The sequence below is a fragment of the Rhodoblastus acidophilus genome, from assembly GCF_025961575.1.
Classification (GTDB): Bacteria; Pseudomonadota; Alphaproteobacteria; order Rhizobiales; family Beijerinckiaceae; genus Rhodoblastus; species Rhodoblastus acidophilus_C.
Genome location: NZ_JAOQNX010000018.1, coordinates 1 through 108,548 on the forward strand (window position 1 = coordinate 1; position 108,548 = coordinate 108,548).

The 108,548-nt window shown below is 65.0% G+C and carries 111 protein-coding genes and 1 tRNA gene; 43 read left to right on the forward strand and 69 right to left on the reverse strand.

Annotated elements, in window-relative coordinates; genetic code table 11:
• Positions 1-173: 173 nt before the first annotated feature.
• From M2320_RS13470 to mnmA, 15 genes are all read right to left on the reverse strand, one after another.
• Complete coding sequence (locus M2320_RS13470; protein WP_264597730.1) at positions 174-908, reverse strand: hypothetical protein; 735 nt, start codon at positions 906-908, stop codon at positions 174-176.
• 29 nt (positions 909-937) lie between these two features.
• Positions 938-7,294 (reverse strand): PLxRFG domain-containing protein, encoded by a 6,357-nt coding sequence (locus tag M2320_RS13475; RefSeq protein ID WP_264597731.1) that lies wholly within the window; start codon positions 7,292-7,294, stop codon positions 938-940.
• A gap of 14 nt (positions 7,295-7,308) precedes the next feature.
• Positions 7,309-8,388: a hypothetical protein gene (locus M2320_RS13480; protein WP_264597732.1), complete on the reverse strand. Its 1,080-nt coding sequence runs from the start codon at positions 8,386-8,388 to the stop codon at positions 7,309-7,311.
• A gap of 41 nt (positions 8,389-8,429) precedes the next feature.
• The gene (locus tag M2320_RS13485; protein WP_264597733.1) at positions 8,430-8,966 is read right to left on the reverse strand and encodes a terminase small subunit; all 537 of its coding nucleotides are present in this window, start codon (positions 8,964-8,966) and stop codon (positions 8,430-8,432) included.
• Positions 8,967-8,983: 17 nt separating this feature from the next.
• Positions 8,984-9,232, reverse strand: coding sequence for a hypothetical protein (locus M2320_RS13490; protein ID WP_264597734.1), 249 nt, complete (start codon positions 9,230-9,232; stop codon positions 8,984-8,986).
• Between the two features lie 204 nt (positions 9,233-9,436).
• Positions 9,437-11,737 (reverse strand): AAA family ATPase, encoded by a 2,301-nt coding sequence (locus tag M2320_RS13495; protein ID WP_264597735.1) that lies wholly within the window; start codon positions 11,735-11,737, stop codon positions 9,437-9,439.
• Positions 11,730-12,278 carry a hypothetical protein gene (locus M2320_RS13500; protein ID WP_264597736.1) on the reverse strand — a complete coding sequence of 183 codons (549 nt, stop codon included), beginning with the start codon at positions 12,276-12,278 and terminating at the stop codon, positions 11,730-11,732. Before M2320_RS13500 ends, M2320_RS13495 begins: the two co-directional genes overlap by 8 nt.
• 72 nt (positions 12,279-12,350) lie before the next feature.
• Entirely contained in the window at positions 12,351-12,611 is a 261-nt protein-coding gene (locus M2320_RS13505; protein ID WP_264597737.1) for a hypothetical protein, read from the reverse strand.
• Between the two features lie 68 nt (positions 12,612-12,679).
• Entirely contained in the window at positions 12,680-13,525 is an 846-nt protein-coding gene (locus tag M2320_RS13510) for a hypothetical protein (RefSeq protein ID WP_264597738.1), read from the reverse strand.
• Between the two features lie 88 nt (positions 13,526-13,613).
• The gene (locus M2320_RS13515; RefSeq protein WP_264597739.1) at positions 13,614-13,874 is read right to left on the reverse strand and encodes a pyocin activator PrtN family protein; all 261 of its coding nucleotides are present in this window, start codon (positions 13,872-13,874) and stop codon (positions 13,614-13,616) included.
• Positions 13,871-14,194 carry a hypothetical protein gene (locus M2320_RS13520; protein WP_264597740.1) on the reverse strand — a complete coding sequence of 108 codons (324 nt, stop codon included), beginning with the start codon at positions 14,192-14,194 and terminating at the stop codon, positions 13,871-13,873. The genes M2320_RS13515 and M2320_RS13520 overlap by 4 nt, the downstream gene beginning before the upstream one ends.
• A 98-nt stretch (positions 14,195-14,292) precedes the next feature.
• Complete coding sequence (locus tag M2320_RS13525; protein ID WP_264597741.1) at positions 14,293-15,510, reverse strand: tyrosine-type recombinase/integrase; 1,218 nt, start codon at positions 15,508-15,510, stop codon at positions 14,293-14,295.
• 174 nt (positions 15,511-15,684) lie between these two features.
• Positions 15,685-15,761 (reverse strand) — tRNA-Met (locus M2320_RS13530).
• A gap of 79 nt (positions 15,762-15,840) precedes the next feature.
• A complete protein-coding gene (locus M2320_RS13535) occupies positions 15,841-16,500 on the reverse strand; it encodes a class I SAM-dependent methyltransferase (RefSeq protein ID WP_264597742.1) in 660 nt (219 codons plus the stop codon).
• Complete coding sequence (gene mnmA, locus M2320_RS13540; protein ID WP_425540687.1) at positions 16,497-17,705, reverse strand: tRNA 2-thiouridine(34) synthase MnmA; 1,209 nt, start codon at positions 17,703-17,705, stop codon at positions 16,497-16,499. Before mnmA ends, M2320_RS13535 begins: the two co-directional genes overlap by 4 nt.
• A gap of 330 nt (positions 17,706-18,035) precedes the next feature.
• On the opposite strand from mnmA, the gene M2320_RS13545 reads away from it, so the two are divergent.
• The gene (locus M2320_RS13545) at positions 18,036-18,311 is read left to right on the forward strand and encodes a DUF1153 domain-containing protein (protein WP_088521411.1); all 276 of its coding nucleotides are present in this window, start codon (positions 18,036-18,038) and stop codon (positions 18,309-18,311) included.
• 118 nt (positions 18,312-18,429) lie between these two features.
• Here M2320_RS13545 and M2320_RS13550 read toward each other — a convergent pair whose 3' ends face one another.
• Together M2320_RS13550 and M2320_RS13555 are read right to left on the reverse strand one after the other, a co-directional pair.
• On the reverse strand, positions 18,430-19,446 hold the full coding sequence (locus M2320_RS13550; RefSeq protein ID WP_264597818.1) for a lysylphosphatidylglycerol synthase transmembrane domain-containing protein: 1,017 nt from the start codon (positions 19,444-19,446) through the stop codon (positions 18,430-18,432).
• Positions 19,447-19,661: 215 nt separating this feature from the next.
• Positions 19,662-20,060, reverse strand: a complete 399-nt coding sequence (locus tag M2320_RS13555) for a flagellar export protein FliJ (RefSeq protein ID WP_184427832.1) — start codon at positions 20,058-20,060, stop codon at positions 19,662-19,664.
• 500 nt (positions 20,061-20,560) lie between these two features.
• Between M2320_RS13555 and ctrA the strand changes: the two genes are divergently transcribed.
• Positions 20,561-21,262, forward strand: a complete 702-nt coding sequence (gene ctrA, locus M2320_RS13560; protein WP_184427833.1) for a response regulator transcription factor CtrA — start codon at positions 20,561-20,563, stop codon at positions 21,260-21,262.
• Between the two features lie 298 nt (positions 21,263-21,560).
• Here the strand turns inward: ctrA and M2320_RS13565 are convergent, their stop codons facing one another.
• Positions 21,561-23,105, reverse strand: a complete 1,545-nt coding sequence (locus M2320_RS13565) for a 2-isopropylmalate synthase (RefSeq protein WP_184427834.1) — start codon at positions 23,103-23,105, stop codon at positions 21,561-21,563.
• 368 nt (positions 23,106-23,473) lie between these two features.
• On the opposite strand from M2320_RS13565, the gene M2320_RS13570 reads away from it, so the two are divergent.
• Positions 23,474-23,800, forward strand: coding sequence for a hypothetical protein (locus M2320_RS13570; RefSeq protein WP_264597744.1), 327 nt, complete (start codon positions 23,474-23,476; stop codon positions 23,798-23,800).
• Here the strand turns inward: M2320_RS13570 and M2320_RS13575 are convergent.
• The 7 genes from M2320_RS13575 to glmU form a co-directional block, all read right to left on the reverse strand.
• Positions 23,797-25,563, reverse strand: coding sequence for an oleate hydratase (locus M2320_RS13575; protein WP_264597745.1), 1,767 nt, complete (start codon positions 25,561-25,563; stop codon positions 23,797-23,799). The genes M2320_RS13570 and M2320_RS13575 overlap by 4 nt on opposite strands.
• A gap of 47 nt (positions 25,564-25,610) precedes the next feature.
• Positions 25,611-26,192, reverse strand: coding sequence for a dephospho-CoA kinase (gene coaE, locus M2320_RS13580; RefSeq protein WP_264597746.1), 582 nt, complete (start codon positions 26,190-26,192; stop codon positions 25,611-25,613).
• A 178-nt stretch (positions 26,193-26,370) separates the two neighbouring features.
• The gene (locus M2320_RS13585; RefSeq protein WP_264597747.1) at positions 26,371-26,580 is read right to left on the reverse strand and encodes a hypothetical protein; all 210 of its coding nucleotides are present in this window, start codon (positions 26,578-26,580) and stop codon (positions 26,371-26,373) included.
• A gap of 184 nt (positions 26,581-26,764) precedes the next feature.
• Complete coding sequence (locus M2320_RS13590; RefSeq protein WP_319801439.1) at positions 26,765-26,866, reverse strand: type II toxin-antitoxin system YoeB family toxin; 102 nt, start codon at positions 26,864-26,866, stop codon at positions 26,765-26,767.
• A 19-nt stretch (positions 26,867-26,885) separates the two neighbouring features.
• Positions 26,886-27,350: a hypothetical protein gene (locus M2320_RS13595; protein ID WP_264597748.1), complete on the reverse strand. Its 465-nt coding sequence runs from the start codon at positions 27,348-27,350 to the stop codon at positions 26,886-26,888.
• 53 nt (positions 27,351-27,403) lie between these two features.
• Entirely contained in the window at positions 27,404-29,233 is a 1,830-nt protein-coding gene (gene glmS / locus M2320_RS13600; protein ID WP_264597749.1) for a glutamine--fructose-6-phosphate transaminase (isomerizing), read from the reverse strand.
• Positions 29,234-29,313: 80 nt separating this feature from the next.
• Positions 29,314-30,672 carry a bifunctional UDP-N-acetylglucosamine diphosphorylase/glucosamine-1-phosphate N-acetyltransferase GlmU gene (glmU, locus tag M2320_RS13605; RefSeq protein ID WP_264597750.1) on the reverse strand — a complete coding sequence of 453 codons (1,359 nt, stop codon included), beginning with the start codon at positions 30,670-30,672 and terminating at the stop codon, positions 29,314-29,316.
• A gap of 142 nt (positions 30,673-30,814) precedes the next feature.
• On the opposite strand from glmU, the gene M2320_RS13610 reads away from it, so the two are divergent.
• The 4 genes from M2320_RS13610 (at position 30,815) to M2320_RS13625 (ending at position 36,049) form a co-directional block, all read left to right on the forward strand.
• Positions 30,815-32,350: a glucan biosynthesis protein gene (locus tag M2320_RS13610; RefSeq protein WP_264597751.1), complete on the forward strand. Its 1,536-nt coding sequence runs from the start codon at positions 30,815-30,817 to the stop codon at positions 32,348-32,350.
• Positions 32,338-34,488 carry a glucans biosynthesis glucosyltransferase MdoH gene (gene mdoH / locus M2320_RS13615; RefSeq protein WP_264597752.1) on the forward strand — a complete coding sequence of 717 codons (2,151 nt, stop codon included), beginning with the start codon at positions 32,338-32,340 and terminating at the stop codon, positions 34,486-34,488. The genes M2320_RS13610 and mdoH overlap by 13 nt, the downstream gene beginning before the upstream one ends.
• Positions 34,489-34,654: 166 nt before the next feature.
• On the forward strand, positions 34,655-35,218 hold the full coding sequence (locus tag M2320_RS13620) for a hypothetical protein (protein ID WP_264597753.1): 564 nt from the start codon (positions 34,655-34,657) through the stop codon (positions 35,216-35,218).
• 111 nt (positions 35,219-35,329) lie between these two features.
• Positions 35,330-36,049: a hypothetical protein gene (locus tag M2320_RS13625; RefSeq protein WP_264597754.1), complete on the forward strand. Its 720-nt coding sequence runs from the start codon at positions 35,330-35,332 to the stop codon at positions 36,047-36,049.
• Positions 36,050-36,052: 3 nt separating this feature from the next.
• On the opposite strand, the gene M2320_RS13630 is transcribed toward M2320_RS13625, so the two are convergent.
• The 3 genes from M2320_RS13630 to M2320_RS13640 all read right to left on the reverse strand — a co-directional run bounded on the left by M2320_RS13630 (position 36,053) and on the right by M2320_RS13640 (position 37,400).
• Positions 36,053-36,322 (reverse strand): hypothetical protein, encoded by a 270-nt coding sequence (locus M2320_RS13630; protein ID WP_264597755.1) that lies wholly within the window; start codon positions 36,320-36,322, stop codon positions 36,053-36,055.
• A gap of 50 nt (positions 36,323-36,372) precedes the next feature.
• Complete coding sequence (locus M2320_RS13635) at positions 36,373-36,603, reverse strand: hypothetical protein (protein WP_264597756.1); 231 nt, start codon at positions 36,601-36,603, stop codon at positions 36,373-36,375.
• A 212-nt stretch (positions 36,604-36,815) separates the two neighbouring features.
• Complete coding sequence (locus M2320_RS13640; protein WP_425540686.1) at positions 36,816-37,400, reverse strand: TIGR00730 family Rossman fold protein; 585 nt, start codon at positions 37,398-37,400, stop codon at positions 36,816-36,818.
• Positions 37,401-37,573: 173 nt separating this feature from the next.
• On the opposite strand from M2320_RS13640, the gene pepN reads away from it, so the two are divergent.
• Together pepN and M2320_RS13650 are read left to right on the forward strand one after the other, a co-directional pair.
• On the forward strand, positions 37,574-40,234 hold the full coding sequence (gene pepN / locus M2320_RS13645) for an aminopeptidase N (protein ID WP_264597758.1): 2,661 nt from the start codon (positions 37,574-37,576) through the stop codon (positions 40,232-40,234).
• A 347-nt stretch (positions 40,235-40,581) separates the two neighbouring features.
• Complete coding sequence (locus tag M2320_RS13650; protein WP_264597759.1) at positions 40,582-42,900, forward strand: PAS domain-containing sensor histidine kinase; 2,319 nt, start codon at positions 40,582-40,584, stop codon at positions 42,898-42,900.
• Positions 42,901-42,962: 62 nt separating this feature from the next.
• Here M2320_RS13650 and M2320_RS13655 read toward each other — a convergent pair whose 3' ends face one another.
• Complete coding sequence (locus M2320_RS13655) at positions 42,963-43,223, reverse strand: 4a-hydroxytetrahydrobiopterin dehydratase (protein ID WP_184427852.1); 261 nt, start codon at positions 43,221-43,223, stop codon at positions 42,963-42,965.
• A 75-nt stretch (positions 43,224-43,298) separates the two neighbouring features.
• Here M2320_RS13655 and M2320_RS13660 point away from each other — a divergent pair, with 75 nt between their 5' ends.
• The 3 genes from M2320_RS13660 (at position 43,299) to M2320_RS13670 (ending at position 45,760) form a co-directional block, all read left to right on the forward strand.
• Positions 43,299-44,231, forward strand: coding sequence for a hypothetical protein (locus tag M2320_RS13660; protein ID WP_264597760.1), 933 nt, complete (start codon positions 43,299-43,301; stop codon positions 44,229-44,231).
• Between the two features lie 3 nt (positions 44,232-44,234).
• Complete coding sequence (locus tag M2320_RS13665; protein ID WP_264597761.1) at positions 44,235-45,284, forward strand: heparan-alpha-glucosaminide N-acetyltransferase; 1,050 nt, start codon at positions 44,235-44,237, stop codon at positions 45,282-45,284.
• Positions 45,285-45,493: 209 nt separating this feature from the next.
• Entirely contained in the window at positions 45,494-45,760 is a 267-nt protein-coding gene (locus M2320_RS13670; protein WP_246664800.1) for a KGG domain-containing protein, read from the forward strand.
• Between the two features lie 96 nt (positions 45,761-45,856).
• Here the strand turns inward: M2320_RS13670 and M2320_RS13675 are convergent, their stop codons facing one another.
• From M2320_RS13675 to petA, 3 genes are read right to left on the reverse strand one after another with little or no spacing between them, the layout of a single operon-like run.
• A complete protein-coding gene (locus M2320_RS13675) occupies positions 45,857-46,696 on the reverse strand; it encodes a cytochrome c1 (RefSeq protein WP_264597762.1) in 840 nt (279 codons plus the stop codon).
• A 10-nt stretch (positions 46,697-46,706) separates the two neighbouring features.
• On the reverse strand, positions 46,707-48,011 hold the full coding sequence (locus M2320_RS13680; RefSeq protein WP_184427856.1) for a cytochrome b: 1,305 nt from the start codon (positions 48,009-48,011) through the stop codon (positions 46,707-46,709).
• 28 nt (positions 48,012-48,039) lie between these two features.
• On the reverse strand, positions 48,040-48,570 hold the full coding sequence (gene petA, locus M2320_RS13685; protein ID WP_264597763.1) for a ubiquinol-cytochrome c reductase iron-sulfur subunit: 531 nt from the start codon (positions 48,568-48,570) through the stop codon (positions 48,040-48,042).
• A gap of 304 nt (positions 48,571-48,874) precedes the next feature.
• Here petA and M2320_RS13690 point away from each other — a divergent pair, with 304 nt between their 5' ends.
• Complete coding sequence (locus M2320_RS13690) at positions 48,875-49,393, forward strand: tRNA (cytidine(34)-2'-O)-methyltransferase (RefSeq protein ID WP_264597764.1); 519 nt, start codon at positions 48,875-48,877, stop codon at positions 49,391-49,393.
• 14 nt (positions 49,394-49,407) lie between these two features.
• Here the strand turns inward: M2320_RS13690 and M2320_RS13695 are convergent, their stop codons facing one another.
• A complete protein-coding gene (locus M2320_RS13695; protein ID WP_264597765.1) occupies positions 49,408-50,115 on the reverse strand; it encodes a class I SAM-dependent methyltransferase in 708 nt (235 codons plus the stop codon).
• Between the two features lie 335 nt (positions 50,116-50,450).
• On the opposite strand from M2320_RS13695, the gene hemF reads away from it, so the two are divergent.
• The 7 genes from hemF to M2320_RS13730 all read left to right on the forward strand — a co-directional run bounded on the left by hemF (position 50,451) and on the right by M2320_RS13730 (position 56,263).
• Positions 50,451-51,353, forward strand: coding sequence for an oxygen-dependent coproporphyrinogen oxidase (gene hemF, locus M2320_RS13700; protein ID WP_264597766.1), 903 nt, complete (start codon positions 50,451-50,453; stop codon positions 51,351-51,353).
• 29 nt (positions 51,354-51,382) lie between these two features.
• The gene (locus M2320_RS13705; protein ID WP_184427860.1) at positions 51,383-51,580 is read left to right on the forward strand and encodes a YodC family protein; all 198 of its coding nucleotides are present in this window, start codon (positions 51,383-51,385) and stop codon (positions 51,578-51,580) included.
• Between the two features lie 99 nt (positions 51,581-51,679).
• On the forward strand, positions 51,680-52,174 hold the full coding sequence (locus tag M2320_RS13710) for a SixA phosphatase family protein (protein WP_184427861.1): 495 nt from the start codon (positions 51,680-51,682) through the stop codon (positions 52,172-52,174).
• 56 nt (positions 52,175-52,230) lie between these two features.
• Positions 52,231-53,688, forward strand: coding sequence for a YcjX family protein (locus tag M2320_RS13715; protein ID WP_264597767.1), 1,458 nt, complete (start codon positions 52,231-52,233; stop codon positions 53,686-53,688).
• Entirely contained in the window at positions 53,685-54,767 is a 1,083-nt protein-coding gene (locus tag M2320_RS13720; protein ID WP_264597768.1) for a YcjF family protein, read from the forward strand. The genes M2320_RS13715 and M2320_RS13720 overlap by 4 nt, the downstream gene beginning before the upstream one ends.
• A gap of 265 nt (positions 54,768-55,032) precedes the next feature.
• On the forward strand, positions 55,033-55,290 hold the full coding sequence (locus tag M2320_RS13725) for a hypothetical protein (protein ID WP_264597769.1): 258 nt from the start codon (positions 55,033-55,035) through the stop codon (positions 55,288-55,290).
• A 115-nt stretch (positions 55,291-55,405) separates the two neighbouring features.
• The gene (locus M2320_RS13730) at positions 55,406-56,263 is read left to right on the forward strand and encodes a hypothetical protein (RefSeq protein ID WP_264597770.1); all 858 of its coding nucleotides are present in this window, start codon (positions 55,406-55,408) and stop codon (positions 56,261-56,263) included.
• Positions 56,264-56,272: 9 nt separating this feature from the next.
• On the opposite strand, the gene M2320_RS13735 is transcribed toward M2320_RS13730, so the two are convergent.
• Together M2320_RS13735 and M2320_RS13740 are read right to left on the reverse strand one after the other, a co-directional pair.
• Positions 56,273-56,593: a 2Fe-2S iron-sulfur cluster-binding protein gene (locus M2320_RS13735; protein ID WP_184427867.1), complete on the reverse strand. Its 321-nt coding sequence runs from the start codon at positions 56,591-56,593 to the stop codon at positions 56,273-56,275.
• A 64-nt stretch (positions 56,594-56,657) separates the two neighbouring features.
• Entirely contained in the window at positions 56,658-56,927 is a 270-nt protein-coding gene (locus M2320_RS13740) for a DUF3572 domain-containing protein (RefSeq protein WP_264597771.1), read from the reverse strand.
• Between the two features lie 165 nt (positions 56,928-57,092).
• On the opposite strand from M2320_RS13740, the gene M2320_RS13745 reads away from it, so the two are divergent.
• From M2320_RS13745 to M2320_RS13755, 3 genes are all read left to right on the forward strand, one after another.
• On the forward strand, positions 57,093-57,461 hold the full coding sequence (locus M2320_RS13745; protein WP_184427869.1) for a response regulator: 369 nt from the start codon (positions 57,093-57,095) through the stop codon (positions 57,459-57,461).
• A 27-nt stretch (positions 57,462-57,488) separates the two neighbouring features.
• Positions 57,489-57,629 (forward strand): hypothetical protein, encoded by a 141-nt coding sequence (locus tag M2320_RS13750; protein ID WP_264597772.1) that lies wholly within the window; start codon positions 57,489-57,491, stop codon positions 57,627-57,629.
• 103 nt (positions 57,630-57,732) lie between these two features.
• The gene (locus tag M2320_RS13755; protein ID WP_264597773.1) at positions 57,733-59,115 is read left to right on the forward strand and encodes a PleD family two-component system response regulator; all 1,383 of its coding nucleotides are present in this window, start codon (positions 57,733-57,735) and stop codon (positions 59,113-59,115) included.
• Between the two features lie 3 nt (positions 59,116-59,118).
• Here M2320_RS13755 and M2320_RS13760 read toward each other — a convergent pair whose 3' ends face one another.
• Positions 59,119-60,198: a hypothetical protein gene (locus M2320_RS13760; RefSeq protein ID WP_264597774.1), complete on the reverse strand. Its 1,080-nt coding sequence runs from the start codon at positions 60,196-60,198 to the stop codon at positions 59,119-59,121.
• A gap of 299 nt (positions 60,199-60,497) precedes the next feature.
• On the opposite strand from M2320_RS13760, the gene M2320_RS13765 reads away from it, so the two are divergent.
• The 4 genes from M2320_RS13765 (at position 60,498) to M2320_RS13780 (ending at position 63,299) form a co-directional block, all read left to right on the forward strand.
• Complete coding sequence (locus tag M2320_RS13765) at positions 60,498-61,148, forward strand: hypothetical protein (RefSeq protein ID WP_264597775.1); 651 nt, start codon at positions 60,498-60,500, stop codon at positions 61,146-61,148.
• Between the two features lie 118 nt (positions 61,149-61,266).
• On the forward strand, positions 61,267-62,448 hold the full coding sequence (locus M2320_RS13770; RefSeq protein WP_264597776.1) for a GNAT family N-acetyltransferase: 1,182 nt from the start codon (positions 61,267-61,269) through the stop codon (positions 62,446-62,448).
• A gap of 31 nt (positions 62,449-62,479) precedes the next feature.
• Positions 62,480-62,683 carry a DUF1778 domain-containing protein gene (locus M2320_RS13775; protein WP_264597777.1) on the forward strand — a complete coding sequence of 68 codons (204 nt, stop codon included), beginning with the start codon at positions 62,480-62,482 and terminating at the stop codon, positions 62,681-62,683.
• Between the two features lie 190 nt (positions 62,684-62,873).
• Positions 62,874-63,299: an HIT family protein gene (locus M2320_RS13780; protein WP_264597778.1), complete on the forward strand. Its 426-nt coding sequence runs from the start codon at positions 62,874-62,876 to the stop codon at positions 63,297-63,299.
• Between the two features lie 4 nt (positions 63,300-63,303).
• On the opposite strand, the gene M2320_RS13785 is transcribed toward M2320_RS13780, so the two are convergent.
• Positions 63,304-63,936 carry an outer membrane protein gene (locus tag M2320_RS13785; protein ID WP_264597779.1) on the reverse strand — a complete coding sequence of 211 codons (633 nt, stop codon included), beginning with the start codon at positions 63,934-63,936 and terminating at the stop codon, positions 63,304-63,306.
• Between the two features lie 118 nt (positions 63,937-64,054).
• Positions 64,055-64,702: an aldolase/citrate lyase family protein gene (locus tag M2320_RS13790; RefSeq protein WP_264597780.1), complete on the reverse strand. Its 648-nt coding sequence runs from the start codon at positions 64,700-64,702 to the stop codon at positions 64,055-64,057.
• Between the two features lie 111 nt (positions 64,703-64,813).
• On the opposite strand from M2320_RS13790, the gene M2320_RS13795 reads away from it, so the two are divergent.
• Positions 64,814-66,139: a DUF2336 domain-containing protein gene (locus M2320_RS13795; protein WP_264597781.1), complete on the forward strand. Its 1,326-nt coding sequence runs from the start codon at positions 64,814-64,816 to the stop codon at positions 66,137-66,139.
• A gap of 161 nt (positions 66,140-66,300) precedes the next feature.
• On the opposite strand, the gene M2320_RS13800 is transcribed toward M2320_RS13795, so the two are convergent.
• From M2320_RS13800 to M2320_RS13825, 6 genes are all read right to left on the reverse strand, one after another.
• A complete protein-coding gene (locus M2320_RS13800; protein WP_184427876.1) occupies positions 66,301-66,483 on the reverse strand; it encodes a light-harvesting protein in 183 nt (60 codons plus the stop codon).
• 12 nt (positions 66,484-66,495) lie between these two features.
• Positions 66,496-66,624: a light-harvesting protein gene (locus M2320_RS13805; RefSeq protein WP_184427877.1), complete on the reverse strand. Its 129-nt coding sequence runs from the start codon at positions 66,622-66,624 to the stop codon at positions 66,496-66,498.
• A 425-nt stretch (positions 66,625-67,049) separates the two neighbouring features.
• Entirely contained in the window at positions 67,050-67,232 is a 183-nt protein-coding gene (locus tag M2320_RS13810; RefSeq protein WP_264597782.1) for a light-harvesting protein, read from the reverse strand.
• Positions 67,233-67,244: 12 nt separating this feature from the next.
• Positions 67,245-67,373 carry a light-harvesting protein gene (locus M2320_RS13815; RefSeq protein WP_155447027.1) on the reverse strand — a complete coding sequence of 43 codons (129 nt, stop codon included), beginning with the start codon at positions 67,371-67,373 and terminating at the stop codon, positions 67,245-67,247.
• Between the two features lie 689 nt (positions 67,374-68,062).
• Positions 68,063-68,245 carry a light-harvesting protein gene (locus M2320_RS13820; protein ID WP_184427879.1) on the reverse strand — a complete coding sequence of 61 codons (183 nt, stop codon included), beginning with the start codon at positions 68,243-68,245 and terminating at the stop codon, positions 68,063-68,065.
• Positions 68,246-68,256: 11 nt separating this feature from the next.
• The gene (locus tag M2320_RS13825) at positions 68,257-68,391 is read right to left on the reverse strand and encodes a light-harvesting protein (protein ID WP_155447025.1); all 135 of its coding nucleotides are present in this window, start codon (positions 68,389-68,391) and stop codon (positions 68,257-68,259) included.
• A 622-nt stretch (positions 68,392-69,013) separates the two neighbouring features.
• Here M2320_RS13825 and M2320_RS13830 point away from each other — a divergent pair.
• Complete coding sequence (locus M2320_RS13830; RefSeq protein WP_264597783.1) at positions 69,014-71,320, forward strand: GAF domain-containing protein; 2,307 nt, start codon at positions 69,014-69,016, stop codon at positions 71,318-71,320.
• Positions 71,317-71,982 (forward strand): response regulator, encoded by a 666-nt coding sequence (locus M2320_RS13835; protein ID WP_264597784.1) that lies wholly within the window; start codon positions 71,317-71,319, stop codon positions 71,980-71,982. The genes M2320_RS13830 and M2320_RS13835 overlap by 4 nt, the downstream gene beginning before the upstream one ends.
• Here M2320_RS13835 and M2320_RS13840 read toward each other — a convergent pair.
• The 3 genes from M2320_RS13840 to M2320_RS13850 all read right to left on the reverse strand — a co-directional run bounded on the left by M2320_RS13840 (position 71,946) and on the right by M2320_RS13850 (position 74,475).
• Positions 71,946-72,794 carry an MCP four helix bundle domain-containing protein gene (locus tag M2320_RS13840; protein WP_264597785.1) on the reverse strand — a complete coding sequence of 283 codons (849 nt, stop codon included), beginning with the start codon at positions 72,792-72,794 and terminating at the stop codon, positions 71,946-71,948. The two genes, M2320_RS13835 and M2320_RS13840, sit on opposite strands and share 37 nt — an antisense overlap.
• 291 nt (positions 72,795-73,085) lie before the next feature.
• Positions 73,086-73,688, reverse strand: a complete 603-nt coding sequence (locus M2320_RS13845) for an NUDIX domain-containing protein (RefSeq protein ID WP_264597786.1) — start codon at positions 73,686-73,688, stop codon at positions 73,086-73,088.
• Position 73,689: 1 nt separating this feature from the next.
• Positions 73,690-74,475 carry an NAD kinase gene (locus tag M2320_RS13850; protein ID WP_184430579.1) on the reverse strand — a complete coding sequence of 262 codons (786 nt, stop codon included), beginning with the start codon at positions 74,473-74,475 and terminating at the stop codon, positions 73,690-73,692.
• Between the two features lie 300 nt (positions 74,476-74,775).
• On the opposite strand from M2320_RS13850, the gene M2320_RS13855 reads away from it, so the two are divergent.
• From M2320_RS13855 to M2320_RS13885, 7 genes are all read left to right on the forward strand, one after another.
• Entirely contained in the window at positions 74,776-75,561 is a 786-nt protein-coding gene (locus M2320_RS13855) for a Crp/Fnr family transcriptional regulator (RefSeq protein ID WP_264597787.1), read from the forward strand.
• A gap of 4 nt (positions 75,562-75,565) precedes the next feature.
• A complete protein-coding gene (locus M2320_RS13860; RefSeq protein WP_264597788.1) occupies positions 75,566-76,285 on the forward strand; it encodes an AzlC family ABC transporter permease in 720 nt (239 codons plus the stop codon).
• A complete protein-coding gene (locus tag M2320_RS13865; protein ID WP_184430581.1) occupies positions 76,282-76,626 on the forward strand; it encodes an AzlD domain-containing protein in 345 nt (114 codons plus the stop codon). Before M2320_RS13860 ends, M2320_RS13865 begins: the two co-directional genes overlap by 4 nt.
• Before the next feature lie 43 nt (positions 76,627-76,669).
• Entirely contained in the window at positions 76,670-77,464 is a 795-nt protein-coding gene (locus M2320_RS13870) for a hypothetical protein (protein ID WP_264597789.1), read from the forward strand.
• A 95-nt stretch (positions 77,465-77,559) separates the two neighbouring features.
• The gene (locus M2320_RS13875; protein ID WP_264597790.1) at positions 77,560-77,763 is read left to right on the forward strand and encodes a hypothetical protein; all 204 of its coding nucleotides are present in this window, start codon (positions 77,560-77,562) and stop codon (positions 77,761-77,763) included.
• A gap of 227 nt (positions 77,764-77,990) precedes the next feature.
• A complete protein-coding gene (locus tag M2320_RS13880) occupies positions 77,991-78,752 on the forward strand; it encodes an outer membrane protein (RefSeq protein ID WP_264597791.1) in 762 nt (253 codons plus the stop codon).
• A 159-nt stretch (positions 78,753-78,911) separates the two neighbouring features.
• Entirely contained in the window at positions 78,912-79,787 is an 876-nt protein-coding gene (locus tag M2320_RS13885) for a DUF6270 domain-containing protein (RefSeq protein WP_264597792.1), read from the forward strand.
• On the opposite strand, the gene M2320_RS13890 is transcribed toward M2320_RS13885, so the two are convergent.
• On the reverse strand, positions 79,788-80,351 hold the full coding sequence (locus M2320_RS13890; RefSeq protein ID WP_264597793.1) for a nitroreductase family protein: 564 nt from the start codon (positions 80,349-80,351) through the stop codon (positions 79,788-79,790). It lies immediately after the preceding gene.
• A 92-nt stretch (positions 80,352-80,443) separates the two neighbouring features.
• On the opposite strand from M2320_RS13890, the gene M2320_RS13895 reads away from it, so the two are divergent.
• A complete protein-coding gene (locus M2320_RS13895) occupies positions 80,444-81,328 on the forward strand; it encodes a hypothetical protein (RefSeq protein WP_264597794.1) in 885 nt (294 codons plus the stop codon).
• A 172-nt stretch (positions 81,329-81,500) separates the two neighbouring features.
• Here the strand turns inward: M2320_RS13895 and M2320_RS13900 are convergent, their stop codons facing one another.
• The 11 genes from M2320_RS13900 to M2320_RS13950 all read right to left on the reverse strand — a co-directional run bounded on the left by M2320_RS13900 (position 81,501) and on the right by M2320_RS13950 (position 93,795).
• Positions 81,501-82,094, reverse strand: a complete 594-nt coding sequence (locus M2320_RS13900) for a glutathione S-transferase family protein (protein WP_264597795.1) — start codon at positions 82,092-82,094, stop codon at positions 81,501-81,503.
• A gap of 85 nt (positions 82,095-82,179) precedes the next feature.
• The gene (locus M2320_RS13905) at positions 82,180-82,392 is read right to left on the reverse strand and encodes a cold-shock protein (RefSeq protein WP_184430588.1); all 213 of its coding nucleotides are present in this window, start codon (positions 82,390-82,392) and stop codon (positions 82,180-82,182) included.
• Positions 82,393-82,634: 242 nt separating this feature from the next.
• On the reverse strand, positions 82,635-83,468 hold the full coding sequence (locus M2320_RS13910; RefSeq protein WP_264597796.1) for a 23S rRNA (adenine(2030)-N(6))-methyltransferase RlmJ: 834 nt from the start codon (positions 83,466-83,468) through the stop codon (positions 82,635-82,637).
• A 54-nt stretch (positions 83,469-83,522) separates the two neighbouring features.
• Complete coding sequence (locus M2320_RS13915) at positions 83,523-84,959, reverse strand: glycosyltransferase family 39 protein (RefSeq protein WP_264597797.1); 1,437 nt, start codon at positions 84,957-84,959, stop codon at positions 83,523-83,525.
• Between the two features lie 124 nt (positions 84,960-85,083).
• The gene (locus M2320_RS13920) at positions 85,084-85,809 is read right to left on the reverse strand and encodes a ribonuclease T2 (protein WP_264597798.1); all 726 of its coding nucleotides are present in this window, start codon (positions 85,807-85,809) and stop codon (positions 85,084-85,086) included.
• The gene (locus tag M2320_RS13925) at positions 85,806-86,273 is read right to left on the reverse strand and encodes a hypothetical protein (protein WP_184428580.1); all 468 of its coding nucleotides are present in this window, start codon (positions 86,271-86,273) and stop codon (positions 85,806-85,808) included. The genes M2320_RS13920 and M2320_RS13925 overlap by 4 nt, the downstream gene beginning before the upstream one ends.
• An 84-nt stretch (positions 86,274-86,357) precedes the next feature.
• On the reverse strand, positions 86,358-87,935 hold the full coding sequence (locus tag M2320_RS13930) for a peptide chain release factor 3 (RefSeq protein ID WP_264597799.1): 1,578 nt from the start codon (positions 87,933-87,935) through the stop codon (positions 86,358-86,360).
• A 291-nt stretch (positions 87,936-88,226) separates the two neighbouring features.
• On the reverse strand, positions 88,227-88,700 hold the full coding sequence (locus M2320_RS13935) for a ferritin-like domain-containing protein (RefSeq protein WP_264597800.1): 474 nt from the start codon (positions 88,698-88,700) through the stop codon (positions 88,227-88,229).
• 96 nt (positions 88,701-88,796) lie between these two features.
• On the reverse strand, positions 88,797-89,447 hold the full coding sequence (locus tag M2320_RS13940; RefSeq protein WP_264597801.1) for an alpha/beta hydrolase: 651 nt from the start codon (positions 89,445-89,447) through the stop codon (positions 88,797-88,799).
• Positions 89,448-92,513: a multidrug efflux RND transporter permease subunit gene (locus tag M2320_RS13945; protein ID WP_264597802.1), complete on the reverse strand. Its 3,066-nt coding sequence runs from the start codon at positions 92,511-92,513 to the stop codon at positions 89,448-89,450.
• A 151-nt stretch (positions 92,514-92,664) separates the two neighbouring features.
• Positions 92,665-93,795, reverse strand: coding sequence for an efflux RND transporter periplasmic adaptor subunit (locus M2320_RS13950; protein WP_264597803.1), 1,131 nt, complete (start codon positions 93,793-93,795; stop codon positions 92,665-92,667).
• A 129-nt stretch (positions 93,796-93,924) separates the two neighbouring features.
• Here M2320_RS13950 and M2320_RS13955 point away from each other — a divergent pair, with 129 nt between their 5' ends.
• The 3 genes from M2320_RS13955 to M2320_RS13965 all read left to right on the forward strand — a co-directional run bounded on the left by M2320_RS13955 (position 93,925) and on the right by M2320_RS13965 (position 96,706).
• Entirely contained in the window at positions 93,925-94,560 is a 636-nt protein-coding gene (locus M2320_RS13955) for a DUF1007 family protein (RefSeq protein ID WP_264597804.1), read from the forward strand.
• Positions 94,557-95,519: a nickel/cobalt transporter gene (locus M2320_RS13960; protein ID WP_264597805.1), complete on the forward strand. Its 963-nt coding sequence runs from the start codon at positions 94,557-94,559 to the stop codon at positions 95,517-95,519. Before M2320_RS13955 ends, M2320_RS13960 begins: the two co-directional genes overlap by 4 nt.
• A gap of 170 nt (positions 95,520-95,689) precedes the next feature.
• Positions 95,690-96,706, forward strand: coding sequence for a CBS domain-containing protein (locus M2320_RS13965; protein ID WP_264597806.1), 1,017 nt, complete (start codon positions 95,690-95,692; stop codon positions 96,704-96,706).
• Positions 96,707-96,755: 49 nt separating this feature from the next.
• Here the strand turns inward: M2320_RS13965 and M2320_RS13970 are convergent, their stop codons facing one another.
• From M2320_RS13970 to M2320_RS13995, 6 genes are all read right to left on the reverse strand, one after another.
• Positions 96,756-98,399 (reverse strand): tetratricopeptide repeat protein, encoded by a 1,644-nt coding sequence (locus M2320_RS13970; RefSeq protein WP_264597807.1) that lies wholly within the window; start codon positions 98,397-98,399, stop codon positions 96,756-96,758.
• Positions 98,400-98,557: 158 nt separating this feature from the next.
• Positions 98,558-98,746: a hypothetical protein gene (locus M2320_RS13975; RefSeq protein WP_264597808.1), complete on the reverse strand. Its 189-nt coding sequence runs from the start codon at positions 98,744-98,746 to the stop codon at positions 98,558-98,560.
• Between the two features lie 425 nt (positions 98,747-99,171).
• Positions 99,172-99,663 (reverse strand): hypothetical protein, encoded by a 492-nt coding sequence (locus M2320_RS13980; RefSeq protein WP_264597809.1) that lies wholly within the window; start codon positions 99,661-99,663, stop codon positions 99,172-99,174.
• Positions 99,664-99,791: 128 nt separating this feature from the next.
• On the reverse strand, positions 99,792-103,175 hold the full coding sequence (locus tag M2320_RS13985) for an acyl-[ACP]--phospholipid O-acyltransferase (protein WP_264597810.1): 3,384 nt from the start codon (positions 103,173-103,175) through the stop codon (positions 99,792-99,794).
• Positions 103,176-103,259: 84 nt separating this feature from the next.
• Positions 103,260-103,529: a YiaA/YiaB family inner membrane protein gene (locus M2320_RS13990; RefSeq protein WP_184428587.1), complete on the reverse strand. Its 270-nt coding sequence runs from the start codon at positions 103,527-103,529 to the stop codon at positions 103,260-103,262.
• A 142-nt stretch (positions 103,530-103,671) separates the two neighbouring features.
• Complete coding sequence (locus M2320_RS13995; protein ID WP_264597811.1) at positions 103,672-104,370, reverse strand: PspA/IM30 family protein; 699 nt, start codon at positions 104,368-104,370, stop codon at positions 103,672-103,674.
• A 110-nt stretch (positions 104,371-104,480) separates the two neighbouring features.
• On the opposite strand from M2320_RS13995, the gene M2320_RS14000 reads away from it, so the two are divergent.
• Complete coding sequence (locus M2320_RS14000; protein ID WP_264597812.1) at positions 104,481-105,068, forward strand: TetR/AcrR family transcriptional regulator; 588 nt, start codon at positions 104,481-104,483, stop codon at positions 105,066-105,068.
• A gap of 115 nt (positions 105,069-105,183) precedes the next feature.
• Positions 105,184-106,494, forward strand: a complete 1,311-nt coding sequence (locus M2320_RS14005; RefSeq protein ID WP_264597813.1) for a dicarboxylate/amino acid:cation symporter — start codon at positions 105,184-105,186, stop codon at positions 106,492-106,494.
• 50 nt (positions 106,495-106,544) lie between these two features.
• Here M2320_RS14005 and M2320_RS14010 read toward each other — a convergent pair whose 3' ends face one another.
• Genes M2320_RS14010 through M2320_RS14025 form a run of 4 tightly spaced genes read right to left on the reverse strand, consistent with a single transcriptional unit; the run spans position 106,545 to position 108,391 of the window.
• Positions 106,545-107,294, reverse strand: coding sequence for a glycine-rich domain-containing protein (locus M2320_RS14010; protein WP_264597814.1), 750 nt, complete (start codon positions 107,292-107,294; stop codon positions 106,545-106,547).
• A gap of 4 nt (positions 107,295-107,298) precedes the next feature.
• Positions 107,299-107,799, reverse strand: a complete 501-nt coding sequence (locus tag M2320_RS14015) for a TspO/MBR family protein (protein WP_264597815.1) — start codon at positions 107,797-107,799, stop codon at positions 107,299-107,301.
• Positions 107,800-107,817: 18 nt separating this feature from the next.
• Positions 107,818-108,228, reverse strand: a complete 411-nt coding sequence (locus M2320_RS14020; protein ID WP_264597816.1) for a GtrA family protein — start codon at positions 108,226-108,228, stop codon at positions 107,818-107,820.
• Between the two features lie 4 nt (positions 108,229-108,232).
• Positions 108,233-108,391 (reverse strand): c-type cytochrome, encoded by a 159-nt coding sequence (locus M2320_RS14025; RefSeq protein ID WP_264597817.1) that lies wholly within the window; start codon positions 108,389-108,391, stop codon positions 108,233-108,235.
• Between the last annotated feature and the right edge of the window lie 157 nt (positions 108,392-108,548).

Here is a 108,548-nt window from a genome sequence, read left to right on the forward strand (position 1 = left end):
CATGGGATTCCTCCTCGAAATCACGCGGGAAGAATCGCATCGTTCAAGCCAATTGGGAATCCCCTATCGAATCGGAACTCGCCGAACGCGCTCTAGAGGGGGCACACGCGGGGGAAGCGGCGGCGCAGCATCGCGTGTGGGCGGCAGCAACGCCGCCCGCCCCGGCTGACCTTTCAGCCGGCGAAATTCGCGTAGGCTTCCTGCTCGGCCGGCGACAGCTTGCCGATAGCGCGCTCGTAGGCCATCGGGTCGGTGCTCGCCAGACGGTCGAGGGCGGCGAAGTCGCGCGCGGAGCCGCTGCCGCCACCGTCGCGCCCGCCCATATCGTCATAGGCCGCCGCGCGCTGCTTCAGCCCCATGGTGCCGTTCAGGTCGTCGGTGAAGCTCTTGAACGCCTTCTCAAGCTGCGCCCGGTCAGACAGGTGAGCATACGCCGCGTTGCTGGTCACGGCCTTCACATGCTCGTCAAATGCGATCAGTGCAGCGCGAGAGTTGGCGATCTTCGCGCCGGTGGTCGCCATGAAGTCGGTCACGGCGGCGCTCCATTGGTTATCCTCGGCCTGACGCTTCATGTCGTTGGCGAGTTCCGCCTTGCGCTGCGCCCAGCGGACTTGCTCGCGGGCGTCGGCGGCGCGGGCTAGGGCGTCGCGGTATTGCGCGGACGTAATCTGGCCGTCCTCGAACTGGCGCTGTGCCTCATCCTCGAAGGCCGCAACGCGCTGGAGGTTGTCGGCGACGGCGACGGGCGCGGCGGTCAGGACAGGTGTCACGTCCTGCCGCAGTTCCAATTCCTCCACGTCGCGCTGCTCGGGCTCGGTGACCTGCTGCGGGGCGTCGTCCTCGGCGAGGGCGGCGCGCTCCTCGTGGGTCAGGCTCAGGAGTTCGTCGGGGGTGTGCTGCTCGTTCATGGTTTTCTCCTCTTAAAAAATGGTCAGTTTCAGCGCCCGTAAACCGATGGCGCGGTGTGCCGGCCGATCCGGTCTTCCAGCTTGTCGTCCAGGTCGACGCCGTGCTCCATGCGCTCGCCCTTGGTGCGAAGACGCTTGGCCGCCGCTGTGACGTCCTTCGCCCTGATGTGCTCCTCGGGATAGCGCTCGTTGTAGGCGTCCACCTTCAGCATGGCGGCGTTCAGCGCGTCCTCGTCGCCGGCCATGCGGGCGCGCGCAGCCTCGCGGAGCGCCGCTCCTCTCGCCTCATGGATGTGGTTCTGCTGGTTCCGCTGGTACGTGTTACGGTCCAGTTGCTCGCGAACCTGGGCGGGGGTGAAGCCCAAGAACTGCTTGAACAGGTCGAGCACCGACAGGTTCTCCACGACCGGGTTTCCGTTCTTGTCGAGCACGCCGCCCGCATAGGCGTAGCGCGCCGCCTTCATCGGGTTCTTGACCGCCGCTGGAGCCAGCTTCTCAACGCCGCGCCAAGTGTTGCCCTTGCCGATTTCGCCAGCGCCCTGCGCCATCTGATGCGTCAGGCCGATGGTCGCGCCGAATAGCTGTTCGAGCACGCGGAGGAAAACCTCATCCGCGTTCTTGGCCTCGTAATTGTTCGAGCGGAACCAAAGGTCAGCGTTGCCGATGCGGTCGGACAGCGCCGTACCGCTGATCCAGCCCGGCACGCCATCCATCAGCATGCCGCCGAAGGCCTTGCCGATCAGGCTGTCGCCCGTCGCTTGAAGCACGATCCGGCGCAGGGATTCCTCGGGCTCGTCGTCTCCTCCCGCCAGCCCCATGAAAAAGCTGGCCAGCGACATCAGCGTGCTCATCATGAACATGCCGGTGAGGCCCGCCATCGGGATGGACATGGCGACCATGGTCGTGAATCGGCCGATGGCCATCTTGCGCTCAAGCGGCGTCTCGCCCTTGAACGACTGGTGCAGATCGCGGAAGGCGCGGAACAGCACATTCACTTGGTACGACTTGAGCGCGAAAATCACGCGCGCCATGTCGCCGCGCATCGCGCGCGCCTTGGATGACGCCTGATTGTCGTAATGGCTCATCCAGGTCAGATCGGACGCCTTCTTCACCGCCTCGGCCTCTGACAGGCCCGCCTTGCGCGCGATGCGATAGGCGGCAAGGAACGTCACTTCACGGTTGGCGCGCTCCGTATGGTGCATGGGAGCCGACGCGGCCTTCATGACCATGTTCAGGACAGGGTTATAGGAGACGCCCGTTTCCGAGATAGACGCCAGATCATGAGCCTGGGTCTTGTCGATGACGCCACTCTCGTAGCCCTTCTGAATGGCGCTGCGCTCTTCATCGGCGAGCCCGCTGGAGTTCTCGATGAAGCCACGCCCCCGCATGAAGTCGGCAGTCGCGCTGGCGAGCTCGCGCATGGCGCGCACCACGCCGGCCTGGGTGTCTGCGTCATAGGCGAGAACCGCGCCGCCCTTGCTGAACGTCTGCTCGATGTTCACGATTGCGGATGAGACATTGAACGCCATCGTCCACAGGAAGGTGAACGACGTCAGCCTGTGTGCCCAAGTGGCGCCGATGGGATTCATGATGAAGTCGTGCGTGCGGCGCGCTTCAGCCTCAATGGCTCCAGACCAAACCGGGTCGGGGCTGACTTCAACTTCCTTGTGCATTTCGTCCAGATGCTCTTGCAGGTCGATGCCGTATTTCAGGCGGCTCATCTGGTGGCCGGCGTGGAACATGGTGTGCGCGTAGGCGCGCAGCGCATCCGTGTTGAAGCCCATCGTCCCTTTGCGGTGGATGCGGTGCTTGCGCATCGACATATCCGGCAAGGATTCGAGATAGCGCTGCCACACCTGATCGCGGACTTCGCGCGAGACGTTGCTGTCGTCGAGGATCGCGTCGAGGTTTTCCATGAACCGGGGATCGACCATTTTGCCGCGGTCTTTGCCTTCCTGCATCAGCCCGGTTTCGACGTGCTGGCCCTTCACCTGCGACTGTTCGCGAGCGAAGCGCTTGCGATCTGTCTCGCTCTCAAACTTCGAGAAAGAGACAATCCGGCCTTCGTCGTTGCGGACGGTGACGAAGTAATTGCCGAAGCGCGCAAGCGGGAAGTAAGGGCCGTGTAGGCGATTGCGCTCGAACTCTGCCCGGAGGCGCTTTAGGCGCGCCGCCCTGGCGCGCTTCCCAATCGTTTCGGCATGAGCAAGCCGGTTCTTGGCCTTGTCGATGGCGTCGGCGCGCTCCGCATCGGACAGGCTCGCGTCGCTGTTCGCCGCCTTCACATCATCCGCATAGCGGCGCTGTGCGCGCTTGATGTTGGCGTCGATAGCGCGCTTCACGTTTTCCAGCACGAGCTTTTCCTGCGCGTCGCCCATTTCCTTATAGGAGTCGCGAATCTCGTTGAAGATGACCTTCGCGGGCGGCGACAGGGCGTCGTACTGATCCTTCAGCACGCCCCACATTTCCTCTCGGCGCTGCTCGCGCGCAGCGGCCTCGTCGTCCTCCAGGCTGATCGGGCGCTCCTGCCCACGCCACGGCTTGCTGGGGTCAACCTGCTCGCGCGTAACCTCGTGCATCAGGTCCATGAGAGCCTGGTTCTCCTTTCGGTTCGGGAAGGAGATTTTTGCGCCATCGCGAACCATCTTGTTCGCGTAGCGGAACCACGCTTGCAGCGTGTCATCGGTCTTCTGCGCAAGATCGTTGCGCATGGTGTCCATGGCGGTCTTGGAATCAAGATAGCGACGCGCCGACGGAAGATGCTTGGCGATTTCCATGAACAGCGGGCGCGTCGGGATCAGCCCAAGCGCGCTCGTCTCGGGGTTGTTGCCGCCGGTGAGGCGATCCATCATGAAGCCGGCGACGCGGCGGCGGATGCCGTCGAGGGTTGTTTCGCCGGATTCAGGCGGGTCGCCAGCAATCGAATAGCGCGCGCCATTCTTGGCAATCTTGGGGTTCGGTTTGCCGTCCCAAGAGCGTAGGGCCGCGAGCGCGAGCGAGCGCAACTGGCTCGGCGTGACGTCGCCTAACTGTTTGCCGAAGCGGCGAAGCGCCCAGGCCTTCACATGACCGACGAAGCTATCCACGGCTTCGCGCAGGCCGCGCGGAGCGGCCTCGGCGTTCTCGATGATGTAGGCGGCGACTTCCTCGGCCATGTGTTCGGCCGGCGCGTTCGCTGCCTGGGCGCGGTCGAGCGCGGCGCGCCAGAAGTCGCCGTTCGTGTGCGCCTTGCCAGACAGGGCGCGCTCCATGGCGGTGTCGGTGGCCGCCTGAACGCGGCTCATGAGAGCGCGCCAGCCCTGCGAGCCAACGAGCGGCTCAGCGCCAGCGTGGAAGGCCTCGTGCAGCAGAACGCTATACGCCCTGTCCGGCCTCAGGTGGCGCGCAACCAGATGGATCGTGCCATCGGGCATAGTGAAGCCCTGTACGCCACGTTTCTCGCCAGCAGCAGCATGATCGTCGTGCAGCACGATCTTTCCGCTATCGATCATTTTGGCGATCAGGGGCGCGTGAGGGCCGCGCTCCATGTGCTCACGCAGGCTGGCCGCATCCAAGCCTGACGCTTCCTGCGCGGCGGGCGCGACGGACGCCTTGGGCGCGCGGCCAGCGGGCTTCGTGGCCTTCGCCTGGGTACGGGGTTGCGCGGCGGCTTTCATCGCCGTCGGCTCATCGGCGGCAGCACGGCGGCGGTTGATTTCGGTCTCAACCTCGCGGCGGCTCGCGACCAAGTCGCGGTTCGAGCCGTTGGACCTCGCTAGCGTAGCGATAGCCTTGAGGCGCTGGCGAAATTCCGGCTCAGACATTTCCGCGAGCAGGCGCGCGAACTCGGCGGCGCTAGGCTGCGCGGCCTTGCCCGGGACACGCGCGCGGTCGCCCGGTTCGCCGCCCTCACTGTCGGTCGGCATGGCCCCGAACTGCTGCTCGACTGGCGCGGATTGAACCGCCTGTGGCTGACCCTGGCCAGCGGGGCTCTTGCGCGCATCAATCTCGCGCTCGACGTCGCGGCGAGCCTTGGTGAGCCGAGCGCTCCAGCCGGACGCCTTGCCTTGGTCCGCAAGGAATTTCATGCGCTCGCGCAGTTCAGGCTCAGACATTTCCGAAAGCGGCTTGTCCTGCTGCTTCAGCGGCCGAACAGTCGGAGCTTTCGCTGTGGCTGTCTCGCCGACGCTGGACGGTTCTTCGACCACCTCGGCGGGTGCAGGCGCTGCCGGCGTTTCAGCCGTCAAGGATTCCTTGACGGGTTCGACCGGCGTTGACGCTTCAATGACAGGCTCAGGAAGAGTGCCGGCTGAAGTGGTGTTTTCAGGCTGTATCGCCTGATTTTCTTGGGGTTTAGGGCGGCCGGCCGGAGGCTCGGCCGACGCGGACGGCGCAGCGCCTTCCTCGCGCGGCACAAAACGCGGCTCGGGCATGTGGGGGGCGTCCGGTGCGGGAACGATCTTCGACGTTCCGCCCGCAAGCTCCTCGTGGCTGATAAGCTGCTGCACGCCATCGTCGCCAAGGAACAGCACGCCGTCAGCGTCCTGCCCGACGATATGACCCGCCATCTGCAAGGTGTGATCGGGGAAGCTTTCCGGCACAGCGTTCAGCATCACGCGCTTGCCGGCGATGGTCGCCAGCGGCGCATGATCCGGCGCGCCAGCGGCGAGCGCGGCAGACAGCGGCCCGCTAGGCGTCGAAGGCGGCGTACCTGCATCGCTCGCCAGCGGCACGGTCTGATTGCTGGCAGTCGGCGCGGGAGCCGGCGGCGGTGCGCTGGGAGTTGCTGGCGGCGGCGGCGGTGCCGGCGCTGGCGACTGGCCTTGCTGGGTGTCCTTGGTCGCGCCATGGAACGCGCCGCCCATGCCAACGCCCATGACAGCGCCGGTGACAGCGCCGCCAAGGCCCTGGTTCACGACGTCATCCATAAGGGATTTGTTCGGATCGGCGTTCTTGACCGCCTCATTCTGCGCAAGCTGCTGAAGCGCGCTCTGCGGCAGTTCCTCGGCGAGCCCTTCGCCCAGGCCGGCGCCAGCGAGGCGCTTCGCCAAGTCTTTCAGACCAGCGCCTTCGGCCCGGCCAAGGAAGGTCTTGGCGATGATCCGGTCGCCCATGCCGCCGAAAATGCCGGTCGCGATGCCGCCGGTAATGAAGGCGCGCGCGCCCATGTCGGTGGCGAGCGCCTTACGCGCCGCTTCCTCCGACATGCCCTGCCCCGTCATGGCCTTGAAGGCGTCGGACTGGCGCAGCGTTTCAAAGGGGAGTTTTTCGATTTCCTGCCGAACCTCGCGCTCGCTCTGCGCGCCACCCAGCAAGCCTTCGGTGGCCGCGCCAGCGACGGTCGCCACAGTTGCAGCGTGCTTCGCAGCTTCCGCCGCCGTCGCGCCGCGCGCCATGGACGCGGCAAACGCACCCTTGGCGAGCTTCAGCGCCGGGCCGGACGACAAGAGCGTTTCCGGCATGGACTGGAGGATTGTGCCGGAATAGGCGCGCCAGTCGGTGAACGCGTCGCCGAACTTGCTCTTGTCGGAATCCCACCACTTCTTGGCGAGGGATTCACGCATCTTCGGCGTGTATTCCTCGGCGAGCTTTTTGCTCTGTTCCTCGGCGACTTCCGCTCCGGTCTTACCGTTGAGCAACCAGCGGTCGGCCGCGTCGAGCGCGTTCATGATCTTGGTCGGCAGGATTTTGCGAGCAACGCCGTCAATGTCCTGCACGGCCATATTGAGGCCCTGATCAATCGCCACGCGGGCGTCGTTCAGATTTCCCATCAGGCCAGGCTCTTTGACCGGCGCGGGCGGCGCGGGCGGCTCAGGAGCGGGCGCGGGGAAATAGGTGTCGGTGATACGCTGCGTGCGCGCGAGCACATCATCCGCATAGCTGTGCGCGTCCGGCCCCCAGGACGCCGGGTCGGCGTTGCCGGCAGCGAAAGCCTTCACCGCGTCCTGCGGCGGAAGACCGTGCATCTGCATCAGCGTGGCGAGCTTCCTGGCTGCGTAGTCGATGTTCTGCTCTGGCACGTAGGGGTTGACGCCCGACTTAGCGACGTCTTCGTCGGTCATCTTGATCATGCCGCGCGTCTTCGCGCCGGGTCCGCGCGAGCGCGCAAACGGATCAAGACCGGAGTCCTTTTCGGCCATGCCAATCAGGACGTCGGCCGGGACGTTGTATTTTTCCGCGGCGGCGCGGAAAGCGGCGAGAGAGAGTTGGTCGAGGGCGCGCTGCTCGATGGCGCTGGTCCCTGACGGAACTACGCGCTGGCCAGGGACATCGGTCGCAACTTTCTCCTGAGCGGGCTCCGGCACGATGCCGACGCCCTTTGCGTCCCATTCGGCGAGTTGGTCCTCGACCATTTGGTGAAAATCGGCGATGCGATAGTCGGACATGAGGGCGTCGATCTGGTTCATGGCAAGCTCTCCGTTCAGGCCGCGACGCAGCGTTCGGAAATCTTGATGACGACTCGGCCGTCGACACCTCGGGACTTGGCTTCCTGCTCCAGTTTGAAGCGGCGGATTTCGGCTTCCTGGGCGCGGTGGTCGCGGTCGTTCGGAACGATAACGATTTCCCGCACGCCGCCGTCGTTGGGCTCGCCCGCGTTCGGCAATGCATCGACCTCGTTACGGACATTTCGATAGGCCGCCCAGGGTGCGATTTCCTCCTGGGTCAGCGCCCGGCCGGTGACGAAGATGACAGCGCGGCTCGTGACTTCGCGCTCGACTTCCGCAGCCGGGACCGGCGCGGCGGCGGGCGCGACCGCTTTCCAGTTGGGGGTGTGCGGCAGGATCGCGCCCGGCTGAATGGCGATAGCCTCTCGGCCAGCCAGGAGGATACGCGACGTGCGGAAGGCGCGCGTCCAGCCAGCCACGCCCACCGGGGGCTGCGCGAGCGTCAGACGGTCCGTTGCAGCCTCCAGAACGACGCTTTCAGCGCCAGCAATGCCTGCCGGCCAGTCCTGCGTGACGAAAAGCACCGCGCAGCCGCACACCGACTCCGCGATCGTCAGAGCGGAGTGGAGCGCGGAGCGGCGGATTGGATCATGCGAGACGCCAGCCTCAACGATCAGCAAGCGCAGGTGGCGGGGCAGTTCGTCCCGCACGCGATAGAGTTGCACGGTGCCGTCAGTGAGTCCGCGCAGGTCGCCGCTCGCAGAGGCGATGGCGATTGGTAGCGCCACGGTGACGCCGCGAGCCAGGGCGGCGGCTTCCACGGCGGCGGCCATCTTGCCGCGATTGGCTGCGATGATCGCCACGCCGCCCGGCTCGCCGATGCTGTTGCCGAAGAAGCCGGCCAGCGAGGCGCGCGTGCCGTTGGCGTCGGGCAGGCCCAAGCCGCATCCGACGTCGCCGGCAGCGAGCGCCACGGCCAAATCAGCGGCCAACGCGGTGTTGGTGGCGGCGTCGGGACCAGTCAGCGCGTGAATGCCTCGCGGCGGCAGGATGCCGGCCAGGAGCTTCGTTTGCGCGGTTTCGCCGTGAGTGGTCCATCCTTGGATTTTCGTCATGATCGTTGTCCTGGTTGAGGTTTGGTGATGTGGTTGGGAAATTAGGGGCGAACCGGCAGGGCGTTGCCCATCATCTGCTGCACGATCAGGTGCAGCGGGTTCTCCTGCTCACCGCCGAGCTTCACGCGCTCCACCCACAATTGCAGGTGCTTGCCCAACAATTCGAGCGCGCGCAGCTTGTCGTTCATACGCACCTTGCGCACGGTGCTGATAGCGTCGCCGTCGCTCGACGAAATGGTTTCGACCGAGGCGATGGCGCGGCGCACGGACTCGTCCATGTCTTCAAGCGAGCGGACCTCGCCGGTCGGCGTGAAGACCTTCGCCGGATCGAGGAAGGCAATCGCCGCGAGCTCGTGAAGCACCCGGTCAGCTGTGATTTCCGTGCGTTCGGAGCGGGATTTTTTGGCGGCCGAGATGGCGTCGGCGATGTCAACATTCGTCAACAAACGCTGCCCCTGCGACTTTGCCGTCTTCGCGCTATAGCCGGCCTCGAGGGCGGCCTTCGTTGCATTGAGGGAGATGATGTACTCCTCGACGAAGCGCTGTTGTTTGGGGGTCAGTTTCTTGCTCGGTTTCATGTTCTCTTCCTCTGTCTTCAGTGCTGTTTGGCGGCGATGGTGGCGCGCGCCAGGGGCACTTCGAGCCGTTCAGCGACGGCGCGGGCTTCGGCGGGCGTGAACGCGGCGAGCGCCGTCCATTCGTTCACGATGGCGAGCCAGATGGCTGCGCGCGAGAAGGTGGGGCGGTCGGGTTCCCACCAGTCGGTGAAGGGCATGATGCGTTTCAGCATGTCGCGCGCATGCACCACCGCGCCGGCGCGGGCGGCGAGAGCATGGGCGGTCAATTGGTGGTTGGGGTTGGAACCGCCCGGGCCGTCCAAACGGTCCTCAGGGCGGTTTCCAACCGCCGGGGGGTATAAGGGGGGTTGGAACACACCCCCGTTGGAAGCGGTTGGAAGGTTTTTCATGGCGGTTGGAACCAGGGTTGGGAGGTAGTTGGAAGCCGGTTGGAAGGCCGTTTTTCCGGTTGGAAGGCGGTTGGAAGCCACCTAATCGGCAGGCTCGGGCAGGTCGTGGTCGGTCGAGCCGCCCTCCTCGCTTTCGCCTGAAACATCCCCACCGATGCCCTGCGACACGATCACAAGGCGCTGCCGCGGCTTCGACGGCGGGCCGAAGCCCTCAACCTCGATGCGGCCGGATTGCAGCAGTCGGTTCATCGCGCGGCCGAGCTCTGAACTTCTCATGCCCTTGGCATTCTCGTGACCCTGGAAAAGCGCGGGCGCGTAGGTCGGTCCCTTGTTTGGCGAGACGGCCCGCTTCTCGCGAATGAACTGCTCCAGCAGCGCGAGGAACACGTTGTCGGCGTGATGCGCGGCGTCGGCGGCATTCACGGCGCTTTGCGTCTCGCGCTCGAACTTGCCATCTTTCCAGCGCAGGACGATCTGTCCGCCGGTAGGCGAGCGATTTGACTTCTTCGTCGAGAGAACGCGCAGGTCGCGATCATCCTCGACGACGCGCTTGCCGTCGGTTCTCAGCCTGCGTTCCAGGTAGAGGCGGGAGCGCACGCTGTTGTTCCAGGCCGTATTGCCGCTGGTGCCAGTGCCGGAATTCATGCCGCTTTGCGACGGATGCGAAAGCAGCACCACGGTCATGTCGTGCTGAAGGGCGAGCCCACGCAGCATGCCTATGAATTGGCGCGCCTGCACTTTCTTGATTTCGTCGCCGCCGAACAGGTCGGCCAACGTGTCCAGAATCAGCAAGTCCGGCTGGTTACGAGCAATGATGCGCTCTAGCGCGGTGAAGAGGGCTGTCGGCTTCAACAGGCCTTCGCGTCCCTCAGGCGCGGCGAGTACCGCATCCTTGCCGGCGAGGTCAGCGATGATCAGGTCGCTCAGCAGATCAAGGCGCGGCTCGATGCGCGCGAGACGGCGGTGCAATTCGGCGGTTTCATCCTCGGCGCTGATGAACAGCACACGGCCCTTCTCGGTGTAGAAGCCGATCCAAGGTTTGCCTGTCGCCAAGGCTGCGCCGAGTTGCAGACCCAGCAGCGACTTGCCCGTAGCGCCATCGCCGGCCAGCATGGTCACGTTGCCGTGCGGGATCAGGTCTTTGATCAGCCAGTGCTGGGCCGGGATAGGCTTGCCAGCGAGGGAGGCGGCGCTGATGATTTCCATTTCCACTGCTCGCGGCTGCTGAGCATGAGGCGCGGCGTGCGGCGCTTCGCCTTGGATAATTTCGCCAGTCTCGGGGTCGGAACCCACCGCGAGATGGTTCGGAATCGGATTGCTTTCGCGCGCGCCGAGCGCGGCGGCGATCTGCGCGCCCAGGCGCTCAGCCTGCTCGTCGCCGGGCATTTCGCGATCAACCAGCGGCGGGTGCGGTTGAGACAGGCCGGCATTCAGGCCGCTGGCGATAGTCGCGCGGCAAGTGCGCGGGCCATCATCACGCCAGGAACCGTTCGCACGGCACGCGCCCTCCAGGGCTGTCACGACGGCTTCCTGAGAAATCCAGCCTGCGCCAACGCAGCGCCCCATGGAATAGGCCATTTCGTTCAGAGCGTTGTTGCGGCCACCCTTCGCGGTTTCGGCGAGTTCCTTCGCCTGTGCGTCGAGCTTGACGCGCGCCCAGGCGCGCTCGCGCTCGCCCGCCGCTGCCGCGCTGGTGAGCGGATCGCAATTCGTCGCGGCCTGGGCTTCCGGTTCGGGCTTCGCGCGCAACGCGGCGGCGATTCGCTCGGGGAGAGCCGGAATCTTGCCAGTGTCGAACGCCTCCACCAGATCAGGCGAACCCGGTTCGGTGCGCCACTGACGCCCGTCTGGGAGCGTCGCGCCTGGAGCGATGACATAACCGCCAGCGCCGCGAACATCGACGCCGAGCCCCTTGAACTCGCCGGCCGAATTGCCAAAAGGGGCGTCGGGCTGGTTCAGAAAATACAGATGAACGCCGCCATTCGCCGTCGCCACCATCGGAGCACCGAACTTGGTCGGATCGCCCACGCGGTCAAAGAAGTTCTGCAATCCGTCGGGGCCGCCGTGGCGATCCAGGTCGGAGACGATCAGGCCAGCTTTGGCGAGGTCGATGGCAGGAATGGCGTCGGGAAAACTGCGCCACCATTTCTCGACGGTCCGCGCGTCGCACGTCGATTCCGCGCGCCATTTGACGAGCGGGTTTTTATGGGTGTTGCAGGGAAACACGGGAGCGCCAACTTCGGCGAGACGCAGCGCGATCTGACGATTTTTCACGCGCCAGGATTTGGTGCTGTTCGTGGGCGTGGCGAAGTCATCGCTTTGCTCGCCGTGGTCGCTAAGGTCCATTTCGGCCACGATAAATTCAAGACCGAGGTCAGCCATTGCCGCCCCCCATCACGCTCAACGCGCGCGCTGAACGCCACGCCTGGATTGCGTTCCAGAAAGCCTCTTCGAGATTGCCGTTAACCAAGTGGCATGCCTGGGCCACAAACCAGAAATCGTTGACTTGCCGCCTTGTCAGGTCAGGTCCGAGATTCAGAAAAACAGGAACGCCAATGGCATGGGCGTGACCGATCTCAACGAGAGTGCCGAAGCAATCCGTCTCGTTTATGCTGGCGAACACGAAATCCGACTTCGCTATCCTGGCGAGGGAAACATCGAACACGCGAGCACGTTTGTTTTTCTCACCTTGCCCGTGCGTCCCAGGAACATGGGAAAGGCCGTGGCCGAAGCAGGCGAAGAACGGTCCGGTGCAAACGAAATTCGGCGTGTCTTCAAACTCGTTCGGGTCGAGCGGATTGCGCGGATAGATCGTGCGATACGTCAGGCGCTCGCGCCAGCCGTGCTGGGCGATTTTTCCGGCCAGATAGACGTGCGGCTTCTCGCGCGGCGGTTGATTTTTGAGGGGGGCTGGGGTAGCCATTTAATTGGACCTGCATCAATCGTGATGAAACTGCCCAGCGCTGCAACGCCGGGCAGTTTTCGTTTGTGAAGATTAGGCGGCGGCGGCTTCGGTGGTGCTCGGCATCGGAAGGCCGGCGATGTAGAGCGCTGCGATGGGGCCACGCACGCTGCTGCGGCGGCCGTCCTTTTCAAGGATCACGCGGCCGGCTTTAACGTCCTCATAGAAGGTAGTTCTGCCGACATCCTTAAGTGCGCGCACTTCATCCACGCTCAGGCGGCCGACTTTCAGACGCACCTCGACGGGGATCGGGTTTGAATGCCGCTTACGCTTCTTTTCGTCTTCAATCTGCATCGCGTCCTCCAGAACAGCCAGGGCTGACGGAGGACAAAAAATCACAATCGCTCTGGTCGCGAGGGGGCTTAGCTTTCGGCCTCGCGAGCTAAGCTCCCTCTGCTTGATCGGCGCGTTTCATTGATCGCGCTCGCCATGGCTGTCGGGGATTCTTTCCCGTCCAGCCCACGGTTGTGTAGCTGAAATGTTTCAGGCCAACACCGCGTCAATTCCAGCATGAACTCCGTAAATTGAGACGGCTTCTCTTTGCTGTATTTGCTGTTCCCCGCGCTCGTTGGCAGCCTTAAGGCGCTAAAGACGCGATCAATATCGCGCAGCATCTTCGCCCACGCTGTCGATGTCGGCGTCTTTGGCCAGAGCGGATCACGCTGGGATGGGCCAATGTCTATTGTTTCGGGGGGCGACAGGCTTTTGGCTGCTTTGGCGATTCGCGACACAACGCGAACCGCGTCGGCCAGCGGATTCGCGCTCTCGATTGCAGCGGCCATGGCTATGTCAAAATCGCTGTCACCGCTTCGACAGGCAGGCGCTAGGTCCAGCGGATTGAGCAAAGCCTCGCTCAGAATGTCGCGCGTCGCCAACATCTCCCGCGAATCGGTTTCGGATGAAAGCAGCGACACGAGTTCATTGGCCGCGCTCTCGATCTTGGCGACAAATTTTCTCACGGTCACCGCGTTGAACGCCAAAATTTCGGTTTCGCGCGCATAGAAATAGCGCCGGGAAATTTCGCTGATTGCAATCCTGGCCCTGTTAGAATTGTCCTTAAAGTCGAGATCGCATTTATCCGCGATGCCGTCCCAATCGCGCTTGCGAAGGCTCCAAGCCGGAAGTTCGGGCTCAGCGTAAAAGCTGCCCACAATATCACCCCGCTTGCTACGGCGTCGCTTCGGCTTGTCGTCTTGATCGTCTTCCATCCAGGTTGCCTTAATGCGTGGCGCGCGGGCCTGATGTTGAGGCTCGCGCGCTAAAACGAAGAAGGCCGGCAGATCGCCGGCCCTCCGCTTATTCGGTAAGTTGCCTGAGCTCCTTCGCCGCCGCCTCCCGGCGCGCATCGATCCAGGCGGCTAGGTCGTTGACGTGGACCCCACGCGCCGCGCGCTTGCTCCCTTCGATACGGACGAGCGGAAGCTTAATTTCGCCTCTGTCAACCTTCTGCACGAACTTTACCGGCTCCAGATGGGTGAAGAAGTCGGCACAGACCTTCTCCACCGGGATAATGGGCAGGCCGTCGTAGCGCGCCAAGAGCATCCATGCGGTTTTCATCGGGCCGCTCCTGCAAGCTGGAGCGCACCGTTGGCGATCACCATGGCGAGCGCACGAGCCGAGCCCGGCGCGTCGTTGGTGAACTCAGGGTCACGGTCGGTTTCAAGGCTCAGTGCTTGACTGATCCAAGCGAGGTCGGCCAGCGATCCGACAGGGTGGGAAGCGATCAGCTCACGAAGCGCCCAATGGCGATCCACCACCGCGCCGTATTCAGTGTCATCCATTGCGGTTGGCGGATCGCGCAGAATGGCGTCGACCTTCAGCAATTCGGAAAACAGACGCTTGATCGGAGATTTTCCGGTGTTATCTTTCTTTGACATGATGCGAAACCCTTCTTCGCGTTATGATGGTCGGGATTGAGGCGTAGCAGCGCCTCGCCCGGCCGCTTTATCGGGCGGCGAGATTGCCGCCAGATTTCTTATGCAGCGTCGCATTCCGTTTTCGGCTGCACGCCACCGCGCATTTCGGCGCACTGGCTCGCCCACCAATCCATCATTCGGACGCGCTCATCCCAAAAATCCGCCCTGGCGTAAGCCTTGCGGATCGAATCAGCGTCTTCATGGGCAAGCTGGCGCTCGATTGCATCGGGATGCCAAAGCCCGCATTCGTTGAGCATTGAAGATGCGGCGGCGCGAAAGCCGTGGGCACTCATCTCGTCTTTCTCGAACCCAAGCCGGCGCAGAGCGGCATTCAGCGTGTTCTCGGACATGCAGCGCGTCGCGGAGCGCGTGGATGGAAAGAGGTATTTGCCCCGTCCGGTCATCTGCTGCATGTCTCGGAGAATTTCCAACGCACGCGGCGACAACGGAACGCGGTGGGGCCGGCGCATTTTCATCTTTTCAGCCGGGATGGTCCAGAGCGCGCGATCCATGTCGAACTCGGCCCATTCAGCGGCGCGAAGTTCTCCCGGTCGAACAAAGGTCAACGCGAGCAATTCCAGCGCGGCCCGTGTCTCTGGCGCGCCGGCGTAGCCATCAATGGCGCGAAGCAACCCGCCAAACGCCTTCGGCTCGATGATCGCGGCCCGGTGTTTCACGACCGGCGCGGTGAGCGCGCCCTTAAGCGCCGAGGTCGGATCGTTCTCTGCGCGTCCGGTGGCGATGGCGAATCGGAAAACCTCGCCAATAGAGGCGCGCATCTTTTTCGCCGTCTCTAACCGCCCGCGCGCCTCGACAACCCGGAGCGCAGCAAGAACCTCGGCGGACGAAAGTTCCGCAATGGGTCGCGCGCCGATGACCGGGCGCGCGAGCGCCATATACCAACTGAAATGTTCCAACGTCCCTGCCGCTTTGCCTTCGCGGCGCTTCTTCTCCAGCAATTCGGCGGCGAGCGCATCAAACGTGGCCTCAAGAGACGCGGTTCGCGTGGACTTTGCGATTTTCTTGATGACGGAAGGGTCTTGGCCGGCGTCGATTTGCTTCTTCGCCGTCTCGCGCGCCTCGCGGGCTTCTTTCAGGCCGACCGACGGGTAAACGCCGATGGCCAGCGCTTTTTGCTTGCCGGCAATGCGGTAGGCCAGCCGCCATCTTTTTGCGCCGTCAGGCGTCACCCATAGCTGTAAGCCGCCGCCGTCGCTCAGCTTCACGACCTTCGGCCCAGGCTTGGCATTTTTGCATTGGAGATCGGAGAGCGACATTGTTGGTACGCACCGCGTTGGTAATTCGGCTTACCAACGAAGTTACCAACAATTTCCCCGACTGCAAGCGGGGGTCAACGACCATCCCCGAACGCCAGCGGAACAATGAGTGCTAGTGAATTCAGGTACTTGAGTACGTTTGCGATCTTCAACGAACGTCAGCGAAGGTAAAAGTGGTAGCGGAGGAGGGACTCGAACCCCCGACACAAGGATTATGATTCCTCTGCTCTAGCCGGCTGAGCTACTCCGCCCCGAACACGAGCCGCGCTCGCGTTTGAGTGCGCGGTCTATAAGACGCCCCACCCTCCCCTGTCAAGGAAGGGCAAGCGCCTAAAACAGCTTTTCAATCCGCGTCAGCGTAAACAACCCCAATGGCGCGATCTTCCGGCGCTCCACCAGCTTCAAATCTTTGCGCGAAGCGATCCAGTCGCCAAGAATCGCCCAGGGAAATTCCGGCCGCCAGCCCAGCGACGCCGAGCGCTTGCCCATCCAGCGCTCGATCCAGGCGATCGGACCTGCTTCCGCCCCCACGTGATTCACCAGGACGATCTCGCCGCCGACCCGCGTCACCCGCGCCAGTTCCGCCATCGTCGCCTGCGGGTCCGGCACGACCGTCAGAACATAGGGCGCCACCGTCGCGTCGAAAGTTCCGTCAGCGAAAGCGAGCCGCGTCGCGTCCATCACGCACAGGCCTTTCACGCGCGTGAGCGAATCGCGGGCGATGCGGTCCTGGGCGCGGCGCAGCATGGGCTCGGAGAGATCGACGCCCACCAACTCCACATCGGCGTCGAACATCGGCAATTCCAGGCCGGTGCCGACGCCGACATCCAAAACCTTGCCGCCCAGCCGCTGCGCCGCCGCCACCGCCGCGCGGCGGCCCGGCGCCATCACCGCGGTGAAGGCCAGGTCGTAGATCGGCGCCCAACGGGCATAGGCCTCCTCGACATGCGCGTTTTCAATCTGCGCGAGATCGCGCGGCATTTGATTCATGCTCTTTTCCGGCGAATCGCCGGCTCCTCTTGGGCGGATTCCGCGCTGCGGATGAAACCGCCGCCGAGAACGCGCGCGCGGGCGTCCTCATTCTCATAAAACACACAAGCCTGTCCCGGCGCGACGCCGTTCTCGCCCTCGACGAACTCGACGACGATCTCGTCGCCGCGCCGCAGAATCATCGCCGGCGCCGGCGGGCGCGTCGAGCGCACCCGCGCCGCGATCTCGCGCCCCAGCGCGTCATCCAGCGTTCCCGGCCCGATCCAGTTCACATCGCGCAATGTGACCCGCTTGGTCGACAGGGCCTCGCGCGGGCCGACAGTGACGCGGGCGTTGGCCGCATCGATCCGCACCACATAAAGCGGCTCCCCGCCGGCGCTGGCGCTAGCGCCGAGCCCCAGGCCTTTTCGCTGGCCGATGGTGTAATTCATCACGCCCGCATGGCGGCCGAGCACGCGGCCGTCGACATGGACGATGTCGCCGGGCGTCGCCGCTTGCGGCGCCAGTTTTTCCACGAGGTCGCTGTAGCGGCCGGTCGGGACGAAACAAATGTCCTGGCTATCCGGCTTTTCCGCGACGCCGAGGCCGAGGCGCCGGGCGTGCTCGCGCACCTCCGGCTTGCTCATTTCGCCCAGCGGGAAGCGCAGCAGGCGCAATTGTTCCCGCGTGGTCGAAAACAGGAAGTAGGACTGGTCGCGGTCCGGGTCCAGGGCGCGGTAAAGCGCCCTCTCCTCTTCCCCATCGCCGCGCGAGCTTTGCTCGTCGCGCCGCGAGGCGATGTAGTGGCCGGTCGCCAAAATATCGGCGCCGAGGTCGCGGGCCATGCCGAACAGGTCGATGAACTTGATCTGGCTGTTGCAGGCCACGCAGGGAATGGGCGTCTCGCCCTCGGCATAGGATTGGGCGAAGGCGTCGATCACCTTGGCGCGGAAATTCTGCTCGTAATTGAGCACATAATGCGGAATGCCGATCAGGTCCGCCGCCTGGCGCGCGTCGTAAATATCCTGGCCGGCGCAGCAGGCGCCCGGCCGATGCTCGATCTCGCCGTGGTCATAGAGCTGCATGGTGACGCCGATGACGTCATAGCCCTGCTCCTTGAGCAAGCCGGCGACCACAGAGGAATCGACGCCGCCCGACATGGCGACGACGACGCGGGTCTGCGCCGGCGGCTTGGCCAGATCGAGGGAATTTTTGGCGTGCGTCATCATCTGGGAGGGAACTTTCCTGCGGCGGAGCCTCCGGTCTTTGCGGAGACCTCGGGGCCACCCCTCTTCAATAAGGGTTCAACCGCCCGATTTCAACGCGCCCGGGCCAAAAGAGGGCGCGCCCGGTTCGTCGCGGGATGGTTAACCATGCATGTGCAGGCGCCTCAATTGGGGACAGTTTGGCCGCGCTGGAAAGGAATTGGCAAGAAACCGACGCCCAAACAAGCATTTATAGGTCGATTTGCACCCTCGCGCGAAAGTGTTTCTTAAGCGGCCAGCTTTACTGTCGGTAGCCGTAGTAAGGGTTCTCCGCGTAAGTGAGTGAGTAGCATGACCGAGCCCCATCGCCCGAGGGTCAAATATGTCATTGGTCCAGATGGCAGCCCGCTGACCATCGCCGATCTCCCCCCGCCCTCCACAAAACGTTGGGTCATCCGGCGCAAGGCCGAAGTCGTCGCCGCGGTGCGCGGCGGGCTTTTGTCGCTGGAAGAGGCGTGCAGCCGCTATACGCTGACGGTGGACGAATTCCTGTCCTGGCAGATGTCGATCGACCAGCATGGGCTCGCCGGTTTGCGCACGACGCGGTTGCAGCAATATCGGCAGTAGGCTTTTTGATCCCAGGGGTTTTTGACGCCGGCCGCAGGGCCGGCGTTTTTATTTGCGCCTTGAGATATTTTTGCCGCGCGAGATGGACGAACGAACGGGGCCGGCTTGGAGCCTAACCCTATTTCGGCTCCGTCGGCTCCCGCTTCTCTCCGGCGGTCTGATGATGGTGGACGATCGCCTCCCTGAGCCGCCGCTTTTCAAAGCCGAGCACGACGAAAACCGCGAGGCCGAGCGGGATCAGCAGGTACAGCAGACGGAACAGCAGCAGCGCCGCCAGCACCCCGTCCTGCGGCGCGCCCGGCATGGCTTTCAGGAAGACCAGTTCGAGCACGCCCAGCCCCCCCGGCGCGTTCGAGGCCAGCGCCGCCGAAAAGGAGAAGATGAACACCAGCAGCACCACGACGAAACCGGGATTGCCGGCCTCCGGCAGGGCGAAATAGATGATGCCGGCCGCCCCGATCAGTTCGGCGGGCGCCGCGATCAACTGTCGCAGCACGATCGGCAGGCGCGGATATTCGATCCGCGTGCCCTTGATGGTGAGCGAGGGAAGATGGAAGGCCGAACCGGCGACATAAAGCGCGACCGCGCCGACCAGAGCGGCGCCGATCCATTGGGCGCTGCGCGGGTCGGCGAGCCAGGGCCGCAGGAATTCCGGCATCAGGCCGCCGATCCGCGCCAAAGCATGGGGCTGGATCAGCAGGCCGGCGCCGCCGAGCAGAACCTCGCCGAGCACGAAGGTCAGCGAGCAGAGCGCGACAAGAATGGCGACCTGCCCCGCGCTCAGCCCCTTGGAGGTGTAGCCGCGATAGCGCACCGCCGCGCCTGAGACCACGGAGGCGCCGATATTGTGCGAGAGCGCATAGGTGGTGAAGGAGCAGGCGGCGACGAAGCGCCAGGAAATATTTTTAATGCCCAGATGGGTCAGGGCGATCCGGTCATAGGCGGCGAGCGCGGCATAGGCGAGCAGGGTCGACAGCACCGCCAGCGCGTAATGGGTCGCCGGAATGGCCCGGAAGGCCGCGATCAGTTGCGGACCGAGCTGCTGTCCGGCGAATTCGCGGTAAAGCAGCCAGAAAGAGACCCCGACAGCGCCAAAGCCGATCGCCGGCCAGATGTAATCGAGGTTGCGTTTGATGAAATCCATGCGGGACCTGCGAGCCGGCGCCCGCCCCGAGGGGGCGCCATCGTCCGAAACGCCTGCTGGCCCGGTTTCGTCCAGCACAGGCAAATCTTCGCGCGAAGCGCACAGGCTTTCAGAAGACGTTTCGGGGAGCATTCAGGCGATTCCCACGGCCGCGCGCAAAGGAACGGTCTGTTTGCTACAGGCGCGGCCGCAAGGCAAGCTTTCCCTCAGGCGCGCGCGCCGCGCAGGCCGGAGAGGTCCATGGCGTCGCGGGCGAGGTCGACCAGCGCCGGACCCTTTTCGCGGCTCTCCAGAACCTGCGCCTTCGACAATTCGTCATTGGCGAGATCGAGGGCCGCCCGCGCCTCTTCGAGCTGGTGCTTCAGCTCGTCGGCGGAATGGGCGAGATTGTCGCGCCTCGTGCGCGCCGCGCGCGCATAGGTCGAATAGGCGTAGTGGTTTTGGTCCTTGACCCCGGTGCGCTGCTCCTCGGCGGCGATTTCCCGGTCCAGGTCTCCCGCCATGCGGCCGAATTCCGCGATCATCATTTCGATCTGGGCGACGCGGCGGCGTTTTTCATCCACCTGGAATTTTTTCAAACGGACGAGCGTATCCCGCGACTTCATGCCAGAAACTCCAATACGCCAAGCTGCAAGGCCTGTTCCACAAACTTGATGGTTCCGCGAGACAGGGGAACATTGGCCCAGGGAGGTTGCCGTTTTATTACCCGCGCGACATTTTTTCGCCTGAATCCGAAAAATGCAGGGAAGGCCCAAAAATCGCGGCGCGGCGTTCAGGCTTCGTTAACCGCCATGTTTAACACTCGCTTCAGGCCCGCCGTAAAGCTCCGCTCAAGCGGAGCGCGATATGGGCGGAGGAAGCTGGGCGAGAGGGCGGAACCCTCGTTTTCGCACGGTTTCCGCAGGAAATTTTCTCCCGGCGGATACGCCGCGGCGACTCAACGAGGATAATGACCGAGACCGCTTGCCAGGGTGAATCAGGTTTTGTTAACCATTCGGCGTTAAGCTCGTTCGGTAATGATTCGCGTCGACGCTCGCGTTCAGTCGGGGGACAAGGCCGGCGGCCGGTCAGGCGCCGTATTCTTTGGGCGGGGTGAGGACTTCACATGCGCGTATTATTGATCGAAGACGACAGCGCCACCGCGCAAAGCATCGAATTGATGCTGAAGTCCGAGAATTTCAACGTCTACACCACCGACCTGGGGGAAGAGGGCATCGACCTCGGCAAGCTCTACGACTATGACATCATCCTGCTCGACCTGAACCTGCCCGACATGTCCGGGTATGAGGTGCTGCGCACCCTGCGCGTGGCCAAGGTCAAGACTCCCATTCTGATCCTCTCCGGCCTCGCCGGCATCGAGGACAAGGTGAAGGGCCTCGGCTTCGGCGCCGACGACTATCTGACCAAACCGTTCCACAAGGACGAACTGGTCGCCCGCATCCACGCCATCGTGCGCCGCTCCAAGGGCCATGCCCAGTCGGTGATCGCCACGGGCGACCTGATCGTCAACCTCGACCAGAAGACCGTCGAAGTGAACGGCGCCCGCGTGCATCTGACCGGCAAGGAATATCAGATGCTCGAGCTGCTTTCGCTGCGCAAGGGCACCACCCTCACCAAGGAAATGTTCCTCAACCACCTCTATGGCGGCATGGACGAGCCGGAGCTGAAGATCATCGACGTCTTCATCTGCAAGCTGCGCAAGAAACTGGCGAACGCTTCCGAGGGCCGCAATTATATCGAGACCGTCTGGGGCCGCGGCTATGTGCTGCGCGAACCCTCCGACGCCGACGAGCGCATCACCGCGTGAGGGGATGACCCCTTCCCGTTCCAAACCCCGCCCGACCGGCGGGGTTTTGTTTTTTGGGCCTGATGAGGGGAACCGCCGCCAAAAGCTTGCGGAAACCCGTAATGGATTGGGGCGCGGCGACCCGCTATGGTCGGGTCGTGGTTGGGTTTCCCAACCCGGCGCTCGCAGCCCAAAGCCCAAGGGCTCAACAGCGCAATGTCCGCCGGCAAAAATCTCCTGGGGAGGCGATTTTTTTGCCGGCGGATTTTTTTGGGCTGAGCAATACGAGGGATTGGCCCCTGGACGGGGCCGCCCCCAATTAGACGGCGGCGGCCGTTTCCGTCCCGCGCGCCCGGCGGGCGAACACTTTGTTCAAAGCCGAGACATAGGCGCGCGCCGAGGCGACCAGCGTGTCCGGGTCCGCGCCCTTGCCGGCGCAGACCAGATCGCCTTCGGACAGACGCACCGACACTTCCGCTTGCGCGTCCGTGCCTTCCGTCACCGCATGGACCTGGAACAGCTCCAGCTTGGCCTCGTGGGGGACCAGGGCGCGGATGGCGTTGAAAATGGCGTCCACCGGGCCGTTGCCGGTGGCCTGCCAGGTCTTCTGCTCGCCATCGACCTGCAAGGTCAGCGCCGCCGATTGCGGCGCCTTGGTCCCCGCCATCACCGACAAGGCGACGACCTGGATGCGCTCATGGGCGTTGGCGATCTCGTCGTCGACCAGCGCCGCAATATCCTCGTCATAGACGATCTTTTTGCGGTCGGCCAAATCCTTGAAGCGGGTGAAGGCGACCTCCAGGCCGTTGTCGCCCAGATCATAGCCCAATTCCTTCAGCTTCTCCTTGAACGCGTGGCGACCGGAGTGCTTGCCCATCACCAGCGAGGTTTTGGAGACGCCGACCGACTCCGGCGTCATGATCTCATAGGTATGGGCGTTCTTCAGCATGCCGTCCTGGTGGATGCCGCTCTCATGGGCGAACGCGTTCCGGCCGACGATCGACTTGTTGTACTGCACCGGGAACGAGGTCACCGCCGACACCAGTTTTGAGGCGCGGTTCAACAGAGTGGTGTCGATGCGGTTGGTGTAGTGCAGCACGTCGGCGCGGGTCTTCATCGCCATGACGATTTCTTCCAGCGCCGCATTTCCGGCGCGCTCGCCGATGCCGTTCACCGTGCATTCGATCTGCCGCGCGCCGCCCTGGACGCCGGCGATGGAATTGGCCACCGCCAGGCCCAAGTCATTGTGGCAATGGACGGAAAAAATCGCCTTGTCGGAGTTCGGCACGCGTTCGCGCACCATCTGGAACAAAGCGCGATATTCGTCCGGCGTGGTGTAGCCGACAGTGTCGGGAATGTTGATCGTGGTGGCGCCGGCATTGATCGCGGTCTCCACCGCGCGGCACAAAAAGTCGTGCTCGGTGCGGGTGCCGTCCTCGGCCGACCATTCCACCGAAGCGACATGGTTGCGGGCGCGGGAGACGGAGGACGCGATCAGTTCCAAAACCTTTTCCGGCTCCATCTGCAGCTTGTAGCGCATATGGACCGGCGAGGTGCTGATGAAGGTATGGATGCGCGGGATGCGCGCATGTTTCACCGCTTCGGCGCAGCGATCGATGTCCTTGGCCTGGGCGCGGCACAGACCGGCGACGGAGGCGTTTTTGACGCGGCGCGCGATTTCCGACACGGAGTCGAAGTCGCCCTGCGAGGCGATGGGAAAACCGGCCTCCATAATGTCGACGCCCAACACGTCCAGCAATTCGGCAACTTCCAGCTTTTCCTCGAACGTCATGGAGGCGCCGGGGCATTGCTCGCCGTCGCGCAAGGTGGTGTCGAAGATATAAACGCGGTCTTGATCGGTCATGATCGTCTCCAATTGGGACGCCCTTTGGCCTGCCTTAGATTTTTTGGGCATAACGCGCAAGCGTGCGAGGCCGAGAGCGAAAAACTCGGGTTGAAATAACGATCCCCTGAGCGCCCAGGCAAAGCCCGGCCGGCCCTCAGGGGTTGATAAGGAGAAGGAGGTTTCCGAGCTCAAACGCAGACGCCGTCAGCGCTTGGGGCGCGACGTTCAGCAAGGGCGTCTGGTTGGCGACAGAGGTCATGCGGCTCTCGGACAGGCAGGGCCTGGATAGATCTAGATAACCGATCTGGCGGCGCCAGAGCAAGCGAATTCCGGAACAAAGGCGTCGCGAAAAGGGTTGGCCCGGCTTCCGGTCAAAGGAGGTTTGGATGAAACGCGTTCTCCTGTCCGCCGTCTTTCTCGCGGCGGCGACCCCGGCCTTCGCCTTCGAGCGGGAAGTCAACAATGTCTGGTGGGCCGTGTTCGAACACTATAACGGCGGCGATCAGACCGCCTGCATCACCGAGAATTACAACAATTTTCCCGTGCAGGCCGTGTTCGAAATCTTTCCCGCCGCCGACCCCTATGGCGCGCCGGCGCCGACGCAAATGGTCATGACGCTCGCGCCGTTCCAAACCGTAAAAGTCTGGGGCTGGGCCGACGTCCCCGGCCCCGGCCCGCGCTGCGAATTGCGGGGCTCCGGGCCGATCCCCTAACCCGAGATCAGCCCGGACTCGCGCAAGAGTTTCCCGACCACCTTTTTGTCGGCCCATTTGACCAGCGCATCGCGGATTACTCCGGGAAAGACCGCATCGACCGTCTTGCCGTCGCGCAACGCAGCGGCCGCCGCCAGAAGCTTTCGGAGGTCATAGGTGGAATTGCACACCTCCGGTACGGCGCGCTCGACATTGAGCAGCGTGTAGACCGCCTCCATCGGCGTGCGCACCGAATATTCGGTGGTGAAAATGCAGTCCCTCTCCCGGGACTCGGCGAACTGGCCGATGAAGGCGAAGTTTTTCGACCCGTCGGGGACGACGTCGGGCCGATCCCCCTTCTGCCGCGGCATGAAGAAAGCGGTGACATAGGGCATCATCACCGGCACGGTCTTGGCTCCGGTCGCCGCCAGTTCGGGGATTTGCTCAAGCGGCGCGCCGAGATGATAGAGCCATTCCTGGGTGATTTCCTCGCCGGTGCAGGCCTGCATCGGCTTTTTCACGTAATCGCCGAGTCTGTCGACGAACAGCGCATAGACCCAGGACACGATCTGGTCCTTCGGCTGCGCCTTGAAATGCGGCTGGCGGTTGACCGTCCAGCTCATCAGCCAGCTCGAATCCTTCACCGTGACAATGCCGCCGGTGACCACCTTGCCGCTGAACGGGTCGCGCTTGGCGATGTTTTCGATCAAGGCGGGAATGCGCGCGTCCAGCGTGGTGACGGTCGCCGATTCCCACTTGGTCTCGGCAATATGCCCGCCAAACACATCGGGACGCCCGAACGCCGGGTCTTTTTCCGCAATGCGCCGCCACAGATCCCAGGCGGGCGCCGGGCCCTCGTTGAGTTTTGCGGGCGTAAAATGGTCGCCGCAGTCGGAATTTTCGGTGAGCGAGCCGATGGTGATGAAAAGCAGATCGTCCGGTCCGAGATCGACGCCCCCTGCCCCGCCCCGCTCGCGCCAATGGATCCGCGTCGCCTGCTTGCTGTCCGCCGTGAGAGCGAAATCGACGTCGGTGACTTGCACCCCGTAGCGGAATTTGACTCCGCGTTCGATCAGCCATTTGTGCAGCGGCAGCACCAGGGATTCATATTGGTTGTAGCGCGTGAATTTTAGCGTCGAAAAATCCGGCATGCCGCCGATGTGATGGATGAAACGGTGCAGGTAGAGCTTCATCTCCAGCGCCGAATGCCAGTCCTCGAAGGCGAACATGGTGCGCCAGTAGAGCCAGAAATTGCTGGCGAAGAATTCGGCGCCAAATACCTCGTTGATGCGCTTGTTCTCGACGCTCTCGCGGCTGGCGAGGAAGAGTTGGGCGATTTCGCGCTGGGCGCGGCGGCTGAGCGTGAACAGGCCGTCGGTCCGCGCGTCCTGCCCCCGGTTCGCCGTGGCGCGCTGCAGCGAAAAATTCGGATCGTCCCTGTTCAGCCAATAAAATTCGTCCAAAACGCTCGCGCCCTCGATCTCCAGCGAGGGGATCGAGCGGTAGAGGTCCCACAGGCACTCGAAACGGTCCTCCATTTCGCGGCCGCCGCGTATGACAAAGCCTTTTTCGGGGACATCGGCGCCGTCGAGCGCGCCGCCGGGCAGATCGAGTTCTTCGAGGATGGTGATTTTGTCGCCGGCCATCTGGGCGTCGCGGATGAGGAAGGCCGCGCCGGCCAAAGCCGCCAGCCCCGACCCGACAAACCAGGCCGTTTTGTTGTCTACGCCCTCGGGCTTGCGCGGTCGCGCGAAAGCCTCGTAATTGCCGCTGCCGTAACGCATTGCTTCCTCCGGATTCCCAGGGGGCCGCCAGAGGCGGCGCCCCTCATTTAGACCTTTAGCGCGCGCAAAATGACGCCAATGCGGCGCTCGGCATGGGCGAGGCCGTGCTGGGTTTCGACGATGAAATGAGCCTGGCGGCGCTTGTCGGCGTCCGGAATCTGCTTGGCCAGGATCGCCTCGACTTGGCCCTCATCCATGCCGCCACGGGCGAGAATGCGGGCCTTTTGCACCTCCGGGGGCGCGGTGACGACGATCACCGCATCGACGCGTTTTTGATCGCCGGTTTCAAACAGCAAGGGGATGTCGAGCACGCACAGCGAACGTCCGGCCTTGGCTTGCGCCGCCACAAACGCCCATTTGTTGCGCCGCACCGCCGGATGGACGATTTTTTCGAGCAGAGCAATTTGATCGGGCTTGCCGACGACCGCGTTACGCAACAGGGCCCGATCGACGCGGCCGTCCTTGACCACATCGGGAAAAGCTTCGGCCAACGCCGGGACGATCTCGCCCTCATAGAGCCTGTGCACGCAGGCGTCGGCGTCGAACACGGCGGCGCCCTGGTCCGCGAGCAGGCCGGCCGTGGTGGATTTGCCCATGCCGATGGAGCCGGTCAGGCCGAGTATGCGCATATCGCCTCCCCTCGCCCTTCCTAACCCGACCGGCGGCTCGGCAAAAGAGGCGCGCTGGAGAGCGCTCGGTGAACTCCCGTTCACCGAGCGCTCTCTAGTTCTTTGTTTTGACGCATATTCGCTGACGCGGCCCTCCGGGTCTTCACGCGAACCGGCATCCACTTCGCTCGAAAATGCTCTAGTCCTGTTCGACGGAGATGCGGGCGGTTTCGAGGAAAGACGCCGCGGCTTCGTTCTCATGGGTGTTGACGGCGCGGTGCTGACGAATCGAATCGGAAAAGATTTCGGCGATCTCGGCCTCGGAGAGCGCCCCGGATTTCTTGAGTTTCGTCAGAAGATTGAGCGTTAAAGTGCATGTCGCCAAAGCGGCTTCGTCAATATGCGTCATCTCTTGTGTCCTGTTCGCTTTCGCCAACGAAAACGCATGCTGGCTTTGACCTCGATCTGCCTTGGCTGTGCTCGAACCCGCCCAGAAAAACGCGCGGAAGAAACGCCAAGGCTCAAGGTTTGGACGGCAATTCTGTCATTTTGCGGGTTCGATTGCGGCAAAGTTTTTTTGGACCGCTCCCAGGTCAGTAATGGTTGCGGCCTTGCGCGATCTGCAGGGCGTTCTCGGTCACGCGATAGGCCAGACGATGCTCATGGGTGAGGCGGCGCAACCACCAGCCGGACAGCCGCCGCGTCCAATGGCAATCACTCGGCCTTCATCGCCTTTTCCACCGCCTGCTTAAAACCTTCCTCCTGCTTCAGCTCCTGCGCCTTGACCTGTTCAAAATGTTCGGCGAGCTCGTTTTCGCCCCGCGCCTTGGCTTCGGAGGCGAGGCGGTCGTAGAGCTTGACGTCGTCGTTGATTTCGTCGTTCACGGCCTCGCGCAGGTTTTCTGCATCGTTGCCCACGAGCCGGTACAATTCGGCCCAGCGCAGGAAATGGCCATATTCCATATTGGAGGCCACCTCCATGAGATGGGCCAGCTCGTTCTTGCCAGTCCTGCGCGCCTGTTCGGCGAACAGTTTGAATTTGGCCGCGGCGAAGGCTTCGTCGAGCATGGCCGTTTTGAGCGCCTCCCGCCCCTCGGGACTCCGGGGGGGCTGCGCCTGCGCGGCGCCAGCAAACAGACAGGACAAAGCCAAGATAAAGCTGAGAAAAGCCTTGCACATTTCTTTCACTCCCAAGAATTCGTAAAACGAATTTTTAGGGAGCGAAGTTCCGGCTATTCCACAGTGACGCTTTTCGCCAGATTTCTGGGCTGATCCACGTCCTTCCCCATAATGACCGCCGTGTGATAGGCGAGCATCTGGATCGGCGCGGCATAGACGATGGCGGAAAAATCCGGAGCCATGTCGGGCATGACGATCTCGCCCGCGAGCGACGTCGCCGCCTCCCCGATCGAATGGGCGTCGCCAAGCAAAATGATCTTCCCGCCCCTCGCCGAAACTTCTTGCAGATTCGAAACCGTCTTTTCCAGCACCGGATCGGTCGGGGCGATGACGATCACCGGCAATTGCTCGTCGATCAGCGCGATGGGGCCATGCTTCAACTCGCCCGCCGCATAGCCCTCGGCGTGGATGTAGGAAATTTCCTTGAGTTTGAGCGCGCCTTCCAGCGCCAGAGGATAGGACGGGCCGCGGCCGAGATAGAGGACATCCCTGGCCTTGCCGAGCTGGTGCGAAAGCTGCTCGATGCTCGGCTCCAGCTTCATCGCCTCGGCGAGCAGGCCAGGCACGACCATCAGCTCGTTGACCAGGCGTTTTTCCTCATCGGCGCCGAGCACGCCGCGCGCGCGTCCCAAGGCGATGGCCAGCGACGCCAGCACGGTCAGCTGGCAGGTGAACGCCTTGGTCGAGGCGACGCCGATTTCCGGCCCCGCCAGGGTCGGGGCGGCCACGTCGCTCTCGCGGGCGATGGTGGAGGTCGGCACATTGACCACGCCGATGATCTTCTGGCCGTGGGCCTTGGCGTAGCGCAGGCTGGCGAGCGTGTCCGCGGTCTCTCCGGATTGCGACACCACCAGCATCAGGCCGTTGTCGGGCATGGGGGCTTCGCGGTAGCGGAATTCCGAGGCGACGTCGATCTCCACCCGCAGCCGGGCAAACCGCTCGAACCAATATTTGCCCACCAGCCCGGCGTAATAGGCGGTTCCACAGGCGGTCAGCGTGATGCCGGTCAAGTCCTTGGGGTCGAACGGCAGGTCGAACGGCAGGCGCACGCAATTGTTGGCGAAATCGATGTAATGGGCGAGCGTGCGCGCCACCACTTCCGGCTGCTCGTGAATCTCCTTCGCCATAAAATGCTTGTAATTGCCCTTGTCCACCAGGAAGGCGCTCGCCTGCGTCTTCAGTTTTGCACGCTGCACCACGCGGTTGGATTCGTCGCGGAACTCGGCAAAGCCGCGGCGCAGAATCACCCAGTCGCCGTCTTCGAGATAGGTGATGGTGTCGGTGAAGGCGGCGAGCGCCAGGGCGTCCGAGCCGAGGTACATTTCCCCGCCCTCGCCATAGCCAACCGCCAGCGGCGCGCCGCGCCGGGCGCCTATCAAGAGGTCCTCGAAACCGTCGAACAGCATCCCCAGCGCGAACGCGCCTTTGAGACGCGGCAGTGAGGCGGCGACGGCGTCCACGGGGGAAAGCCCACGATTGATCTGCTCGGTCACCAGATGCGCCACCGCTTCCGTGTCGGTCTGGGTGACGAATTCGTGGCCCTGCGCCATCAGTTCGGCGCGCAATTCGCGAAAATTCTCGATGATGCCGTTGTGCACCACCGCCAGTTTCGACGTGGCGTGCGGATGAGCATTGTTCTCGGTGGGGCGGCCATGGGTGGCCCAGCGGGTGTGGCCGATGCCGATCCAGCCCTTCAGCGGCTTGTCCTGGAGCAGCGCGTCGAGATTGCGCAGCTTGCCCTCCGCGCGGCGGCGCTCGAGATGGCCGTTCTCCAGCGTGGCGACCCCGGCGGAATCATAGCCGCGATATTCCAGCCGCTTCAGCGCGTCGACCAGCGACGTCGCGACCGGACCCTGACTGATGATGCCAACAATTCCGCACATGAATCGATTCCTTTCGCCGCAGAGATGGCGCGAAGCGATAACTCAAGGCAAGTCACGAATGTTTTCAATTCGTAGACTTACTAGTCGGAGGCCTTGGACGACTTGAGCGCCCGCATTTTTGCGCGGAAAGCGGCGGCCCAGCCGGGCTTTTCCACTTGCTGTCCGCGCGCGACCGCAAGCGCGTCGCCAGCAACATCCCGGGTGACCACCGAGCCCGAGCCGACCAGCGCGCCGTCGCCGATCCGGACGGGGGCCACCAGCGAGCAATTGGAGCCGACAAAGGCGTCGGCGCCGATCTCCGTGCGATACTTTAAGAATCCGTCGTAATTGCAGGTGATCACCCCCGCGCCGATATTGGCGCGCGGGCCGATGGTCGCGTCGCCGATATAAGTGAGGTGGTTGACCTTCGCGCCCTCGCCAATCTCCGCCTTCTTGATCTCGACGAAATTGCCGACCTTGGCCTCCCTGGCGAGATTGGCGCCGGGACGCAGCCGCGCATAGGGGCCGATCGTCGCCTGTTCCGCGAGCGTCGCGCCCTCCAGATGGGAGAAGGCATGGATCACCACATGGTCGGCGACGGTGACGCCGGGGCCGAACACGACATGGGGCTCGACCAGCACATCGGCGCCCAATTTGGTGTCGTAGCTGAAAAACACGGTTTCGGGGGCGACCAGCGTCGCCCCGTTCTCCATGGCGGCGCGGCGCAGGCGGTTCTGCAGCTCGGCCTCGGCCTGGGCGAGCTGGACGCGGTCGTTGACCCCCAACACTTCGCCCGCCGGCGCGATCACCAGCGCGCAGGAGGCGCCGTCGGCCCGGGCGATCTCCACCACATCAGGCAGATAAAATTCTTTCTGGGCGTTGTCATTGCCGACGCGGGACAGCCAATCCAGGGTTTTGCCGCCGTCGAGCGCCATCAGCCCCGCATTGCAGCTCCGCACCTTCAATTCTTCCGCGCTCGCGTCCTTGTGCTCGCGGATGGCGGTGAGCGCGCCCGTCGCGTCGGTCAGAAGCCGCCCATAGCCGAACGGATTTTCCGGCTCGAACCCCAGGACGGCGACGCCGGCGCCCTCCGCCAATTTCGCGCGCAAATCTCGAAACGTTTCCGGACGCACCAGCGGCGTGTCGGCGAACAGCACCAGGACGTCGTCAAAGCCCTTCGCAAAAGCCTCGCGCGCCGCGAGCACGGCATGGGCGGTGCCGAGTCGCTCGGCCTGGACAAAAACCTTGGCGTGGGCGGAGGCTTTGAGCGCCTCGGCGGCCACATCCTCGCGGCCCGGGCCGACCACGACGGCCAGTTCGTCGGCGCCGGCCTGCGCCACGGCGTCGAGCACATGGGCGAGCATGGAGCGCCCGGCGACCTGATGCAGCACCTTGGGACGGCTGGAGCGCATCCGCTTGCCTTCACCGGCGGCGAGCACGATGGCGAGGCATTTGCGCATTCTGGTTCCTCCGTCTGGTTTTCCGGCTCTATAGGCGACAGCCTAAATGTGACAAAGCAAAAAATCGCCCTCGCGCCCGCCACAATTTCGGTTATATGTCGCAACGTACCTTCGAACTTTCAGGGAATGGAACCCCTACGCCATGCTGAAGCGCCGGGATGTTTTGCAATGGGCGGGCGGCGCGGCCGTTTCGCTGCTCGGCGCGGGTTCCGCCCTGGCTGAAGGGTCGCCCCCGGACGCGAAAACCGCAATCCAGCCCTTCTCCAGCACGCTGGTCCTCGACACCGCCCGGGGGCTTGCGGCCAAACCCTTCTCGGCGCCGGACGCCGACCTGCCGGGACCGTTGAGCGGGCTCAGCTATGAAGCCTATGTCGCCATCCACGCCAAGCCGGAAGGGATGATCTGGGCCAATGATCCCGGCGGCTTCGTGCTGGAGCCGCTGCATCGCGGCTTCGTCTTCACCACGCCGATGCAGATCAATCTGGTCGAGGATGGGCTGTCGCGGCGGCTGAGCTATGACGCCGGCCAATTCGTCTTCGGCGGCGTCAACATGAGCGCGCCGCCAACCAATCTCGATTTCTCCGGCTTTCGCGCCTTCCACCGCGGCGACGACGGCGCGCTCTCCGAAATCGCCATTTTCCAGGGCGCGAGCTTTTTCCGCTCTTTGGCGCCCGGCCAGAATTTCGGCGTTACCGCACGCGGGCTGTCGCTGCGCGCCGGCGATCCGCGCGGCGAGGAATTCCCGTTCTTCCGCGCCATCTGGATCGAAAAGCCGACGCGGGCCGGCAATGTGCTGGTCGTCCACGCCCTGCTCGATTCGGAAAGCGTCACCGGCGCCTATCGCTTCACCCTGCATCCCGGCGACGCCACCATCATCGACACGGAATGCACCCTGTTCCCGCGCGTCGACATCGACAATGTCGGGCTCGCGACCATGAGCGCCACGAGCCTGTTCACGCCGCTGGAGCGGCGCGGCGCCGATGACGTGCGCGGCGCGGCCGCCGAAGTGACGGGCCTGCAAATGGCCACCGGCGCCGGCGAATGGGTGTTCCGCCCGGTTTCGAACCGCTCAAAACTGCAAATCTCCGAATTCGTCGACCAGAACCCCAAGGGGTTCGGCTTCCTGCAGCGCATGCGCAGCTTCAACGCCTTCAACGACGACGTGCAGCATTGGGAGCGCCGCCCGAGCCTGTGGATCGAGCCGATCGGCGACTGGGGGCCGGGCTCGGTGGAGCTGCTGGAAATCCCTTCCGACGCCGAGCCGGCGCAGAACATCATCGCCTTCTGGCGCGTTAAGAAGGGTCTCGCCAAGGGACAGAGCGCCGAATTCGCCTATCGCCAGTTCTGGTGCTGGAGCCCGCCGATCTCGCCGCCCAACGCCACCGTCATCGGCTCGCGCGGCGGACGCGGCGGCGCGCCAAAACAGCGCCGCTTTCAGGTCGATTTCGAGGCCGATTTCCTCGGCGATCCCGCCAAGGCCGCGGAGATCAAGGCCAATCTCACCGCCAATCCCGGAAAAATCTCCTGGGTGCGGCTGTTCCCCGCCCCCGAGCAGAAGCGCCTGCGCGTTCTGTTCGATCTCGATCCCAATGGCGAAACCGCCTGCGAATTGCGCCTGACGCTCGAAGCCCAGGGCGCGCCCGTTTCCGAAACCTGGCTTTATCGATGGACGTCCTGACCGCCGCCGCTCCCGCTCCCACCCACGCGCTGCCCCCGGCCATGCCGGAGGAATCGCATCTGGACATGCCGGAACAGAACCTGTTCCGCTTCGACCCTGCCAAGGAGCGGCGCCCGCGGACCATCAAGCGCGCGCAACCCTGGATTTCGCGCACGCTGACCTTCGGCGGCGGCCTCGCCCTGACCGTCTGGGGCGGCTGGCAGATGTACCGCGTCATCGACGTGGGCGGCATCTCCTTCCTCAAATGGATGCTGCTGGTCCTGTTCCTCGCGAATTTTTCCTGGATCGCTCTGTCCTTCGCCGCGGGCGTGGTGGGTTTCCTGCATCTTCTGTTCGCGCGGCCGAAGCAGCCCGAAATCCCCAAGGAGCTGAAGACCCGCACCGCCGTGGTCATGCCCATCTACAACGAGGCGCCCTCGCGCGTGTTCGGCGCCTTGCAGGCGATCTACGAGGATGTGCAGGCCACGGGCCTCGGCGCGCATTTCGACTGGTTCTTCCTCTCCGACACCACCGACCCCGACATCTGGATCGCCGAGGAGCGGGCGCTCCTGGCGCTGCGCCGCAATCTCGGCCCGGAGGCGCGGATCTACTACCGCCATCGCCAGAAGAACACGGCGCGCAAGGCCGGCAATATCGGCGATTTCGTCAGCCGCTGGGGCGGCGCCTATGACCATATGGTGGTGCTCGACGCCGACAGCCTGATGACCGGACACGCCATCGCGGTGCTCGCCGGCGCCATGGAGAATGATCCGGATTCCGGCATCATCCAAACCCTGCCGCTGATCATCAACCGCAACACGCTGTTCGCCCGCGTGCAGCAATTTGCGGCGCGGATCTACGGCCCGGTGATCGCCGATGGCCTGTCCTGCTGGATGGGACGCGACGGCAATTATTGGGGCCATAACGCGATCATCCGCACCGCCGCCTTCGCCGCCCATTGCGGCCTGCCGCATCTCACGGGCAAACCGCCGTTCGGCGGCCATATTCTCAGCCACGATTTCGTCGAGGCCGCGCTGATCCGCCGCGCCGGCTACACCGTCTACATGCTGCCGTCGCTGGCCGGCTCCTATGAGGAAAGCCCGCCCTCGCTGATCGACGTCGCCGCGCGCGACCGCCGCTGGTGCCAGGGCAATCTCCAGCACAGCCGCGTCCTGTTCGCCAAGGGCCTACATCCCGCCACCCGCCAGCATTTCACCACCGGCATCATGGCCTATGTGTCCTCGCCTCTTTGGCTGGCGCAGATCGCCGTCGGTATTCTGTTGGTCTTGCAGGCGAGCTACATCCGCCCCGAATATTTCTCCCAGGAATTCACGCTGTTCCCGACCTGGCCGGTGTTCGACGCGGAACGGTCGCTGATGCTGTTCGAAGTCACCATGGCGGTGCTGCTCGCGCCCAAACTGTTCGGCCTGATCCTGGCCTTGTTCGACGGCCCGGTGCGCCGCGGCGGCGGCGGCGCCATCCGCCTCACCTTTTCGGCCCTGTTCGAGACGCTGATGTCGGCGCTGCTGGCGCCGATCATGATGCTGGTTCACGCCGGCCATGTGCTGCACATCCTGTTCGGCTTCGACACCGGCTGGGAGCCGCAGCGCCGCGACGACGGCTCCGTCGCCTTCAACCAGATCATGCGCCGCCACCGCGACCATGTGATCCTCGGCGTCATGATGCTGATCGCCGGCATGCTGATCTCGCCCTCGCTGGTGGCCTGGATGTCGCCCACCATCGCCGGCCTGATCCTGGCGATCGTCCTGTCCTGGGCCAGCGGCCAGAAGAGCATCGGCGTCGCTTTGAAGAAAATCGGCCTGCTGGTGACGCCGGAGGAGCGCAACCCGCCGCCGATCGCCACCCGCGCCAATGAATTGTCGAAGGCCTATGCGGCGGAAGGGTTCGACAATGCCGACGGATTGCGCGCGGTCTACGAGGACCCGCAGTTCCGCGAGGCCCATGAAACCTTCCTGCCGCCAGCCCCGCCGCGCGTGCGCGGCGACATCCATCCCGACCGCGCCATGGCGGAAGCCAAGCTCAACGACGCCCAGACCATCGACGACGCGGTCAACTGGATGCAGCGCAAGGAGCGGATGGTGCTGTTGCACGACCGCGCGCTGATCGGCCTGCTGTCCCGGCTGCCGTCGAGCGCCTGACTCTCGTCATGATGAGGCGCCGGCGCCACAGCGGCGGGCAAATCGCGCCGCTGGCCCGGCTTTGGCGCCTCGCGCGCACAAAAACAATGGTAGGTTAATCCGACCGGCGCATTCTGCCCAGGTTTTCCCCTCCCCGACCCTGCGCAAGGCGATGATGACCTTAAAATTGCGTTTGCTTGTCCTCCTCAGCGCGCCCGTGCTCGCGGCGGCGACGCCGGCGCAGGCCGGCTTCTTTGAGGATTTGTTCGGCATTCAGGAGAAGCCGGCGGCGGCGCCGCAGCCGGCGCGGCCCGATCCGGCGCTGGCGGCCAAAAGGGCGCAACAGGCCCACGCCGCGCACGAGAAGAGCATCGCCAACCAGATCGCGGCCAACAAGGCGCTGAAGGCGGCTCAGGCGGGCAAGGACCCGGCCATGCTCGCCTTGCAGGACAATACGCTGCGGCGCGGCGACATTGTTTCGGGGCCGAACGGCCTGATGGTCTATATGGGCGGCGATCCGGAAAATCCCGGCGAGGCCCGCTTTGTCCCCGCCAATGATCCGCGGCTGGAGAAAGGCCTGCGCGAAAACCTCAAGGGCCTGAAGCGGCCCACCGCCGCGGTGACGCCGGAGCCCAGACCGCCGGAGCCCCAGCCCCAGCCGCAAGCCACCGAGGTTGCGCAGCAGGTCTCGGTCGAACGCGACGGCAAGGTGATCCGCGTCATCGGCGCCTATCAGGGCGGCGCGGACTGAACGAAATCCGCGGCGGCCCAGCTTTCGCCAAGGTTCGTTCAGTTTGGATTAAGCCTAATTGACGACAATATGCCGTGTGAAAGGGGACGCTTCCCTTTCGGAGACGGTCCTATGAACGATCTTGTCCGCCTCGACCATGTTTTCGAGGAAAAGAAATTCACCGCGAAATCCGCCGCCGCTTCGGTCGGCGCGGCCTTGCTGCTCGTCGGTCTCGGCTGGGGCGCCGGGGCGAAGATCGACGCGATGCGCGGCCCCACGCCCGAGCAAATCGCCGCGGAGGCCGCCGCGAAGAGCGCGGAAAAGGTCGCGCAGGCCGAAAAGACCCACCAGCGCGCGATCTCGGAGCTGCGCGCCAATGTCGACGGCTTGAAGACCAAGCTGGACGCCGAGGCCGAAAAGGCGCGCGGCTCCGAAGCCGCCGTCGCCGCCCTGCAGAAAAGCCTCGCCGAGGAAAAGGCCCAGTCGCAGGCGCTGCACGCCCGTCTGGAAAAACTCCAGGCCGCGGCCCAGCCCGCCAAGCCGGCGGAGCCGCCGACCCCGCCCGTCCGCCCCGCCGTCGACCGCACGCCCACCGCGACCATCGCGCCCCACGCCAAAGTGGCCGCCGTGAAGCCCGCCGCCGCCCCCACGCCGAAGCGCTATGGCGCCTATATTCTGCGGGAGGTCAATGACGGGCTGGCGATCATCGAGGGCGCCTATGGCGAGCAGGAGGTCGGCCCCGGCGACGTGCTGCGCGGCGGCGTGCGCGTGCAGAGCGTCGAGAAGCGCGGCGGCAACTGGGTGGTCATGACCGACCGCGGCTATATCGCCCCGGAAGGTTTTTGGGACTGAGACTCAGTCCTTGCCGCATTCGCGGGTTTGGCGGGAATCGATATCGCCGTTGGGACGATGGTAGCTGACGACGCTGAGCCGGCAGCCGCTTTCGTCCCGCCAGATCCGCACGATCTCATGGCGGCGCCAGTCGCCCTTGCTGTCGACGCGGGCGCCGGGCGCCGCGGCGATATTGCCCGCCAGGGCCGAGGGGAAGGCCTGCGACCAGACGGCGGACGGCGCGCCCGCCGCCACAGCCGCGAGGCCGAAGACCAGCATATAGACCTTTCTCATTATCCCGCTCCATCGCGGCGCCTGCGCCGCGTCGCCAGCTCTTTCGCGCGCTATTTCTGCGGCTGGCCGTTCTTGTTCATGCCATCTTTGCTCTGGCTCTGCGTGGTCCCGTTCTTCTGCGGGTCCGTCTCGTTCTGGATCTTGCCTGGCTTCTGCATGGTGGGACTGTCGCGGTCGGCGGCGGTCGCGCCGCCCTGTCCGGTTGAGCCGGATTGCGCCCAGGCCGCGACCGGCGAAAGCGCCAGAGCAGCGGTCAGGGCGAGGGTCAAATTGAACTTCATGAGGCGCCTCCTTGCGGCGTGCTAAAGGCCGCGCGCCTGCGCGGCATCGCATCCGGAGAAGACGCCAAACTCGTGATTTGGTTGCAGAAAATGACGAGAAATCGCCGGGCCAGAGCGTAGGGATTACGCCCCGATCTTGGCTTTACTGTGGTCGTCGCGCCAGCATTGTTTTTCGTTCAGGCGCGTCCTACGGCGAATACTGACGAAAACGCCTAAAATTGTTGCGGAAGGTTGCGCCGGGGATGGACCTGCGCGGCATAGGCGGCGTGCAAGGCCGGCAGGATGTCCTCGACCTCCTCGCAGACGAGATAGCGGGCCTCATAGGGCGCGCGAATGAAGCCGGTGTCGCGCATATGGTCGAGCAGCGCCAGAAGCGGCGCCCAAAACCCCTGGAGATCGGCGATCAGCACCGGCTTGTCGTGCCGCCCGAGCTGCACCCAGGTCAATTGCTCCACCAATTCCTCCAGCGTGCCGACGCCGCCGGGAAAAGCGACGAAAGCGTCGGCCTTTTCGAACATCAGCCGTTTGCGCGAATGCATGTCATCGACGACCAGCAGCTCCTGCACGTCTTCCAGCATGTGCTCGCGCCGCGCCAAAAACCCCGGAATGATGCCGGTGACGCGGCCGCCCGCACCAAGCGTGGCGCGCGCGATCGCGCCCATCAAGCCGAGATTTCCGCCGCCATAGACCAGACCGACGCCGTTTTCGGCGAGAAGGACGCCAAAGCGCTCGGCCGCGCGCAGAAAGGCGGGATCGTGGCCCGGGGAGGAGCCGCAGTAAACACAGATGTTTGCAATCGCAGCCACGCCGGTCCCCCTTGCCTCGTCCGAATCCTTCTTGCCGTTTTGGCGGGCGCCGCGTCAAGAATGCCTAAAATTTCCCATATCGACATCGCAAATCTTTTGGAGAATGGCCATTTTCGCTCGGCGACGCTAAGAAGCACCCTTGTCGTCCGCAGCAAGAGCCTTGCATGTCCGCGCACTCCGATTCCGCCGCCCCCTCCCCGGTTCGCCTCGCCGATTACCGCCCCACCGATTATCTCATCGACACGGTCGATCTCGACTTCCGGCTGGACGCCACGGCGACGCGGGTGGTGTCGCGCCTGCGCCTGCGCCCCAATCCGGCGGGCCGCGCGGGCGCGCCGCTGGTCCTCGACGGCGGCGATCTCAAACCCTTGCGCGCGAGCCTGGACAATCTGCCGCTCGACCTCGCCGCCGTGGCGACGCCGCATCGCCTGACCATCGCCAATCCGCCGCAGCGCCCGTTCACGCTTGAGGTGGAGACCGAGCTCGACCCCTCCTCCAACACCCAGCTCGAGGGCCTCTACCGCTCCAACGGAACCTTTTGCACGCAATGCGAGGCCGAGGGGTTCCGCCGCATTACCTATTATCTCGACCGCCCCGACGTGATGGCGGTGTTCACCACGCGCGTCGAAGCGGCGAAGGACGAAGCGCCCATCCTGCTGTCGAACGGCAATCCGGTGGAGACGGGCTCCTCCGGCCCCGGCCGCCATTACGCCATCTGGCATGATCCCCATCCCAAGCCCTGCTACCTCTTCGCTTTGGTCGGCGGCGATCTCGGCTGGATCGAGGAGGAGTTCACCACCGGCTCGGGCCGCAAGGTCAAGCTCGCCATCTATGTCGAAAAGGGCAAGGAACATCGCGCCCATTACGCGATGGAAAGCCTGATCCATGCGATGCGCTGGGACGAATTCGTCTATGGCCGCGAATATGACCTGGATGTGTTCAACATCGTCGCCGTCTCCGACTTCACCATGGGCGCGATGGAGAACAAGGGTCTCAATATCTTCAACGACAAATACATCCTCGCCATTGCCGAGACGGCGACGGATGCGGATTACGCCCATATCGAAAGCGTGGTCGCCCACGAATATTTCCACAACTGGACCGGCAACCGCATCACCTGCCGCGACTGGTTCCAGCTCTGCCTGAAGGAAGGCCTGACCGTCTATCGCGACCAGGAATTTTCCGGCGACCAGCGCTCGCGCGCCGTGCAGCGCATCACCGATGTCCGCGCCCTGCGCGCGGCGCAGTTCCCCGAGGACGCCGGCCCGCTCGCCCACAATGTCCGCCCGGACACCTATCGCGAGATCAACAACTTTTATACCGCGACGGTCTACGAAAAAGGCGCCGAAATCATCCGCATGCTGCGCGCGCTGATCGGCCATGACGCCTATCACGCCGGCATGGCGCTCTATTTCGAGCGGTTCGACGGCAAGGCCGCGACCATCGAGGATTTCCTCTCCTGCTTCGCCGAATCCTCCGGGCGCGACCTCGGCGATTTCGCCCAATGGTACGCGCAGGCCGGCACGCCGCGGGTAAAAGTGAGCGGCGCCTACGATTCTGAAGCCAAGACCTATCAGCTGAGCTTGAGCCAGCACATCCCGCCAACGCCCGGCCAAGCGGAGAAAAAGCCGCTGCCCATGCCGATCCGCATCGGCCTGATCGGCCGCGACGGCGGCGAAATCCCGCTGGTCCAGGACCATGCGCAGAACTGGCGCGAGGAAAAATTCGGCGTGTTCGAGCTTGCCGGGCCCGAGCGGACCATCGTGTTCAAGAACGTGCCGACCCCGCCGGTCGCCTCGGTCAACCGCCGCTTTTCCGCCGCCGTCATCCTGGAACAGCAGCTGTCCGAGGACGACCTGCTGCTGCTGATGGCGCATGACAGCGACCCCTTCAACAAATGGCAGGCGGCGCAGAGTTTTGCGACGCGGCTGATGATCCGCTCCACCGCCGCCATCCGCGCCGGGGAAATGCCGGCGTTTTCAGAAAAATTCGCGCTGGCTTTGGCCGATGCGCTTGAGCATTACGAGACCGACCCCGCTTTCGCCGCACAAATGGCGGCGCTGCCGACCGAAAACGACCTCGCCCGCGACATCGGGACCGATGTCGATCCCGAAGCCATTTTCCTGGCGCGCAAAGCCCTTCGCGACGGCGTGGGCCAGTTGCTGTCGCACCGCCTGCTCGCCCTTTACGACAAGCTGCAATCCGACGCCCCCTATTCGCCGGACGCGGCAAGCGCCGGACGCCGCGCCTTGCGCAACGCCTGCCTCGATCTCTACGCCGCCGGCAACCATGCCGACGGCTCCGAAATCGCCCTGGCGCAGTTCCAGCACGCCACCAACATGACGGACAAGATGGGCGCGCTCTCGGTGCTGAGCCGGCTGCCGACCCCGACGCGCGAAAAGGCGCTGGAATTCTTCTACCGCGCCCATTGCGACGAACCGCTGATCATCGACAAATGGTTCTCGCTGCAGGCGACCATTCCCGAGCCGGACACGCTGGCGCGGGTCAAACGGCTAACCAAGGTCCACGCCTTCAACATCGCCACCCCGAACCGGGTCTATGCTTTGATCGGCGCCTTCGCCAACGCCAATCCGCTGTGCTTCAACGACCTCAGCGGCGACGGCTACCAATTCGTCGCCGATCTGGCGCTGCAGGCCGACGGCGTCAACCCGCAGGTTGCAGCGCGGCTACTGTCGGCGTTCCGCTCCTGGCGCAATCTGGAGGCTCGGCGCGGCGAATTGGCCGAACAGGCCCTGCGGAAGGTGCTCGACGCCTCGAAGCTTTCGCCAGACTTGCGTGACATCGCGCAACGTGCGCTCGGCTGACCACGCATCAATACGGAGAAGCGGACGGGCAATTACACGTAGCGTTAGCCTCCGCTTCTTCTGTTACATGCGTTTCTTTTCGCGAAGAGCTCAATGTTACCCTAGGTTATCTTGGTTTCGGCGGGGCCTGCGGCGGACCCGTTGCCGACCCGTTTTGACAGGTTTACTAAAAATTTACTCTGGACAAATAGCCGCCGCGGGATTCAGATAAGAGTGATTCGAGAGCAGTGTTCGTCGCTTCGATTCACCCCGAAAATTCAACCTTCGAGTTTCCCCCACGGGAGTCCTTCATGGCGCGTGCAAACGCGGCAGCCTCGTCCTTTTGCCTGGACACACCGACATCAGGAATGTTCGCCGCCTCGCGCAACGCCGAAGGCCAGAAATCCTCTACATCTCCGCAAGTGATCGACGCGCCCCAGCCCCGCCCGCGACCCGTCCGCACCCCCTCGCCCAAACCCTCCCGCGTCGGGCCGGCGCTGTGCCGCCTGGTCCCCTTCGCCGCCGTCCTGTTCCTGCTGCTGCTGCTCGGCCTCGCCATCGACGCGACGCTGGGGACCTACTACCAGGTTGAGCCGGAGGCGCTCGCGGAACTCGAAACCATCGGCCAGCTCGCCGCCGACGACATCCATGCCGCGTTGCGCCGCGGCGAGCCCGGCGCGCCCGCCTCCGCCGTGCTCGGCGCCGCCCGCCGCCACATTTTTGCGCGCGGGCGTTCCGTCATGCTGACGGACCGCGAGGGGCAGATCGTCGCCGCCGCTCCGGAAAGCGCGGCGCATGGCTCGCTCGCGGCCCGGCTGGGCGGCGCGCCGCTCGCGGTGCTCGGCGAAAAAGCCGGCGCCATGCATGTTTCCGGACCGAATGGCGACGTCCTCGCCTCCGTGCGCAATCTCGAGGGACCATTCGGCCAGATCGCCATCGTGCAGCCGGTCGAACAAGCTTTCGCCGAATGGCGCGCCAGCGCCTGCCGCACCGTGCTGCTGCTGCTCGCCACCTCCGCCATGCTGGGCCTGCTCGGCTTCGCCTTCTACACCCAGGCCCGGCGCGCGGCGCAGGCGGAGAGCGAGCGCGCCCGCATCCGCGCCCGCATGGACGCCGCGCTGGACCGCGGCCGCTGCGGCCTGTGGGACTGGAATCTGGCGACCGGCCGCATCCACTGGTCCGAATCCATGTATGAGCTGCTGGGCATGCCATCGCGCGCGGAATTCCTGTCCTTTGGCGAAATTCGCGCCCTGCTCCATCCCGACGACGGCGATCTCGTCGGCATTGCCGAGGATCTGACCGCCGGCCGGCTCGAAACCGTCGATCACGCTTTTCGCATGCGCAACGCCAATGGCGCCTTCGTCTGGCTGCGCGCCCGCGCCCAGGTGATCCGCGACGCCGGCGACGGCCAGCCGCATCTGGTCGGCATCGCCATCGACATTTCCGAGGAAAAGCGCCTGGCCGAGCGCAGCGCCGCCTCCGACCGCAGGTTGCGCGACGCGGTCGAAACCATTTCCGCCGCCTTCGTATTGTGGGACGAGCACAATCGGCTGGTGCTGTGCAATTCCAAGTTCCAGCGCCTGCACGGGCTCAGCGACGCCTGCGTCGCCGCCGGCGCCACTTACGCGCAGGTCATGGCGCATTCGCAACCCGTCGTTCAGGAAAGCGAAACGGTGCACGACGCCGACGGCGGCGGGCGCGTCTACGAGGCCCGGCTCGCCGACGGGCGCTGGCTGCAAATCAACGAGCGCCGCACCAAGGACGGCGGCTATGTCTCGGTCGGCGCGGACATTTCCGACCTGAAACGGCACGAACAGAGCCTACTCGAAGGCGAGCGCAAGCTGATGGCGACCATCGCCGACCTGCGCAAATCCCGGCAGACCCTGGAATTGCAGGCCCAGCAGCTCGCCGAACTCGCCGAGCGCTATTTGGAGCAAAAGGCGGCGGCCGAAACCGCCAATCGCGCCAAAAGCCATTTCCTGGCCAATATGAGCCATGAGCTGCGCACGCCGCTGACCCATATCATCGGTTTCGCCGAAATGATGGAAAACCAGATTTTTGGCGAGATCGGCCACGCCCGCTATCTCGGCTATGCCGGCGATATCAGGAAATCCGGAGAATATTTGCGCGCCGTGATCGGCGACGTGCTGGAAATGTCGCGGCTGGAGGCGGGCGTGGTCGACCTGTCGGCGCGCGAATTCGATTTCGCGCCGGCGCTCGACCGGGCCATCTCAGCCTTCACCGCCTCCGCCGAGGCCAAGCAGGTCACGCTGGCGCTGGACTCCTCGGGAAGCGAAAAGGCCTATGCCGACCCCGAGGCGTTCGACAAGATTCTCGACACGCTGCTCAAGAATGCGCTGAAGTTCACGCCGCATGGCGGGCGCGTGACCCTGCGCGGGCGCTGCGAGGCCGCGGGCTGCGAGATCGTGGTGGAAGACAGCGGCTGCGGCATGAGCGCCCAGGAGATCGAACAGGCCTGCCACCCCTTCGAACAGACCTCGCCGCTGATGGAAGACGGCATGAAGGGGCCGGGCCTGGGCCTGTCGATCGCGCGTTCGCTGGTCGAGCTGCATGGCGGCCGTCTGCAGATCGAATCGGCCCCGGGCCTGGGCGCCCGGGTGCGCTTCACCCTGCCCGGCCCCCGCCACGCCAGCGCCAAGAAAATCGCGCTCACCACCGCAGCCTGAACCCCAGGGGACTGGATCGCATTGCGCGCTCCCGTCCTGTCGACTGGGGCACTCCCCTCCCGTCACTCCCGCGCGGCTCTCGCGTAAACCGTCTCCATGCGCGCCGCGAGCGCCAGGTCCTTTTCGGTCACCCCGCCCGCGTCATGCGTGGTCAGCTCCACCCAGACCTTGTCGTAAACATTCTTCCATTCGGGATGATGGTCGACGCGCTCGCAGTAAAAGCCAACCTCGACCATGAAGGCCAGAGCTTCGGAAAAACCTGAAAAGCGGAAGCATTTCGACATGCGCTTGTCATCGCCGCTCCACCCCTCCGGAAATCGCATGGTTCCCTCCCCTTTGCGCCCGCCCCGTCAGAGGCTAAAACGCGCCATCTTAATCCATGGATCGCCGCCGCCCACATGCGCCAAATACTCGCCCTCGCCTTCATGCTGCTCGCCGCTCCCGCCTTCGCCCAGGGCGCGCAGGGGCTCGTCAACGAAACCGCCGTCACCGTGAACAACCGCTCCACGCCGGAACTCTGCGCCGAGCGCGACAATGTCGCGCTGGAGTTCGTCTCGCCCGAGGTGCGACACATGGAGGTGCAGGCGACCCACCCCTCCTATATCGGCATGATCCGCAACGACCGCTGGGCGCCCGATTTCTCCGCCTGCAACATGCCGCATGGCGAAGGCGCGCTGCCGCGCAAGACCTTTTATGAATCGCCGACCCTGTGGCTGACCGGCCTCACCGATCCGACGTTCTGGCGACCGGGGACCGTGCCGATCAAAGTCGGCGACCGCGTCGAGACCGGTTTTAACTACATCCAGCTGTGGATGCTGTATCGCGAGCGCGCCGAAGAGGTGCTGGTCCTCTACCCCTCCGACGGCTATTGGCGCATTCGCCCGCTGCCCTTCGGCGAGATGCGCTGGACGGCTTACGGCTCCTCCTTCCTGATCGGCCCCGTGGAAGTGCAGGACCGCCCGATTGTCGCGCTCAAGGACATTGTCTTCGATCCCGAGAAAAAGGCGTTCACGCTGAATTTCGCCCGCGGCGGCTCGGCAATTGTGACGCTGAAGGCTGTCGATCAGGAGCATATCGCGCTCGACGTCGCCTATTCCGGCGCCATGCCCGAAAAGCTGCCGTTTGCCGCCATGCGCTCCATGTATGTCAGCGAAAGCAACGCCGATGTGTCCGCCGTGGCCTGGCGGGTGAAGGACGGCGCCGGCTGGGGCGAGTCCAACATTCTCGCCTGGAAGGGCGGTCAGGTCACCGAACTCTGGGCCGGCCGCGCCACGCCGTCGCGCCACAACCAGTCGGCGCCCGACATGATCTTTTCCCACTTCCGGCCCTGAACCGTGAGCCAGCGGCTGCCCTGGATCGACGCGGCGCGCGGCGGCGCGCTGTTGGCCATGGCGGCCTATCATTTCACCTGGGATCTCGCGGAATTCCGCTGGATCGACGGCGCGGTCACCGCGTCGCGCGCCTTCCATTTTTTTGGGCACGCGATCGCCGCGAGCTTTTTGGCGCTGTCGGGTTATAGCCTCGTGCTCGCGCGTCGGGCGCGGGGCGAAAAACTCTGGCGCGATCCGCATTATTGGCGGCGCTGGAGCCAGGTCGTCGCCGCGGCGGCCGCGGTGACGCTCGCGAGCTATGCGCTGTTTCCCGAGGCGCCGATTTTCTTCGGCATTTTGCATTGCATCGCGCTGTCGAGCCTGCTCGCCCTGCCCTTTGTCGAGGCGCCGCTCGTGGCGGTGTTTGTCGCAGCCGGATTGGCCTTGGCCGCGCCGCTGCTGGCCTCGCCTGTGTTCGACGCGCCGCAATGGTGGTGGACGGGCCTGTCGGCGCTGACCCCCATCAGCAACGATTACCGGCCGCTGCTGCCCTGGCTGGGTTTCATGCTGCTGGGCGTGGGGCTCGCTCGTCTCCCTCTCCCCGCGCGCGGGGAGAGGGTTGGGGTGAGGGGCTGGGCCGTTGGCTTCAATGTCGTCCGAAAAAGCTTTCCTGAAGATGTCCAGGCCAGCGCCCCCGCCCCTCACCCCCCGCCCTCTCCCCGCACAAGCGGGAAGAGGGGGCCGGCGCGACCCTTCATCAAGCCCCTCGCCTTCCTCGGCCGCCATTCCCTGGCGTTTTACCTGATCCACCAGCCCGTTCTCTACGGCGCCCTCGCCCTGATCGGCCCGCAAGCCGCGCGCATCGACGAAGCGGGCTTCCTCGCGCAATGCACGGTCCAGTGCGCCGCCTCGGGCGCCGACGCGGGCCATTGCGAAGCCTCCTGCGGCTGCGTCGTCGCGCGCGCGAAGGCGGCGGGACGCTGGCGCGCCCTTGCCCTCAACACCCTGGATGCGGCGCAAAGGTCGGCGACCCATGACGACGCCGTCGCCTGCTACGCCGATAGCGCGCGCTGAGCCGCGCGCGAATCAGAATCGCCCAAACCCGAGAAATTTCATCGCTATTCCTGTCAAGTCCGGGGAATCGCCTAGGCAAGTTTCCGAACTATTTTCAAAAAGCAATTGGGTTCACCAATTTGTGATCGGGAAAACTGCGACTCGATGAAGCCGAAGCTGCGCTAGGCGCGTTGGAGGAGCATTGGTTCCGACACGCCTAGAGGATAACAATGGAACACGCAGCACCCCCCAAGAAATCGACCCGGGGCTTCGCCTCGATGGATCCGGAGAAGCAGCGGGCGATCGCGCGGAAAGGCGGCGAGAGCGTGCCGCGCGAGAAGCGCAGCTTCTCCCAGAACGCCAGCCTGGCCGCCGAGGCCGGCCGCAAGGGCGGCAAGAGCGTCAATCCCGGCAACCGCAGCTTTGCGCGCGACAAGGACCTCGCCAAGAGCGCGGGCCGCAAGGGAGGCCGCGCCGCGCATCCCGGCAGCGAATGAGGCGCGCGACAATTTTCCGGTCCATGACCACGTGGACCTAAACAAAAGAGGCCCCTTTCGGGGCCTCTTGCTTTTTCGGGAACGAACGCGTGCGGTTTAGTGCGCGACGTTGGACCAGATCTTCTTCTTGGTGAAGTACATCAGGCCCGCGAGAATGAACAGGAAGGCCAGGACGCGGAAGCCGATGCGCTTGCGCTGCTCCAGGCTCGGCTCGGCCGCCCAGTACAGGAAGCTCGCGACGTCCTTGGCGTACTGGTCGAGGGTCGCCGGGGTCCCGTCGGTATATTCCACCTGGCCGTCGACCAGGGGCTTGCCCATGGCGATCTTGTGGCCGGGGAAATAGGCGTTCCAGTTCGGGTCCTCGTCCTTCTCGTAGCCATGCAGGATGGCGTAGATGTAGTCGGGGCCCAGCTCCTGGTACATGCCGCCGGGAACCGGCAGGGCGTCGAAGATGAACTTGGGGAAGCCGCGTTCATACTTGCGGGACTTGGCCAGCAGCGACATGTCCGGCGGGGCGGCGCCCAAAGCGGTGGCCGCAGCCTCCGGGTTCGGGAACGGCGCCGGGAAATAGTCCGACGGACGGCCGGGACGGTCGAACATGTCGCCCGAACCGTTCGGCCCGTCCTTGATCGTGAAGGAGGCGGCGAGCGCCTTCACCTGGTCTTCCGGCAGTTCCGGACCGCCCGTCTGGCCGAGCGTTCGGATAGGGATGTGCAGCTCGTGGCAGTTCGAGCAGACTTCCTTGTAGACCTTGAAACCGCGCTGCAGCTGGGCGCGATCGAAGGTGCCGAACGGACCGGCGAAGGTCCATTCCTGGCGGGTCGGGGTCGGCTGCTCGTGCTCGTCGGCGCGGGCGGCGGAGCTGGCGACGGCGGTCAGGCCGGCGACGGCCACGGCGAGGCCGAGGGTCTTGGTGAGGGTTTCTTTGAAGGTCATCGAAGGGTCCTCACTTCCAAAGACGCGTGGACTTGGTGGGCGCCTTGGCGGGCGCCGCCTTGACGGGTTCGGGCTTCGGCGGCTCGACCTTGCCGGACTTGGCCAGCACGGCCTCGGCGATGGTCGCGGGCACCGGCAGCGTCTTTTCCCACCTGGGAAGGAACGGCAGGATCGCGAAGAAGCCGAAGTACAGCAGGCTGAGGACGCGGGAGACGGTCACGTAGGGTTCCGCCGCCGGCATGGCGCCGCAATAGCCCAGGCCGATGCTCACGACCACGAAGGCCCAGAACAGCGCCTTGTACATCGGGCGATACTTGGCCGAGCGCACCGGGGACTTGTCCAGCCAGGGCAGGAAGGCCAGCACGGCGATGGCGGCGAACATCGCGATGACGCCCGCGAGCTTGTCCGGAATCGCGCGCAGGATCGCGTAGAACGGCAGGAAGTACCATTCCGGAACGATGTGCGGCGGGGTCTTGAGCGGGTTGGCCGGGATGTAATTGTCGGCGTCGCCCAGATAGTTCGGCACGTAGAAGATGAACCAGCAGTAGAGCAGCAGGAACACCACGACGCCCAGGCCGTCCTTCATGGTCGCATGCGGCGTGAAGGGCACGCAATCCTTCTCGACGTCCTTGATTTCGACGCCGTCGGGATTGTTCTGGCCGGTCACATGCAGCGCCCAGACGTGCAGGCCCACCACCGCGAAGATGACGAAGGGCAGCAGGTAATGCAGGGCGAAGAAGCGGTTCAGGGTCGGGTTGTCGACGGAATAGCCGCCCCACAGCCAGGTGGTGATCTCGTTGCCGAAGATCGGAATGGCCGAGAACAGGTTGGTGATGACCGTCGCGCCCCAGAAGGACATCTGGCCCCACACCAGCACATAGCCCATGAAGCCCGTCGCCATCATCAGCAGGAAGATGATCACGCCCAGGATCCACAGCACTTCGCGCGGGTTCTTGTAGGACCCGTAGTAGAGGCCGCGGAACATGTGGATGTAGACCGCGAGGAAGAACATCGAGGCGCCGTTGGCGTGGGCGTAGCGGAACAGCCAGCCCCAGTTCACGTCGCGCATGATCTTCTCGACGGAGGAGAAGGCCAGGGTCGCTTCCGGCGTATAGTGCATGGTCAGCACGACGCCGGTGATGATCTGGGCGATCAGCATGAAGGAGAGGATGGCGCCGAACGTCCACCAGTAATTCAGGTTCTTCGGCGTGGGATAGGCCACGAACGAGCCGTGGGCGAAGCTCAAAATCGGCAAGCGGGCTTCAAGCCACTTCACAAAGCCGTTCTTGGGCTCGAAAGTCGAGAGTCCATGCATGAGTGATCTCTTCAAAATGACGAGGGGCTTAGCCGATCTTGACCTTGGTGTCGGTCAGGAAGGCGTAGGGCGGCACATCGAGGTTGCGCGGGGCCGGACCCTTGCGGATGCGGCCGGACGTGTCATAGACGGAGCCGTGGCACGGGCAGAACCAGCCGTTATATTCGCCCTGGTTGCCGAGCGGGATGCAGCCGAGATGGGTGCAGACGCCGATGACGATCAGCCATTCGGGCTTCTGCACGCGCGACTTGTCGGTCGCGGGATCGGGCATGCTGGCGTTGTCGCCGTCCTGGGCCGCCTTGATCTCGTCCGCCGTGCGATGGCGGATGAACACCGGCTTGCCGCGCCACTTGACCGTGACGATCTGGCCGGCCGGAATGGCGCCGATGTCGATCTCGGACGAAGCCATCGCCAGCGTCGAGGCGTCCGGATTCATCTGGCTGATCAGCGGCCACGCGACGGAAACCGCGCCGACGGCGGCGACCGATCCGGTGGCGACGTAAAGAAAATCTCTGCGACTGGTTTCATCCGTCGAAGGCGTGGGCGTGGCTGTGGACAAGGCGACATCCCCAGGGTTTCGAGCGCGCGCCCTGCTGCTCCGGGGCGGCTCTGCTTGCTCGCAAAAAGCGAGGCGGTCTCTACGATGCGCGGTTCGACGAGCGAGGCCGCGCGGCGGAAAATATTCCCTCCCGCTCGCAACCGCGCCCAAGTGACGCGATGACGAAATGCAGGCCAAGGGAGGCCATTCGGCAGGCGCCGCTATTTGGCGCCTTTCGACCCCATTGTCCATAGAACGAACTTGGCGATTTGTTAGGCGGTGAACGGCGTATTGCCGGACGTTTGGGCGCCGTTATGATCGCCGCATGAATCAGGAGCCTTCGCGCGTCCCTCCCCTGTGTCTCGCGCTTTACCAACCGGACATTCCTCAAAATGCGGGAACCATGCTCCGGCTTTGCGCATGCCTCGGGGTGGAGGCGGCGCTGATCGAACCCGCCGCCTTCCCCCTGACAGAACGTCACTTTCGGCGCGCCGGCCTCGACTACCTCGACCAAGTGATGATGACGCGACACCTCTCGTGGCGCAATTTTGAGCAGTGGCGCGCGACAAATGGACGCAGGTTGCTGCTGCTGTCGACACGGGCGGCCTCGCCCTACCACGCCTTCGCGTTCCGCCCCGGCGACATCGTCATGGTCGGACGCGAATCCGCGGGCGCGCCGGAGGAGGTGCACGAGGCCGCCGACGCGCGCCTGCTCATCCCGCTGCGCGCCGGCGCGCGGTCGCTCAATGTCGCGGTCGCCGCCAGCATGGTTTTGGGCGAGGCGCTGCGGCAGATCGATGGGTTCCCCAAGTCAGGGATTTTGGAGGGCGCGAGGCCTGAATAGCCTCTGCGCGACGCCTATCCGCGACGCGATTGATGCTGCTGCGGCGTGCGGAACGGCGCCGCGTCTCTCTTGCGCAGAGCGAAGGCCAGCAGCGCGTTTCGGAACGGCTGTTCGCGCTCGAAGAGCTGATAGAGGTCCGTGCTGCGATCGATCGGGCGAATTTCGCCGTGCGTGAGCAGACAGCTCAGCAGCACCTCATAATTGTTGGCGTGCGCCAGATCGTAGACGAAATCCGGCTGGAGGTTGAAGATGCCGTGGTTGACCCAGCCAAAGGCCGGCGTCCAGTGGATCATCACGCCGCCGGCCTTGGTATGATCATGAAGCGAGCGGAAGACTTGGTATTGGTTGAAGACATGCTCGGACGTGCCGTTGTTGATCGCAACGTCGAAAGGTCCGTCCAATTCAAAAGGCTCGTTCAGGTCGAACGGATGAGCCTGCGACGACCCGGCGAAATCCACCGCGCAATACCTTTTGCAATCGAACAGAAGGTCATAAAGCACGCGCGCCGCATGTTTCGCCGGCCAGTTGCCGTAATGCGCCGGGATTTCCGCGAGCCGCTGCTTGACCTGTTGCCGCTGCGCATCATCCTTGACGAGCACAGGATTGTTGTAAATCGCCTCCGCGGCCAAGGCGATGGTCTCACTCTCTCCGAGCTCCAGAATCTCCGCCGATTGTGGTAAGAGATTTTTCTCGCGCGCCAGCACGAGGAAACCAAATTCCATTGATGAAATGCCCATGACGAGGCCCTCGACAAAAGATCTGAAATATTTTGGCGAACCTTAGACAGAAGCATTCCGCGAGACAAGCGCACACCGCGCCGACCGCCAGGCCACCGCACGACAACGCCCGCGCCAGTCCCGGCGGACCGTGCCTTCCGCGCGGCAGCCTCGACAAAATGATGAGGATGCGCCGCATGTTCAGGCGCGTTTTTTTCGCGGCGGGGGGCGACAAAAGGAAGCAGGTTGCTGCTAATCTTCGGAAATGCAGCGTCGCCCTCGGCGCCTGAGCGTCCCGCCCCGGCCAGGGCTCTGCGAGGGGCGGGGCGGCGGCCGCTCCCATGGAGACAGATGTGACGGACACGGAGCTGGACCAGCGCAAGCGTGAAGCCGCCGAATGGTTTTCGACCTTGCAGGGGCGGATCATCGCCGCCTTCGAGGCCTTGGAGCGGCGCGACGGCGCCTATGAGCCCGAGGCCGAGCCGGGAACCTTCGTCCTCTCGCCCTGGGAGCGGACCAACCATGACGGCGCGCCCGGCGGCGGCGGCCGGATGGCCTTGCTCAAGGGGCGACTGTTCGAAAAGGCGGGGGTTCACGTCTCCACCGTCCACGGAACCTTCGCGCCGGAATTCGCGCGCCAGATTCCGGGCGCGGCGGCCGATCCCCGATTCTGGGCGGCCGGCATTTCGCTGATCGTCCATCCGCGCAATCCGAACATCCCGGCCGCCCACATGAACACAAGATTCGTGGCGACCTCCAAAACCTGGTTCGGCGGCGGCGCCGACCTCACCCCGGTGCTGATGGCGCGCCGCAGCCAGGACGACCCCGACACGCAGGCCTTTCACGCGGCGATGCGCGGCGCCTGCGCCGGCCACGCCGTCGCCGATTACAACCGGTTCAAATCCTGGTGCGACGACTACTTCTTTTTGCCCCATCGCAATGAAGCGCGCGGCGTGGGAGGAATATTCTACGACGAACTCGAAGCCGGAGGCCAAAATTTCGGCCCCGCCTTCGCCTTCACCCGCGCCGTCGGCGAGGCCTTCGCCGATATTTACCCGAGGCTGGTCGAGGCCAATATGGGCAAGAGCTGGACGGCGGCGCAGCGCGAGGAGCAACTCGAACGGCGCGGCCGTTACGTCGAGTTCAACCTGCTCTATGATCGCGGCACGATTTTTGGTCTGAAAACGGGAGGCAATATCGATTCGATTCTCTCCTCCATGCCGCCGGTGGTGACATGGCCATAAGTTCTTCCAAGCAGATGGGGACCCCCAAAATGGAATTCCGCCCAGGCGATCTCGTGCAATTGAAGTCCGGCGGCCGGTCGATGACCGTCGTCAAGTCCGACAAGACCAGTGTCGATGTGATCTGGTACGGGGAAAGCGACGACGCGATCCACACCGCGACCATCCCCGCCGCCTGCCTCGACGTGATCGAACTCGACGACGACGAGGATTTCGAAGACGACGAGTAAGCCGCAGCGCAGCGACCGCCAAATCCCGCCGCGCGGCCTCTCCCGCCGCGCGGTCTCCCGTCGGATGACGCACACGCGAATCCTCGCTATCTTTCAATCATGCGCCGCCTTCATCTGCTCCGGCACGCCCATGCCGCGCCCCCGGGAAAATATCGCGACCACGAAAGGCCGCTCACCACCGCCGGGCGCGCGGCGGCGGCCCAGGTCGGCCGCGCCCTGACGGCGCGCGGCGACCTCATCGACATCGCGCTGTGCTCCGACGCCGCCCGCGCCCGCGAAACCCTCGACCTCGTGCTCGAGACCTCCGGGGCGACGCCCGAGCTGCGCCTGGAGCGCGGCATCTACCAGGCGGATTGCGAGGAGATCGCCGCGCTGCTGCGCGTCCTGCCGGACGAGGTCCGCACCGTGCTGGTGGTCGGCCACAATCCAGGCGTAGGCGAATTCGCGGCCGCCTTCGCCGGCGGCGGGTCGACGCCGGACCTCGACCGTCTCAACCGATTTTTTCCGCCGGCGGCGCTGGCCTCGTTTGAAATCGCGGCGCCGTGGAACGAATTGTCATGGAAGGGCGGCCAATTGCTCGCGTTTCTGTCATGACCCTGTATAAGTCGCGTCGGGCGCCCCACTGAGACGAGACCCGCCCGGAGATCCGCTTGCCCATCCTCGACACACTCCTCGCCGAAGCCCGCAACGGCGCGGCCAATCTGTCCGACCTGATCCGTGGAAAAGGCCTCCGTCTCGGCGTCACCGGCCTGTCGCGCGCCGGCAAGACCGTGTTCATCACCGCGCTCACCCGCCAGCTCACTCTGCTCGGCAAGTCCGGCAAGAACGCCCTGCCCGCCTTCCGCGTCGCCGAGGAGGGCCGCATCATCCGCGGCAAGCTCGAGCCGCAGCCCGACGACAATGTGCCGCGCTTCGCCTATGAGGACCATCTCGCCGCCCTCTCCGGCCCCGAGCGCCACTGGCCCGAATCCACCCGCCAGATCTCGCAGCTCCGCCTGCGCCTGGACTTCGAACGCCGCGAAGGTTTTCGCGCTGGCGGATCGTCGCTGACCATCGACATCGTCGACTATCCCGGCGAATGGCTTTTGGACCTGCCGCTGCTGCAAAAGACCTATGCCGACTGGTCCCGCGAAACTTTTGAAGCCAGCGCCGGCGCCGCCCGCGCCACGCTCGCCGCCGAGTTCCGCTCGTTTTCGCGCTCGCTCGATCCCGCCGGCCCGGAAGACGAAGGCGTGGCGCGAAAAGCGGCGGAAAAATTCACCGCCTATCTGCGCGCCTCGCGCAGCGAGTCCTACGCGCTCTCCACTTTGCCGCCCGGCCGTTTCCTCATGCCGGGCGATCTCGAGGGCTCCCCCGCCCTCACTTTTGCGCCTCTGCCGCTGCCGGAAGGTTTTTTCGCCGCGCCGGGCACGCTCGCCGCGATGATGGAGCGCCGCTACGAGGCCTATAAAACCTTTGTGGTCAAACCGTTCTTCCAGAACCATTTCGCCCGGCTCGACCGGCAGATCGTTCTGGTGGACGCGCTGGCCGCGCTCAACTCGGGCGCGGAAGCCGTGCGCGACCTGCAACGCGGCCTCAACGACGTGCTCGCCGCCTTCCGCGCCGGCCACAACAGCTGGTTCAACACTTTGTTCCGGCCGCGCATCGACAAGATCCTGATCGCCGCGACCAAGGCCGACCATTTGCACCACCTCAGCCATGACCGTCTCGAGGCGATCCTGCGGGTGCTGGCGTCGCGCTCCATCGCCCGCGCCGAGGATTTTGGCGCGCAAGTGGACGTGGTGGCGCTCGCCGCGGTGCGCGCCACCCGCGAAGCCCAGATCAAATATGGCAAGGAGACGCTCGACGCCATTGTCGGCGTCCCGCTGGCCGGCGAATGCCTCGACGGCCACAAATTCGACGGGCGGACTGAGGCCGCGGTCTTCCCCGGCCAATTGCCCGAAGACCCCCGCCAGGCCTTCCGCGGCGACATGCTGGCGACGCCGGAACATATGGCCGATGTCCGCTTTCTCCGGTTCCGGCCGCCGCTGACGCCGCAGGGCGCGCCGCCGCAGCAGATCCGTCTCGACCGCGCCTGCCAGTTCCTGTTCGGAGATTGGATGCCATGAGCCAGTTTGACCCGAGCTCCGACGCCCCCCGCCCCGAGCGGCCGCGTCCGCGCGCCTTCCGCCTCGACCAGCTTGGCGAGGATATGGTCGCGCCCCAGCCCGATTATTACGAATTCGAGGCGGCGCAGGCCGCCGCCGCGCAGCCCTCCGTCGCCGCCGAAAAGGAGGAGCGCGCCACCGAGGAGGCGCAGGCCGAGGGCTTTGCGCCGAAGAAGGGCGGCTGGACCTGGGGCGGCGTGCTGCTCTCGGCGCTGGGCGCGCTGGTCTCGCTCTCCATCGCTTTGTGGCTGGACACGCTGATCGAGGAGCTGTTCGCCAAGAGCAAGGCGCTCGGCGCGCTGGGCCTCGGCCTCGCCGGCCTGATCCTGGTCGCCATCGGCGTGCTGGTCTCGCGCGAGATTTCCGTGCTCTACAAGCAGCGCGCCATTGCGCGGCTGCATCGCTCGCTCGCCATCGCCCATGAGAATGACGATGTCGGCATGGCCAAGGCGAAAGTGGCCGAGCTGATCTCGCTCTATTCGGACAAGCCGGAAATGGATGTCGCGCGCAAGCGCCTCAAGGAATTGCGCAATGAGATCATCGACGGCGCGGCGCGGGTGGAGATCGCCGAAAAGGCGCTGATGCCGGCGCTGGATTCGGCGGCGCGCGCGGAAATCGCCAAGGCGGCCAAGGCGGTGTCGCTGGTGACCGCCATCGCCCCGCGCGCCATCATCGACGTGGTCTTCGTCGCCGCGCAGGCGCTGCGCCTGATCCGCCGAATTTCGGAAATCTATGGCGGGCGTCCCGGCATGCTTGGCGCCTTCCGCCTGGCCCGGGCGGTGGGCACGCACCTGACCCTGACCGGCGCGGTCGCCATCGGCGATTCGCTGCTGCAGCAGATCGTCGGCCATGGCGTGGCCTCGCGCATTTCCTCAAGGCTCGGCGAGGGCGTGTTGAATGGCCTGCTGACGGCGCGCATCGGCCTGTCGGCCATGGCGGTGTGCCGGCCGATGCCGTTCATCGCGGAAAAGCAGCCGTCGATTTCCGACGTCGCGCCCTTCCTGCTGAAACGCGGCGACAAGGACAAGGCCGCGGGCTGACGGCGGTCCCCTCGCGGCCAGGGTCCTGTCAAGGGACCGGGTTTGACGCTGCAACCCGGCGCGCGCAGGCCGCGCGCCTCGTTGGCGCGCGAGCGTGAACACACTGAAACACATGACAAATCCGCGACTGACCCCTTGGTAACCCCTGCAACCTGTCGCGTGTCCTGCCGTTGGGGCATGTTGCTTCCCCAAGGGGTGGATCGAATGAAAGCGACGCGTCGAGGTCGCCATGCGTTCCGTCCCGTCGAAGCTGGGGGAGGACGCCATGAAGCAGCATCTCGAACGCGCGCTTTACGAGATTTGTTACGCGCTCGCGGAATTCGAGCAGGCCAGGGCCAACAGACATGGCCCGGGAAGCCCGGCGAAAAACGTCCATGTCGCCGAGAAGGCCGACAGCGTCATTGTCCTGCTCCGCCTGTCGCAATGGGCCCTGGAGACGGCGCTGCGCTGCATCCGCGACATCGATCGCGCCGCCGCCGCGCCGCCGGCGATGAGCGGTCGCGAGCCGCCCGCCGCCCCGTGACAGGCGGCGCGCCTTAGGACCGGCTCAAACGCGGAAAGGACATGGGGAATCGTTAACTGGCCTCGATTACGGTGCGGCAATTGCTTGGGCCCAGCCGCTCAGAGGTTTTTGCATCATGTCATTCGGCAAGCGAGGCGTGACGCCTCCGCAACAGGCTCCCGCGCCGTCCCCCGATGAGGAGGAGCCGGAGCCCCCCATCACCCGCCAGCCCCGGACGGTGGTGACGACCGAGAAGCTGAGCGTCCTCGATATCCTGCTCTATGGCGTCGGCTGCATCGCCGTGGCGGCCTGTCTCGTGCTTTATCTGAAGAAGACGCCGAGTCCCCCGCGCGAAAATCCCGTGCGCGAAAATGTCGTGCGCGAAGAGGTCGCGGAGCGGGCGCCGCCCGTCGCCTCCGACTATTCGCCGTTAGACGTCGTCCGGATCAATCTGGACAAGGGCGAAGCCGGACGCCTGTTCGACTTCGCGATCGTCGCCGCGCCCAGCGCCCGCTGTTTTGCCCGACTCAACACGGTCCGACCCTGGCGCCATCCCGGCTGGACCAACCGCGCGCTCGACGAGCCCAACAGGATCCTGAAATTCCAATATGAGGTGGCGGGGCTGGCGCTGAGCTGCCTGATGACCGAGGACCAGCGCCGGTTCTGCAAGCCCGCGGAGCGCGCCAAGATCAAGAAGGCGGTCGCGTTCTATCTCGGCAAATATCGCCGGGAAGTCGCCGCGAAAAACCGCGTGGTCAAGCCGCCGCAGGACAAGCTGTACAGGGCGCAGGACGAGATGTTCCGCACCCTCGCCGAGCGGATCAAGGCGTCGGACCCGGCCGCCGATGATGACGTGGGCGTCGACGACCCCGGCGAATTGTTCAAGGGCATCGCCAGCGTGACCGACGCGGGCTATTTCACCGCGGCCGATTTCGGTTCGGCCCCGGAATTCGCGCCCTACATCCGCCCGTCCCTGGCGAAACCCTGCGGGTGAGGCGCGCCCTCACCCCTGCGAGGCCGGCAGCTCCAGCACCAGCCCGTCGAGCTCGTCGGACAGCTTGATCTGGCAAGACAGGCGCGAGGTCGGGCGCGGGTCCACGGCGAAATCGAGCATGTCGCTCTCCATGGGCTCGGGCTTCGGCAGCTTGTCCGCCCATTCCTTGGCGACATAGACATGGCAGGTGGCGCAGGCGCAGGCGCCGCCGCATTCCGCATAAATCTCCTCGACGCCGGCGTTGCGCGCGATCTCCATGGCCGTCTGGCCAGGCTGGCCCTCCAGCTCGCGCTTTTCGCCCTTCGTATTGACAAAAATGACCTTGACCATGTGGTGTTTCCGATCTGGCGCCTAATTTTTCGCCTTTTAGTCGGGATCGGCGAAAATCGCCAGTTCAATCGGCGTGAGGCCCCGCCAGCAGCGCGCAGCCGGCGCCCACCTCTTCTGGCGCCGCGCCGATCTCCGCCGCGAACTGCAGCAGCAGCGTCTCGTCGGCGGCCAGATGCGCCATCACCCCGGCCAAAAACCCCGGTTCGGCCGCCGCCTGGCGCAAATGGGCGGGATCGAGTCCGCTCAGCGCCAAAAAACACTGGAGACGCTCGTCGTCGCCGGCAAGAAAGGCCAAACCCTTGATCGCCATATCTTCGGCGACTTCACGATTCATTTTGGGTTTTCGCGGGGCGCCGAGGACCAAGAGCGTTTCTCTTTTCAATGGAACAATTTGGCTCAAGTTCTACCCTGGGGTGAAGCGCATTTTCAATTCGTCAATGTCTGTTGGTTAGCTTGTCCGCGAGACTCCTGAGGTCGGGCGCGCCCGAAGCGGAACCCCATGGTAAAAAAAGTCCTGATCGTTGAAGACAACGAACTCAATATGAAGCTCTTCAACGATCTGTTGGAAGCGCACGGCTACCAGACCATCCAGACCCGCAACGGGGTCGAGGCGGTGTCGCTGGCGCGCGCGCATCATCCCAATCTCATCCTGATGGACATTCAGCTTCCCGAAGTGTCGGGCCTCCAGGTCACGCAATGGCTGAAGGACGACCCCGGTCTCGCCGACATTCCCGTGGTCGCCATCACCGCCTTCGCCATGAAGGGCGACGAGGAAAAAATTCTCCAGGGCGGCTGCGAGGCCTATCTGTCCAAGCCGATTTCCGTGGTCAAGTTTTTGGAAACGGTGCGGAAATTCATCGGAGACTAGGGCCTGTGAACGGATGTGGCATGAGCCGTGACGCTGGGCATTTTGGCTTGCGGGCAGGAGCCGGTTGCAGCCAATATCGCGGATATTGGCAAGACCGGCGACGCACTCCGCAAGCCAAAAGGCCCGCGCCCGAAGGGTTTGGCCGAAACGGCCGCCTGGTTCGTCTAAGTCGAGGGCCAATATTCTCAATATTGGCCCTCGACGTCTCCTGCCATGCGTCTCGTTTCGGCCAAATCCCGGCCCATGCCACATCCGTTCACAGGCCCTGCTCATGACCGCGCGCGTTCTGGTGGTCGACGACCTCCTCCCCAATGTGAAGCTGCTCGAAGCGCGCCTCACCGCCGAATATTTTGACGTGGTGACGGCCACCAACGGATTCGAGGCCCTGAAAATCTGCGAGCGCGGCGAATGCGATATCGTGCTGCTCGACGTGATGATGCCGGGCATGGACGGGTTCGAGGTCTGCCGCAAGCTCAAGGCCAATCCGGACACGCTGCATCTGCCGGTGATCATGGTGACGGCGCTCGACCAGACCTCCGACCGGGTCCGCGGACTCGAGGCCGGCGCCGACGATTTCCTCACCAAGCCGATCGACGAGATCGCGCTGATGGCGCGCGTGCGCTCGCTGGCGCGTCTGAAAACCTCGGTGGACGAGCTGCGCGCCCGCGCGGAAACCTCGGTGGCGCTTGGCGTCACCGACGCGGTGGACCACAGGCTCGACAGCGGGATCGGCGGCAGGGTGCTGCTGGTCGACGATCGCGTCAATTCCTGCGAGAAAATCCTGTCGGCCCTGAGCGACCGCTACGAGGTCGATGTCGAGCCCGACGCGGCCGAAGCCCTGTTCCGCGCCTCCGACACCCCTTACGAGCTGGTGATGGTCAGCCTTGGGCTCGCGGCTTACGACGGCTTGCGGCTGTGCAGCCAGTTGCGCTCGGTGGAGCGCACCCGCCACACGCCGATCCTGATGGTCGCCGATATCGAGGATCGCGCCCGCGTGCTGCGCGGCCTCGACCTCGGCGTGAACGATTATCTGGTCCGCCCCATCGACAAGAACGAGATCATCGCCCGCGCCCGCACCCAGGTGCGCCGCAAGCGCTATGCGGATTCGCTGCGCTCCAACGTGCAGGCGGCGCTGGAAATGGCGGTGGTCGACCCGCTCACCGGCCTCAACAACCGCCGCTATCTGCAGACCCATGTGGTCGGATTGATGGAGCAGAGCGCGCAAAAGGGCCGTCCGCTCTCGGCGATGGTGCTCGACATCGACCATTTCAAAGGGGTCAACGACACCTACGGCCACGATGTCGGCGACGACATTTTAAGAGGCTTCGCGGCGCGGGTGCGGCGCGTGGTGCGCGGCGCCGATCTGTTGTGCCGCTTCGGCGGCGAGGAATTCGTGATCGTCATGCCGGAGACCCGCCTGGCCGTGGCCCGGCTGGTGGCCGAGCGGGTGCGCGCCAGCGTGGCGGCGACGCCCTTTCCGATCTGCGGCGGCTTGGAGACGCTTGGCGTCACCGTGTCGATCGGCGTGGCGGCATCCCATGGCGGCGAAAGCCCGGACGCCCTGTTCAAGCGCGCCGACCAGGCGCTTTATCGCGCCAAGAGCGGCGGGCGCAACCGCGTGACGGTCGACGACGGCAGCGCCGCCGCCGCGTGAGCGTCAGCGCGCCTCGCCTTTCCGCCCCAGCAACACCAGGACGAGCTCCGCCTGGCTGTGCGTGTGCGTCTTCTGGAACAGACGCGCGAGATGCGTGCGCGCCGTCGAGCGGGCGACGCCAAGGCGCCGCGCCGCAGCGGCCACGCCCTCGCCGCGCAGCATTTCCTCTGCGAGCGCAGCTTCCGCCGCGGTGAAGCCGAAGGCGGCGAAGGCGCTTCCGCGGTCCGGCGCCGGTTCAATCATCACCAGCGCCGTCGGCCATGAGGGCAGCCGCCAGGGCAGATCGACGGCGACGGAGGTGACCAGCGCCTTGAGCGCGGCCCGGCCGGCGCGGCGGAGAACGATGGATTCGGTCGTGGCCGGCTTCTCGGCGCAACGCGCGATGGCCGCGCGCAATCTTGCGGCGTCCTCCGGGTCGAACAGGCGCGAGACGCCGCGCCGGGCGAGCGGCAGCCCGTCGACCAGCAAGGCGCGCGCAGGGGCGTTGGCGTCCAGCACCCCGCCGTCGCGGTCGACGAACAGCGCGGCCTGACGCGTCAGTTCGAAATGTTTCAGCGTGGCGACCGGCGCGTGCGTCGCCAAGGCCAGCCTTGTATTGACCTCCAGGGCGCGCATGAGGTGGGGGGCGATGCGCCGCATCAGCTCGAGCTGGCTGTCGTCGAAAGCTCGGGCGCCCTGCACGGTGAGAACCGTTTGCCGGGCGGCGTCGACCCGGAGAACCGCGCTCGCCATCGCCATGACGCCCTGGGGCCGCAGGAAATCATTATAAAATTCGGTTTTCTCGAGCTCAGCCGCGGGAACGACCATCCTGTCCGTCTGGACGGCGCCGACCGGCGCGTTGACCGAGGCGAGCCAAGCGGGATTGCGGGCGTGATAATAGCCGGTGTAGGCCTCGATCGTCGCCGCATCGACGCCGACCATGCAGCCCCAGCAGTCCTCCGGGCGCCGGCCGAGCCCGGCCAGACCGATGCTGGGAGCGCCGAGCGCGCCGGCGATGGCGGCAAGGGCCTCCGGCCAGGAGGTCATGTCGAGGCTGGCGGCATGGATGCTGTCCAGCAATTTGGGCAAGAGACCGGACGTCATGCCGCGCTCCCCGAAAATTTGGTCCGGATCAAATCAACAGTCGTATCCACTTCAAACAGCGCGAATCATTCTGGGGATATTTTCAGTTCGGTCAAACCCCTCGGCGGCGAAGGGGCGGCGCGACGATTGCAGTAACGCAAGGTCAACCGACCGCACTTGTTCCGGCGCTCCATCATTCGCATGACGACCCGCCGTCGGAAGGGGGGCAAGCTTCCGAGGCTACTCCCTTCAAAGCATTTCATTTTCCGCGCCGCGCGCCTCGATGAGGCTGGCGCCTCTTCAGCTTCTGGAGATCTCGGATGGACGATATTGCCGCCCTCTCGCCCGAACGCCTGTTCGCGCTGCTGCGCGCCGTTTCCGGATTCGAACGCCCCTCCGACGACGACCCGCGTGTTCCGCGCGGCCCCGCCGGTCCGGTGATCCGCGCCGCGCTCGCGCATGTTAACGTCTTCAATCCCCATCCGGAGCCATGGAAGACGAAGCGGGCCGACCTCGATCAAACTTCGGAGAGCGACTTCGGGCCTTATCCCCAACCGTGGCGCGTGCTGCTGGCGGAGCTGTTGCGCCGGCATCCGGAGCTTTGGGAACCTGTCCACGGCGGCCCCCTGGGCGCTGTCTCCCGCGCCGGGCTGGCGCGCGCGGTCGGCGAGGAAATCGTCGCGCGGGCGGAACTGATCCAGACGGTCATCCATGCGACCGCCGGAAAGGCAGCCGAACATGGCGGCGCCAAAGCCTTCATCCTCGACGTCATCGACGATCTGTGCCCGCCTCCGCCCAAAAAACCGTTTCCGTGGCCCCATGGCGAGCTGACCGGCGAGGATCTCGCCGTCATCGCCGCCACCCTGGACCTTGGCGCGCAGCAGACGGCGAGCCCGGCGTTGAGGGAGGCGCTGGCCGGCGCCGCCAACAGGCTGCTGCAACAGTCGCTGCGCCCCGAACTGCGAAGCTGAGAGGAGCCAGTGACCGCCCGCCCAGGCGGGCCCGCCGCGCGCGCCTCCCCCGCGCGCGGTTTCCTTCGTGTCCCCGCGCGCACTGGAATGGCGCGGCTCTTGCTCCCATCTTGGCGGCATGACGACATTCCGCCTGCGCATCGCGCAAACCCTCGCCGAAGTTCCGCCCGAAACCTGGGACGCCTGCGCCAACCCTCCCGGACAGACCGGCGAGGAGCGCTTCAACCCGTTCATCACTCATGCTTTCCTGCACGCTTTGGAGACGACCGGCTGCGTCGGCGGGCGCACCGGCTGGAGCCCTGCGCATGTTCTGATCGAGAGCGATGAAAAACTCGTCGCCTGCGCCCCCGCCTATTTCAAAAGCCATTCGCAGGGCGAATATGTTTTCGATCACGCCCTCGCCGACGCCTTTTCGCGGGCGGGCGGGCGCTACTATCCCAAACTTTTGTGCGCGACGCCGTTCACCCCGGTCAACGGCCGCCGCCTGCTCGTCGCCGCCGACGCCCCCCAAGGCGCGCGCGAAGCCGTTGTCGCCGGCTTGCGCCAGCTCGCCGCCAAAACCGAGGCCTCGTCGCTGCACGTGAATTTCGCCGATGCGCCCGACATGGATTTTTTGCGCGCGCGAAATTTTTCGCCGCGAAAAGGCCAGCAATTCCACTTTTTCAATCGCGGCTACGCCGGTTTTGACGATTTTCTGGGCGCCCTCGCCTCGCGGAAACGCAAAGCCATCCGCAAGGAGCGCGAACAGGCGCTTTCGGCAGGCATTGAAGTGGAATGGGTGACGGGCGCCGCCCTCACGGAAGCGCATTGGGATGCGTTTTTCGCGTTTTACATCGACACCGGAAGCCGCAAATGGGGCCGTCCCTATCTGACCCGCGCCTTCTTTTCCGCGCTCGGCGAAAAGCTCGGCGACCGCGTTCTTCTGGTGATGGCGCGACGAAATGGCCGCCCGATCGCCGGGGCGCTCAATCTGATCGGCGACGACGCGCTCTACGGCCGCAACTGGGGCTGCCTCGAAGACCACCCCTGCCTGCATTTCGAGCTGTGCTATTATCAGGCGATCGATTTCGCCCTGTCGCGCGGCTTGAAGCGGGTCGAGGCCGGCGCCCAGGGCGAGCACAAGTTGGCGCGCGGCTATGAGCCGGTGGCCACCTTTTCGGCGCACGAATTCCGTGATCCGCGGCTGGCCGCAGCGGCCGAGGATTTTTTCGCCCACGAGGGCGCGGCGGTGGAGGAAGTGATCGCCGAATATGCGGCCATGGCGCCGTTCAGGAAGGGGGAGAGTCCGACAAAATCATGACAGTTCTTTCGTTGTGTGCCAGTGTGGCGACATGGCCGATCCGCTCAGAGAATTCGTGATGGAAAGCGCACTCGCCCGCGCCGAGGAAACACTGCCCGACCGCCGCGCCTTCGGCCTGAACGCGCAGGATTGGAAAAGATTTGTCGAAGCCTTGGACACGCCGATCCGTCCCCTGCCCCGGCTCAAAAGCCTTTTCGCGACGTCGAGCGTGTTCGAGCGCGAAGACAAGAGCTGATGCCCTACTTTTGCTCGACCGTCTCGCGGTGGACAGCAGCGCGCGCGGGAAAGAGCTCGGCGCGAACTTCTGGGGAACGCGATGCTGCGGTCCTGCTCAAGGATGTGCGCGCGCTCGTGGGCGCCGCAAAGCCCGCTTGACCCTCCGACCGGGCTTCGCCACTTTCCGCGCGAAAAATCCGGAGGCCGAAATGACCGTCGCTTACGATCCCCAAAACATTTTCGCCAAGATTTTGCGCGGCGAAATCCCCTGCGTCAAAGTCCGCGAGGACGACAAAACCCTGGCCTTCATGGACGTGATGCCACGCGCCGACGGCCACGTTCTCGTCGTCTCCAAAACCCCGGGCCGCAATATTTTCGATCTGCCGGAAGAGGCCCTGTCCGAGCTGATTCTGCGGGTGCAAAAAGTCGCCCGCGCGGTCAAAACCGGGACCGGCGCGGATGGCGTCACCATTCACCAATTCAACGAGCCGGCCGGCGGCCAGAGCGTGTTCCACATGCATTTCCATGTGATTCCGCGCTGGGAAGGCGTGCCGCTGCGCGCGCATGGCGGCGCCATGGTCGAGGCCGCCGTACTGGAGACCCATGCGGCGAAAATCCGCGCGGCGCTGGAGTGAGTCGTCAGAATCCGCCGAACCGGTAACTCACGCCGGCGCGCAAAATATTGTCGGCGATGCGCGCGGAAAATGGCGCGATACCAAAATCCTGGCGGCCGAAATCGTAATAGCGGTATTCGAGCCGCCAGCTGAACTGGTCGGTGAGCGCATAGTCGAGGCCGCCGCCGACGACATAGCCGCTGCGGACGGCGCTCGAATCGGCGCCGGCATAGCGGCCCTCCAGCGTCGTCCAGGCGTAGCCCGCGAGCGCGAAAACCATGGCCTGCCCGGACACCCAGCCCAGCCGGGCGTCGGCGGAGCCGAACAGGTTTTGCGCGTAGGAGCCGGGCAGCGCGCCATAGACGAAACGCCCGGAGGCGCTGGCGCCGTTGACGTCCGCCTCGACGCCGGCGGCGACATGGCCGGTGACGACGGTGTAGCCGAGATGCGCGCCGCCGAACACGGCGTTGGTGGCGACGGAGACGGAAGGGTTGACGCCGAGTTGGACGGCGCCCCAGGCGCCGCCGACCTGCAAGCCGCCGTAAGCGCCGCCAAAATCGTGATCGATGAGGCCGCTCCCCTTGGTCGCCGCGAAATCGGCGGCCTGAACGCCGCCGACGGCAAGCAAAACCGTCGCAAGGGAAAGAAACAGACGCAAGGTTTTTCCTCACACAGGGAGAAGAGTCGCGCAAAGACTTGCGCGCTCCTCCACAAACGTGAGCAAACGCTAGATGATCATGGTGAATGAACCGTTACGCTGCGCCAAATCGTGAGGCTCAGGCGAAAATCCTCTCGCAGGCCTCCGCCGCCGCGCGGTTCGCCACGACCGCGCCGCCAAACCCGTCGCGCCGCGCCCGCGAAAAATCCGGCGAAGCGGCGGCGTCCACCAGGGCCGGCGCGCCGGCGGCGGCGGCGGCGAACACGAGTTGCGCCCGCGCGACGGCTAGAATGTCGGCGTCCTCGCCCACGCCGAGCGCCCCCGCCAGCGCGGCGCCGTCCCATAGCAGGCCCAGGAGCCGACGGGTCGCGCCGGCGAGCGACCCGAGCGCGAAAATGGCTTCGGGCAAGTCGGCGGCGGCGGCGAGAATGCGGGTCGATCCGTCCTCGAGCCCGTTCTCGGCCTCGCGCACGGCGAGCTTGGCGCCGAGATGCTGGACGTCGCGCCCCCCGCAGGCCTGCGGCAGGATGATGCCGTAGGGGGCGTGGGCCATCACCGCGTCGAGATCCGAATCGGCGAAACCGGAGGTCAGCGCATGGATGCGCGCCAGCGACCGCCGCCCACGTTCGCGCAAAAATTTCAGCATGGGCGCGGCGTCGGAGGCGGCGCCCTTGGTCACATCGATGGCGACGGCCTGGACGCCGCTGTCCAGCGCCTCGTCAAACAGCGCGGCATTGCCCGCTGGCACGAGAAAAATCGATCGCATCTTGCCTCCGGCGTCCTTTTTGGCGCGCCAACCTCTCGCGTTAAGCCTGTGTTTACTCTGATTTCAGATCATTCGTTAACCAAACGGCGCCCTCTGTAGTCAGGTTCGCGCATGCTCGTCCGCAAGTTCATCCAGTGGTCCCAGGGCGCGTCGGCAACCGCGCGCGCCGACGGCGTCGCGGCGCTGGCCCGCGCCTATCTTTACAGCGAAATGTCGGCGGAGGAACGCCGGGAGACGGAGAGCGCGCTTTACGCGCTGCTCGACGACCCCTCGCCGCTGCCGCGCCGGGCCATGGCCGAATGTTTCGCCGGCGCGCCCGATGCGCCGCTCGCCCTGATCCACGGCCTCGCCCGCGACCAGTCGGAGGTTTCGGCCGTGGTGCTGACCCGCTCGCCGCTGCTCGCCGACGCCGATCTGATCGACTGCGCCGTGGTCGGCGACAGCGCCGCCCAGGCGGCGATCGCGCTGCGCGCCGAGCTTTCGCCCGCGGTCTGCGCCTCGCTCGCCGAAATCGCCGGCCGCGAAGCCGCCATTGCGCTGGCGGTCAACGAATCCGCAAATATTCCCGATTTCGCCCTGCGCCGCATGGTCGAGCGCTTCGGCGACGACGGCGAGGTGCGCGAAGCCCTGCTCGGACGCGCCTGGCTGCCGGCGACGGTGCGCGCGCATCTGGCCGACGCCACGGCGCGGGCGCTGGCCGCCTTCGTCGTCTCCCGGCAATGGCTCAGCGCGCCGCGCAGCGAGCGGATCGCGAGGGACAACCGCGACCGCGCCACCATGATTATCGCCTCGGGCTGCGCGGATTATTCGGAGGAGACCGCGGCGCTCGCCGCTTATCTGCGGGTCGCCGGCCAGATCACGCCGGGCGTCGCCCTGCGCGCGCTGCTGTGCGGGCAAAAAGGCCTGTTCGAGGCGACGCTCGCCGAACTGACCGGCCTGAGCGCCCGGCGGATCGCGGGAGTGGTGCGCGAGCCCTGGTCCGATGGATTCGCGGCGGTCTACGCCAAAGCCGGTTTTCCCGCGGGGCTGCTGATCGTGTTCCGCTCGGCGCTGGCGGCGCTGGCGCGGCTCAAGTCCGGGCATGAGGAAGAAGGCGCGTTGCGCCTGCCGCTGATCCAGGCGGTGCTCGCCGATTGCGCCGGGGCCGATCCCGCTCTGGCCAATGTGACGTCGCTGCTGCGCCGGTTCGAGCTCGACGCGACCCGCGACGAGGCGCGCCGCCGGGTCGCCCAAGTCACGGCGCAAGTGAACGGCGAAATGGACAACCGCGAGAGCGTCCAAGAGCGGACCGCCCAGACGCGGAGCCGAGCGGCGGAGGACTCCCCCCTGCTGTTCGGTTTGCCGACGACGCTGACGCCGCGCCTCGAAGGACCGGAGGCGGATACCGGCGTCCTGGTGGACCTCGCCGCGCTGGAGCGCGAGCTGCTGGCGGCCTGAACAAGACAAAGGAAAGCGGCCGGCATCGTCACAATGCCGGCCGCGTCTTGGTTTTCGTTCGACAGGCTCCAGGCGGGGTGGACTGTCCGCATCCGGAGCTGGTCGCGCCGGGCCTTGGCCCGGCGTCCCGCCGCTCAAGCCTGCCGAGCGGCTTTACGCCATCAGCCGACGACGTGCTCGATCGCCGCAGCCTTCTTCAGGCCGCCCTGCATGTAAGCCGGGAACCACGTGGTGTGGGTCAGAACGGCGAGGTGCACCAGCAGAGCGGTGATGGCCACGGAGCCGAGCAGCAGCGGGAGGCCGATGGCCGGGTTGACGACGGTCCAGATTTTGCCTTGGTTCATGATCGGAGATCCTTAGTGCAGCCAGGGGGTCGCGGAGAAGGCGAGGAAGTGCGCGACCAGGGCGACGCCGAGGAAAACGCGGGCGCCGTCGATCACATACTTGTGGAGCTCTTCAGATTGCTCCGGAGTCAGAACAGCCATTGTACACCTCTTGAATGAGCCGCTGTTGTTATCGTGCAAACCCGCACGCGGGCGCCCCAGCGACTGGGCGGCGCAAGAACTTTGAAATCAAAGAGATACTCGTCGTCCGAACGCAAGTGTCATCATAAATTGACGCCGGCGGAGATCAACTTGGGTTGACATAAGAGCACGTCAGAAATTCCGGCAGTCCCCATTGGGGAATCCGGATCGCGCCATTGGGGTTTTCCCTTAAACGGCGGCGCCGGCCGGCGTTCTGGCGCCGGCCGGGCTTTCGCTCTCACCGTCCCGGCGCGCGGAGCGGCGTCGGTCGGGCGAAAGCAGCGCTCACGGAGCGATTCGGCGGACATGGCGCGGCGGCGGACCAAACGACGCCTGCCGCGCGCAAGCCGGGCGTTGCCTCACCGCTCCGGAGCGGCTTTACGCCATCAGCCGACGACGTGCTCGATCGCAGCCGCCTTCTTCAGGCCGCCCTGCATGAACGCGGGGAACCAGGTGGTGTGCGTGAGAACGGCGAGGTGCACCAGCAGCGCGGTGATGGCCACGGAGCCGAGCAGGAGCGGAAGGCCGACGGCCGGGTTGACGACGGTCCAGATTTTACCTTGGTTCATAACCGGAGCTCCTTAGTGCATCCAGGGGGTCATCGAGAAAGCGAGGAAGTGCGCGACCAGGGCGATGCCGAGGAAAGCGCGCGCGCCGTCGATCACATACTTGTGGAGCTCTTCAGATTGCTCCGGAGACAGAACAGCCATTGTACACCTCTTATGATAAGCCACGGTTCTTCTCGTGCTAATCCCGCACGCGGGTCTTACGCCCCCGTGACTGGGCGGCGCAAAGACCTTGAGATCAAATAGATATCCAGATCCGAGCGCAGGTGTAAGTATAAATTGACGCCTCAGCGGGTCAACTTCGTTTTACATAAGAACGCGTCGGTGAGTGCAGCCGAATACTATGGGGAAACCAGACCCAGACAGGGAGACTTTCCCCCTCCGCCTCGAGGGAATGCCCCACCCGCCAAAATTCGCGCAAAGAACGACGGCGCAACGCCGGTGCGCTCGGCGCTGCAGGAAGGATGGAGATGGGAAGGGTCTGCGGTCCGGGGGAGCGCCGGGCGCCGCCTGGGCGGGCAAACTTGACACGCAAAAAACCGGCCGGTATCGTCAAGATACCGACCGGCATTGTCCGACTTCACATTCTTGACCAGCGGCTAGTAACGTCAGTCAAGCCCACTGAAGGAGGCATGGCCAAACAGCGATGTCGTTCGGTCCGACGAACTGGCGGTCGCGAGGGGTGGACAATCCGCGCGTCGCCATTTTCGTTTTCCGGCCCCTGAAGCGGCGAGCAAAATTTCCCGCGCCCCAGAGCGACTTCACCGCCCCGCCCCTCGCCTCACAACGCCGCCCTCCCAATCAAGGAAGACGTTGCTCGAAACGGGATTGACTCAGCCGACGACCTGCACGATCGCAGCCGCCTTCTTCAGGCCGCCCTGCATGAACGCCGGGAACCAGGTGGTGTTCTGCAGGATCGCGAGATGCACCAGGAGAGCGGTCACGGCCACGGAGCCGAGCAGCAGCGGGATGCCAACGGCCGGGTCGACAACGGTCCAGATTTTGCCTTGGTTCATAACGGAACTCCTTAGTGCAGCCAGGGGGTCAGCGAATAGGCGAGGACATGCGCAAACGCCGCGATCGCGACGAAGGCGCGCGCGCCGTCGATGACATACTTGTGGAGTTCCTCGGCCTGATCGGCGGTAAGCGGTTTGTCAGCCATTGTACACCTCTCGTTGATGCCGCCGTTTGTTCCTTGCGCATGCCTGCGCAGGTTTTTCGCCCCAGCGGCTGGGCGACGTAAAGCTCACGAAATCAATCAGATATCGCCGCCGAAACGCAATACGGACTTTAACTTGACGCCTCCCAATGTCAATTTGGGGTGACAGAGCGGAACGTCAGAGAATGCGCCGCCGCCCTCTGGGGGGATTGCGGCTCCCGCTCCAGGGTTTTCCCTTGAGCCCACGCCTGCGGGATGGCGGACGACTTGCAGAACTGCATGATCGCGCCACCCGCCCGCCGGCGCCCGAGGCCGCGACTGCGCGTCCGATTTCGATGGTCGAACAATCGATTCCCGCGCCCGCGGCTCGGCGGCGGAAACACGGCCCGCGACCGGATCGACGCCTGCGGCGCGCCTGTCAGGGTTTCCCCCAGTCCGCTGTCCGTCGCTCCCCAACTTTTCTTCCCCAAGGTTTCGTCATAGGTTAGGCTCTAGCTTCGCGGTCACGTCGAAAACTCCATTTTCGAGAGTTGCGCCCGCGAGCAGGCCGACCTAGCGGCAGTCGTCGAAGTCGCGGGGTGGCGAGGAGGCTAGTGATGGTTGCGACGCATCCCGCCTGCCCGCCATGAGCGGCGACCAAAACCAGTCCGGAAACGGCTTCGATGCCGCAATCGCGCTCGACCTCACGCATTGCGACCGCGAACCGATCCACATTCCCGCCTCCGTCCAGCCCCATGGCGCGCTGCTGGCGCTCGACCCCGAAACTTTGCAGATCATTCAGGCCGGAGGCGACACCGCGGGCATTTTGGGCCACGCGCCGGAAACGCTTCCGGGCCGGGACCTGCAAAGCTGTTTGCCGCGCGATCTGGAGCAGCGGGTCAAAAGCCTGCTCGAAAACGAAGGCCCGATCGTTCGGCCGCTGCACGCCTTCACCCTGGAAACGCGCGACGGGCGCACGGCGGATGCGCTGGTGCATGAGAGCAGCGGCCTGGTCGTCCTCGAATTGGAGCCGATCCAGGAGAGCAACCCCGAGGACGCGCTGAGCCTGATGCAGTCCATGCTGCTGCGCGTGCACCAGGCGACCACGCCCACCGCCTTTTGCCAGAGCATCGCCGACGAGGTGCGGCGCGTCTCCGGCTTCGACCGCGTGATGGTCTATCGCTTCCTGCCGGACGGCAGCGGCATGGTGGAGGCGGAAGCCCGCGACGGCGGCGTCGAATCCTTCCTCGGCCTGCATTATCCCGCGTCGGACATCCCCAAACAGGCGCGCGAGCTCTATCTCAAGAACTGGATCAGGCTGATTCCCGACGCGCGCTACAAGCCCGCGCCAATCCTGCCGCCGCTCAACCCGCGCGATGGGCGCCCGCTCGACCTCAGCCACAGCCAAATCCGCAGCGTTTCGCCCATTCACTTGAAATATCTTGCCAATATGGGCGTGACCGCGTCCATGTCGCTGTCGATCATCCTGGACGGCCGGCTGTGGGGTCTGGTCGCCTGCCACCATAGCGCGCCGCGTTTTCTCACCCACCGCCTGCGCATGGCTTGCGAACTCTTCGCCCAGATGGTCTCGTCGCAACTGGAGACCCGGGTCGCGGCGCAGGATTTCGAGGAGCAGCTGCGCCGCAAGCGCGTCCATCAGGAATTGCTGACCTGGATGAGCCAGGAGGGCGATCTCGCGCAGGGGCTGATGCGCTGCCGGCCCAACCTGCTCGACTATATCCCTGCGGAAGGCGTGGGCCTGTGGTTCGACGGCGTCTATACCGCGCTCGGCGCGACGCCGCCCGCGGCCCAGATCGCGGCGCTGGTCGCCTGGCTCAACAGCAATGCGGCGGACGGGGTCTATCACACCGACAAGCTGCCGCTGGTCTATCCGCCCGCCGCCGAATTCGCCGACGTCGCCAGCGGGCTCATGGCGATTTCGGTGTCGAAATTTCCGCGCGACTATGTGCTGTGGTTCCGCCCGGAAACGATCCGGACGCTCACCTGGGCCGGCAATCCGGCCAAACCGGTGACGCCGGGCCCGGACGGCGACCGCCTGTCGCCGCGCACCAGTTTCGAGGCCTGGCGCCAGTCGGTGCGGCTCCACGCCCAGCCCTGGCGCAATGTCGATGTGGAGTCGGCCCACACCCTGCGCGTCTCGCTGCTCGAAGTGATTCTCAGACGCATCGACCATGTCGCCCGCGAGCGGGAAGAGGCGCGCGCCAAACAGGAGGCGCTGGCGATCGAACTCGACCGCCGGCTCGCGGAGCTGAAGCAGGAGACGGAGCGCCGCGCCGTGGCCGAGACGGAGCTGTCCATGGTGCTGCGCTCCACCGTGGAGGAGCAGGAGGCCGAGCGGCTGCGCATCGCGCGCGAGCTTCACGACACGCTTGGGCAGACGGTCACCCTGCTGCAACTCGGCCTCGACGAACTCGGCGAGGCCATGCCGGCGCAGGCGAAGGAGCGTCTCGCGGCGCTGCGGACTCTCGCCAAGGGCGTGGGCTCCGACGTCAACCGGCTCGCCTGGGAAATCAGGCCGACGGCGCTCGACGATCTCGGCTTGCAGACCGCCATTCAACATCTCGTGGAGACCTGGAGCGAGCGGCTGAATTTCCGCGTCGATCTGCGTCTGGCGCTCGACGACCGCCGGCTCGATCCGGCGGTCGAAACCACGCTCTACCGGGTGTTGCAGGAAGCCATCACCAATATCGCCCGTCACGCCGAAGCCACCCGCGTCGGCGTGCTGCTGGAGGCGAGGGACAAGGAGGTCCGCATGATCATCGAGGATGACGGCCGTGGATTTTCGGTCGACGATCCCCTGCGGGCCGGCGCGCCGACCAAGCGGCTCGGACTGCTCGGCATCAGGGAGCGCCTGTCACTGGTTTCGGGCGCGCTGGAGATCGAGACCGCGCCGGGGCGCGGCTGCACTTTGTTCGTGAGGGTTCCGCTATGACCTTGGATGTTGGACCGCGCTTGCGCCTCCTTCTCGCCGACGACCATCCGCTGGTGCTCGACGGCATCCGCTCGCTGCTGAAAGGCGATCCCGATCTCGAAATCGTCGGAGAGGCCCGCGACGGGCGCGCGGCGCTGCGCATGGCGCTCGACCTCAAGCCCGACATCGTCGTGCTCGACCTGTCCATGCCCGGCCTGAACGGGGTCGACGTCACGCGGCAATTGTTGCGCGAATGCCCGCTCTGCAAGGTCATCGTTCTGACCGTGCACGAGGACCGCTCCTATTTCCGCAAACTGATCGAAGTCGGCGCCGTCGGCTATGTGCTGAAACGCTCGGTGTCCGAGGATTTGCGCCGCGCCATCCATTCGGTCGCCGCTGGCGGCGTCTATCTCGATCCCTCCATCGCCGGCAAGGCGATCGACGGCATCGCCCACAAGCCCGGGGAAGCCTCGGACCATTGGGTCGACCTGAGCGAACGCGAGATCGAAATTTTACGCTTGGCCGCGCTGGGGCACAGCAACAAGGAACTGGCCACCCTGCTCAATCTCAGCGTAAAGAGCGTCGAGACCTACAAGGCGCGCGGCATGGACAAGCTGGGCTTCCACAGCCGCGTGCAACTGGTGGGCTACGCCGTCTCCGAGGGCTGGCTGAAGGAGGTGTGAGGCGTCGCCCCAAAGCCGTCGAAACGCTCCGGCAGGTGAGCCGAGAGCTGGCTGCATGCGCGCGGAGGGCGGCAGAATCGGGCGTGCGCGCAATTTTCGGGAGAGAGCGGACATTGGCCGCCGCCGTCCGGGCGCGGCGCCGTCTTCGCGCCCGCGCCCCGCCCCGGAGCGACCGCGCCGAACATCAGAATCGCGCTGGCGATGGCGCCGAGGCCCGCGACGATCGCCAGGGTCACGCCGACATTTTGCCGCGCCCGGAACAAGACCATCTCGGTGTCCTGCGCCGCCTGGCCGTCCTGTTCCGCGTTCGCAGAAAGAGAGCTTTCGATCGTGGACGCCAGAGCTTGCGCCGCCGCGAGGTCCGTCGTCACGAAAATCCTGACGGCCGCGGCCGTGTCGCCCTTCCCCGCCGTTTCGATCGCCGCCTGACTGTTTGCGCGGAAGCGGCGCCATTTCGCCGCCAGCTCCTGCGCCCTGCGCGCCTCATCGGCGCCCAGGGGCTTGAACGCCGCGATCGCCGCGTCGACCTTGGCCGCCGCAACGGCTGCATCCCGTTGCAGATCCTCCCGTCGGTCGTCCTCGACCATGCCGGCCAGCAGGGCATGGCCTTCGCTGATGCGATAGTCGGCGACGGCGGCGCGCAGTTCCGGCAGCAAGACCAGAGCCGGCGGCGATTTTTGCTGCAAGCGCTGGGCGGCGCTGTCCATGGCCGAGATCTGCAAGGAGGCGACAGCGCCGACGCCGACGACGACGCCGATGCTCAGCGCGGCGACCAGCGCCGCCTTGGACTGAAACAGCGAATGCGCCCGCAATTCGGGCCATCTCTGAAATAACTTCTCGAAACCTAACATTGGGACACCAAAATGCGAAGCTGCGTCCGCAACTTCTTAAGTCCAATGGATGATGTTACGCTCGGGAAGACCATAAAAGGTCTTATCGAATTGAAATTCATCAAAAACCCTGAAACGAATTGCTAAAATGCGTGGCAATCTTGCGCGAGGGAACGATCCTCCTTCACTTTCATGGACATCAATTACGACGAAAAATGCGCGGGTTTCCTTGCGATCCCGTTACCGCCAATGCGAGAACCGTATTCCCCTGCGTCACCCTCGCATAAGACCTGACGCCGCGAGCCAGTACAGTAGGGTCAGCGTCTTGGCGTCGCGAATCTCGCCCCGCCCGGCCTGGGCCAGAACGTCTTCGAAATCCGCCTCGATCACGACGATCTCCTCGCCCTCCTCCTCGAGCCCGCCGCCCGCGGCGACGCGGGCCTGCGGCCCATAGGGCGCGACGAAGAAATAGAGTTTTTCGGTGGTCGCGGCCGGGCTCACAAAAGCCTCGAACAGAAAGCGCGCCTCGCCGACCGCGAGACCCATTTCCTCGTGGGCCTCACGGCGCATGCAGGCTTCCGGGTCCTCGCCGGGGTCGAGCGTGCCGGCGCAGGCTTCGAGCAGGCCGGGCGAACGGTCGTTCATATGCGCGCCCAGGCGAAACTGATGCGTCAACAGGATTTTTCCGCGCTGCGGGTCATAGGGCAGCACGGTGACGGCGTCGGGGCGGCGGAACAGGCTGCGCTTGTGCGCATCCCAGCGCCCATCCGCGCGCTGCAAGTCATAAGTGACGGCCGAATAGGAATATTTGTCGGACACCAGCACTTTTTCTTCGAGGTCGCGCAGCAACGGCCCATTGTCTGATGTTTTGCTCATGTCAGTGCCTGAACTGTTCGCGCAAGATGCGCTCTTCCATGGAATGTCCGGGGTCATGGAGCAATTCCAGCCCGGTGCTCTCGTCCATTGAGATCGCCACCTGGGCGACGTCGCGGATTTCGAAATGGTCGGCGACCGCCGCCACCGGCCGCTTTTCCTGCTCCAACACCTCGATGACCACCTCCGCCTTGCTGGAGATCAGCGCGCCGCGCCAGTGGCGGGGGCGGAAGGCGGAGATCGGGGTGAGCGCCATCAGCGGCGCCTCGATCGGCAGGATCGGCCCGCCGGCGGAGAGGTTGTAGGCGGTGGACCCCGCAGGCGTCGCCAGCAGCACGCCATCGGCGATCAGCTCGGCCATGCGGGTGTGGCCGTCGACGAAAATGCGCAATTTCGCCGCCTGCGCCGACTGGCGCAGCAGCGACACTTCATTGATGGCGCGCGCCTCCGCGGTTTCGCCGCGAAAGGTCTTCGCATTCATCTTCAACGGATGGATGATGGTGCTGCGCGCGGCGGCGAGGCGTTTGCGCAGGCCGGTCTCGCGGAACTCGTTCATCAGAAAGCCGACGGAGCCGCGGTTCAGGCCGTAGATCGGCACGCCGCGCCCCATGAAGCGGTGCAGGGTTTGCAGCATCAGCCCGTCGCCGCCGAGAGCCACCACCACATCCGCCTCTTCCGAATGGACGTCGCCATAGCGCCCGACCAGCCGGGCGCGCGCCTCCTCGGCCTCGGGCGCGTCCGAAGACAGGAAATGGATCCGCTCGAACCGGCGCAAATACCCCTCGATCATCGAAAGGCCCGTCCCTTCCGTCGCTTCCACGCGATCGGCGGAAACGAACCGCGCGGCAAATCGCCGCGCTTTCGCCGCAGACTTAAGCCGGGAAGCCGCGCAGGGCAAGCCGGGACCGCGCTGGCGCGCCGCAAAACCGCGCCGCGGACGCTCCCGAAGTCCTTTCAACGCATTCAATTGCGTCGAAGACCTTTGCGGCTTTTGTCGTTGACGAGGATCAAAAACTTCCGCGTTGTGATTTTCAATGCTACAGTTGCCGTCGCGGCAGAGCAGCCGCACAGGTTCAGTGGGGAGCGTGGCTTGGATACGCTGGTCGATAAGGCCCTTGTGGAAACCGTGTTCGGGCGTCTCGACGCCAACACGCGCGTCATGGCCTGCAACGGACACAAGGCGCCGCAAAGTCCCGGACTCGACTGCTGCGATTGTGAGATCAAGGACCAGAGCGTCTGCTGCGCCCTCGACCCCGACGAGTTCGAGGTCCTGGAAAAGATCGGCCGCAGCCAGGGCTATCCCGCCAAGAGCACGATTTTCGAACAGGGCCGCGAAGCCGGCTTCGTCTACAATCTCACCGCCGGCGCGCTGCGGCTGTCGAAACTGCTGCCGGACGGCCGGCGCCAGGTGGTCGGCTTCGCCATGCCCGGTGATTTCCTCGGACTCGATTTCGAGCCCACCCATCTCTACACCGCCGACGCCCTGACCCCCGCCAAGGTCTGCCAGTTTTCGCGCCCCGGCTTCAGCGAAATGCTCGACGACAAGCCGCGCCTGCTGCGCCGGCTGATGAACATGGCCTCGCATGAGCTGGCGCTGGCGCAGGAGCAGATGGTGGTGCTCGGCCGCCGCACGGCGGAAGAGAAGATCGCCGCCTTCCTGGTCGGCATGCGCAAGCGCTACGGCCGCATCCACGGCCCCTCCGTCCATGTGCCGCTGCCGATGACCCGTCTCGACATCGGCGATTATCTCGGCCTCACCGTCGAAACCGTGAGCCGGATGATGACCCGGATGGCGCGGGAAAAAACCATTGTCATCGTGCCCGACGGCGTGCGCCTGCTCGACGTGCAGCGGCTGGAGCGACTCGCGGAAGTCTGATCTTGTGAATCCGGAGGAAGACAGGCGCTGGTTCCTCGCCGGCGCGCGACAGGCCTTTGCGGGCCCCGCCTGGTATGTGGCGCTGTCGCTGATGAGCACCGGGGCGCTGGCGCGGGCCGCCGACATGCCGCCCGGCGCCGCCATGCTGGCGACCGCGCTGATCTGGGCCGGCCCCGGACAAATCCTGTTCTTCGGCGCCATTGCGGCGAAAACCGCGCCCGCGACCATCGCTTTCGCCGTCAGCCTGTCCTCCGTGCGCCTGCTGCCCATGTGCCTGTCGGTGCTGCCCATGTTGCGCGGTGAAAGATCGCGTCGGCTGACGCTGCTGTTCGCCTCGCATTTCATCGCCGTCACGGTCTGGACGGAATCCTTGCGCCGCCTGCCCGAGATCGACAAGGCGCGGCGCCCGCCATTCTTCTTCGGCTTCGCCCTGGCCTGTATCGGGCTGACCACGCTGACCAGCGGGCTCGGCTACTGGCTGACGGCGGCGGTTCCCGCGCCGCTCGCCGCCGGTCTGATGATGCTGTCGCCAATCTATTTCCTCGCGGCGACGGCGCGGGCGGCGCGCGACGGCTCGGACTGGCTGGCGATCGGCGCCGGCGCCGCGCTGGCGCCGCTGACCCAGATTTTTGTCGGCGGCGGCTTCGACCTGATGATTCTGGCGCTGGTCGGCGGCGGCGGCGCCTGGCTCGCCGGATTTTACGCGCGCAGGACGGCGGCATGAGCTTCGACCCCGCCCTTTCCCCCTATCTCGCCGTGATCCTGATCGGGTTCCTGCCGAGCGAAGTCTGGCGTTGGCTGTCCGTGCTCGTCGCTCACCGCATCGACGAAGATTCCGAATTCTTCCGCTTCGTGCGCAGCGTCGCCACGGCGCTGCTGGTCGGGGTGGTGTTGAAAATCGTGGCGACGCCGGCGCGGGAGCTGGCCGCCGTGCCGATCTGGGCCCGCAGCGGCGCCTTTGTGTTCGCGGCGGCGGCTTTTTTCGCCTTCCGCCGCTCGGTCTTCGCCGCCATTCTTGCCGGCGAGGCGCTCATTGTCGCGGGCGCATGGTGGTGGGGCCGCTGACGGTGTAGGCTCGATTCGTTTCCACATCACCCGGACGAGCCCGGTGTCCCTCATCATTTCCATCGCCGCGATCAGCGTCTGGCTGTTCGGCCTGCTTCTTCTGGCGGCGCAGGCCCTCGCCCACATCATCGGCTACCGGATCGGCGCCCGCGCGCGAAACCGGGGCCATAGCGCGTCCGACAGCGTCAGCGCGCTGGTCGCCGGCATGCTGGGCCTGCTCGCCTTCGTGCTGGCGCTCACCCTGTCCTTCGCCAACGAGCGCTTCACCGAACGCCGCGCCGGCACGCTCGCGGAAACCAACGCCATCGGCACGGCCTTTTTGCGCGCGAAGGCCGTGGGCGGGCCCGAGGGCGAGGCGATCGCCCGGCTGTTTGAAACCTATGTCGAGACCCGCGCCGATTTCATCCGCGCCGGCCACGAGGCTGAAAAGATCGAAGAGATCAACCGCCGCACCGAGGCCCTGCAGACGCAGATCTGGAGCCATGTCAGCACGATCGTGCGCGAAAAACCCAATCCGGTTTCCGTATCGCTGATGACCGCGGTCAACGAGGTCTTCGACGCCAGCGCGGCGGAGCGCTTCGCCTTTTCGATGCAATTGCCCTGGCAATTCTTCTCGCTGCTGATCGCCCTCACCCTGATCGGCGCCGGCGCGCTCGCCTACCAGCTCGGCCTGCGCGGCAAGGAGCCGCCCTGGCTGGTGTTCCTGCTGATGGTGATGTGGAGCGCGGTGATCGTCAGCATTCTCGATCTCGCCACGGCGCGGCTCGGCGGCATAAGGACCGACGCAACCGCCTATGAATGGACCCGCCAGAGTTTTGCTCCGCCGCAAGCGCCGTAAGGCCGCGCGGCTCACATTCCGGCTTGCCGGATGGGGCTTTTCGCGGTTTCATCGTCATCCGCCGCCGTTCGCGCGGCCGATTTCGAGGAGCGCACATGCGTATGCCGATCGCCGCCGCCCTGCTCTGCGCCTTCGTTCTCCCCGCCGCCGCCCTGCCCGTCGCGTCGACCGGACTGTCCGCGCCGATCCCGCTGCTCCAGGCCAAGAGCAAGGCCAAGCCGGCGAAAGCCGCCAAGGCGAAGGGCGGCAAATGCGCGCCCGGCGCGATCTGCCCGCTGGTCGGCGGCGGCGACTACTGAGTCGAGACGCCCGGACAAATCGTTCAATTTCAAGGCAGTGCCGCAGTTTCGCCACAAATTACGCTGGCGCGGTCATGCTTTACAAAAGCTTGCGCAGTGTAAGCCCGAGGCGTTCCGCAGAATACTGTGTCCTGAACGCAACGCCGGCGCGATATTTACCCCAACAGATTGCATCCACTGCAGGGGGATGCGAATCTGAGGGTCCTTTCTTTTTGGAGGACGTGACCATGCGTCGCATTCTGATTTCATCGTTCCTGCTGGCTTCGACGGCTTACTCCGCCGTGGCGGCCGATCTGCCGTCGGTCAAGGCCGCTCCGGTCTATGTTCCCCCGGCGCCCGTCTTCACCTGGACCGGCTTCTACCTCGGCGTCTACGGCGGCGGCGTGTTCGGCACGACCCACGTCACCGGCCCGGCCTTCGTTCCCGGCGTCAGCAACGCCTACAACCAGAACCCGACCGGCGGCGCGGTCGGCGGTCTCGTCGGCTACAACTTCCAGTTCAACCCGAACTGGGTGATCGGCCTCGAAGGCGAAGGCGGCTGGCAGGGCTTCACCGCGACCAACACCTTCGTGAGCGCCGCCAACGGCCTCCCCTTCACCCAGCAGGTCACCACGGATTATTCGGCCCGCATCCGCGGCCGGCTGGGCTATGCCTTCGCCGATCGCGCGCTGCTGTTCGTCGCCGGCGGCGTGTCCTTCTCGGATATCGGCGTGCAGCTGAACAACCTGATCGGCTCGACCACCAAGGTCACGCAAGGCCTGGTCGGCTGGAACATCGGCGGCGGCCTCGACTATGCCTTCACCCCGAACTGGATCGGCCGCATCGAATATATCTACGACGATTACGGCTCGACCAATTACGGCTTCATCGCCAAGTCCGGCAACGTCTTCGACGACCGCAGCGCCACCTTCCAGTCGAGCACCGTGCGCGGCGCGATCATCTACAAGTTCGGCGCCCCGGCCGCGGTTCCGGTCGTCGCCAAATACTGAGACAATCGCCTGATTGTCCCGCATCATCGACCCGGCCCGAAAGGGCCGGGTTTTTGCTCTTGAACATGTCGTCCAATATCGAGCGGATCGTGCGGCCGGTCCTTTTTGGACCCAATTTGACCTTTTACTCCGCGACGCGCCTCGCCTATGGTCGCCCCCATGAATGACACTTATGCGACGCTGGCTTCCTTGGAGAGCTACAACAAGATTCTCGTGATCGGCAGTTGCCTCGCCCACGACGCCGCCAAGGCCTTGTTCCGCGAGGATGCGAATTACCGCTACATCTGGAGGATGAGCACGCCGAGCATGATGTCGCCCGAACCGGCGTCCTGCGACGCCGCGATTCTGGAGGCGATGAGTTCTTCGGAGCGGCTGACCTTCGAGCGCGACGTCTTCAAGACGCCGGGCATCGCCGACGCCATCGAAACAGCCGAAATCATCATCCTTGATCTCGTGCGCGACTCCTATGACTTCCTGAGGCTGGAAAATGGCGCCATCATCACGCGCGGCGTCGAGGTCGAGAAATATGCGCTTGAAGAGACGCTCAAGACCACCGAGCGTCTGCGCCTGGGGACGCTGGGCCATTTCGAAATGTGGCTCGAGGCGATCCATCGTTTCGCCGAAATGGTCCGCGCCGCGCAAAAGCCGATCGTCGTGCTGAGACCGCGCTGGATGCATCTCTATTTGCACGAGTGGCGCTTCTCGCTCGTCGGCGATTTCGACCAATTCGAAATCGTCCGGCGCAACCTGGTCATCGGCCATTACGGCCGGATCATGGAAAGCCTGCTCGGCCTGCCGGTCGCGCTGTCGATCCCGGATTCGATCTCCTATGCGGATTCCGCGCATCCCTGGGGCTCGAATCCCCTCCACCTGCACGCCGCCTCGATTCAGGACATCGTCGCGCCGCTGCGCGCCGCGGCGGAGACCCGGTCGGGCTTTGATCGTCTGAGGGGCGACAAAGAGGCCGCCCATTCAAGCGAAAGCGCGCTCAGGAACATGTTGAGCGAACGGATCCTGTCCGTGCCGCGGCTCTGATCAGAACCAGCGGGTCAGCGCCGCGACATCGGGTCTGACCCGGTCCTCGATCTCGCCGTCGACGCGGCCGATATGGATGAAGCCGGCGATCTTTTCGTGATCCTCCAGGCCGAGCCGGCTCAAAAAGGTCCGGTCATAGGCGATCCATTCGGTCAGCCAGGCGGTGCGAAACCCCATGGCCACCGCCGCGACGGTGAGGGCCATGCAGACCGCGCCGGCCGACATTTCCTGCTCCCACAGCGGAATCTTGACATGCGGCGCGGCGCGCGACACCACCGCGATCACGGTCGGCGCGCGCGAAAACCGCCCGCGCTCCGCCGCCAGCCGCTCCTCGCCCGCCTCCGGATTTTGCGTTTGAAACACCTCGGCGCACAAAGCGCCGGCGCGGTCGCGGCCCTCGCCGTCGAACACGATGAAACGCCAGGGCGCGAGCTTGCCGTGATCGGGGACGCGCGCGGCCAGCTCCAAGAGGCGCGCGATCTCGTCGCGCGTCGGCCCCGGGCCCTTCATCGTCGGCGGCGGCGCGGAGCGGCGTTTCGCGAGCAGTTTCAGGGTGTCGGTCATGGCTTGTCCTTTGGCTTTCCCCGACATTGGCCGCAAAATCGCCGCTTTGTAAACCGATGCGGAAAGGCCATTGTGCGCGGATGAGAAACCCCATGAATTCCTGGCTGTGTCCCTGGCTGTCCCGCTGGCTGTTCGTCGCCGCCTGCCTCTCGCCCCTCCCCGCTTGGGCCGCGGCGCAGGTCAGCCTAAGCGCAGTTTACGCGCCTGCCGATTCGCAGCCGATCCGCTCCGGCGTGGTCTGGCGCGTGTTCGCCGCCGGCGCCGACGCCGACGGCGCCCATGCGCTGGTCGCCGAATCGAACGAGGCCTTGCCCGTGGTGACGCTCGACGACGGCGAGTACATCGTCCACGCCGCCTGCGGGCTCGCCGGCGTCGCCAAGCAGATCAGCGTGAACGGCATCGCTCCCCAGGCGCAAAAGCTGGTGATGAACGCGGGCGGCCTGAGGATCAACGGCATGCTCAACGACGCCAGCATTCCTCCGTCAAAACTCGTTGTCCAGGTCTATCTTCCCTCCGCGAACGATCCCGAGGCCAAGCTGATCCTGCCGAATCTCAAGGCCGGCGAGTCCGCCTGCCTGCCGGAGGGCAATTATCACGTGGTCTCGAAACTGATGGATGTCTCGGCCGGCGCGACCAACGCCACCAACTCGGTCATCTATGCCGACCTGCGCGTGGTCGCGGGCAAGCTCACCTCCGGCGCGCTGCGCCACCGCGCCGCCACCATGACGTTGAAACTGGTGAATGCGCCGGGCGGCGAGGCGCTGGCCAACACCACCTTCTCCGTGCTGACGCCGGGCGGCGACGTGATCCGCGAATTGATCGGCGCTTTCCCCTCGCTGGTGCTGGCGGAGGGCGAATATGTCGCCATCGCCCGCCACGAGGACAGGACCTATCAGGCGACCTTCAAGGTGCAGTCGGGCCAGGACCGCGATGTCGAAGTGCTGGCGGAGCAACCCGCGCCCGAAGCCAAGCCCTGAGCGGCGCCATGGTTAACTCCTTGTTTTCCAAACACGGCGATTTCGCGGAATCGCGCGTCTGCGCGGATGCGAAGCTCGCGCGGCGATGGCAATATGTGCTCACAACTGCCGCGCGGCGGAAACAACAATCTCCCGAAACCTTAAAGCCCGGCCTCAGCCGGGCTTTTTTTGTTCAGGCGGCGGTCGCGGCGAAGGCCGGAATTTTCTGGGCGAAATCGTCGAGCCAGGCGACGAGACCGGGGTGATTCGTCCGCCATTCCCCGGAAAAACGCAGATCGAGATAACCGAGCGCGCAAGCGAGCGCGATCTGGCCGATGTCGGGCTCTCCCTCCAGGGCCGGCGGCGCCTGCTCCAGCCGCGCCAGGGCGCGCTCGATCTTCTCGCCCTGGTGGGCGACCCATTTGGCGCTGCGCTCGCCGGGTTCGCGATAGCGGGTTTCATAGATGACCAGCACGGCGGCGTCGGCGAGGCCATCGGCGAGGGCTTCCAGCACCAGGGCGCGCGTGCGCGCCTTGGGATCGCGCGGGACGATGCGCCCGCCGCCGGCCTGGTCGTCGAGCCAGGCGGCGATCACGGCGCTGTCGAAAATGCAGTCCCCGTCGTCCGTTTCCAGCGTGGGAATCTTGCCGAGCGGATTTTTTTGCCGGATCGGATCGGCGGGATTAATCGTCTCAGTCGGAACCAGTTCGACCGACAGGCCGAGCAGGGCCGCAGCGATCCTGACCTTCCGCGAGAAGGGCGAGGCGGGCGCAAAATAGAGTTTCATTGGCGACCTCCAGGCGCGCGGGCGCGCGAGAACAAGCCGCCAACCTTATCGAGTCGTCCCGGCTCTGGAAAAGCGGGCCCGGCCCCTATTCGAGATGAAGATTAACGGCTTTCGGCCCCTTGCCTTTCTTGTCCGGCTCGACCTCGAAGGTGAGCCTTTGCCCCTCGTTCAACGAGGCGAGGCCGGCCTGTTCGACCGCCGTGATGTGTACGAAGATGTCCTTGCCGCCATCGGCCGGCTTGATGAAGCCATAGCCTTTTTCCGCATTGAAAAACTTGATTACGCCCTGTTGCGTCATGACGCCTTTCCTCCGGTCATGCGCCGATCGGCGGGGCGGCCGATATTGCCATTCCTGCAATGAGCCACCCGGCCGCGCGGCCGATTGGCGGATCGTCTTGCTTGTTGCAGTCTTTTTATCTGCAAGACAGCGCTGCGGTTTTTCCGTCAGCCCCTCGGCGCGCCGAAGGCCCCTCCAATTCCCGCCAAGTTGCGGCAGATTGTCGCAAATGGCAAGACCCGCGGGGGCCCCGCGAAGTATCTTTATTGTGAGGAAACCTTCGCCGTCCCCAGACGTTCAAGCCAGAACGCCGCCTTGTCGTCCTGCGCCAGGGCGCGCGTCAGCTCGGGCAGCAGCGTCGCCGCCTCCTGTTCGAGCAGGTAAGGGGGGTTGACAACCACCAGACCGGTCCGTGTCAGCCCTTTTCCAGGCGCCGCGACCTGCAAATCAATGCGCAGCGCCTCGCCGAGCTCGCCCACCGCCGCGCAAAAGGCGTCCGCCACCTCCGGCTCCTTCACCGGCTGCCAGACCATGAACACGCCGCCGGGCCATTTGCGCAAAGCGCTGGCGAGCGAATCATGGACGCGCTCGTAATCGTCACGCCGCTCGTAGGGCGGATCGATCAGGACCAAACCGCGCCGCTCCGGCGGGGGGACGAAAGCGTTGAGGCCTTCAAAGCCGTCGCGTTCGATCACCTTGATTCGATTGTCGCGCGCCAGCGCCCCGCGCAAATTGTTCGCCGCCTCCGGCAGCAGTTCGCAGCACAGGCCGCGATCCTGCGGGCGTAAAAACGCCTGGGCGAGTTTTGGAGAACCCGGATAGAGCGGGCCGGCGCCGACGGCCTCGAGATAGGGCGCGAGCAATTCGGCCGCCTCGGGCGAGATTTTCGCGTCGCGCAGGCGAAAAATGCCGCCGAGCGCCTCGCCGGAGCGCTGCGCCTCGGGGCCGTCGAGATCGTAGAGGCCGGCGCCCGCGTGGGTGTCGATGAAGCGGAACGGCTTGTCCTTGCGCCGCAAATACAGCAGCACGCGCACGAGCAGCGCGTGTTTGAGCACGTCGGCGAAATTGCCGGCGTGGAATTCATGGCGGTAGTTCATGGCGCATCCTTTGACGCCCCACATAGAGCCGGGCGCGCGCCCGAGGCAACCGGGTCACGCCGGCGCGAGAAAAACCAGATCGACCCGCCAGACCTGGCCGCTGAAGCCGAAGGCGGCGGGGACGGCGAGCGAACGCCGCGGGGCGGTCCGCAGCGCCGGAAACGCCTTGAGGATCAGCGCGTCCTCGCTTGTGTGGGTGAGGATGGCGATCCCGCCCGACCTGCCGCATCGCCGCACATTTTGCGGGCCCGACCATTCCGCATGGTCGAAATCGACATAAAGCGCTCTGCGCAGCCACAGCACCGTCGAGGCCGCCAGCACGGGATCGGCGATGACGACGCAAAACGGTCCGTTCGCTCGGGTCTCCCAAAGGCGCGCGACGGCTTCGCCGAGTTTTCGCGAATCGGCGGCGTAAAAGGTGAGCGGACGGCCAATCGAGGCGCCGACGACATCGGCGAGAAAAAGATAGGCGATGAAGGCGACAAGCAAGCCGCTGGAGCCAAGCGCCATTCGCCGGGCGGTCGCCTCCACCTCGGGCGCGGCGCCGTCGAAAAGCAGGGCCAGGCCGACGGCGCAGGAGGACGCGAAAGGCAGGACCCAGAGCGGCTGCGCCACCTGATCCGTCACGACGACCCCGGCGATCAGGGCCAGGGACGGGCCAAAGGCGAGGACCGCCCCGACAAGCGCCTTTTTGTCCGATCCTGCGATCCGGCCCCGAGCGGCCCACGCCACCACGATGAGATTGGGCGCGAACAGAAGGATTTGGCCGACGCAAATGTTCGCAACGCTGTGAACGAGGCCGGTCTCGTCCATTTCGTGACCGCCCAGCGCATAGGCGGCGGCATGGCCGCCGTGTCGCAGCGCGTCCGCCACATGCGGCGCCAGGATCGCAGCGCAGACGAGCGCCGCAACGTAAGTCATGGGCCGGCGCAACACCGCGCGGTACCGCAGGAGGCACAGAGCGAAAAGGCAGGCCAGCAGCAGGGCCAGCTCATATTTCACCAGGAGTCCCAGACCGGCGGAGAGCCCCAGCAACAGGGCGTCGCGTCCGCGCGTCCGTTCGAAATAGGCCAGAGCGTAATAAAGCGTCGCCGCCCAGAACGGCGCGAGCATGGAATTGTGATTGACCTGCACCGCGAAAAAACTCGCGGGCAGCGAGGTGACAAACAGCATCACGGCCAGGGCTGCGGCCTGCGGCCCGCCATAAAGCCGGGCGGCCCGCCACACATAGAAGGCGGCGACGGCCATGCCGAGCTGGCTCATCAGCAGCAGCAGGAAGATCGGCGCATGATGCAGGCCGAGAACGGTTTGAATCATCAGCGACAGCAAGGGCGGATGGCGCGCCAGGCTCAGCGGCGCGCCGCTGCCCCAATAGGCCGCCTCGAGCGTGTCCTGATGCAGGTTGCCGATGAGGAGCGCCGGCGTGACCGCCCAGATCAGCACATGCGCGACGACGGCCAGAACCACAGGCGATGCGCTGAAGCGAAGCAAGGATCACAGAACTCCGCGCCTTCTCCCCTTGCGGGAGAAGGTGGCTCGGCGCGGAGCGCCGAGACGGATGAGGGGGTCGACCCGCCTCAAATGCGCAAGGAGACTAGAGGGTTCCCGACCCGGCTCACCGTCCCGCGGGCACGACGATGCTTTGGCTGCGGCAGCCGCGCCGCACGACATCGGGACAGGCGACGAAATCGCGCAGGTCTTTTGACAGGCAGATGCGCGCCTCCTGCAAGGCGCCGCGCTGGCACGTCACAGCCATCATGCCGGGCCGCAGGCGCGGATTGGCGGCGATGAAGGCGCGCTGGATGTCGAGCGGCGACACATACAGGTCTTCGCGCGGCGCCCGCAGTTCGGCAGGAATGGTGACGGCGTCGCGGGCGGCGCGCACATCGGCGAAATAGTTTTGTGGGCTCTTGCCGGAACAGGCTCCGTGGGCGCGCCATTCGTGGCGGGCGAGACCGGGGTCGGGGTAGAGGTCGCCCAGGCCGGAGGCGACGCTATAGGGCAGGTCGGAGCCGTCGCAGGCGGGCGGATAGCCCCTGGCATATTGCTGCCAGAGCCCGTGAACGACAAAGCCGGGATTAGCGCCGGGGGCGCATTGGCGCCGCGATTTTTGCGCCCCACCATTGGCGCAGAACGACGGCGACCAGGACAGCGAGAGGAGGTAAAAGTCGAAATCGCCTGATGGCGTGGTCCCGCGCGGCCGATAGGCGGCGCCCTCGTCGCGCGGCGCGGCCCTCTCTCGGGGCGGCCCCTGGTCCGAACAATCGTCGAGGATGCAATCATTGGCGGCGAGCGCCGGGGCTGCCGCCAGCAGAGCCGCGGCGACCACCCAAAATTTCATCTCACCGCGCCCGAGCAATGCGGCGGGAAGGCCCGCGCCGGGTCCTCGCCGACGGCGCAGAATTCGACGCCGGGGCCAAAGCCGACGAAACCGCCGCGCTCGACAATGTTGAATTTCACTTCGCGGGCCTTGCCGTCGTTGAACAGCGCGCGGATGATGCAATAGCGGCGCGGGATAAATTCGGCGCCATGCTTGCGGTAGCCCACCTGCCGTTCCTGGGCGAGGTCGAAGCTGACGATCGACAGGTCGCTTTCGCCGAACCAGAACTGTTTCGAATCGAACTGGTCTTTGATGGCGCTCAGAATGCCGCCGTCATTGCAGGCCGGCAGATCGCCGCTATAGGGGATGGCCCGATCTTCGGCTGGAAACGTATAAGGCGCCATATCGCGCGGCGCGGAGCCGGCGAAGGCCGGGAGCGCGAGAACAATCAAGGTCGCCGCGAGGGCGGGACGCGAAAAAAGCATGGGAATCCCCGGTAGCCATTCGCGCAGACGATGCGCGAAACCGCCAAGCAGCGTCAAGGTTTTTCTAATCGGGCGGGGCGCGGCTTACCCGTGCCCCACCTGATAATCCTTGATGTCGGTGAATTGGATCGCCGGCCAGCGCTCCTGGTCGTAGCGCAGGTTGAAGGCCGATTGCGCCAGGAACACAGGCGCGCCGTCGAGGTCGTTGGCCATGGCGGTCGGATAGGCGCGGATGAATTTGTCCAGCTCCGCCGGCTGGTCCGAACTGATCCAGCGGCAGATTTCGAAGCGGCTGGTTTCAAAGCTGACGGGCAAGCCGTATTCGGCCTGCAACCGCTCGGCGAGCACGTCGAGCTGCAGCGCGCCGACGACGCCCACCATGGCGGGGGAGCCGTCATGCGGGATGAACAGCTGGACGACGCCCTCTTCGGCCATTTGCTGCAAGGCCTCGCGCAGCTTCTTGGCCTTCATCGCATCGCCAAGTTTCACACGACGCAAAATTTCCGGCGCGAAGCTCGGGACGCCTCGGAACACAAGGTTTTCGCCCTCGGTGAGCGTATCGCCGATGCGCAGCGCGCCATGATTTGGAATGCCGACGACGTCGCCTGCAAAAGCCTCTTCGGCGAGCTGGCGGTCCTGGGCGAAGAAGAATTGCGGCGCGTTGAGCGCGATGTTTTTTCCCGTGCGGGCGAGGCGCGCCTTCATCCCGCGCGTCAGTTTTCCCGAACTCACGCGCATAAAAGCGATGCGGTCGCGGTGGTTCGGGTCCATGTTCGCCTGGATCTTGAAGACGAAGCCGCTCATTTTGGCTTCGCGCGGATCGACGTTTCGCGAGGCCGCCGCCACCGGCTGCGGCTCCGGCGCGAACTCGGCCAGAGCGTCGATCAGGTCCTGGACGCCGAATTTTTTCAGCGCCGAGCCGAAGAACACCGGGGTGAGGTGGCCTTCGAGGAAAGCCTGGACGTCGAACGGCTTTTGCGCCTCGCGCGCCAGTTCGATCTCCTCCATCGCCAGCAGGGCGTCGGCATCCGAAGAAATTTCGGCGATTTTGGGATCGTCGGGGCCTGAAACCTTGATCGGCTCGGAATCCTCTTCCAGCAGCCGCACCAGATTGGCGCGCAGGTCGTAGGTTCCGGCAAACCCCCTGCCCCGCCCGATCGGCCAGGTCAAAGCGACGGTGTCGAGCGCCAGGGTTTTTTCGATTTCGTCGAGCAGGTCAAAACAGTCGCGACTCTCGCGATCCATCTTGTTGACGAAGGTGATGATGGGGATGTCGCGCAGGCGGCAAACCTCGAAAAGTTTGCGCGTGCGCGCTTCAATACCCTTGGCGGCGTCGATGACCATGATGGCGGAATCGACCGCGGTCAGGGTGCGATAGGTGTCTTCCGAAAAGTCTTCGTGGCCGGGCGTGTCGAGCAGGTTGTAGACGCAATCGCCATATTCGAACGTCATCACCGAGGTGACGACGGAAATGCCGCGTTCGCGCTCGATGCCCATCCAGTCGGAGCGGGTCTGGCGGCGGTTGGCCTTGGCGCGCACCTCGCCGGCGAGCTGGATGGCTCCGCCGAACAGCAGCAGTTTTTCCGTGAGCGTGGTTTTGCCGGCGTCCGGGTGGGAAATGATGGCGAAGGTGCGCCGCCGGGCGACGGGGTCTTTGGACATGGTCAACCGCAATTTCTCATAGCGTTTTCGAGCGAAGTGGATGCCGGTTCGCGTGAAGACCCGCAAGGGCCGCGTTAGCGAATACGCGTGACGCCAAGACTCAAGGCTGCGTCCGGCAAACCTCGGTTTGCCGGACGCAGCCTTGGGATTACGGCTGACTTAGAGCATGGGCCGCGAAAGAGGAAGTTCTTTTCGCAGGCTGCGGCAAAAGCAGCCGTGGAGCGCCCCCGTCCTTCGAGACGCGCCTTTCAGGCGCTCCTCAGGATGAGGGCTACTGGTTTCAGCCGCCGGTCACGCAGGCGTTTTTTGGCCCGCCTTATGCGCGACGATCCACTTTTTCAGCTCCTCGACATGCTCCGCCTCTTCCGAGACGAATTCGACGGCGAGCGCCTTGATCTCGGGGTCGGTGGTGGTGTCGAGCACGTTCTTGTAGAAATCATAGCCGGCCTGTTCGGCCTCCAGCGCGATTTCCAGCGCTTCGCCCTTGCCGATCATCGGATCGGCGGCCCAGATTGCAGCCTTTTCCGGGCTCTCGAAATCCGGCCATTGGAAAGACGCGGGCAGCAGCTCCGGCACGTCGCGGTAGCCGGCGCGGGCCTTGGCGTCGCCGAGATGCAGCCGCGAATAATCCGACAATTGGCGGAAAAGTTTTGCCGTCTCGGCATTGCCGGCGCTCTGCATGGCGTCGGCGAGTTCGCCGAAGCGCTCGGCCGCCTCCTGTTCGAGACGGATGGCGTAGGCCAAAAATTCCTCGACGCTTTGCATCATTTTTCTCCTCTTCGCCCTGATGTAGCGCCGAGGCGGAAAGCCGCCAAGCCTATTTTCTATGCATGCCCGCCAAACAGGCGGCAAAAACAAGCTTTAGCGCACGCGCTCCAGCCCCTTCTTTTGAAAAGCGCCCTCGCGAAAAAACACCACGGCCTGGCGCAGCGCGTCAAAATCCCAGGGCAGCAGCGTATGGGTCGCCGGCAGGCAAATATGATCGGCGAGCCCGGGCAGGCGCGTGCGCGCCACCGTCACTTTGCCATCATTGGGGCCGCGCAGGAAGAAATAAGACAAAAGCGGGTTGAGCGTGCGGTCGCCCGCAATCACGCCCACCGGAAAATCGATGGGCCCGCGCTCGGCGGAACAGGTGAGGTCGTCGATGGCCGGGCCGAACAGCGGCCGCAGCAGCGCGCTGCCGGCGATGAAATCGGCGATTTCGCTGCCGCCGAGCGGCGGCGCCAGCATCACCACTTTGCCCAGATTCTTTGGGCGCTCTCGGGCGATCAGCGCCCAGGCGACCAGCCCGCCCATGGAATGGGTGAGGAAATGCAGCTCGCCGTCGAGCTTTTCGGCAAAATTTTTCACACGGGATGCGAGCCGCGCCGCGTGGTCATCGACCGACGCGCGGCGCGAGGGATAGCCCGGATTCAAGGTGTGGAAGCCGCGCATCTCCAAAAAGGCCTGCGCTCCCCACATGGAGGCCGGCGTGCGGCCGAGGCCGTGGAGAAGGACGACCCCGTCGGCCACTCAGAGCTGCTCCTTGCGATGGTCGCGCGCCAGGAAGGAATAGACCGTCGGCGTGACGAACAAGGTGAACATCGTGCCGATGCTCATGCCGGCGGCGATGACGATGCCGATGGCGGCGCGGCTCTTGGCGCCGGCGCCGGCGGCCATGATCAGCGGAATCACGCCGATCACCATGGCGGCGGTGGTCATCAGGATCGGGCGCAGGCGCACGCCGGCCGCATGTTCGATCGCCTCGCGCGGCGACAGACCCTGGCTGCGCTGCATGGCGTTGGCGAAATCCACCATGAGGATGCCATGCTTGGAGATCAGCCCGATCAGCGTCATCAGGCCGATCTGGGTGTAGATGTTGATCGAGGCCGCGCCGAAGAAACCCAGAATGTTGAGCGGCAGCAGCGCGCCAAACATCGAGGTCGGCAGCGCGATCAGGATGATGAACGGATCTCGAAAGCTTTCGAACTGGGCGGCGAGCACGAGATAGATGACGATCAGCGAGAAGCCGAAGGCCAGCGCCAGCGTCGAGCCCTCCTGCACATATTGCCGGCTCTCGCCGAGGAAATCGTAAGTGTAGCCCTCGGGGAAGATTTCCGTCGCCTTGGCTTTGAGGAAATCGAGCGCCTCGCCCACGGTGCGGCCGGGGAACGGCACGCCCGACAGGGTCGCCGCGTTCAATTGCTGGAACGAGGTCAAAGCGTTGGGCTGAATCTTCTCCTTGATCTGCACCACCGTCGACAGCGGCGTCAGCGCCCCCGAACCGGTGCGCAGCTGGTAGCGGGTCAGCCAGTCCGAATCGAGGCGGAACTCGCGCGGCGCCTGCGGGATCACCTGATAGGAGCGGCCGTACAGGCTGAAGCGGTTGACATAATTGCCGCCCAGGAAAGTGGCGAGGGTCGCGCCGATGTCCTGCATGGAAATGCCGAGCGCATTGGCCTTGGCCGCGTCGATCTTCACCTCGAGCTGCGGCGTGTTGAACTTCAAATCGCCGTCGGTGAAGATGAACAGGCCGCTCTTGGCCGCTTCGGCCTGCAGGCGGTCGAGCACGCCGGACAGGGTCTGGAAGTCGCCGGCGGTGCGGATGACGAATTGCACCGGCGCGCCGCCGGAATTGCCCGGCAGCGACGGCAGGGCGAAGGCCACCACCTGCCCGCCCGGAATTTCCGCGAGTTTTGGACCGAGCCCCTGCAGCACCTGCTTCTGGTTCTTTTCGCGCTCGCCCCAGGGTTTGAGAATCATGCCGGCGATGCCCTGGGTGACGCCCTGCGAGCCGTTGATGGCGAACACATGGTCCTTTTCCGGCACGCCGTCGAGCACGCGCTGCAGATTGCCGGTGACCTGCTCCATATAATCGAGATTGGCCGATTGCGGCGTCTTGACCATGGTCAGCAGAAAGCCCTGGTCCTCCTCGGGCGCCAATTCGCGCGGCGTGGAGAAATAGAACACGCCGGTCAGCGCCAAAGCCGCCGCAAGATAGAGCAAAATCACCGGCCGATTGTTCAGCGCCCGATGCAGCCGGGCCTCGTAGCGCAGCCGCAGTTTTTCGAAGATCACGTCGAGTTTTTCGGCGAGCCCCTTCTTGCCGTCCTCGTGGCGATGCGAGCGCAGCAGCCGCGAGCACATCATCGGCGACAGCGTCAGCGCGATGAAGCCGGACACGACCACCGAGCCCGCCAAGGTGAAGGCGAATTCCTTGAACAAGGCGCCGGAGAGGCCGCCGACAAAGCCGATCGGCGCATAGACCGCCGCGAGCGTCACGGTCATGCCGATCACAGGAAGCGCGATTTCGCGCGCGCCCTTGATCGCCGCGTCGAAGGGGGTCATGCCCTCCTCGATATGGCGATAAATGTTTTCCACCACGACGATGGCGTCGTCGACGACGAGGCCGATGGCGAGCACGAAGGCCAGCAGCGTCAAGAGGTTGATGGAATAACCGAGCAGCAGCATGAACAGCATCACGCCGATCAACGACAGCGGGATGGTGATCAGCGGGATGATGGTCGAGCGGAGGTCGCCGAGGAACAGGAAGATGACCAGAACGACGATCAGGACCGCTTCGATGAGCGTCTTCTGCACCTCGTGGATCGAGGCGCGGATGAATTCGGTGGCGTCATAAGCGATCGACGCCTTGAGGCCGGCGGGCAGGCCCGCCTGGAGATTCGGAAAAGCTTTGCGAACGTCGGCGATCACGCTGAGCGGATTGGCGGTCGGCGTGCCGTAAATGCCGATGAACACCGCCTTGAGCCCGTCGAACACGGCGGAGGATTCGGCGTTTTCCGGCCCGAGCTGGATTTTGGCGACATCGCCGAGCCGCACCAGCGCGTCGCCACGGTTGGACACGGTGAGCTGCGAGAACGCCCGGGCGCTTTCGAGCGAGGTCTGCGCGTCGATCGAGACCTGTGTATAGTCGGATTTGATCTGGCCGGCGGCGGAGGTGAAATTGTTGGCGATCAGGGCGAGGCGAATGTCGGCCGCCGTGACGCCGCGCGCCGCCATGCGGTCGGGATCGAGCCAGACGCGCATGGCGAAATTCTGCCCGCCGAGAATCTGGGCGCTGGCGACGCCGTCGATGGTTTGCAGCGCCGGCTGCACCACGCGCGACAGATAGTCGTTGATCTGCGGCCCCGTGAGGTCGGCCGAGTTGAACGACATATACATCAGCGCCGTGCTCTGGCCCGCCTGCTTGACCACCACAGGGTCGAGCGCCTCGCGCGGCAACAAATATTTGACCTGGTTGACCTTTGCCAAGACGTCGGTGACGGCGCGGTCGGCATTGGCGTTGAGGCGCAGGTTGAGCGTGATCAGCGAGGTGTTCTGCTGCGAGCTCGACACCATCGTGTCGATGCCCTCGGCGCTCGCCACCGCCTGTTCGATGGGCGTGGTGATATAGCCCTTGATCACGTCGGCATTGGCGCCGGGATAGCTCGTCGTGATGGTGATGGTCGCCGAGGACAGAGCGGGATATTGCCGGATCTGCATCTGGAATCCGGCCTGCGCGCCGACCAGCAGGATCAGCAGGCTGACGACGCTCGCCAAGACGGGACGGCGGATGAAGAGATCGGTAAAGGCGCCCATAACTTATCCAAGATGCGTGGACCGCCCCCGCCCTTCGAGACGCCTGCCGCGCAGGCTCCTCAGGATGAGGGCTACTTGTAGAAAAACCCCCTCATGGTGAGGAGCGCCCGCAGGGCGCGTCTCGAACCATGCACATGGGGACGAAACAGCGTCATTGCAGCGGCAGCGGCTTTTGCGGCGGCAGGCCCGAATTGGCCTCGATCGTCACCGGCATATTGGGCTGAAGCTTGATCTGGCCCTGCGTCACCACTTTTTCGCCAGCCTTCACCCCTTCGGCGATGGCTACGCGCTCGTCGCGGGTGTCGCCCAGGCGGACAAAACGCCGCTCGGCGCGCAGCGGGCCGTCAAAGCCTTTCTGCTCGTCCTGCGGCACGACGACATAGACGGAATCGCCGTAGAGCGAATAGGCGATGGCCGTTCGCGGCACGGAGACGACCTCGTGGGGCTTGCCCGCCTCGACCTCGACATTGCCGAACATGCCCGGCAGCACTTTTTTGTCCGGATTGGACATTTCGGCGCGCACCAGCAGCGTGCGGGTTTCGCGGTCCACCCGGGCGTCGAGGTTGACGATTTTTCCCGAAACTTTCAACCCGCCGAGCAGGTCGACCTGCGCCGTCACCGTCTGGCCGATGGCCAGATCGCTGAAGAACTGCTCCGCCGCGGGGAAATCGATATAGATCGGGTCGAGCTGCTGCAAGCTCACCAGCGCGGCGCCGGCGGCCACATATTGGCCGACATCGACCTTGCGAATGCCGATGCGCCCGGCGAACGGAGCCTGGATGGTCTTTTGCGCGATGATCACCTTGGCGCGCTCCACGGCGGCGGCGGCTGTGTCGCGCGCCGCGATGGCGGCGTCGAGATTGGCCTGGGCGGCCACCCCGCGCGCCAGCAGCGATTGCTGGCGCTGGTAGGCGACCTCGGCGTTCTTCAACGTGGCGGCGTTGGATTTCAGCTCGGCCTGCTCGATGGCGTCATCGATGCGAAACAGCAGCGCGCCCTGGGGCACGTCCTGGCCGTTCTTCACCGCGACTTCGGCGATAATGCCGGCGAGCTGCCCAGCGACATCAATGCCGGGCACGGCCTTGAACGAGCCGATGGCGGCGAGGCGGGGCGTCCAGGTTTCGGACCGCGCCGCCTCGACCGAGACGCCGCTGACCGGACGCGGCATTTTGGCCATGAAGCCCGCGACCATCGAGGGCTTGACCATAAACTGGAAGTAGGCCAGCCCGCCGACCACGGCCGACAGTATGACGAGGGTGAGGAGAAAAGACCTGACGCGCATGATTTCCGTCTGTGCTCAATGCGAAGCGCTTTGTAAGGAGGCGGAAGCGAAAGGGCAAATGACTTTTGAGTCACAATCGCCTCGCTTTCGCCAGAGTTCCGCTATTCCTAAGCGCTATGGAGGCGAATCGTGGCGAGAGTGTTGACGTCGGCTTTGATGCTCGCGGCCCTCAGCGGGCCGGCCCTGGCGCATCCGCATGTCTGGGTCGCCGCCCGCGAGGAGGTTTTGTTCGACGCGCAGGGACGCGTGGAGGCGATCCGGCACATCTGGACCTTTGACGAAATGTATTCCGCCTTCGCCGTGCAGGGCCTGGGCAAGGACGGCCAGCCGCCGACCCGCGAGGAGCTGGCGCCGCTGGCCAAGACCAATGTCGAATCCCTGGCCGAATTCCAGTATTTCACCGCGGTTAAGACCGGGCCGACCTACCAGGAATTCGGCGAACCGCGGGATTATTCGCTCGAGGCCGACGCGCAGAAAATCGTCACGCTGCGCTTCACCCTGCCGCTGAAAACGCCGGTTTCGGCGCACAAGCCGATCACCTTCATGGTTTACGACCCCACCTATTTCGTCAGCATCGAGCTGGAGAAGAAGGACCCGGTGATCCTGAAAAATCCGCCCTCAGGCTGCTCGATGAGCACGATCAAGCCCGAACCGCTCAGCGCCTCGGACCAGAGTAAAATGACCGAAAGCTATTTGTCCGGGCTGGCGCCGGGCCAGGATTTCGGCGTGAAGCTCGCGCCGCGCACCCTGGTGGCCTGCCCATGAGGGCTTTGGTTGTCGCGGCCCTGGGTCTGGCGTCCAGCCCGGCGCTGGCGCAGATCGGCAAGAGAAACCCGTTTTCCCTCGGGGTCGACGAAGGCTCGGTCGGCGATGTCGGGCGTATCGGCCTGTGGCTGCTGCATCAGCAGGCGGATTTTTATAAGACTCTTCGGACCGGCGTCGAAGCCGCCCTTCACGACCCCTCGGCGCTGCTGTCGCTGGCCGCCGCCGCCTTCGCCTATGGGGTGTTTCACGCGGCGGGCCCCGGTCATGGCAAGGCGGTGATTTCCTCCTACATGCTCGCCAACGAGCGGGCGATGAAACGCGGGATCGCTCTGTCGTTCCTCTCCGCCGGCTGGCAGGCGCTGGTCGCCATCGCCCTGGTGGGCGTAGCCTCGCTGCTGCTCGGCGCCACGGCGCAAACCATGACCGCCGCGACCTCGCTGGTGGAAAAGACCGCTTATGCGCTGATCGCCGGTTTCGGCGGCTGGCTGCTGTGGCGAAAAGGCGCGGCGCTGGTCGCGGCGCTGCGCCCGCCGCCGCCCCCGTCGCGCTTCAAATGCGATGACGGCGGCGAGTCCCATCCCGCGGATTGCCCGCATTGCGTCGCGCCCGACCCCAAAGGGCTCGCCGGTGAGCTATCCTGGCGCCAGGGCGCGGCCACCGTGCTGGCGGCGGGCTCGCGCCCCTGTTCCGGCGCGATACTGGTGCTGGTGTTTTCCGCCGCGCTCGGCGCGTTTCGCATCGGAGTCTGGGCGACGCTCGCCATGGCGGCGGGCACGGCGCTGACCACCGCCGGGCTCGCGGCGGGGGCCGTGCTGTTCAAATCGGCGATGACGCGCCTGCTCGGCGCAAAAAGCCGCCGCGCCGAGATTTTCGCGCGCGCGGTCGAAGCGGGCGCGGCGCTGGCCGTGCTTTTGCTGGGCTTGTCGCTGCTGGCGGGCGTCTGGGTTTCCGGGGGCTAGAACAATTCGATGAACAATTGTTCACCAGACTGTTCCAACTTCCTTTTTTACGTTTTCTTTACACGCATCCAGCGCAAGACCGCCTTGACAATGCTCTGAACCTCGCCTTTGATCGGACGAATAAAGGGCATATTCTTGGGCCCCAAAAATTACCCTCGCAGGAGGCCGCCATGACCGCTCCCCACAAACTTTTCGAGCAGAAGCGGGTCCGCGACGCCATGAATGCGTCAGTGCCTTCGGTGCATCCCGAGGATTCCGCCTGCCACGCTGCGGAAATCATGATCAAGCTGCGGGTCAGCGGCCTGCCCGTGGTCGACGCCGAAAACCGGCCCATCGGCGTGGTCAGCGAGAGCGATTTCCGTTACGCCGACGCCGCGGAGCGCGCCAAACAGCGCGAGGCCTGGCTGCGCTATATTTCCGAGGGCCAGGCGATCTCGTCGGCCTATCTCGAAGCGCTGGAATGCGAGGCCGACCAGGTCCGCCGCATCATGGCCACGCCGGCGATCTGCATCGACGAGGACGCGAGCCTGGTCGAGGCCGCCGAAAAGCTGGCGGAACACCGGCTGCGCCGCCTGGTGGTGACCCGCGACGGCAAGGTGACCGGCATTGTCGGCCGCTCCGGCCTGCTGCGCTATTTCGCCCCGCAGCGCCCGACCGCCCGCCCGCTGCCGACGCCGGACGAGTTCGAGGCGGCGATCGAAGCCGCCGGACTGCCGGCGGCGAAACCGCCACAGCCAGAACCCGCGCCCGCGGGCGTCGTCGAGGCGGCCGAGCTGAAAAAACTGGTCGCGGACTACGAACGCCGCAAGGTCGAACTGAAGGCGGATGTCGCCCGCCAGGCCAAGGCCAAGCGCGACGAAGCCGTCAAAGAGCTGTTGCACGCCAAATTCACCGACGAGGAAATGAGCCGTCTGCTCGCCCAGGCTTTCGAGGCGGCGCGCCGCGGCGAAACCAGCTGCGTCGCCCTCACCTTCCCGGTCGCCCTGTGCGCGGACGCCGGCCGCGCCATCAACCTGCCCTCCCCCGACTGGCCGGCGAGCCTGCGCGGCAAGGCCGCCGACTTCTTCCTGCGCTGGGAGAGCGCGTTGAAGCCGCTGGGCTACGCGCTCGCGGCGCGCATTTCCAGCTTCCCGGACGGCTTTCCCGGCGAGGCCGAGCTGTCGCTCGTCTGGGGCCGCGACGGCTGACGCCTCGCCCTTCGAGACGCCAGCCTAGGCGGGCTCCGCTCGGCGCCGGCTAGACCCCGGCGACCAGCTTGCGCAATGACGGGGCCAAGCCGATGCGATCGAAAGCGGCCGGAAGGTCGGCGGCGAATTGCGGAAAGCGCTGCGCCAGCGCGTCCAGATTTTTGCGCCTCTCCTCCGGCTCGTTGCGCCGCTGCGCCAGCGCCGCGCGCGCCAGCAGGCCGGGCGCCGTCTTCTCGGTCCCCGGCGTCAGCGCCGCGCGCGCCGCCGCGGTCTCGTCCCCCCGATTCAAGGCGTCGAGGAAGGAGAAGAACTGCGTCCAGGCGGGCTGAACCGGATTGAGCTTGTGGGCGCGCTCGAACAAAGCCCGCCCCTGGTCGAAATCGCCGCGCGCCATGCGCGTCGCGCCGACGCGATAGAGCAGGCAGGAGGAATCGGGATAGAGCCCCAGCGCCCGCTCCGCCGCCGCGAAAGCTTCGTCGTAGCGTTTTTGGAAGAAGCGAACCTCGAAGATCGCGCTCATGGCGCGCGCCCGCTGCGGCGCGGCCTCCGCCGCCCGCGTCGCCAGCTTGTCGGCTTCGTCCAGCGGATCCGCGCCCGGGGGCGCCAGGCCCAGGCGATATTCCTCAAGCAGGATGCGCGACAATGTGGCGAGCGCGCGCACCGAGCGCGGCCTGGCCGCGACCGCGCCGCGCAGGCATTGCTCGATGCCGGGCAAGTCCCCGGGACCGCCATTGCGGAAATATTCGTAACTGCCGATCACGCATTTCTGCTCGCCGCCGAGCGGCCGGGCGACCATGTCGGAATAGACGACGCCATAGGGTTCGGCGATCTTGGCGGAAAGCTCGGCGACGGCGCGCATGTCCGCGTTCTCGTCGGCGCCGATGACAGTCTCCTGGCTGAACAATTGTTCGTCGCGCACATTGTCGACTTGAACGACGGCCTCTACCGTGCCGTCCTTCTTGGGGAAAAAGCTGAGTTCAACCTCGTAGAAATCGCCGGACGGACGGTCGTCGGTGACCCGGACATCCTCGAACTTGCTGAGCCGGGTTTTCAACGCCGTCGCGTAACGGTCCGCGATCGCCGCGAGTCGGGCGTCGGGCAGCTTCTCGGACGTGACGATGTAAAGCGTCGGCACGTCGGTCACCAGCGCCGGGCCACGAAGGCCTCGAAAGGCGAGGACGGCGACGATCGCCGCAAGCGCCAGCAGCGCCAGCAGGCCATTGCGCCACAGGCGCGTGCGCGCAGGCGCCGCCGGCGAGGCCTGCCCGGGCGCGGCGGAGACGGCGGCCGGCTCGCCTTGGCCAGGGGAGGACTCCCGGCGCCGGAAGACCGGGACATAGCCGCCGCGCGGCACATCGATGATAATAGCGTCGGCCTGGCCCGAACAGCCATAATAGGCGTTCAGCTGTTCGCGCACCCGCTTGGCTTGCACGCGGACGGCGGACTGGACGTCGGCGTTAAAGGATTCGGTCTTCCCCAGGGCTTCGGTGGCGATCGTATAGGCTTTGACGCGCTCCGACCGCCCCGCGATCTCCTCCTCGACAATATAGGTGAGGAAGTCCCTTGCGCGCGGAGAGGTCGCGAATTCGACGCTGTCAAGAACGCGCCGCAGCGCCGCGCGCTTGTCCTCGGCGGCAAGCTCTTCGGCCCCGCGCTCCGCGTCCATGCGCTCGTTCACGAAAGCCACGCCCATGACCGAAGACCTCGGCAGAAGAATTCAGCAATTCACATAAATAGGCGCAGGGGTTTGAAGGTTCAATAAGAGGTCGCCGTCAGGAACTACCGCAATGCCGAGTTGCTGGCGCGCGAAGGGACCGACCGCTGACGGCCGGCCCCCGGAACGGGGCGCCCTCAGGCGCTGAGGCGAGCGGCGGGCGCGGCTGAACCGCCGGCTTGCGCGCGTTCGCAGAAGAATGAGACCCTGTCGCGCAACGCTTCGATCATCGCAATGACGGGGCCGATCTCTTGCGGATCGATTCCCGAGCGCTCGCTGTCGCCGTCATACACAAGGTCCGCCAGGGCGAAGTTCAGCTCGATCAAACTGCGTTCCAGATGTTCTTGGAACATGAAAGACTCCAAATTTAAGAGTCCCGCGCCGCAAACACGGCGACGGGGCGCGCGCTCTGGCCTCCCAGTTTCGGCGCGCCCCCTGACTAGGGCACGAAAATACGCATATGACAGCCGCGTGACGGTTACTTCCGGCTAACGAAACCAACGGTCTTTGATGTAAGTGTTAATTGTATGGGTTAACTTTGACGCGTTGGTTATTGAAATAAGTTTTATAAGAAAATGCGTTTCACACAGTCGTCGCCGCAGCATCGCCATGGCGCGAGAGCGGAAAACAGGGATGCGATGGCGCCGTTAAGTAAGCTGACGCGGCGCGCGTGAAAAAGAACGAATATAATAAAGAGAGACCGGCGCGATCGCGCCGGTCTCTCTCTTCGACTCAACCAGTCTCTCTCGACTCAATTGCAGATGCGCACGAGGCGCCGGCGCCAGCCATAGGGGGTCTGAACGGTGACGCGACGCAGGACGCAATAGCTGTCGTAATAGTCGTAGCCGGCATAGACCGGGACGCCCCAACCTCCGCCCCAGCCCCAGCCGCCTCCCCAGCCGGCATAGCCCCAACCGGGATAACGCCAGCCCGGACGCCAGCCGGGACGCGCCCAGCCGCCGCCGCCCCAACCAGGACGGCCCCAACCGCCGCCGCCCCAGCCCGGGCGCCCCCAACCGGGTCCGTGCCCCCAGCCGCCGCCGTGCCAGCCGCCGCCATGTCCCCAGCCGCCGCCATGGGCGAAGCCGCCGCCGCCGAAACCGCCGTGACCAAAGCCGCCGCCGCCAAATCCGCCATGACCGCCGCCGAACCCGCCGCCGCGGGCCTCCGCGGGATCGGCAAAAGCCGAAATCGATACGGCGACCGCCGCGCTCAATGCGAATTTCACGAAAGATGACGCCATCGACGCTCACTCCTCTTTCTTCAGGCGCGAAGCTTACGCGGTTCATGCCTGAACTCAAGATTAACGGCGGGCGCCGGCCGCGCAGCGGGGCCAGAGCGCCGATCACACCTTCGTGAGAGCGCGGGCGCTTACGCCGCCGCGGCCATTTCCGCCGCCATGCGGTTCACGGCGGGATAGTCGATCTTGCCCGAACCGAGCAGCGGAATTTCGTCGACCACCACCACCTGCGCCGGCAGCATCAGTTCGGTGGCGCCCATGCCCTTGGCGAAGGGGATGAAATCGCTGCGGTTGGCGTTGGCGTGTTCGGTGAGCAGGATCAGCTTTTCGCCTTTGCGCGGATCGGGCGCCGTCACCACCGCGAGCTTGGCCTCCGGCCAGAAGGCGCTGGCCAAAGCCTCGACCGCGGCCAGCGACACCATTTCGCCGCCGATCTTGGCGAAACGCTTGGCCCGGCCTTTTATCGCGACGAAACCCTGGGCGTCGATGTCGACGATGTCGCCGGTGTCGTGCCAGCCGTCGGCCGGCTTTTCGATGAGTCCGGGATTTTCCGAGCGCAGATAGCCCATCATGATGTTGGGGCCGCGCACATGCAGGCGCCCGCCTTCCGAAATGCCTGGCACCGGCTCAAGTTTGGCCTCAATGCCCGGCAGCAGCCGGCCGACCGTGCCGAATTTGTTGAACATCGGCGTGTTCAGCGCCAACACCGGCGCGCATTCGGTGACGCCATAGCCTTCGAGGATGCGCAGGCCGAATTTCTCGTCATAGGCTTTCCGGGTCGCCGCCTTCACGGCCTCCGCGCCAGCGATGACATAGCGCAGCGAGCGGAAATCGTAGGGGTGCGCCGAGCGCGCGTATCCCGCCAGCAGCGTGTCGGTGCCGAACAGAATGGTGGCGTTCTGGCCATAGACCAGTTCCGGGATCACCCGGTAGTGCAGCGGCGAGGGATAGAGGTAGAGCGGCACGCCGGAGGCCAGCGGCAGCAGCATGCCCGCCGTCAGCCCGAAGGAGTGGAACACCGGCAGGACGTTGAAAATGCGGTCCTGCGGGCCGAAATCGATGCGCGCCGCCGCCTGCGCGACATTGGACATGATGTTCTGGTGCGACAGCATCACGCCTTTTGGCGCGCCTTCCGACCCTGACGTGAAGAGAATGGCCGCGCAGGCTTCCGGGTCGCTCTCGTGGATCGGCTTGCGCGCGTTGATCATGGCGCGCAGCTTGTCGAGGGTCGAAATCGTCGTCTTGACGTCCTCGAGCCAGACGAACTTGACCTTTTCGCCGACCCGGTCGACGAGCGCCTGCAAATTGGCCTTTTCGATGAAGCCGCGCGAGGAGACGATCGTGTCCACCTTGGCCGCCGCGCAGGCGGCGATGATATTGGCCGGCCCCGCGGTGAAATTGATCATGGCCGGGGGATGATTGGCCGAGGACAGGCCGAGCACCGCCACCGCCGCCGCATTGGAATTGGGCAGCATCAGGCCGATGGGCGCGCCGGGTTCGGCCAGAGCATCGAGCTTTTCGCCCAGCGCCCGCGCGCCGATCAGCAATTTCTTGTAGGTGAGCGCGCCGCCGATCGGGTCTTCCACCGCGACGCGGCCGACGCCATATTTCTCCGCCGCCTCGATCACCGCATGCAACAGCGTCTTGTTGGCGTCGGTGGTGCGGAACACGAGGTCCGACATCACCTGGTAGAGCGCGGCGCCGGCGGCCATGCGCCGCGCCTTGCCGCGGAGCTTTTCGTCCACCTTCAGCTCGACGGGCTCGAGCACGGTGACGCGCACCTTTTGAAACCAGCGGCGCGGGGCCTGTTCGCGCGACAGGCGGGAGAAGGCGGTGGCCTCGAAACCGTCGAGGCGGACCGGCACGACTTTGACGCCCGCCTTTTCGGCGATCATGCCGGCGCCGTCATAGACCTTCATCAGCGAGCCCGTAACCGTCAGCCGGCCTTCGGGAAAGATCACCAGCGAGGCGCCCTCGCGCACCTCCTTGATCAGGCCGCGCGTGGCGAGCGGTTTGGTCGGGTCGAGCGCATAGGTGCGGGCGAAGCGCAGGAACGGCTTCACCCACCAGGCCTTGGCGATCTGGGAGTCGATGGCGAAGACCGGCTTGCCCTCGAGCAGCGAGAAGGCGAGCGGCGCGTCCAAGAAGCTGACATGATTGAGGGCGACGATGCAGTTCGGCCCGGCCTTGGCGATGTTCTCGCGTCCGACGACCTCCACGCGATAGAAGGCGCGGAAAACAATGGAGAGAAAGTCGCTTAAAGCGTTGGTCGGCAGGGTCTTGAACATCCAGAGGGCCGCAACGAAACAGGTCGCGCCCATCAGGCCAAACAGCGCCGCAAAGTCAAGCCCAAGCGCCTGGAGCGCGGCGACGGCGATCGCGCCGAGAACCATGAAGGCGGCGTTGAGCACGTTGATGGCGGCCACGACGCGGGCCCGCTTGTCGGCGTCGGCCCAGGCCTGAGCCGCCGAGAAACTGGGCACGGCGAGCGCGCCGCCGGCAAAGGCGAGGCCGAACAGGTCGGCGCCGACCCGCCAGGCCAGGGGGTGGCTGAAGAAGTCCCCCTGCGGCAACGCGCCGCTGCCGTTGAGCGCCAGCGCCAGTTCGACGGAGAAGACACCCATGGCCAGCGTCGCGACCGGCGCGGGCAGCAGCACGATGCGGCCGGCGCACAGGAACGCTCCGAGCCCCGAACCCAGCGCCACCGCCACGGCGAAGGCGGCGAGATAATAGGAGACGGCCATTTCGTCGCCGCCGAGCTGCATTTTGACCAGCGGCGGCAGCAGGGAGAGCGCGATGGCGCCGAACATCCAGAACAGGCTGACCATCACGCCGGCGCGCCACAGGCGGCTATCCGCCCACAAATCGCCGATCAGCCGGCCGGTGGATTTAAAAATGTTCTTTTCGACCTTGAGGTCGGGGGCGGCCTCGCCGGTTGCGGGGATGAACAGGCTGGCGACATAGCAGGCGGCGGCGACGCCGAGCATGGCCCAGGCGAAATGCGCGGGATTTCCGCCGCCCTTGGAGGCAAAGCCGCCGGCGAGCGTGCCGAGCAGGATGGCGACGAAGGTCGCGCCCTCGATCAGGGCGTTGCCGGCGGGAAGTTCGCGCTTTTGCAGATGGTCGGGCAGGATGCCGTATTTGATCGGCCCGAACAGAGCGGAAATGCAGCCGAACAGGCCGAGCGCGACAAACAGCATGGGAATGGAGTGAAGGGCGAAGCCGCCGACGGCCAAAGCGGCGGCGAGCATTTCGGAGAGTTTGAGCCGCCGCGCGATCATGGCCTTGTCGAAACGGTCGGCCATTTCGCCGCCGAGCCCCGACAAAAGGAAGAAGGGCAGGATGAACAGGCCGCCGGCGAGCGTCACCAGCGATTGCGCCTGCGAGGCCTCGCCCGCCATTTTGAACATGATCAGGAAGACCAGCGCGTTTTTCAGAAAATTGTCGTTGAAGGCCGACAGGAACTGCGTCCAGAACAGAGGCGCGAACCGGCGCGCGGTCATCAAGTCCAACATCTGATCCTCCCCAAGGCCAAATGCGGCCGAAACCGGAAATTTTTTGTTGACGCGCGGGACCCGGTCATGGGTCCCGATTAAGCGTCACTTGTTGATGTCCATCAAGAGCCGTTCGGTCTTGGCTTCCTCGATGCGGTTGAGCAGTTTTTCCGCTTCATGCTTGTCGCGGGCGGTCTTGGTCACGGAGACGCAGGACTGCACCAGCATGATCACGCCCATGCCGAGATAGGATTTGGTCCAGAGGTCGACGGGCAGGAAGAAGATGCCGGCGCCGACCATGACAAAGGCCAGCACGAATGTGGCGTAAGTGAAGGTGACCCAGGCGGAGGAGTGGCTGGCGGCGTTCTGGTTCATGAGGATTTTCCTTGTAAAACATTGCGAAAACAAATGTCTGGGCCGTCATGGCCGGGCTTGTCCCGGCCATCCACGCGGCGCCGCAGCGCAAGCTGAACAGAATTTTACGCGCGGCTTGGCGTAGATGCCCGCATGACGCACATCACGCAGCGGACATTGCGGCGTTCTTCTCCCGCAGCCGGGCAAAAACCTCCTCGGCGCTGGCGCGCAGACGCCGGCCGCAGCCGGCCTCCGCAAGTTTTTCCGTCATTTTTTCGGGGGAACGCTCGTGTTCAAACCCAGCCAAGGCCTGTTCGGCGTCGTCGGCCAGCTGCTGGCGCTGGGTGAGTCGGGCCAGGGTCGCCTCCGCCTCCTCAAAACCGGCGCGAAAAACATTGTCCGCCTGCGCGTCGCGGCGCAATTGGCCAAGCGATTCCTTGGCCCGTACGAGCGCGCGGCCCCGGTTGAGCTCGGCGAGCCGGGCCTCCGACTTGCGCAGCCGCGCGCGCATCTTTTCGCATTCCCGCTCGGTCAGCTCGCAGGCGCGGCCCGCGGCGTCGCGGTCGGCTTCCAGATCGGCGAGCAGACCGGCCGTCTCCAGGGCCAGATCGTCGCGGCCCTGCTTCAGCGCGGCGCAGGCGCGGGAATCGAGTTCGGCAATATGCGCCTCCAGCGTCGCCAGCCGGCGGGTCTCCGCCTGATGCTGGGCCGCGGCGAGGGCCATGGCCTTTTTCGCCCGGGTCAGCGCTGCGCCGCAATCCCGGATCTGCTGGTCGAGAAGGGTCAGGGCGTGGGCGTCCGAAAAAGTCTCTTCAGCGACAAAGGTCCGGGCGCGAAACAGTGTGACGAGCGTCTTGAACATTGCGATCCCCGTGATATGAACATTGTTCACAACTCATCTGTAGCGCGATTTTGAACACCGTTCAAGAGAAAATTTGAACAAAGTTCACAGCGGGGCGTTAGGGGACGGACATGACCAACAAAACCGAGGACCGCCGAACCCTCCAGCGCGAGCGCCTGATCGAAACGGCGGAGGCGACCATCGCGCAATCCGGCCATGCCGCGCTGAAAGCCCGGGACCTCGCGGCGAGCGTCGGGGTGTCGCTGGGCGGCCTCTACAATCTGGTCGGCGACCTCGACGAACTCCTGCTGCTGGTGTCGGCGCGCACCCTGCGCCGGCTCGACGCCGCGCTGGCCGCGCAGACCGGCGAAGACCCGGTGGAAAGCCTGGTCGGCGCCGCGCTGGCCTATTGCCGATTCGCCCGCGACAACCTCGGCCTGTGGCGCGCCGTGTTCGAACATCACCCCGACGCCGTGCCCGACTGGCATGTCGAAACCCAGCTCGGCCTGTTCCGCCACCTGCTCGAACCGCTGCGGCGGATTGCGCCGCACAGGAGCGAAGACCAGCGGAAATTGCTGGCGCGCACCTGGTTTTCCGCCGTCCACGGCGTTGTCTTGCTGGGTTTGGAGGAAATGCTGGTCGCCGTGCCCTATGACGCCCTGGAGGCGCAGGTCTCCGAGATGGTGCGGGCCTTGTGCGCGGGCGCGCGGCAGGGTTAACGTAATTTAACCGAGGTTAACGTAATCTAACAAAGCCGCTTGCTTGCGCGCGACAAAAGCGCGCATAAGCGAAAATCCACGCCAAAACGGCGGGTTGAGGAAACGGAGCAGGGTAATGGCGGATGCGCAGGCCCCGGCGGTCGCCGGGAAAAAGAAGAAAACTCCCTTTTACAAGCTGCTCTATGTCCAGGTGTTGTTCGCCATTGCGCTCGGCGTGGTCTGCGGCATTTTCTTCCCCGACTTTTCCACCACGCCCGGCGTCAAGGCGCTCGGCGACGGATTCATCAAGCTGATCAAGATGGTGATCGCGCCGATCATCTTCTGCACGGTGTCCTCGGGCATCGCCCATATCCAGGACGCCAGCAAGGTCGGCCGCGTCGGCGTCAAGGCGCTGATCTATTTCGAGGTCGTCTCCACTTTCGCGCTGCTGATCGGTCTGGCCGTCGGCAATTGGTTCCAGCCCGGCGCGGGTTTTTCCGGCAAGATGGGCGATGCGGCGGCGGTGGAGAAATACGCCAGCACGCACCGCACCACGGTCGATTTCCTGCTCGGCATCATTCCGGATTCCGTGGTCGGCGCCTTTGCCGCCGGCGACATCCTGCAAGTCCTGCTGTTCTCGATCCTGATGGGCTTCGCGCTGCTGGCGCTGGGCGAAAGGGGCGCGCCGCTGCGCGCGCTGATCGACACGTCCGCGCAGGCCGTGTTCGGCGTCATCAACATTGTGATGAAGGCCGCGCCCTTCGGCGCCTTCGGCGCCATGGCCTATACGGTCGGCAAATATGGCGCGACCTCGCTCGGCAGCCTCGCCTCGCTGGTGGGCGTGTTCTATTTGACGTCGGCGCTGTTCATCACCATCGTGCTCGGCACGATCGCGGCGCTGGCCGGCTTCAACATCTTCAAGTTCCTGGCCTATATCAAGGACGAGCTCTTGATCGTGCTCGGCACCTCCTCCTCGGAGAGCGCCCTGCCCCAGCTGATGGAGAAGCTGGAGCGCGCCGGCTGCGCCCGTCCCGTGGTCGGCCTGGTCGTCCCCACCGGCTATAGTTTCAACCTCGACGGCACCAATATCTATATGACGCTGGCCACCCTGTTCATCGCGCAGGCGCTCGGCGTTCATCTCGACCTGACGCACCAGTTGACCATCGTGCTGGTGGCCATGCTGACGTCGAAAGGCGCCTCCGGCATTACCGGTGCGGGCTTCATCACCCTGGCCGCGACTCTGGCCGCCGTCGATCCGCGTCTGGTGCCGGGCATGGCCATCGTGTTCTCCATCGACAAGTTCATGTCGGAGAATCGCGCCTTGACCAACATTATCGGCAATGGCGTGGCCACGGTGGTGGTGGCGGCCTGGGAGGGCGAACTCGACCGCGCCAAGCTGAAGGCGGCGCTGTCGGGCAAGGCCGAGCCGATCACCGCCACGGCCTGAAACAGCCTAAAACGAAAAAACCCTCCGGCGACCCGGAGGGTTTTTTGTGTTCAATCTCCGCCGCCGCACCCGCCGCCGCAGGACGATCCGCCGTCGCCGTGGCCACCCCCATCGCCGTGGCCACCCCCATCGCCATGACCGCCGCCATCGCCGTGGCCGCCATGGCCGTCGCCCGCGCCAAAGCCCGCCGTCGTTCCGTCTATGGAGCTGTCGCCAAAATCGCCGCCGCAATAGGGCGCGAAAGCGCCGGGGGCGCGCAGCGCCTTGCAATCCGTGGCGTAGCGAAACCCGTCGGGAATGCGGGTCTCCCCGTCCAGCGCGAACAACAAAGGCAATCGATCGGGCTTTCGCGGATCGATCCCCTCCTCCGCGCAGCAGGCGCTCCACACCCGCCGCAGCCCGGCGTTGGACTCGCGCTGCGCCGGCTTGAGCGCCAGCGCCGGCGTGTGATGAAAGAAGCCGCCAAAGGCTTTTTGGCAAAAATCCTCATAGGCGCGGGTGTACAGGATGAACTCGTGCCAGAGATCGTCCACCACCTGCGAGGGCATGGCGACATAGGCCATGCCGCAGGCGAGATAGGCGCGGAAATATTGCCGCAAGCCATTTTCGACCCGGAAAACCTCGGCGGCTGAAAGATTCGGCCGCCGCGCGCGAAACCGGTCGATCAGACCCGGAGGCCAAGCGTAATCGTCGATAGTGGCGCGCCGGCGAATTTCGGCGCGCAGCTTGATCGATTTGGAGACCAGCGCCGCGATCGCCAGCGCCAGGATCGTCCAGACGATGACGACTTCCGCGCGCATCGCCTCAATTCATGCGCCAAATGACGAAATTGAGCACGGCGGCGAAACCGACCCACAGGCCGAGCGGAACGATCAGCCAGCCGGCCAGCCGATCGAATTTTCCGAACACGACGCCGGTCGCGACAACCAAGAGCCATTGCGGGATCACCACCGCCAGCCCGGCCAAGGGGCTTTGCGCAGCGAAAAACGCGAAGGACCACGCCACCGTAAACAGCAATTGTCCCAAGAACAGGCCAACGGCGACCTGTTTGCCCGGCTGGCGCGGCAGCATCAGGATGCGCCAGAACGCCACCGCCATCAGGCAGTACAAAAAGGTCCAGACCGGGCCGAACACGGCGTTCGGCGGATTGAACCAGGGCTTTTGCAGGCTCTCGTACCACGGGACGAGATTGAGCGCGGTCGCCATCTGGCCCAGCAGCGAATCGAGGAAAACAAGGCCCGCGGCGATCACGCCGGCGCGGCCGGGCGCCATACCGGGACGGGGGGATTGGGCGGCGTCGGTCATGAGGTCTCCTGGGCAGGCTTAGCGATCTTGTTTCAATACGGGTTTGTCGCGCGAAAAGTCCCTGAACGTCCAAAAGCGGTGGACGATGAAATTGAACACCAGGATCAGGCCGGTGGTGAACATTTGCGCGGGAATATAGGGCGCGCCGAGCTTTCCGACCAGCAGCGCCATCAGCGCCCAGGTCATGAAGAAGCCGGTGGCCGCCACCAAAGCGAAGCGCCAGCCGGCTTCCCCATGGGTGCGGTCGGTCGCGAACGTGTGGCGGCGGTTGAGGATGTAATTGGTGACGCCGCCGACGACATAGCCCGTCAGCGTCGAGGGAATCACCGGCGCATGCGCCAACTCCCGCAGCCCGATCATGACGGCGTAATGCGCCGAGGTGGCGACGCCGCCGACGATGAGGAAGGAGGAAAACTGGCGTCTCAGCATCGGCTCAGCGCGGCAGTTGCGCGTAATAGGCGGACAGGCTCTTCATCTCGTCCTCGCTCATGTGGCGGCTCATATATCGCATGTCCTGGTGCGGCCGGCGCCCGGCGCGGAACGCCTTGAGCTGGTTGTAAAGATAGGCTTCGATCGGCAAAACGGCGCGCATGCGAAAACAGTCTCGGGGGCGACGGTTGGGCTCTTAGAGCGGGATGTTTTAGGACGGAACCACCTGCGTTGACCTGCGGCGAACCGATCCGCCAGGAGGCGTGCGAAGCGCGATGCTGGCGCATCGCGCGAGCGCGCCGACGCCGCGGGCGGTCGCC

Excerpts from the sequence above, each read along its gene's own strand:
- M2320_RS13470 (WP_264597730.1), bottom strand. The coding sequence starts at position 908 with ATGAACGAGCAGCACACCCCCGACGAACTCCTGAGCCTGACCCACGAG.
- M2320_RS13475 (WP_264597731.1), bottom strand. The coding sequence starts at position 7,294 with ATGAACCAGATCGACGCCCTCATGTCCGACTATCGCATCGCCGATTTT.
- M2320_RS13480 (WP_264597732.1), bottom strand. The coding sequence starts at position 8,388 with ATGACGAAAATCCAAGGATGGACCACTCACGGCGAAACCGCGCAAACG.
- M2320_RS13485 (WP_264597733.1), bottom strand. The coding sequence starts at position 8,966 with ATGAAACCGAGCAAGAAACTGACCCCCAAACAACAGCGCTTCGTCGAG.
- M2320_RS13495 (WP_264597735.1), bottom strand. The coding sequence starts at position 11,737 with ATGGCTGACCTCGGTCTTGAATTTATCGTGGCCGAAATGGACCTTAGC.
- M2320_RS13500 (WP_264597736.1), bottom strand. The coding sequence starts at position 12,278 with ATGGCTACCCCAGCCCCCCTCAAAAATCAACCGCCGCGCGAGAAGCCG.
- M2320_RS13505 (WP_264597737.1), bottom strand. The coding sequence starts at position 12,611 with ATGCAGATTGAAGACGAAAAGAAGCGTAAGCGGCATTCAAACCCGATC.
- M2320_RS13510 (WP_264597738.1), bottom strand. The coding sequence starts at position 13,525 with ATGGAAGACGATCAAGACGACAAGCCGAAGCGACGCCGTAGCAAGCGG.
- M2320_RS13515 (WP_264597739.1), bottom strand. The coding sequence starts at position 13,874 with ATGAAAACCGCATGGATGCTCTTGGCGCGCTACGACGGCCTGCCCATT.
- M2320_RS13520 (WP_264597740.1), bottom strand. The coding sequence starts at position 14,194 with ATGTCAAAGAAAGATAACACCGGAAAATCTCCGATCAAGCGTCTGTTT.
- M2320_RS13525 (WP_264597741.1), bottom strand. The coding sequence starts at position 15,510 with ATGTCGCTCTCCGATCTCCAATGCAAAAATGCCAAGCCTGGGCCGAAG.
- M2320_RS13535 (WP_264597742.1), bottom strand. The coding sequence starts at position 16,500 with ATGAATCAAATGCCGCGCGATCTCGCGCAGATTGAAAACGCGCATGTC.
- mnmA (WP_425540687.1), bottom strand. The coding sequence starts at position 17,705 with ATGACGCACGCCAAAAATTCCCTCGATCTGGCCAAGCCGCCGGCGCAG.
- M2320_RS13545 (WP_088521411.1), top strand. The coding sequence starts at position 18,036 with ATGACCGAGCCCCATCGCCCGAGGGTCAAATATGTCATTGGTCCAGAT.
- M2320_RS13555 (WP_184427832.1), bottom strand. The coding sequence starts at position 20,060 with ATGAAGTCGCGGGATACGCTCGTCCGTTTGAAAAAATTCCAGGTGGAT.
- ctrA (WP_184427833.1), top strand. The coding sequence starts at position 20,561 with ATGCGCGTATTATTGATCGAAGACGACAGCGCCACCGCGCAAAGCATC.
- M2320_RS13565 (WP_184427834.1), bottom strand. The coding sequence starts at position 23,105 with ATGACCGATCAAGACCGCGTTTATATCTTCGACACCACCTTGCGCGAC.
- M2320_RS13570 (WP_264597744.1), top strand. The coding sequence starts at position 23,474 with ATGAAACGCGTTCTCCTGTCCGCCGTCTTTCTCGCGGCGGCGACCCCG.
- M2320_RS13575 (WP_264597745.1), bottom strand. The coding sequence starts at position 25,563 with ATGCGTTACGGCAGCGGCAATTACGAGGCTTTCGCGCGACCGCGCAAG.
- coaE (WP_264597746.1), bottom strand. The coding sequence starts at position 26,192 with ATGCGCATACTCGGCCTGACCGGCTCCATCGGCATGGGCAAATCCACC.
- M2320_RS13585 (WP_264597747.1), bottom strand. The coding sequence starts at position 26,580 with ATGACGCATATTGACGAAGCCGCTTTGGCGACATGCACTTTAACGCTC.
- M2320_RS13595 (WP_264597748.1), bottom strand. The coding sequence starts at position 27,350 with ATGTGCAAGGCTTTTCTCAGCTTTATCTTGGCTTTGTCCTGTCTGTTT.
- glmS (WP_264597749.1), bottom strand. The coding sequence starts at position 29,233 with ATGTGCGGAATTGTTGGCATCATCAGTCAGGGTCCGGTCGCGACGTCG.
- glmU (WP_264597750.1), bottom strand. The coding sequence starts at position 30,672 with ATGCGCAAATGCCTCGCCATCGTGCTCGCCGCCGGTGAAGGCAAGCGG.
- M2320_RS13610 (WP_264597751.1), top strand. The coding sequence starts at position 30,815 with ATGCTGAAGCGCCGGGATGTTTTGCAATGGGCGGGCGGCGCGGCCGTT.
- mdoH (WP_264597752.1), top strand. The coding sequence starts at position 32,338 with ATGGACGTCCTGACCGCCGCCGCTCCCGCTCCCACCCACGCGCTGCCC.
- M2320_RS13625 (WP_264597754.1), top strand. The coding sequence starts at position 35,330 with ATGAACGATCTTGTCCGCCTCGACCATGTTTTCGAGGAAAAGAAATTC.
- M2320_RS13630 (WP_264597755.1), bottom strand. The coding sequence starts at position 36,322 with ATGAGAAAGGTCTATATGCTGGTCTTCGGCCTCGCGGCTGTGGCGGCG.
- M2320_RS13635 (WP_264597756.1), bottom strand. The coding sequence starts at position 36,603 with ATGAAGTTCAATTTGACCCTCGCCCTGACCGCTGCTCTGGCGCTTTCG.
- pepN (WP_264597758.1), top strand. The coding sequence starts at position 37,574 with ATGTCCGCGCACTCCGATTCCGCCGCCCCCTCCCCGGTTCGCCTCGCC.
- M2320_RS13650 (WP_264597759.1), top strand. The coding sequence starts at position 40,582 with ATGTTCGCCGCCTCGCGCAACGCCGAAGGCCAGAAATCCTCTACATCT.
- M2320_RS13655 (WP_184427852.1), bottom strand. The coding sequence starts at position 43,223 with ATGCGATTTCCGGAGGGGTGGAGCGGCGATGACAAGCGCATGTCGAAA.
- M2320_RS13660 (WP_264597760.1), top strand. The coding sequence starts at position 43,299 with ATGCGCCAAATACTCGCCCTCGCCTTCATGCTGCTCGCCGCTCCCGCC.
- M2320_RS13670 (WP_246664800.1), top strand. The coding sequence starts at position 45,494 with ATGGAACACGCAGCACCCCCCAAGAAATCGACCCGGGGCTTCGCCTCG.
- M2320_RS13675 (WP_264597762.1), bottom strand. The coding sequence starts at position 46,696 with ATGACCTTCAAAGAAACCCTCACCAAGACCCTCGGCCTCGCCGTGGCC.
- M2320_RS13680 (WP_184427856.1), bottom strand. The coding sequence starts at position 48,011 with ATGCATGGACTCTCGACTTTCGAGCCCAAGAACGGCTTTGTGAAGTGG.
- M2320_RS13690 (WP_264597764.1), top strand. The coding sequence starts at position 48,875 with ATGAATCAGGAGCCTTCGCGCGTCCCTCCCCTGTGTCTCGCGCTTTAC.
- M2320_RS13695 (WP_264597765.1), bottom strand. The coding sequence starts at position 50,115 with ATGGAATTTGGTTTCCTCGTGCTGGCGCGCGAGAAAAATCTCTTACCA.
- hemF (WP_264597766.1), top strand. The coding sequence starts at position 50,451 with ATGGAGACAGATGTGACGGACACGGAGCTGGACCAGCGCAAGCGTGAA.
- M2320_RS13705 (WP_184427860.1), top strand. The coding sequence starts at position 51,383 with ATGGAATTCCGCCCAGGCGATCTCGTGCAATTGAAGTCCGGCGGCCGG.
- M2320_RS13710 (WP_184427861.1), top strand. The coding sequence starts at position 51,680 with ATGCGCCGCCTTCATCTGCTCCGGCACGCCCATGCCGCGCCCCCGGGA.
- M2320_RS13720 (WP_264597768.1), top strand. The coding sequence starts at position 53,685 with ATGAGCCAGTTTGACCCGAGCTCCGACGCCCCCCGCCCCGAGCGGCCG.
- M2320_RS13725 (WP_264597769.1), top strand. The coding sequence starts at position 55,033 with ATGAAGCAGCATCTCGAACGCGCGCTTTACGAGATTTGTTACGCGCTC.
- M2320_RS13730 (WP_264597770.1), top strand. The coding sequence starts at position 55,406 with ATGTCATTCGGCAAGCGAGGCGTGACGCCTCCGCAACAGGCTCCCGCG.
- M2320_RS13735 (WP_184427867.1), bottom strand. The coding sequence starts at position 56,593 with ATGGTCAAGGTCATTTTTGTCAATACGAAGGGCGAAAAGCGCGAGCTG.
- M2320_RS13740 (WP_264597771.1), bottom strand. The coding sequence starts at position 56,927 with ATGAATCGTGAAGTCGCCGAAGATATGGCGATCAAGGGTTTGGCCTTT.
- M2320_RS13745 (WP_184427869.1), top strand. The coding sequence starts at position 57,093 with ATGGTAAAAAAAGTCCTGATCGTTGAAGACAACGAACTCAATATGAAG.
- M2320_RS13755 (WP_264597773.1), top strand. The coding sequence starts at position 57,733 with ATGACCGCGCGCGTTCTGGTGGTCGACGACCTCCTCCCCAATGTGAAG.
- M2320_RS13760 (WP_264597774.1), bottom strand. The coding sequence starts at position 60,198 with ATGACGTCCGGTCTCTTGCCCAAATTGCTGGACAGCATCCATGCCGCC.
- M2320_RS13765 (WP_264597775.1), top strand. The coding sequence starts at position 60,498 with ATGGACGATATTGCCGCCCTCTCGCCCGAACGCCTGTTCGCGCTGCTG.
- M2320_RS13770 (WP_264597776.1), top strand. The coding sequence starts at position 61,267 with ATGACGACATTCCGCCTGCGCATCGCGCAAACCCTCGCCGAAGTTCCG.
- M2320_RS13775 (WP_264597777.1), top strand. The coding sequence starts at position 62,480 with ATGGCCGATCCGCTCAGAGAATTCGTGATGGAAAGCGCACTCGCCCGC.
- M2320_RS13780 (WP_264597778.1), top strand. The coding sequence starts at position 62,874 with ATGACCGTCGCTTACGATCCCCAAAACATTTTCGCCAAGATTTTGCGC.
- M2320_RS13790 (WP_264597780.1), bottom strand. The coding sequence starts at position 64,702 with ATGCGATCGATTTTTCTCGTGCCAGCGGGCAATGCCGCGCTGTTTGAC.
- M2320_RS13795 (WP_264597781.1), top strand. The coding sequence starts at position 64,814 with ATGCTCGTCCGCAAGTTCATCCAGTGGTCCCAGGGCGCGTCGGCAACC.
- M2320_RS13800 (WP_184427876.1), bottom strand. The coding sequence starts at position 66,483 with ATGAACCAAGGCAAAATCTGGACCGTCGTCAACCCGGCCATCGGCCTC.
- M2320_RS13805 (WP_184427877.1), bottom strand. The coding sequence starts at position 66,624 with ATGGCTGTTCTGACTCCGGAGCAATCTGAAGAGCTCCACAAGTATGTG.
- M2320_RS13810 (WP_264597782.1), bottom strand. The coding sequence starts at position 67,232 with ATGAACCAAGGTAAAATCTGGACCGTCGTCAACCCGGCCGTCGGCCTT.
- M2320_RS13815 (WP_155447027.1), bottom strand. The coding sequence starts at position 67,373 with ATGGCTGTTCTGTCTCCGGAGCAATCTGAAGAGCTCCACAAGTATGTG.
- M2320_RS13820 (WP_184427879.1), bottom strand. The coding sequence starts at position 68,245 with ATGAACCAAGGCAAAATCTGGACCGTTGTCGACCCGGCCGTTGGCATC.
- M2320_RS13825 (WP_155447025.1), bottom strand. The coding sequence starts at position 68,391 with ATGGCTGACAAACCGCTTACCGCCGATCAGGCCGAGGAACTCCACAAG.
- M2320_RS13830 (WP_264597783.1), top strand. The coding sequence starts at position 69,014 with ATGAGCGGCGACCAAAACCAGTCCGGAAACGGCTTCGATGCCGCAATC.
- M2320_RS13835 (WP_264597784.1), top strand. The coding sequence starts at position 71,317 with ATGACCTTGGATGTTGGACCGCGCTTGCGCCTCCTTCTCGCCGACGAC.
- M2320_RS13845 (WP_264597786.1), bottom strand. The coding sequence starts at position 73,688 with ATGAGCAAAACATCAGACAATGGGCCGTTGCTGCGCGACCTCGAAGAA.
- M2320_RS13850 (WP_184430579.1), bottom strand. The coding sequence starts at position 74,475 with ATGATCGAGGGGTATTTGCGCCGGTTCGAGCGGATCCATTTCCTGTCT.
- M2320_RS13865 (WP_184430581.1), top strand. The coding sequence starts at position 76,282 with ATGAGCTTCGACCCCGCCCTTTCCCCCTATCTCGCCGTGATCCTGATC.
- M2320_RS13875 (WP_264597790.1), top strand. The coding sequence starts at position 77,560 with ATGCGTATGCCGATCGCCGCCGCCCTGCTCTGCGCCTTCGTTCTCCCC.
- M2320_RS13880 (WP_264597791.1), top strand. The coding sequence starts at position 77,991 with ATGCGTCGCATTCTGATTTCATCGTTCCTGCTGGCTTCGACGGCTTAC.
- M2320_RS13885 (WP_264597792.1), top strand. The coding sequence starts at position 78,912 with ATGAATGACACTTATGCGACGCTGGCTTCCTTGGAGAGCTACAACAAG.
- M2320_RS13890 (WP_264597793.1), bottom strand. The coding sequence starts at position 80,351 with ATGACCGACACCCTGAAACTGCTCGCGAAACGCCGCTCCGCGCCGCCG.
- M2320_RS13895 (WP_264597794.1), top strand. The coding sequence starts at position 80,444 with ATGAATTCCTGGCTGTGTCCCTGGCTGTCCCGCTGGCTGTTCGTCGCC.
- M2320_RS13900 (WP_264597795.1), bottom strand. The coding sequence starts at position 82,094 with ATGAAACTCTATTTTGCGCCCGCCTCGCCCTTCTCGCGGAAGGTCAGG.
- M2320_RS13905 (WP_184430588.1), bottom strand. The coding sequence starts at position 82,392 with ATGACGCAACAGGGCGTAATCAAGTTTTTCAATGCGGAAAAAGGCTAT.
- M2320_RS13910 (WP_264597796.1), bottom strand. The coding sequence starts at position 83,468 with ATGAACTACCGCCATGAATTCCACGCCGGCAATTTCGCCGACGTGCTC.
- M2320_RS13920 (WP_264597798.1), bottom strand. The coding sequence starts at position 85,809 with ATGAAATTTTGGGTGGTCGCCGCGGCTCTGCTGGCGGCAGCCCCGGCG.
- M2320_RS13925 (WP_184428580.1), bottom strand. The coding sequence starts at position 86,273 with ATGCTTTTTTCGCGTCCCGCCCTCGCGGCGACCTTGATTGTTCTCGCG.
- M2320_RS13930 (WP_264597799.1), bottom strand. The coding sequence starts at position 87,935 with ATGTCCAAAGACCCCGTCGCCCGGCGGCGCACCTTCGCCATCATTTCC.
- M2320_RS13935 (WP_264597800.1), bottom strand. The coding sequence starts at position 88,700 with ATGCAAAGCGTCGAGGAATTTTTGGCCTACGCCATCCGTCTCGAACAG.
- M2320_RS13945 (WP_264597802.1), bottom strand. The coding sequence starts at position 92,513 with ATGGGCGCCTTTACCGATCTCTTCATCCGCCGTCCCGTCTTGGCGAGC.
- M2320_RS13950 (WP_264597803.1), bottom strand. The coding sequence starts at position 93,795 with ATGCGCGTCAGGTCTTTTCTCCTCACCCTCGTCATACTGTCGGCCGTG.
- M2320_RS13960 (WP_264597805.1), top strand. The coding sequence starts at position 94,557 with ATGAGGGCTTTGGTTGTCGCGGCCCTGGGTCTGGCGTCCAGCCCGGCG.
- M2320_RS13965 (WP_264597806.1), top strand. The coding sequence starts at position 95,690 with ATGACCGCTCCCCACAAACTTTTCGAGCAGAAGCGGGTCCGCGACGCC.
- M2320_RS13970 (WP_264597807.1), bottom strand. The coding sequence starts at position 98,399 with ATGGGCGTGGCTTTCGTGAACGAGCGCATGGACGCGGAGCGCGGGGCC.
- M2320_RS13980 (WP_264597809.1), bottom strand. The coding sequence starts at position 99,663 with ATGGCGTCATCTTTCGTGAAATTCGCATTGAGCGCGGCGGTCGCCGTA.
- M2320_RS13985 (WP_264597810.1), bottom strand. The coding sequence starts at position 103,175 with ATGTTGGACTTGATGACCGCGCGCCGGTTCGCGCCTCTGTTCTGGACG.
- M2320_RS13990 (WP_184428587.1), bottom strand. The coding sequence starts at position 103,529 with ATGAACCAGAACGCCGCCAGCCACTCCTCCGCCTGGGTCACCTTCACT.
- M2320_RS13995 (WP_264597811.1), bottom strand. The coding sequence starts at position 104,370 with ATGTTCAAGACGCTCGTCACACTGTTTCGCGCCCGGACCTTTGTCGCT.
- M2320_RS14000 (WP_264597812.1), top strand. The coding sequence starts at position 104,481 with ATGACCAACAAAACCGAGGACCGCCGAACCCTCCAGCGCGAGCGCCTG.
- M2320_RS14005 (WP_264597813.1), top strand. The coding sequence starts at position 105,184 with ATGGCGGATGCGCAGGCCCCGGCGGTCGCCGGGAAAAAGAAGAAAACT.
- M2320_RS14010 (WP_264597814.1), bottom strand. The coding sequence starts at position 107,294 with ATGCGCGCGGAAGTCGTCATCGTCTGGACGATCCTGGCGCTGGCGATC.
- M2320_RS14015 (WP_264597815.1), bottom strand. The coding sequence starts at position 107,799 with ATGACCGACGCCGCCCAATCCCCCCGTCCCGGTATGGCGCCCGGCCGC.
- M2320_RS14020 (WP_264597816.1), bottom strand. The coding sequence starts at position 108,228 with ATGCTGAGACGCCAGTTTTCCTCCTTCCTCATCGTCGGCGGCGTCGCC.
- M2320_RS14025 (WP_264597817.1), bottom strand. The coding sequence starts at position 108,391 with ATGCGCGCCGTTTTGCCGATCGAAGCCTATCTTTACAACCAGCTCAAG.